We start from the raw sequence: 115,343 nt of genomic DNA, 5'->3' as shown, positions 1-115,343 counted from the left end.
CTAAACGTAAAAAAAGAGAACCAAAAGCAGCCAAGTACCAATATGAAGAAAACGGCGTTGTCAAAACTTGGACAGGTCAAGGAAGAATGCCTAAAGCAATTAAACAAGCAGTAGATGCAGGAAAATCCTTATCTTCTTTTGAAATTTAATCAACAGTCTTATTACCATAAAACCCATAATATATGGGTTTTATTATTTTATTAGAGAAATAAATGATGATTGAAAATAAAATTCTATTAACCGATTGCCCTGATGATAAAGGTTTAATCGCAAAAATAACCAATATTTGTTATAAACATCAATTAAATATTCTACATAATAATGAATTCGTTGATTTTGAGACAAAGCATTTTTTTATGCGTACTGAATTACAAGGGATTTTTAATGAACAAACACTCTTAGAAGATCTCAATCTTGCTTTACCACAAGGTACAAATTGCAGATTAATTAGTAAACAAAAAAAACGTATTGTTATTTTAGTAACCAAAGAAGCGCATTGCCTTGGCGATATATTAATGAAAAACTATTATGGTAGTTTAAATGTTGAAATTGCCGCTGTTATTGGTAATCACGATACATTAAGATCATTAGTAGAAAAATTTAATATTCCTTTTTTCTGCATTAGCCATCAAAACTTAACACGTGTTGAACATGATAAATTATTGGCTGATAAAATTGATGAATATTCACCTGATTATATTGTGCTTGCTAAATATATGCGTGTACTTAATCCTGAATTTGTAAGTCGTTATCCTAATCGTGTCATTAATATTCATCATTCATTCCTACCTGCTTTTATTGGGGCAAAACCTTATCATCAAGCCTATGAAAGAGGGGTAAAAATTATTGGCGCAACAGCACATTTTATTAATAATGAATTAGATCAAGGCCCAATTATCTTGCAAAATGTTATTAATGTTGATCATACCTATAATGCTGAAGCTATGATGAAAGCTGGGCGAGATGTTGAAAAAACGGTGCTAAGTAAAGCTTTAGATCTTGCGTTACAAGATCGTATTTTTGTATTCCAAAATAAAACCATTGTATTTTAATATTATCAACCCAGTAGTCAATCTGCTGGGTTGTTGAAATTTAACACAATTAAATAACTTGTCTCATTTTTTTCTTGCAATCAATATTTAGCATTGTATAATCTCCACCATTGACTGCCTGGGTGGCGAAATTGGTAGACGCAGCGGATTCAAAATCCGCCGTTGAATAAACGTGTCGGTTCGAGTCCGACCCTAGGCACCATATAAATTCATGCTGATCATAGTAGGTAATTTAATAATATAATATAGCCTTTTCCTTTAACATATTTAATTCTGTATTAATAATAAATATTCCTTTCTATTTTTACAATTTGATGATAAATCACTTTTTCTGTCAGGCTATCCATTAACACTAACACACTAAAATCTCGCTTAAAGAAAGTGGTATCCATAATAATATTTAAATAAGTTGATGAGGGTAAATTTAAAGTATTTTTCGGGGATTTATCAATATATCTTTGAATTGTTTTAACAGAACATTGATATTTAATAGCAAGCTCTTTATACGTCTGTTTTCCTTGAGAATAATGAAATCAAATTTCTGTGGGATTTAATTTGTTTTGAAAGGTAAAAATTTTATTACAAAGTAACTTGAAGCCCTATGGTTAAGACAACATAAGGCTTAAATCAATAATCAACTTTTATCAACTATCTATTATTTGATGCTCTATGTTGTTTAGAGCGGAACAGCTTGAAAATTACATAAAGTGCAACAATAGCAATAATAATATAAATCCCCACTTGTCCGCGTTTAATTTGTTGCTCAATCCAATCTAAATTGGCTGCGCCATGGTAACCCAGATAGACCCAAATAGGAACAGAAATAATTGCAGCAAAAAAATCAATTAAAACAAAACGCATGTAGCTGATACGGCGTGTAATCCCTGAAATCATATAAATAGGGGCACGTAATCCTGGTAAAAAACGTGCGATAAAAAGCACTCGGTTGCCATATTTATCAAATTTTTCACGAACTAACCGTAAACGTTGCACATTAATAAAACGGCGAATAATTCTTACTCTTAATATTTTTGCCCCATAAATACGTCCGAGCCAATACATAACACTATCACCAAATAGTACACCAAACATACTGACAACAAGCATAATATGAGGGTTGGCATAACCAAGCCCTGCGATAATTCCCCCTGAAACTAATGTAATATCTTCAGGAATAGGGACACCAAAACCACAAATAATCAATACAAAAAGTACCGCACAGTAGCCATAATTTGAAAAAAAATCAATCAGTAATTCCATGGGGCTAAATCTTCTATTTATTTTAATCTAAGAAGTCTATTTTGCCTTTTTTAACGACAAAATACTACTGTAAATTTTCGATAACCGTCACAAATTTTGAGATTTTTTACTGAGTTTGTGTAATAAAGGAATAGGGGAGTAACAAGAATATCCACAAGTAAGTATATATTTTAATTTCCTATTTCCTAATACTTTCTCCGTTATTTAACATAATATTCATTATGCGAAATTAGTTATAAGGTAATAAAAAAGTGTATCTCAATAAAACCACAGAGTTATGCACAAGTAACAAAATCCAATTAAGCAAGGTAACATCTTATGATATTAAACCCTGTCACAATGATTTTTATTGGAATGTTCTCATTAACATCTTAATGTAAAGTAAATATCTAAACTAACGCGCTACGCTTGTTCAACCCTAAAAAATAAAAGCTCACGTCCTCATTCTTGCGGGCGTGAGCTTTTATTTTTTAGGGTTACCATTAAAATATGTTATCTATTCCAACGGCTTGGATTACCGCTCATTGTTAAAATTGAACCATTAATTTTTATAGAAACTACATCACAAAAACTGCCCTTGTGATGAAAAGTAGGAATTCTTATCCCTTCTTGTTGTTCGCCAGTTTGAATATGAACACCGACAAAGCCGAAATCTCCCAATAAAGGGAGTTGATAACCAAAGTCCTGTTCTTTTATAAGAAATGATAGAATTCTCGATCCATATCACATTTAAGGAGTTATACATGCCAGCTAAGCATATTGATGAAGTAACTATACTGACAAAAGTAAGCCTTAAAGATACGGAAGTTCTAAAAATTTTGATCAGAAAAGGGTTAAAACACATCTCAGATGAAGACTATTTTGAATACATTAATAAAAAAAATAGAAAAAAATAATGCGGAAAACCGCACCAAAGTTCGGGTGTAACAGAACCCCCCGAACTTTTTCGTATATTTTATAAACAGAAAAAGAAAGAACCAAAATGAGAAGTACAGATAATGTAATTCGCCTAATCAAATAAGGTAGTGACTATATAACTATAGAGTTACTATAAAAGATAATGCCAGTACATTACTGGCATTATTATTTCCGATAAAATTTATTTCTAGGTTTATAATGAAAATTCTCTATAAATTCATCCCAATCAATAGGCACAGTAGAATGAACTAACTCATTTAAAAATGCTTGAACGTGTTCCATTTGATCAAAACGTTTTACTGTCTCTTCCATAGTCTCAAAATTACTATATGGCAAACGAATTTCTACAGTATTGAGAGTGATGTAGATACGGTAATCTGTTGTTTTTAAAAGTTTAACAGTTTCGTAAAAATGGCGTGGAGTTATATCTTTTAGCGTTATACTTGCCATACAATATTAGTGCGTCCAATAGTGATTGATTAGGTTCTTTTTAAGCTATTCACTAGTAATTCCAGGTCTCTAAGCGATAACTTTAGCACTAAATTTTCAGCATTATTATGTAATTTTCCCATTACAAAACCCTTTATAACTAAATTCGCATAATCGCAGATTATGTATAAATTCTCGCACGATGGGCAAGCCTATTATATCGTGCTTCGAATTGTAACATAATCTGCACTTACATTATGCGAAATTAGTTATAAGGTAATTTAACTATAAGGTAAAAGTAAATGTAATTAGCCCCACCTTCCCATCGCTTCCTCATCCGTTTGTTTTGCTTCAACCCAGCGTTCGCCTGAGGAAGTTGTTTCTTTTTTCCAAAATGGTGCTTTGGTTTTTAGGTAATCCATAATAAATTCATTGGCTTGATAAGCATCAAGACGATGTGCGGAACTGACACCGACTAAGACAATTTCATCACCTGCCTTTAATTGCCCAACACGATGAATAATTGTAATCGCTTGAATATCCCAACGTTGTTGAGCTTGTTTGGCAATATCTTGCAATGTTTTTTCTGTCATTGCAGGATAATGTTCTAAATACAGTTGTGATACCTGATCACCTAAATTAAGATCTCTTACTTTTCCAACAAAAATCACAACAGCCCCTACAGATTGTGATTGAGCAAGCCATTGATATTCTTTATTTTGGTCAAAAGTTGCTTCACTGACACTAATTTTGATCTTATTATTCACTTAGCCTCCTGTTACTGGCGGAAAAAATGCAATTTCATCACCATTTTGAATGGGGGTATCTAAGCCAGATAATACTTGATTAACGGCCACAAGCACTTTGCCTTGCTGTAAAGCAAATTGCCATTTATCGCCTTTTTGTATCAAAAAATCCAATAATTGTTGAATATGCTCAAATTGAGGTTCAAGCATTAATTCATCGGTATTCACCAACTCTCTAATTTGACCAAAAAATAATACTTTTATCATTGTTTTTTACCTAATTCTTGTACACTAAAATAACCTGATTTTCCACCGCACTTTTCCAGTAAGCGTACTTGTTCAATGACAATATTTTTTTGTACAGCTTTGCACATATCATAAATAGTTAAAGCGGCAACACTTGCGGCAGTTAATGCCTCCATTTCTACCCCTGTTTTGCCCGTTAATTTACAAAGACTTTCTATTCTCACTTGGTGTGTTTCAGGTAATGGCGTAATGCTAATTTCAACTTTGCTTAATAATAAAGGGTGGCATAATGGAATAAGCTCCCATGTTTTTTTTGCAGCCTGTATGCCTGCAATACGGGCGGTCGCAAATACATCGCCTTTATGATGTTGCCCATTTAAAATCATCGTGAAGGTCTTTTGTGACATTGTCACTATCGCTTCCGCTCTGGCTTCTCGTACCGTATCTTGTTTCAAGGAAACATCAACCATATTGGCTTCGCCTTGTGCATTAATATGAGTAAATTCTGTCATTTTATCTTCCTTTATTAATTAACCACCAATTGTCGATAAATTAGCACGCACGCCAGTATCGCCATAATGTAAATAATGATGCTGCCGTTTATGTTGTAATGCCGAAAATAAACGTGCTTGTAATTGAGCTTGTTGCTCATCAGATTGTAACAAATCTCTTAAGGCAATCCCCTCTTCGCCAAATAAACAAAGATGCAATTTGCCACGAGCAGAAACCCTTAAACGATTACAACTGGCACAAAAATTCTTTTCATAAGGCATAATAAGCCCGACTTCGCCCTGATAATTTTGATGATGAAACACTTTAGCTGGCCCATCGGTTCGTCCTTTAGGGCGTAATTGCCAACCTTGTTGTAATAATTTTTTTTCTAATAATTGACCAGATAAATGATATTGTTGGAAAAAGTGATCCATATCTCCTGTTTGCATTAATTCAATAAAACGCATTTGAATGGGTTTATCTTTAATCCAAGCTAAAAATTGATCAAACTCACGATCATTAAGTTGTTTCATCAATACCGCATTCACTTTTATTTTGGCATAACCCACTTCTAAAGCACGCTCAATCCCACGCATCACTTGATAAAATTTATTTTCACCAGTAATCGCATAAAACATATTAGGATTTAAACTATCTAAGCTCACATTAATGGAAGTAATCCCTGCTTTTTTCCACAGCTCTACCTCTTTCGCCATACGATAACCATTGGTTGTGAGGGCAATGGTTTTGATGTCATTGATTTGATGAATTTGTTCCACAATGGATAAAAAATCTTTGCGTAAAGTGGGTTCACCGCCTGTAATTCTAATCTTTTCAGTCCCCATTGCCGCAAAGGCTTTGGCTATACGGATAATTTCTTCTTGCGTTAAGAAATGAGGTTTGTTTTTCTCTGGCTGGTATCCATTAGGCAAACAATAGTTACAACGAAAGTTGCAAACATCAGTAATGGATAAACGAAGATAATAATATTCACGCTGGAAAGCATCAACCAAACGGTCAGCCTCCAACGACTTAACGGGAATATGTTGCATTAAGACACCTTTCTAAATACGAGAGGATAAATCGTTTCCAATCTTATCCTTGGACAAAAATTTGTCGGCTTGCAAACCATGCTATTTCAATAAAAAAGTTTAGGTCAACAAGCTCGGAGTTATGCAAAAATAAATAAACAACATTCTAGAATAGAAAAAAATAAATGTACAATCTGCAAGGGGAAAATAACCTGATCGAGGTAAACATATTTATCACAACGGAGAGATTAGCTGTATAAGTAAATATACAATGAAAAAATTCTCTCACTTATTTATCTCTTTAGTAAAAAATGCTATCTTGCCGAGCAAATTATTCATTTGAGACTTATGATGTTATTAAAGAATCCCTCTACTCCACTAACGGACTTAAAACATATTGTTGCCATTGGTGGTGGGCATGGTTTAGGGCGTATTCTCTCAGCCTTAAATTTTATGCAAGAAAAACTCACAGGCATTGTTACAACCACAGATAATGGCGGTTCTACTGGGCGAATTCGAGAAAATTATGGTGGAATAGCTTGGGGAGATTTGCGTAATTGTTTAAACCAAATTATCACCGAACCGAGTACCGCCTCTACCCTATTTGAATATCGATTTGGCGGTAAAGGTGAGCTTGCGGGGCATAATCTAGGCAATTTAATGCTAACCGCATTAGAAAATATGCAAATTCGTCCTTTAGAAGGGGTAAATTTGGTGCGTGATTTATTAAAGGTAAAATCCTTTATTATTCCTATGTCCGAAACCCCGGTTCATCTCGTGGCACAATTATCTTCAGGGCAACAAATTTTAGGGGAAGTGAATATTGATAACCTTAAGGAATTACCGCAATCATTGGCACTCACTCCTCTGGTCTCCGCAACACCAGAAGCCATTACCGCATTAGAACAAGCGGAATTAATTCTTATTGGCCCGGGCAGTTTTTTTACCAGCATTATGCCGCCGTTATTGCTAAAAGAGGTGCAACAATGTTTACGCCAAAAACAATGCCCAATAATTTTTATTGATAATTTAGGCGTTGAACATAGTCCTGCCGCGAAACTTTCCCTTGCTCAACGGATTAATTGGATTCACCATAATGTTGGAAAAGCCATTATTGATGGCATTATTACTACAACACAGCAACCCTATGAGAAAATTAACGGCGATAAACAACCTTTATGGTTACAAAGACAATTAAATGCCGATGATGTGCAATATCGTCATGATCGGCATTTATTATGTCAGGCAATTACTGATTTATTGAAAATGTTATAGTTGTTTCAATTAAGTGGGGCAATGCGAAATACCTTAACATTATTAAAACCTGCATCTTGTAAATATAAGGCTTGCAATTTGCTCATTACGCCTCTTTCACAATATAAAAGATAGGTTTTATCTTGTGGCAGCGTCGCAAATTGACTTGATAATTTATAGAATGGCAAAGTAATAATTTGATGAGAGCTGCTTAATACCAGTGGCTTTTCTTCCACTTCTTCTGGGCTACGAATATCAATAATAATATCCTGTGGTGCCAATACGGCAACGGTTTCCACTTCTGTTACTGATTGCGCCGTTTGTTCTGCAATTTGACGAATATCTAAAATTTGTGCATTTTCCACCGCACTTTGTAGAATATTCATATCAAAATGCTGTTCTTCTTGTTCAATTTTGCTTTTAACCGCTTTGACCGTTGGATTTTTAGAGATCACCCCACAAAATTCAGGCATCGATTTTGCAATATCTTCAGTTTCAATTTGCTTAGCTAAGGCGATAATCTGTTCTTTATCGTGAGAAACTAACGGACGCAAAACTAAACAATCCGCCGCCTCATCAATTAAGCGTAAATTGGTTAAGGTTTGGCTAGACACCTGTCCTAAAGCCTCGCCGGTCACCAAGGCTTGAATACCAAAACGTTCTGCCACTTGGCTTGCCGCACGCACCATCATACGCTTTAATACCACGCCCATTTGCCCATTATCAATTTTTTCTAAAATCTCCCCAACGACAGATTCAAAATTAATGGCAATAAAACGGACTTTATGGGATTGGCTATAATGTTGCCAAAGATGATAAGCCATTTGTTTTACCCCAATTTCGTGAGTTGCGCCCCCTAAATTGAAAAAGCAATAATGAACACGACAACCACGGCGTATCAGCATATAACTGGATACCCCTGAATCAAAACCGCCCGAAATTAAGGATAATACATCTTCCTGTGTACCAATAGGATAGCCGCCAATCCCCGCATAACGGGATTTAATTAACATCATTTTATCATGTTCAATATCAATGCGTACTGTCATATCTGGACGTGTTAATTTGACTTTGGCTGAGGGAATATGTTGATTTAAGCCACCGCCGATATAACGTTCCGCGTCTAAAGAATTGAAATCATGTTTTCCTTTGCGTCTTACTCGCACGCAAAAGGTTTTATTTTCTAATTGGCTAGCCACTTCGGCCAACGTCTTTTCAAAAATATCATGCAAAGAAGAAAAAGGCTTTTCTTCTACCGCTAAAAAATGATGAATCCCAGGAATACGTTGTAACTGTTCAATTAATCCATCAAAATTCTCATGATTTTTTGACCGCACTTCAATATAATCCCAATGGCGTACCACAGCGACCTGCTCATCAAAACGGGTTAATACATTACGAATATTACTGGTTAAAATCTTGATAAAGCGTTTCCGAACGGAATCACTTTTAATCATAATTTCAGGAAAAAGTTTAATAATAAATTTCATAGGATTGTTTTAGTAAATAATGAATTTAAAATGGGACGGATTATAACAAAATTTCCCCAAGTGCCATAGCAAACTCATGGACTATTTTTTATAACATGTGACATTGTCACGTTAATATTTAGTCACTGGATAATAACTTCATCAGTTTTTGCTCTAATTGCTGGCGTTGCTCAGGGGAAAGGGCTTTGCCCTCATGATTAAGCAAAATAAAAAAGTCTTCCGCCTTTTCTCCTACAGTGGTAATTTTGGCATTTAGCAAATTTAACTGTTGTTCTACAAAAACTTGGCTAATTTTGCTCAATAAGCCAGCATTATCTAAAGCAAACAACTCCATTTCCGTATGATCCAAACGATGAGTATTTAAAAATCGTATTTGGGTTGGAACCTTAAAATGTTGTAACTTGTAGTTTTGCCGTTGATGCGTTAAAACTGTTATTTCTTGACTTAACCCTTGGTATAAGGCTTTTTCTAAAGCCCGTCGCCGTTCACTACGCACTAAACCGCCATCAAGCTCTGACACAATAAAACTGTCCATAACATAACCATCTTGCCGAGTAATAATTTGTGCATCATGAATACTCAAATTTTTAGCACCAATAATGTTCACTACCTTATGAAATAAATTCGCTTGATCTGCACAATAAATAAAAATTTCAGTCCCCCCTTTGGCGAACTTATTACTGACTTTAACGATCAATTTATCTTGGTTTTCATAAAGTAATTGGCTATGCCAAGCAATTTGTTTTGGCGTATTGCGTAGAAAATACTCATCAGGACAAGGTTGCCAAAGTGTTTGTAAGGATTCTGGGGGGATTGTTTTTAATAACATACTTGCCTGTTGGCGATTTTGGGCAATTTGTTGTTGATAATCTAAACGATGGTGCATACCTTGATGAAATTGCTGAGAACAATATTGATATAGGGTAAATAATAAAGTGCGTTTCCAATCATTCCATAACGTACTATTGGTTGCACAAATATCTGCCACCGTTAAACACACTAAATAATCTAAATATTGTTGGTTTTTTACCTTATCCGCAAAGGCTAAGACCACATCAGGATCATGAATATCACGCCGTTGTGCGGTAATGGACATTAATAAATGCTGTTGCACCAACCAGCACATTAATTCAGTTTGTTCAGCATTGAAACCATGTAATATGGCGAAATCACGCATATCTTCTCCGCCAAGTTCCGCGTGATCCCCACCCCGCCCCTTGGCAATATCGTGAAATAATGCGGCTAAATATAATAAACGGCGATCCGCTAATTGCGGTAATAATTGGGTACAAAGTGGATGTGAGGCACGATTTTCTTGTTGCAAAAAACTTTCAAGTTTTAACATCACCCTTAAGGTATGCTCATCAACCGTATAAGTATGAAATAAATCAAATTGCATTAACCCCACAATAGGCTGCCATTGTAGTAAATAGGCGGTTAATACACCATATTGGTGCATAGGAAAAAATGCACGATGAATCGCATTAGGCTGTTCTAAAAGCTGTATAAATTTCTCCCTTGCTTTCGCATTTTGACAAAGTGGTAAGGTAAATTGATCTAAGGCAATCACCAATTCACGCAAGGTTTTTGAATGAATATCCGCATTATGATATTGCGTAAGATAATAAAATAAATCCAAAATGCTTTCAGGTTGCTGGGTAAAACGAGAGGATTTTTTTAAAAGTAGGCTTTGTCCAACTAAACAAAAATTTTCGTCCAAATCCACCGCACTTGCTTGATGGGCTGGCGTTAAAAAATGTTCTTGATAATGTTTTAGTAAAATATGGCTTAATAAGGCAATATGTTGCAAACTCTGAAAAAATACTTTCATCATTTTTTCTACCCCTTGATTACCCTCGCCAAACCCCAACATTTGGCTTATTTTTAGCTGGCGATCAAAGAGTAAACGATTGTCATAACGTTTTAAAATTAAATGCAAGGCGAAACGTGTACGAAATAAAAACTGTTGGCTTTGCTGTAAACGAGCATATTCTTCAGGATAAATAAAGCCTGATTGTAAAATATCTCCCAAGTTTTTCGCTTTGGTATGCCGCAAAGCAATCCAATACAATAAGTGCAAATCTCGCAACCCACCGGGGCTATTTTTAATATCAGGTTCTAAATTATAACTGGTATTATGATAGCGTTGATAACGTTGCTTTTGTTCCTCTAACTTGGCTTGAAAAAAATCCACCGCGGGCCAAAAATCAGACTGATTATGCACCGCACTTTCTAATTGTTGAAACAAATGCAAATTACCACATAAATAACGGCTTTCTAATAAATTTGTCGCAATACTCAGATCTTTTTTCCCCTCCTCAAGGCATTGTTCAAGCAAACGCACACTATGCCCCACATCAAAATGGCAATCCCATAAAAATTGAATAAATTGCGCAATTTTTTGTTCAGTTTCAAAACAAATGGCATTTTGGCTCAAGATTAAAAAATCTAAATCTGAAAGTGGAAAAATCTCCTGACGACCATATCCGCCAACGGCAATAAGTGCTAAATCCTGGCATTGATTTAACCCAAAAGATTGCCAAAGATGACATAAAAGCTCATCATAAAACTGACTACGTTGAGCAATAAGCTCATACACATTCTCTTGATTAAAGGTATCTAACTCTCTTTGCGTTAAATGATTTTTTTGTTGTTTAATCTGTTCTACGCTTGGCGTTTGTTGTGCTATATAAGATAAGAATGCCATTTTTCCACCCAATAAAAAGATAAGAAAAAGGCTTGTATAGAACAAGCCGAAATTTTATTAACCATTTACCATAAAGCGAGTTATTCGTCCTGCTTGCACTTCTTCATCACGAATAGTCATCACTTCACAACCTTGCTTTGTTACCACAATTTGATGCTCATATTGAGCAGAATGGCTACGATCCTTGGTTTTCACTGTCCAACCGTCTTTCATTAAACGTACTTCTTTCTTTCCTGCATTGATCATAGGTTCAATGGTAAACACCATTCCCTCTTGCAAAATCACCCCGCCATCATCCGCATAATAATGCAATACCTGAGGATCACAATGAAATTCTGTGCCTATACCATGCCCACAATATTCACGCACTACACTAAAGCCCTGTGCTTCCGTATATTGTTGAATCGCTCGCCCAATTTCATTTAAGCGAATACCCGGTTTAACGGTACGCAATCCCACATAAAGTGCTTCTTGTGCCGCTTCAACCAATTTTTTACTGCGAATATTGGTTTCTCCCACAATATACATTTTAGAGTTATCGCCAAAATAACCATCTTTAATAACAGTAATATCAATATTTAAAATATCGCCATTTTTCAGTATCTTATCCTCACTTGGAATACCATGACACACCACTTCATTTAAAGAGATACAAGTGGCTTTAGGATAATGATGATAACCTAAACAAGCAGGGATGACCTTTTGTGTATTTAGCATATAATCATGACAAATACGATCCAATTCCCCCGTACTGACACCCGCCTTAACATAAGGCTCAATCATAACAAGCACTTCGGCTGCTAAACGACAAGCCTCGCGTAATTTTTCAATTTCTTCAGGATTTCTTAATGGGATATTCATTTATTACTCTCTATCTTTTTATGAATAAAAATTGGGGGAAGTATAGCAAATTATTAGTTAAATTACCTTAGATTATTTATGATAAGTTTTAGAGAATTTCTAATATATTTTTAACCCAACGGCATTGAACTAAAAATCACCAATAAAATTGGTGCCATAATATTTGTAATAAAACCGAAACTAATCGCGAGAGGAACAACCTCTATGCCCCCCGAACGTTGAATAATCGGTAAAGTACAGTCTAATGCCGTTGCTCCTGCCACGCCAATGGCAGCAGAACGGAAACGTACCATTAACAATGGAATTAAAAATAAACTTAATATTTCTTTTAATAAATCGTTAAGAAAAGCAATGCTACCAAAAACCGCTCCCCAAGCATCATTTAAAATAATACTTGATAAGGTGTACCAGCCTAATCCTGAAGCAATCGCAAGACCTTGTGCCATAGGTAAATTCAAACATAATGCAGAAATGATGCCGCCTAATAAGGAGGTGATGATCATAATCAGTGCAGTATAAATACCTTGTTTATTAAAAAAAGCCTGTATCAATGAAATACCATTATTGCGTAGTTGAATGCCAACGAAAAAGATAAGCACAATAAGAAGATATGTGCTGGTGTCATTAGGTAAAGTGAAATAGGTTTGAGTTAGCATCCCTATAATAAAACCAATAATGACCGTACTACAAAGTTTAAATGAATCAAATAGTAAGTGCCAGCGAGAAATACTGGCTTTATGATGTTGAAGTGGTTTTTGTTGCTGAAATTTGCCGTAAAGGATTAAGCCTAAAAGATTAAAACCATTAATCATAAAAGCAAAGATGAGTGCCGAAGAAGCAATTAATGGCAGTGTTTGTATAATATTCTCTAATTGCCCAAGATTATACCCCATCACAAATAAAATAATATAAAGTAATAACATCACAAGTTGGTTAATAAGGGGTAAAAATTTTCTCACTTTAAAACAATATCCCAAAAACATGGGAACAAGAATAATCAGTAATCCTTCAAACATAATAAATTCGTTTTTTTATTAAAAAATGTTAAGCTAAATCAACGCGAGATTATAGCAAAGTGCGGTTTAATTTCGCATTATTTTTATCTCAATAATAAGGAAAATCACGATGTATTTGCATAAAGTTGATATTGTTAGTTTTCGGGGTATCAATCGTTTATCCATGCAATTACGCCCCGAAATGGTATTAATTGGCGAGAATGCTTGGGGAAAATCCAGTTTATTATCCGCACTCAGTTTAATTTTTAATCCAAATCAGAGCCTTTATCAATTTACTCATGAGGATTTTCATCTTGAATATCAAGGAGGAGAAGACACAAAACAACATCGCCATTTGACCTTATTATTTAGTTTCTGCGAAGACTATCAAGGCGAGACAGCACAAAAAGATACCCTACTCTATCAACAAGTTATGGTAACCCCACAACAAGGGCAAGGCAAACGTATTTATTTTCGGGTAACAGGAGATTGGCTTGAGGATAATCGGATTATCACCGATTATAGTTTTTTAAATGCACAAGGCGATCCTATTCCACACATTCCAACCGAAAAATTGGTTTATTCATTAATTAGTCAACACCCTGTTTATCGTTTTCGCGATGCACGTTTACAACGCGATTTTCATCAACTTTCGCCCTTATTACTTGAATCTCATCATTCATCTGAACAAGAAAAAAACCAAGAGGAAATTAGGGCTGTCGCTTTATTATTACGTTATTATTTTTTACAACAAGATCAATATCGCCAGCTGATTAATCAATTAAAAGATACTTCATTGCTTTGGCATAAAGCACAATCCTTAATCCCAAAATTACAACAGCCTAATAATCAGGCTTTAAAAAAACGATTATTTCAAGCACTTTCTTCATTATTTATTCCGCACCAAAATATTCATTTTAATAAAAAGACACGCCCTATTATTTTATTTGAAGATCTCGGAGCGAATTTACACCCAAGAATGATGGCGATTGCTTGGCATTTAGCACAGAATTTACCCATTCAACGTATTACTACCACAAATTCTGTGGATTTACTGGCTCAAGTAGAATTAACCTCTCTTTGTCGTTTAGTTCGCCAGCCAAATCATACGCTCGCCTACCAGCTTAAGCCAAATCAACTGAGTAAAGAAGACTTACGCCGACTTAATTTTCATATACATTACAATCGCAGCCTTGCGTTATTTGCACGAATGTGGATTTTAGTTAGTGGAAGGAGAAACTGAAGTCTGGATTTTATCTGAATTAGCAAAGTTACTGGATATTCCTTTAGAAATATATGGTATTAGACTGGTTGAGTTTGCTCAATCGGGGTTAAAACCGCTTATTAACTATGCAAAAGCAATGGGGATTCAATGGTATGTTCTCACTGATGGTGATGAAGCAGGCATAAAATACAGTGAAATTGTTAAAAATATGCTATCGGAAGAAGACCGTTTTTCGCAACGGATCACCATATTACCTAAAAAAGATATTGAACATTATTTTTATGCACAGGGGTTTAATGAAGTTTTTATTCGTCTAGCTCGTTGGAAAGTGTATAAAAATCAATACCCAACCAGCAAAATTATTCAACGTGCCATTCAACGCACTTCAAAACCCGATTTAGCCCTTGCACTTTGTGCCGAAATGCGTAAACGTGGCAAAAACGCGATTCCTAGTTTATTTCGCCATTTATTTACTAAAGTGCTGGCATTCAGCAAAGAAAACTAAAAAACTGGTTGTATATACAGTAAAGTGCGGTTAAAATTTACCATATTTTGACCGCACTTTATAAATTTATCATGCCAAATATACCGACATATCGCAAAATTATTCACATTGATATGGATTGCTTCTACGCCGCCATTGAAATGCGAGAAAACCCAACCCTCGTAGGAAAACCCATTGCGGTTGGCAGAAAACCCGAACAACGTGGCGTATTAACCACTTGCAATTATGAAGCACGAAAATTCGGTTTACATAGTGCGATGTCTTCGGCTGAAGCGATAAAACGCTGTCCGCAACTTATTCTTGTACCACCAAACTTCCCACTTTATCGGCAAGTATCACAACAAATACACCAAATTTTTCAACAATATACCCACCTCATTGAGCCACTTTCGCTCGATGAAGCCTATTTAGATGTTACTGAATGCCGACAACACTCAGGATCGGCGACTTGGATCGCCGAAGCAATTCGTGAACAAATTGCTAATGAATTAAAATTAACGGCTTCAGCGGGTATTGCTCCCCTAAAATTTCTTGCCAAAATAGCGTCAGATAAAAATAAACCCAATGGGCAATATCTTATCTCCCCCAATGATATGGCAACCTTTATCAAACATTTACCCCTTTCAGCGCTCCCTGGCGTTGGAAAAGTCACAACCCATAAACTCAAAAAACTAGGATTAATCACCTGTGCGGATATTCAACAAACTCCCCGTTATTTTTTACTTGAATACTTTGGAAAATTCGGACAACAAATTTGGAATTTTAGCCATGGTATTGATGAACGGGCAGTAAAACCACCAAGCCAGCCTAAATCACTAGGTACTGAAATGACCTTACTTGAGAATATCGCTCATATTCAGCAAGCCTTACCCATTATTAAGCAACTTTATCAAAAACTTAAACAACGCCTGGCAAAATACCCAGAAATTAACTTACAGAAAAAATATAAATTAGGAATCAAACTCAAATTTGAAGATTTTCAACTGACTACCTTAGAAAAAAATAACCTGATTTTTAGCCAAGCTCACTTTCAACAATTACTTGAAAAAATTTGGGCAAGAAGAAAAGATCGTAAAATTCGTTTAATTGGCTTGCATATTCAATTAACTGAAACAAAGCAACAACAGCAGATGAGTTTGTGGTAAGTTTAAACGGTAAGATGAATATAAAATTTAGGTGTAAAGGCAAACATCTGGGAAAAATAGATTAGTTATATAAATTCCCCTACACCAAAGCATAGGGGAATTTATCAACTATCTATTATGATATTTCATTACAGCCAGCCGGCACCGATTAAAAATTTCCACCAGAGGATACCCACTGTGCAATGGATAATTAAACTGCCGAAAGCGACGACGGCACCTGTTGCCCACCAAGATTTAATATCATTATAGCCTGCTCCGAAAGTAATTGGGCCTGGCCCGCCGCCATAATGGGTTACACTTCCGCCATAAGAGTTTGTAAATAATAACCCTAAAGCAAGTAATTCTACTGGTGCGCCAGCCACTTTACCTACTGTGGCAAAGACAGGTACCATGGCAGCAACATAAGCACCGCCAGAGGCAAATAGGTAACGTACAGCAACACTAATAAAGAGGATAACCATTAAAGCAATATTGCCATGGCCATCAAAATTGAGATAGGTTTCAAAGGTTGTGGCTAACCATTTAAAGAAACCTGCTTTATCTAAAATTGATGACATACCAATAATACCGCCGTACCAAATGAGGGTATTCCAACCTGCTTTATTTTTTAGAATGTCGTCCCAAGCAACGATATTTAAAATGATACATAGCACCATAACGGTTAATGCAACTGTTGTGGCATTCACATTTAATACATTAGCAAAGATCCAGCAAAATAATGCACCAATAAATAGGACGATCAGGGCTTTTTCGCGGAATTTCATTGGACCTAATTCTTCTAAGCCTTTGCGGGCAATTTCTTTATTATCCACTTCTTTTAATTCGGGTGGGCAAATAATATAACCGACCAATGGAATTAAAAATAAGCATAATAATCCTGGCACAGAAGCGGCGAGGAACCAATGGATCCAATCTAAATTAAAGCCTAAAATCGGTGCCATTAGGGATAAGGCTAAGGCATTAGGCGCCATTGCCGTTAAAAAGATATAACTGGTTGTTTTTACTACCATATAAACGTTCATTAATAAATAACGTCCTGCCTTTTTAGGGCTTTCATTTGGGGTAGAACCTAATGCTACAGCAATACTATTAATAATAGGGAAAATAATTCCCCCTGCTCTTGCGGTGTTAGAAGGTGTCGCTGGAGACAATAATAAATCTAGGAACATGGTGACATAACCTAAACGTAAGGTGGTACTCCCTAGCCAGCCAATCATGTGATAAGCAATGCGTTTACCTAATCCTGTAATAACGAAAGCGGAGCTTAATGTGAAAGCCGTAAAGATTAACCAAGTTGTCCCTGATTGATAACCACTGAGGGCTTGTGAGACTTTCACTAACTCGCCGGCACCTGCGGTATTGCCAATAACCACAGAAGAGGCCGCAACGGCGGCTAATAAAATTACCGGTTCGCCATAAGGCTTAATGACTAGCCCTACGATTGTTGCTAAATAAATACCAAATAATCGCCACGCAATTAAAGGTAAACCATCTGGAGCTGGGAGTAAGCCGATAATAATGGGAATTGCCACTAATATCGCAACTTTTTGCAATTTACTTAATGCCATATTTTCCTCGTAAGATTAATGTTTAAAATAAAAAAATTGATAGATAAACCAAGAAAGTGCGAGTAAATCAGCACTTCCGCCGGGACTAATATTTTTATGAATACATTGTTGATTAAAGCTATTCAATGCTTGCTCTAATACTTCAATCTTTGTGGTAACTTGTTGTTGTTCAAGTAATTGTTTCGCTGTTGAGCGAAACCAATATAATCCCTCCATACCTGCACGATGAATAACATTGGTATCTTGGTTATTGGCACAAAGTTGTAATAATGCCAATAACAACCGATGTTGCTCATCACGTTCCTTAACTTGTAATAATTCAGATAAAGCATATTGTACCAATGGGAAACCCTGTTCAGCTTCTCCCCTTGCACCTTTTATGCCATAACGTTGATAGATATTGATACCTGCTGTAGCTAATTGAGTTGGCTTTTCTAATTCTTGACTAATGCCTTGGCATATTTGTGCAATCAATGCAGATAAGGTTTGCCAATCAAATGAGGATTGTTGGACAAATAAACGCCCCAATGCTGCACAAGTTAATCCAAAGGCAAAAATACTGCCTTTATGCGTATTAATACCTTGGGTAGCGTTGAACATGGCTTGTTCGGCTTGTAATCCTAAGGGACGTAACTCAGCCAATATTTGTGCAACAGGTTGTTGAGCGGTTTTTATTCCTTGATAAACAAAGGCTGCCCAAAAAGGCTTGAGGGCTTGACTGCTCAATAAGAAAGTCGCGAGATTCATATCTTGATGAGCGCCATTGTCCGCTTGATCGACTAAGCCGGGTTTTGGGGTTAATGTTGCCTCGGTTAATAAGGCTTGATTGACTAAATCCGCCACATATTCGGCAAAATAATGTTGGTTCACGATTTGCTGCATAACTTGATAAATATCTGCCAGCCTATGTTGACGGGATCTCGCACAATGTTTCGCTTCAGCTTGGCAAATTAAGCAACAACGTGGGGAATAATCAAAGTCTGAACGGCTAAGTAGCCTCCCTTTTTTATCAAAGACATCAATATCCCATAGGCGGGCAAGGGGCGAACTTTGCTCTAAAACCATCGCCTGTTGTTTTAATCTTGTGGCATCAATATCCAGTACAAAAATAGCTTCATGCCCTGTGTCTAAAGGACGAATAAAAGAGGCGGTAGGTTTAATTGCCAATGTTTGCCATAACTGTTCAAGTTGTGTTAATGCTTGAGTAAATACATAATCAAGTAATTCATTCTTTTTAACTGCACCTGGTGCTAATAAAGTCAAACTCAGTAAGGATTGATGATATTGACTTAAGCATTGTTGTTGTAACAAGGCTCGTTGCTCTTTCGCAACAAGCAATTCCTCTAGCGAGATCGATTTTCCCGCTAGAGAAAAGTTAGGCAAACATTGACTCACATTAAACATCCGCGTTTGCCTGTTTGACTTGATAAACCACATCAATCACTGAACCATCACGATAACGCACCACAGCCACAGGTTTATCGGTAAATTCAATCGGTTTTGGTTTGCCTGTTAATTGATATGCTCGTTCACATAATTGTTCAATGGTAAATAATTGAATCCCTTTTTCGTTTAAGGTTTTGATTAAATCAGGACGTTTAGGATTCACCGCAACCCCATGATCCGTCACTAAAATATCAATATTCTCGCCTGGCGTAACGCAGGTTAAAACATTCTCAACCACCGTTGGAATACGCCCTCTTACCAAAGGAGCAACAATAATGGCTAATTGGGCACTTGCTGCCGTATCACAATGCCCGCCTGATGCCCCACGAATCACGCCATTGGAGCCAGTCAAGACATTAACATTAAATTGGGTATCAATTTCTAAGGCACTTAAAATCACAATATCTAAGCGTTCAACGGAAGCCCCTTTAGAACTGTAATTAGCATATTGATTTGCACTTACCTCAATATGATTAGGATTACGAGCCAAAGATTCTGCTGCTGTCTTATCAAAACTTTGCACATCAAGCAATTTCTTAATTAAACCTGCCTCGTGCAATGCGACCATACTGGCAGTAATCCCACCTAAGGCAAAGTCAGCTTTAATATTTTGCTTACGCATTTTATCTTCAAGAAAACGGGTTACCGCCAAAGATGCTCCGCCACTTCCTGTTTGCATAGAAAAGCCATCTTTAAAATAACCACTGGCAAAAATCACTTCCGCCGTTTTACGCGCGATCAATAACTCTCGCGGATTTTTGGTCATTCTTGTGGCGCCGCCACCAATTTTCTTTGGATCGCCCACTTGATCCACTTTTACAATCAAATCCACTTGATCCTGAGCAATACTGATTGGATGATGAGGATAAGCCACAATCTCTTCGGTTAATAACACCACTTTCTCAGCAAATTCCGCATCAACCCTTGCATAGCCTAATGATCCACAAACATTTTTACCACTATAACCATTGGCATTACCAAAATCATCACAGCTTGGTACACCTAAAAACGCCACATCAATTTTGAGTTCGCCACTTTTAATTAAATGCACACGTCCGCCATGGGAATGAATGGTAGCAGGTTCGTCCATTAAACCTTCAGAAATTCTATCGGCTAATTCGCCACGCAAACCTGAACTATAAATCTTACGAATTACCCCGTTTTTGATATGTTGCACTAAAGGCGCGTGAATATCCGTTAAAGAACTTGAGGCAAGAACTAAATTCTTAAATCCCATTTCAGCCAATTTATCCACCACCAAATTAACCACAAAGTCCCCAGCACGAAAAGCGTGATGAAACGAAATGGTCATACCATCTTGTAAACCACTACGGCGAATGGCTTGCTCCAAAGATTCACATAATTTTCTGTCTTTATGGGTTTTTGCCAAAGACTCCACTTTCGCAATTTGTTGATATTGTTGATAATCTTTATGTTGTTGGCAAATTGCATTGACCCGTTGTTGTCTATTCTCCATCGTTCTCCCCCTATTCATCTCTTATGCCAGAAAGTTCCGCACGTTGTAAAACCAATTTCGCACGTTCAATAATCGGCGAATCCACCATTTTTCCATTTAATGACACCACGCCACTGCCCGCTTTTTCTGCCTCAGCCGCCGCCTCAATAACACGTTGAGCAAAATCAACGTCTTTTTGTGTTGGTGCATATAAATTATGGATTAACTCAATCTGACGAGGATTAATTAAGGATTTGCCATCAAAACCTAATTGCTTAATTAAACTGGCTTCTTGTAAAAAGCCCTCTTCGTTATCGGCATTAGAATACACCGTATCAAATGCCATTAAGCCATTGGCTCTGGCGGCTTGCAAAATACTGCAACGAGCAAATAATAACTCAATGCCCTCTGGTGAACGCTCGGTTCTTAAATTACGCACATAGTCCTCAGCCCCCAAAGCGATCCCCATTAAACGAGGAGAAGATTTGGCGATCTCATTAACTTGCGTAATCCCTAAAGCCGATTCAATAGCCGCTAATAATTTGGTACTCCCCACTTCCCGACCACATTGCTTTTCAATCTCTGTAATCGCCTTATCCATCGCGATCACATCTTGAGCGGTATCGGTTTTGGGTAAACGAACAATATTTGTTCCCGCTCTCACTACCGCATTTAAATCCGCCAAACCAAATTCAGATTCTAAAGGATTAACACGCACGACGGTTTCTATTTCTTGATAAAAAGGGTGTTGCAATGCCTGTGCCACTAACAATCTCGCACTATCTTTCTCTTTTAAAGCCACTGAATCTTCTAAATCAAACATAATAGAATCAGGCTTATAAATAAAACTGTTACTTACCATTGCCGCATTAGATCCCGGCACAAACAGCATACTTCTTCTTAATTTCATAGCACATTCTCCCAATTTACCGCTTCATCAGTGGCACGCAATAACGCCGCTTTAAGTCTTGCTCTTAAAACACAATCCAATGCTCCCTTATCTTCAATAACTAATTGAACCCCTTGAACATCAAATTGTTTTAATACGGCATAAACCGTCTTTAAAATATCATCGCCAAATTGTTCAAATACTGAGCTATTGAGTTCAATATCAATTTCATCACAAGGGGCAACACGAACCAATACATCGCTGGATTCTAATGTCCCTGCCACTGCAATTTTCGTAATTTGCATTTTCTCTCCTTAACCCTAAGGTTTAATACTAAAAATTTTTGTAAAAGTGACCGCACTTTTCTTATTAAAACAATACGGCGTGGCATACCAACGCGTATCATTTTAAAGTGGGACGGCTCTCATCAGTGATTAGGTTTTATCCCATTATTGGCGGCTAATAATGCCAAAGTACTATTAGGTACATAATGAGTTAATGCTGACCAATTTTTCTGTTGAGCCAATAACCTTACCTTTGAGGCTGAAATCGGTTCGCCTTGATAGGTTTTTCGTTGAATTTCCACCACTTTAATCGCTGGGGCTTTCATATCGGCTTGTTGTAACCAATAGACCATATTCTGGTTATATAATGAAGTAACGGCACAATTTGGTTCTGTCCCCACAAAACGGTGGGTAATGCCCAAAGCAGGGGCGATATGGCTACGGAATAATTTCAGATCTATCTCCATAAAACAGTCTTCAAGGATCCCCTTATCTTTCAAAAAATAGCTAGGAAAGGTGGCACGCGAAATAATATAACTAGAGCTTGGATATAGACTGACTTTGTCCGCTAAATCAGCAATCCCCTGTTTTACCAACTCAAATCTTTCTTGATAGCTAAACTTAGAGGCGTCTTCTTCCACCAAAAATAAATGCAAATAATCACATTGTGTTAATGCTTGTTCTATTAAATAACGATGTCCCAAAGTAAAAGGATTGGCATTCATAACAATAGAACCAATTTTCTCCCCAGATCGGCGATATTGGGCTAATTTTGCACAATATTTTTTTAATCGCACCGCACTATTTTCCATAAGTACCATATAAGGATAAGCGGTAGAAATGGTATGAAAACCACAACGGGCAAATAAGGCTTCATTGTCAGGTTTGGTATAAAGAAATAAACGAAAATAACCTAATTCAGTGGCAAAATGAATTAATTCAGTGGCAAGTTGTAAACTAAGACCTTGCCCACGATAATCGGGGGAAACCGCAACACATTTAATAATATTCGGGGCAATACCACCACAAGCGATAATTTGGTGATCCTCAAGGCGATAAAAAACAATAAAATGTTCAATTTGTGAATCCAGCTCTAACTGGTTTTGTTGTAAAAAGGCTTTAATCGGCTCAATTTTACTTGTATCGCTCATTGCGACAGTTTGCCAATAATAATTATGCTCAAACATATCCATCTCAAAATATTCTAGCAACAATCAAACTATCAAAGGCATGATAGGACGTTTTATACCTCTAAACGGTTGCGGCGATAATAGCATAAACAAAATAAGATTAATACTAAATGCAATGAAAAATAATGTTAAAAAACAATGATTTAACAACAAATTTTAGCTTATTTAACATTTCATTTAACAATGGTGATCTATAGTAACTTTTAGGTATTGGGGAACAGAGGACAGAAGTTGGATTATTTAAGGAAATGATTTAAAAATTGACCGCACTTTTTTCAATCCGAACAATTTTGTACTCTTCTTTTTTCATTAATAATAAATTCGTAAAATTTTTCTTGAAGACACAATCGCTATACATTTATAGTCTGTCATCAATAATCTATAAATTTGGGAGATAATTATGCGTACTGTTGCGATTAGCTTAAGAGTTCAGCCCATGCAGCGTGATCTTATTGATCGATCAGCTTCATTACTTGGGAAAACCCGTTCTGATTTTATGTTAGATGTTGTTTGTTATTATGCACAAAACGTGATTTTAGAGAGAACATTATTTCAACTTGATGAGCAAGAATTTCAGCGTTTTATTCAAACACTTGAGCAACCTAATTTACCTAATACAGGAATAGAAAAATTAATGGCGGTAAATTCGCCTTGGAAATCTGATAGTCGTTTCAATTTAAAATATTCCGCTAAGTACCCCTAGCGGAATAAGTATAAATCACGAGAATTTACTCAGTGATATAAATATGGCGTTCCGTATGCCCTGTATAAATCTGTCTTGGACGCACGATTTTCAAGCCATCTTGCTCGTACATTTCTTTCCAATTAGCAATCCAACCTACCGTTCTTGCTAAGGCAAAAACCACCGTAAACATAGCGGTTGGAATACCTATGGCTTGCAAAATTAGCCCTGAATAGAAATCCACATTAGGATAAAGTTTGCGTTCAATAAAATAAGGATCATTTAACGCAATACGTTCTAGCTCCATAGCCACTTCAAGCAAAGGGGTATTCTCCCCTAATTCTTGCAAAACCTCATGGCAAGTTTCTCGCATTACCTTTGCTCTTGGATCATAATTTTTATAAACACGATGTCCAAACCCCATTAAACGGAATGGATCATTTTTATCCTTAGCGCGTTCAATAAAATGTGGGATATTTTCTACTGAGCCAATTTGTTCTAACATTCGGATACAAGCCTCGTTAGCCCCGCCATGTGCAGGCCCCCAAAGGGAAGCGATACCTGCGGAAATACAAGCAAAAGGATTAGGCCCTGAAGAGGCAACACTACGCACAGATGAGGTAGAGGCATTTTGTTCGTGATCCGCGTGTAGGGTAAATATCCGATCCATAGCTCGTTCTAATACAGGATTGACCACATAAGGCTCACAAGGGGTGGCAAACATCATATAGAGAAAATTACCCGCATAAGAGAGATGATTTTGTGGGTACATAAATGGACGACCGATACTGTATTTATAGCACATTGCCGCTAAGGTTGGCATTTTGGCTAACAAGCGAATAGCGGTTTTTTCCCTCGATAACTCACAATCTAATTTTAGTTCATCATTATAAAACGCCGCTAAGGCACTGGTTGCCGCACACATTACCGCCATTGGGTGTGAATCTCGGCGAAAACCTTGAAATAAGCGGGTAAATTGTTCATTTACCATATAATGCGTAGAAATTTCTCGCTTAAATTGTGCAAATTGTTCGGGAGTGGGTAGCTCGCCTTTTAATAATAAATAAGCCACATCAAGATAATTTTTCTGCGAGGCAAGTTCATCAATGGGATAACCACGATGTAATAAAATGCCCTGCTCGCCGTCAATATAGGTAATGCTTGATTGGCATAATGCCGTTGAAGTTAAGCCTTGATCATAGGTAAATAATTTTTCCTTTTGTAAGGCTTCTACTCCGATTGCATCATAGCCTAAATGGCTTTGATAAACAGGTAACGCAAATTTACGTCCATCACTTAAATGTAATTCCGCGGTTAATGTGTCGTGTAATTTTGGCATAATAGATCCCTCCTGTATGTGTTGTGATAAGCCATCATTAGGCTAAAAATTTGCTAAAAAATGACCGCACTTTTTATGTTTATAATCTTGTTTTAAAAATCACTTGCTCAACTTTCTCGGTATAAGAGGAAATTTCATTGAAATTCATATAGCGATAAGTGTCTTCCTGATCCTCGGCTAAGCCTTGTACATATTGCAGATATTCCTGTGTGGTTGGAATACGCCCTAATAAGGCACAAACCGCCGCAAGTTCCGCTGAGGCAAGATAGACAAACGCCCCTTTACCCATACGGTTAGGAAAGTTTCTGGTGGAGGTTGAAATCACCGTTGCCCCATCAGCCACTCTCGCTTGGTTACCCATACATAATGAACACCCCGGAATTTCAACCCTTGCCCCACTTTTACCATAAATACTGTAATAGCCTTCCTCTGTGAGTAAGGCGGCGTCCATTTTGGTAGGAGGAACAACCCATAAGCGAGTGGGTATCATACCTTGATGCTGGTTAAGTAATTTCCCTGCGGCACGAAAATGCCCAATATTGGTCATACAAGAACCAATAAACACTTCGTCAACCTTGTCGCCTGCCACCTCTGACAGTTTTCTCGCATCATCAGGATCATTAGGAGCACAGACAATGGGTTCAGTAATTTCATTAAGATCAATCTCAATAATCGCCGCATATTCTGCATTATCATCGGCGGTGAGTAGCTGTGGATTGGCTAACCAATCTTGCATACTTTTAATCCGCCGTTCTAAGGTACGAGCATCACCATAGCCCTCAGCAATCATCCATTTCAATAGCACAATATTTGAAGTTAAATATTCAATAATCGGCGCTTGATTTAATTTAATGGTACAAGCTGCCGCCGAACGCTCCGCTGAGGCATCAGATAATTCAAAGGCTTGTTCTACTTTTAAATTTTCCAAACCTTCTATTTCTAAAATTCGCCCAGAAAAAATATTTTTCTTGCCCGCTTTTTCAACGGTTAATAATCCCTGTTGAATAGCGTAATAAGGAATGGCGTGGACTAAATCACGCAGGGTTATGCCCGGTTGCATTTCGCCTTTAAAACGCACCAACACAGATTCTGGCATATCTAAGGGCATTACCCCTGTGGCGGCGGCAAAAGCCACTAAACCTGAACCCGCTGGAAAAGAAATCCCAATAGGAAAACGAGTATGAGAGTCGCCACCTGTACCCACAGTATCAGGCAACAACATACGATTTAACCAAGAATGAATAACGCCATCGCCTGGTCGCAAAGATACGCCACCACGATTGATCATAAAATCAGGTAAAGTATGATGGGTTACCACATCAACAGGCTTCGGATAAGCAGCGGTATGACAAAAAGATTGCATCACTAAATCCGCCGAAAAACCTAAACACGCCAGATCTTTCAATTCATCACGGGTCATCGGGCCTGTGGTATCTTGCGAACCTACTGTGGTCATTCTCGGCTCACAATATTGCCCTGCTCTGACCCCCTCTACCCCACAAGCACGCCCAACTATTTTTTGTGCTAAGGTATAACCAGCGGGTTGCTCTGACGCTTTTTTTACCTGTTGAAAAACCTCACTTTCGCCCAAGCCCAATGCTTTTCTCGCTTTGTGTGTTAAACCTCGTCCAATAATGAGCGGTATGCGTCCACCAGCTCGCACTTCATCAAGTAGCACCTCAGTTTTTAAGCAAAATTCCGCTAACACCTCATCGCTATTATGCCGACAAATTTTTTGAGCATAAGGATAGAGATCGATCACATCACCCATATTTAAACGGCTAACATCAACTTCAATGGGTAATGAACCTGCGTCCTCTAATGTATTAAAAAAGATCGGTGCAATTTTTCCCCCCAGCACAACCCCGCCTGCTCGTTTATTTGGGATATAAGGAATATCTTCGCCCATTAACCATAATACTGAATTGGTCGCAGATTTACGGGAAGATCCTGTTCCCACCACGTCTCCCACATACACTAAGGGAAAGCCTTTGGCCTTTAAAGCATTAATTTGTTGCATAGGCCCCACTTCCCCAGCTTGATCAGGAATAATCCCCTCTCGTTCATTTTTTAACATCGCTAGGGCGTGTAAAGGAATATCAGGTCTTGACCAAGCGTCTTGTGCTGGCGAAAGATCATCCGTATTGGTTTCGCCAGTCACTTTAAATACGGTCAAAGTTATTTTTTCTGGTAACGGAGGACGTGACAAAAACCATTCGGCATTTGCCCAAGATTGCAAAACCTGTTGAGCAAAAACATTGCCTTGATTGGCTTTTTCTGCCACATCGTGAAATTGATCAAACATCAATAGAGTAAAAGATAGGGCTTTCACTGCTAAAGGGGCGAGTTCTTGATCCTCTAATGCCTCGATCAGGGGCTGGATATTATAACCACCTTGCATAGTGGCTAAAATATTAATGGCATCTTGTGCCGAAATAAGCGGAGAAATGACCGCTCTTTTTGCCACATCCGCTAAAAAAGAGGCTTTGATATAGGCGGCTTCATCAACGCCAGCAGGGATACGTGTTCGCAATAACTCTAGTAGTAATTCGGCTTGTTGTGCATTTTCTACTGGCGATTTTAATAATTCAACTAATTGAGCGGTTTGTTCCGCATTAAGTGGTAAAGGCACAACCCCCAATTTGGCTCTTTCTGCCACCTGTTTTTGATATTCTTCAATAAATAACATAATAGATACCTCCCTTATCATTATTGATTAGCGGAAAACAAAACCAACCGCTAATTCATCAATCTTAGCCTTTTGACATATTGGCAATGAGCTGTAATGCAAATTCATCGGTAGAACATAATTGAGCCTCTGTCAGATGTTCAGCGAAATCAAGGGTAACTGTTTTATTCGCAATGGTTTTCGCCATGGCTTGTACCACTAAATCCGCCGCCTCTTGCCAACCTAAATGACGTAACATCATTTCCCCACTTAAAATAATTGAACCAGGGTTAGCTTTATTTTGTCCTGCGATATTCGGTGCTGTGCCATGAGTCGCCTCAAAAATCGCCACTTGTTCACCAATATTTGCCCCAGGCGCAATCCCAATTCCCCCCACTTGAGCCGCTAAGGCATCAGAAATATAATCGCCATTTAAGTTTAATGTTGCGATAACATCGTAATCCGCTGGATGTAATAAGGTTTCTTGTAAAAACGCATCGGCAATGCAATCTTTGATAATGATCTCTCGCCCTGTTTTAGGATTGATTAAACAACGCCAATCCCCTTTGCCAAGCGGTTTTGCCCCAAAATTATCCACCACTTGATAACCCCATTGTTTAAACGCTCCCTCAGTAAATTTCATAATATTGCCTTTATGTACTAAGGTTAATGAAGTTCTATCGTTATCAATCACATACTGCAATGCCGATCGCACTAAACGTTGGGTTGCCGCTTTTGAAACAGGCTTCACACCAATACCACATTCCGTAGGAAAACGAATGTTGTTCACTTGCATTTCTGTTTGTAAAAACTGAATGACTTTATCTGCCTCCGCTGACCCCGCCTGCCATTCAATTCCTGCATAAATATCTTCAGAATTTTCGCGAAAAATCACCATATCCACTAATTCAGGTTGTTTTACTGGACTAGGTGTTCCTTGATAATAACGAATTGGGCGAACGCAATTATATAAATCCAATTCTTGCCTTAAGGTCACATTCAATGAACGGATACCACCGCCAACAGGGGTCATTAATGGGCCTTTAATTGCCACGTGATATTGTTTAATCAGATCTAAGGTTTGCTGTGGTAACCAAATGTCTTCACCATATTGACGATTAGCTTTTGCTCCAGCATAAATTTCTAACCATTCAATGCGTTTTTTCCCCGCATAAGCAAGAGTTACTGCTGCGTCAATCACCTTAATCATCGTTGGCGTAACATCAATACCTATGCCATCGCCCTCAATAAAGGGAATGATCGGGCAATCTGGTACATTAAGTGAGCCATCAGAATTTAAACGAATTGCTTGTGCTATGTGTTGCATATTAACCTCCGAAAAAGATATAAAGAGAGGAAAGGCTAAAGACCCTGTCTATCCTTAGCATAAAATTTGTGCGTGATTTGAGTATAGATCGTTTTAACTAAATATTCACATTATTTTTACAAAATTGTGATATATCCCCCATATTTCTTTGCTTAATTAGGACGACGATATTAATCCCATTAAACTTAAGAAATTAAGAGAACGCATTGATATTAAGTGCGGTCAGTTTTAGAAAAATTTTATCGTCGCCCTCTTTACATTGAAACGACTATCGCTTCTCATTAAGCAAGTTTAATGAGAAGCAACGCATTATCTCCACGTCATCCAGAAGAAATAGGAAAGCCCACTAATTACCACAATACAAGCAATATTAAGTAATAGCCCCACTTTTACCATATCCGCTTGTTTTATATAACCAGTGGAAAAAACAATGGCATTAGGTGGAGTGGCAATAGGTAACATAAAGGCACAAGAAGCACCGCAAGCAATAATTGCCGCTAAAGAAATCGGCGGTAAACCAAGTTGTACGGCAACAGAAATATAAATCGGCATTAATAACGCCGCACTGGCGGTATTAGAGGTAAACTCGGTTAAAAAGATAATAAAAGCAGACATCACAATGGTCATCATTAACCAATGTTTTGTACCAATAAAATTAACAATAGTATCTGCTAGAATTTTACTCGCTCCCGTTTCTCTTAATACAATACTTAAGACTAACCCACCACCAAAGAGCATTAACACACCCCATTCCGTTCTTTCTTGGATTTGTTGCCAATTTGCGGTATTACAAATACAAAATGCAAGCACCGCAATCATAGCAATCACCGCATCAAAATTACGAATAGATTGATCTAGGGCTAAAATTTGTCTGATAAAAGGTTCAACATAACTACCAAATACCAGTAATAATGCCGTAATACTAAAGATAACTAATGTGATTATTCTTGAAGTTGTCAAGGGAATATCTTCTACTTGGGCTTCAAATTTCACATTAAAATTAGGGCGTAATACTAACAATAGTGATAACACCATAAAAATAAGTAGCAACACCACCACCGGCATACCATAAGGTAACCATTCGGAAAAAGAGATTTTTAATTGAGAGGCTAAAATGGCATTAGGTGCACTGCCCACTAAGGTGCCAATTCCGCCAATACTTGAACTAAAAGCAATGCCCAATAAAACAAACACATAGAGTTTTTGATTAGTTTTATAATCTATTTTATGTAATATGCCCAAGGTAAGCGGTAACATCATTGCCGCTACGGCGGTATTATTGATAAATAAGGAAAGTAACGCAGTAACGGCAAATAAATAAATGATGGTTAATTTTAGATTACCTTTTGCCAAACGAATAATATGACTTGCAAGCCAAAGATCGATTTTTTGAATATTCAGCACCGCTGCAATCACAAAGCCACCAAAAAACATAAAAATAATGGGTTCAGAAAAAGGCGCAAAAGCCGCTTTGGTGGATAAAACATTTAATCCTATGGCGAATATCGGCACCATTAAGGCGGTTATTGTGATATTAAAGGCTTCTGTAAGCCATAAAATTCCCACAAAAACTAATAAGGCAAGACCTCTATTTTCCTGTTCAGAGAAAGGTAACAAATTTAATAGGGCAAAAAATACCATTAAATCTAACAGAAATATCAGGATCCCTCTCACTGGGTTCTTACTGGTTTTAGACATATTACACTCCTGTAAATGATAAGGTTATGAGATGAGTTCAAGTCAGAACGACGATATTTTTCTAAATTTAGTTAATATGTATTTTTATTTGATTATCCTTGAGAAGGATTAACTAAAATTAGATGATGTTGTGCAGAAATTAGAATATCACTAAATTTTTAATAAAAAAATATAAAATTTCAGTGAAAAAAGAAATTTAAGCGGATTGTTGATAATATTGATGTGTGATATTTAGGCTAACCGCTTGTAAACGATCAACAAAAATCCGAAAAGGTTCGCCAAAAGTCAGTTGTAACCCCGCTAAAGCGAGATCATTCTCTAGCCAAAGACAATTTGCCACGCTTCCCTCAATATTGGTTACCAATACCATTGCCCATTGTTCCGTTTGTTTTATTTTTACTTGTGCTAAGGTTTGAGGGGCAATACTTTCACTCCCACAAGGTTGAAAGAACCAACTCTTTGGCTGGCTAGGTAATAAAAAATGTTGAGTAGCCACCGCACTATAAGCAAGAATCTCCAAAGTTTCTTGCTCAAAACCACAGGCGAATAATAATTGGCTAAAGCGGTTATAATCGTCAAAATCCACTAAAGAACAAGGGCTATTCACAACCCCATCAGAAGCAAGATGTTTTTCTGTTAATGTGGTAAACACCAAATTTTTACTTGGCAATAAAATAGCTAAGCGCCCTCGCACTGGATTATATTGCCATTGACAAAAATGTTGTTGTGCCATTTGATGTAATACCTAAATATCTCTAATAAAAACAATGAAAGAATACGGATTGCTAAAAATCCGTATTTTTACGCCATAATACTATTATTTAATATTTTGTACTAGCTGTTTAATTAAATTCGGACCTTGATAAATTAAACCTGAATATAATTGCAATAATTCTGCGCCTGCATCAATTTTTTCTTGTGCCGCCGTCACAGAATCAATACCGCCACTACCTATAATGGGTATCTTACCCTTGAGTTCTTGTGCTAAACGCTGAATAATTTGCGTACTTTGCTGTTGTAGTGGTTTACCACTTAAACCACCAAGCTGTTCTGCATTCGCTAATCCCGCTACCCTATCACGACTAATTGTTGTATTGGTGGCTATGACGCCGTCTATTTGATGACGACATAAGCTATCCGCAATTTGTACCAATTCTTGCTCGCTTAAATCAGGGGCGATTTTTACTGCAATAGGCACATATTTATTATATTGCTCAGCTAAATGCTGTTGGCGTTGCTTAAGCCCTGCCAACAAGTCATCTAGTGCCTCGCCGTATTGTAACTGGCGTAAGCCCGGGGAATTGGGCGAGGAAATATTAATTGCCACATAGCCTGCATACTTATAAACTTTATTTAAGCAAAAAAGATAATCCGCCTTACCATTTTCCACCGAAGTGCGGGTATTTTTTCCAATATTTATACCTAATACGCCGTCAAACTGTGCTTTTTTCACATTTTCTAGCACATAATCCACCCCATAATTATTAAACCCATTACGGTTAATAATCCCCTCAGCCTCCACTAAGCGAAATTGGCGAGGACGTGGATTGCCCTCTTGTGCCAATGGGGTGACAGTGCCTATTTCAATAAAACCAAAGCCCATCGCCGCAAAGCCATTAATTGCCTCTGCATTTTTATCAGCCCCAGCGGCTAAACCAATCGGGTTTTTAAACTGAATGCCCATTACCGTTTTAGGACTGCCAGCTGGGCAAGCTAATAAACGTTGTAAGCCACAACGCAATGGTGAATTACCAATGACTTTAAGAGTTTTAATAGTAAATTCATGGGCTTTTTCTGGTTCTAAACTAAAAAGCACTTTTCGGATTAATGGATACATACTCGTTTATCTCTCTGGATAGTTATCGTCGTCCCACTTTAAAATAATACTGTGTTGGCATACCTCGCCGTACTGGTTGTACTGTCTTCGGCGTGCCGCCTTGTCTTATTTTAAATTGAAACGACTATATAACTGTTTAAATCACAAACATAGATACTATGCTTGCAAGGCTTTCTCAATTTTTTCAAATAAATCTTTTGATAAATTTTCCACTTCACTTAAACGCTCTAAGGCACGTTTCATTAAGGTTTGTCGCTGTTCATCATAACGATTAAAGCGAATTAACGGCTCAATTAAACGTGCAGCAACTTGCGGATTAGTGTCATTTAATTTTAATAAAATCTCCGTTAAGAAACGATAGCCCGATCCATCAATCGCATGGAAATAACGAGGATTTTGATTAACAAAGCTCCCCACTAACGCACGCAAACGATTTGGGTTATTAAAATTAAAACTTGGGTGTGAAATAAGCTGTTGCACAATCTCTAATACATTTTCATCTGGTCGCGTTGCTTGTAGTGCAAACCATTTATCCATCACCAAACCATCTTGTTGCCATTTTTGCTCAAAATCTGCTAATAAATTATCACGACAAGCTAATCCTGCTTTGCTTGCCGCATTTAATGCTGCCAACGTATCTGTCATATTATTGGCATAAAGATAATGTTGGTTTACAAGGCTATTGCCAAACTCCGTAAAGGCTAAATAATATAAACAAAGATTGCGTAAGCCACGCAAGGCAATATATTCAGGTACCACAGAATATTGCTCAAGGTTAATATGATTATAAATTTTTAACCATTGTTGTTTAAATTGGCTAGCAAGCGTATGCAACATAAAGGCTCTCACCACCGCAATCCCTTCAGGATCAATAATTTTTACATTCTCTGCAAACTCGGTTTCTTTAGGTAAGGTTAAAATTAATGTTGTTAATTCAATATCTTGCTGATAGTTCGCTAATACTTTACCAAAGGCGGCTAAAACAGGTTGAGAAAATTGTAAACTTTGCTCATGTTGGTAACGCATTAAGTTTTCTCGTAATTCTTTTGTCCACAGCATTTGTGCCGCGTCCCAACGCACAAAATCATTTTCAGCAAATTGTAACAGGGTAACAAGTTGTTCTACCTGATAGTTATAATCCAATTTTACTGGGGCAGAAAAATCACATAACAACGCAGGAATTGGACGCTGATATACATTATGGAACTCAAAAACCTGATCTTTTTGGGTCACATTAAGCACATCCTCAACCGTACGCCCCTCATATTGCAAAGGCAATTTATCGCCATTTTCACTATATAAGGCAATTTTCAATGGAATATGTAAGTTAATTTTATCCATTTGATCCGCCGTAGCGGGCGTATGCTGAACAACGGTTAATTGATAACAATGTTTAGCTTCATCATAATGATCGGTAACCGTCAATTCTGGTGTGCCTGATTGACTATACCAACGGCGGAATTGACTTAAATCCATACCAGAGGCTTGTTCCATGGCTGCCACAAAATCTTCGCAAGTGGCGGCTTTACCGTCATTTTGTGCAATATATAATCGCATACCTGCTTGGAATTTTTTCTCGCCTAACAAAGTATGCAGCATACGAATAACCTCTGCCCCTTTTTCATAAACGGTTACCGTATAAAAGTTATTCATTTCAATCACTTTTTCTGGGCGGATTGGGTGTGCCATAGGGCTAGCGTCTTCGGCAAATTGAATGGTTCGTAAAAAACGCACATTATTAATCCGATTAACCGCTCTTGAGCCTGTATCCGAAGAGAACTCTTGATCACGAAAAACTGTTAAGCCCTCTTTTAGGCTAAGTTGAAACCAATCTCGGCAAGTAATACGGTTACCTGTCCAATTATGAAAATATTCGTGAGCAATCACACTTTCAATGCCCATATAATCTTCATCTGTAGCAGTTTGTGGATTGGCTAGCACAAACTTAGAATTAAAAATATTTAATCCTTTATTCTCCATAGCGCCCATATTAAAGAAATCCACCGCCACGATCATATAAATATCTAAATCATATTCTAAACCGAAACGCTCTTCGTCCCATTTCATCGCTTTTTTTAGGCTTTCCATCGCCCAGTCTGCACGATTTAGATTACCTTTATCCACAAATAATTCTAATGCCACTTGGCGACCACTGCGGGTAATAAAGTGATCCTGTAACAAATCAAAATCCCCTGCCACTAAGGCAAATAAATAACTGGGTTTTGGAAAAGGATCTTGCCACTCTACCCAATGTTTACCCTCTTCTAATTCGCCACTAGCAACCTTATTACCATTTGATAATAAATAAGGATAAGTGGCTTTGTCCGCCACAATTCTCGTGGTATAGCGTGCCAAAACATCAGGACGATCAAGCATATAGGTAATTTGTCTAAAGCCCTCAGCTTCACATTGAGTACAAAGTGCCTCGCCAGATTGGTATAACCCTTGTAATGAGGTATTTTCCGCTGGCACTAAAATGGTATTAATGGTTAATTCAAATTCATCAGCCGCTAATTCGCTTAAATCTAATGTCAGCCCTTCGCCATCTTGCTGATACTGAGTAAAAGGTTGCTGATTAATTTTCACTTGTTCAAATTGAAAACTATGCCCATCTAAGCGTAATTGAGTGGCTTGAGGATTAAGGCGTTTCACCAAACTTCTAGCTGTTACCAAGGTTTTATGCGGATCTAATTGAAAATCAAGAAAAATATCGGTAATGGTAAAATCGGGCGTTTTATAATCTTTTCTATATTTTGCTTTAGCAACCATACTCACTTATCCATTATTAAGAAATTAAAAATTAGGTGTAGGATAAATATTTATCCCTTAACTTGCAACTATCCACATAAAATTCTTTGCAAAAACAGACCGCACTTTTGCTAAAATCATGCTATCCTTAGTTATCTTTTTTATGTCAAACTTTTGGAACATCATCTATGTCAAATCATCAACCTCAAATCGCCATTGTTATGGGCTCACAAAGCGATTGGGCAACCATGCAAGAAGCTAGCCAAATTCTCGATCAATTCGCTATTCCCTACCACGTTGAAATTGTTTCAGCACATCGCACCCCCGATAAACTCTTTCACTTTGCTGAAAATGCCGAGCAAAATGGTTATAAAGTCATTATTGCAGGGGCGGGCGGTGCCGCACATTTACCTGGTATGATCGCCGCCAAAACCCTTGTACCAGTGTTGGGTGTGCCTGTAAAAAGCTCAATGTTAAGTGGTGTAGATAGCTTATATTCCATTGTACAAATGCCTAAAGGCATTCCAGTGGGCACCTTGGCGATTGGTCCAGCAGGGGCGGCAAATGCAGGTTTATTAGCGGCGCAAATTCTGGCAGCTTTTGATCCTCAATTAGCCAATCGTTTGCGTGAATTTCGTCAAGCACAAACGGATTTCGTACTCAATAACCCAGATCCACGAGGTAATTAAATGTCGGAACAACCCCTTTACCCTACCGTTTATGTGCTAGGCAATGGACAACTTGGGCGTATGCTAGCTTATGCTGGTGCGCCTTTAGATATCAAAGTACAACCCCTCGCCTTTGATCAAGCGGTATTTGATTTAGCTAAAGATTGTCGCATTACCGCTGAAATTGAACGTTGGGCAGAAACGCCTTTAACCGAAATGCTTGCCCAACACCCTAATTTTGTTAATCAACAAGTGTTTGGTTTATTAGCGGATCGTCTTAGTCAAAAATCCTTACTTGATGAACTCAATCTCCCCACCTCGCCTTGGCAATTAGTTAAAAGTGCGGTGGATTTTAGCAAAATTTTTTCGCAAATTTCGCCCAAAGTGGTGGTAAAACGCCGTACAGGGGGGTATGACGGTCGTGGGCAATGGATTATTGAGCAACATAATCTTGAGCAACTTAGCCAAGATCTCTGGGGTGAAATTATTGCGGAAGCCTTTATTCCCTTTGATTATGAAGTTTCTTTAGTGGGAGCAAGATTTGCCAATGGCGAAAAACGTTTTTACCCTGTAACCCATAACCTACAACAAAATGGGATTTTGCGTTATAGCGTAGTAACCCAATCTACCTCGCCATTACAAGCTCAAGCAGAAATGATGCTAGGCAAAATTATGGATAAACTCAATTACATCGGCGTGATGGCGATGGAATGTTTTGTGGTAGGCGATCAATTATTAATTAATGAACTCGCTCCTCGTGTGCATAATAGCGGACATTGGACGCAATTAGGCGCAAATATCAGCCAATTTGAATTACATTTGCGCGCTTTACTGGATTTACCTACACCGCCGTTAATGCTTACCGCACCAACAGTGATGGTCAATTTAATTGGCACAGAACATAATCCAGCTTGGTTAAGCAATCCTCTCACCCAATTACATTGGTATGGTAAAGCAGTACGAGCAGGGCGAAAAGTGGGACATATTAATTTAGCCCATCAATCCCATAGCGAATTAATTGCTCAATTACAACAACTTGCCACACTGCTACCCGAGAATTATCAAACGGGATTAAACTGGGCAATAAGCCAATTAAAATAAATCTAATAAATAAAGAGGTAATTTGATAAAAATTTAATAGATTTTTATTCTTATTACCTATTTATATGTAATACTTGCCAAATAAAGGGAAGTTAAGTATAAAAAACAACACACAACATTAATGATTGACACTATAAAGTAAGGATTAAATTATGTTTGAACAAATTAAAGCTGCCCCAGCAGATCCTATTCTCGGTTTAGGCGAAGCCTTTAAATCAGAAACCCGTTCACCAAAAATTAACTTAGGCATTGGCGTTTACAAAGATGCCGCAGGCAATACCCCTATTGTTAAAGCGGTAAAACAAGCGGAACAACGCCTATTAGAAGCCGAAACCAGTAAAAATTACCTGACCATTGATGGGCTCGCCAACTTTAACCAACAAACCCAAGTGCTATTATTTGGCGAAGCCAGCGAAATTATCGCACAACAACGTGCCAAAACCGCACAAAGCCTTGGTGGAACAGGGGCATTACGCATTGCCGCTGAATTTATTAAGCGTCAAACCAATGCAAAAAATGTTTGGATCTCTACCCCAACTTGGCCAAATCACAACGCTATTTTTAATGCTGTCGGCATCAATATTCGTGAATATCGTTATTATGATAAAGAAAATAAAAAATTAGATTGGGATAATTTAATCGCTGACTTAAGCCAAGCCGAAGCAGGCGATGTGGTATTGTTACACGGTTGCTGCCACAACCCAACAGGGATCGATCCAACCCCAGCACAATGGCAACAACTCGCCGAGTTATCCGCTCAAAAAGGTTGGTTACCGTTATTTGATTTTGCTTACCAAGGCTTTGCCAACGGTTTAGAACAAGATGCCATCGGTTTACGCACCTTTGCCAACAATCATCGTGAATTATTAATTTCAAGTTCTTATTCCAAAAACTTTGGTTTATACAATGAACGTGTTGGGGCATTTACCCTTGTGGCAGAAAACAAAGACATCGCAGAACGTGCCTTTAGCCAAGTCAAAGCCATTATCCGCACCCTCTACTCTAACCCATCATCTCACGGTGCAAGTGCGGTTGCGTTAGTATTAAGCGATGAAACATTAAAAGCCCAATGGATTGAAGAACTGGCTGAAATGCGTAACCGTATTAAACAAATGCGTCAACGTTTTGTGGATTTACTAAAAGAATACGGTGCTAAACAAGATTTCGGCTTTATTATTGAACAAAATGGTATGTTTTCATTCAGCGGCTTAACACCAGAACAAGTGGATCGCCTAAAAGACGAATTCGCCATTTACGCCGTCCGCTCAGGACGTATTAATGTCGCTGGCATTACCGAAGACAACATCCGTTATCTCTGCGAAAGCATTGTGAAAGTGTTATAAGATATTTGTGATATTAAAAAAAGCGATAACGTTGTTATCGCTTTTTAAAAATTAATTTAGTGAAGTAAGCAAGATGATTTCCTTGATGCTCCAATTATTAAATCTATTAATAAAATAAAAGCCTTTTCCCACTACTCAAAATTAACTTCATCTAATGTAATTTTCTGCAAAATTCTATTTCAACTATTCCTTTTACAAAACAGAGTCCTTAAAATACGCCACCTGAATGAATGTTCATTCACTTTCTTGCAAACATTTGCCTTAAGATTTCATTAAGAAGTCTGGTTTAGACTGTTGTCATAAATAAACTGAATGATAATTGGAACAATGATGAATAAAAAACGTTTTTTAATAATGGTTATTGTGCTTGCCTTGCTTTTGCTTGGCTATTATGTTTTCTATGGCAAAAATAACAATCAAATGACCTATCTAACCGAAACCGTTAGTCGTGGTGATTTACAAAAAACCGTGATTGCTAATGGTACAGTGCGTAGTGCTAATCGTGTTGAAGTGGGTGCTCAGGTTTCAGGGCAAATTAAGAAAATTTATGTGCAATTAGGACAACAAGTTAAACAAGGTGATATGATTGCGGAAATTGATTCCACCACACAGCAAAATAATTTAAATACCGTTCAGGCTGAATTAGATTCTTATAAAGCCCAATTAAAAGCGAAAAAAATGGCTTATGATGTGGCAAAATCTTCATTTGATCGGATACAAACCTTATATCAGCGTAAATCTGCCAGTTTAGATGATTTTAATTCAGCAAAAAATACTTTAGCGGCGGCAGAAGCGGATATCGAAGATATTCAAGCTAGTATCAAAAAAGCAGAAATTGATGTGAATACGGCACAAACGAATTTAGGCTATACCACCATTACTTCTCCCATTAACGGTACAATCATTTCTATCCCTGTTTCCGAAGGGCAAACGGTAAATGCTAATCAAACTACCCCGACCATTGTGCAAGTGGCGGATTTAAGCAAAATGTTAATTAAAGCAGAAATTTCTGAGGGAGATATTACTAAGATTAAGGCGGGGCAAGCGGTGAGTTTTACCACCCTTTCTGAGCCAGATCAGCAATATCATTCTACCATTTATTCCGTTGATCCTGCGATGAGTACCTTGACCGATAATGAATACAGTGAATCAGTGAGTGATACAGATGCGGTATATTATTATGCCAATATTTTGATTGATAATTCCGATAATAAATTATTTATCGGTATGAGTACCACCAATGTCATTACCATTGCTGAAGCGAAAGAGGTTTTGCTTGTTCCAACCTTGACTCTCAGAAAACAAGGCAATAAGACCTTTGTTGAGGTATTAAATAGCAATCATCAAGTGGAACAACGGGAAGTTACCATTGGATTAAATGACGATATGAATACCGAAATTCTCTCAGGCTTACAAGCAGGAGAAAAGGTTGTATCATCTCAACTTGCTAATGGTGAACAAGTGGGAAATAGTGGACGTGGACCTCGTCTATTTTAGTGAGCGGTAATGACGATGAATATTATTGAAATTAAACAGCTCAACAAATATTTTGGTAACGATGATAATCGCACTCGGGTGCTTAAAGATATTGATTTAACCATTAAAAAAGGCGATTTTGTCGCGATTATTGGTACATCAGGTTCGGGCAAATCCACCTTAATGAACATTATTGGCTGTTTAGATACCGCTTCATCGGGGTCATATCAAATTGAACAACAAGAAGTAAGCCATTTAGATGCCGATGCCTTATCAGATCTACGCCAAAAGAAATTTGGTTTTATTTTCCAACGCTATAATTTATTATCCACGCTTTCAGCCTTAGAAAATGTGGCGTTACCTGCTATTTATTCGGGTATGGATCAGAAAAGCCGTCTTGAGCGAGCAAAACAATTATTAACTAAATTAGGGCTTGGCGATAAAATAAACAATAAACCAAGCCAATTATCAGGTGGGCAACAACAGCGAGTCAGTATTGCTCGTGCGTTAATGAATGGTGGCGAGATTATTCTCGCTGACGAGCCTACTGGAGCATTAGATTCCAAAAGTGGCGAAACCGTCATGGAAATTTTGACCCAGCTTCATCAAGAGGGGCATACCATTATTTTGGTTACCCACGATAAACATATCGCTGACTTTGCTAATCGTGTCATTGAAATTAAAGACGGCAATATTATTCGTGATCAACAAAAATCACAAAAAATTATTGAAAAATCCACCGCACTTTCCCCTGTAAAACGGGGTTTTAGCTTTTATCGTGATCAATTTATTGAATCTTTTAAAATGTCCGTATCCGCCATTATTGCTCATAAATTACGTTCATTATTAACGATGTTAGGCATTATTATTGGTATTACCTCTGTGGTATGTGTGGTGGCATTAGGCAATGGTTCACAACAAAAAATTCTGTCTAATATTAATGCCTTAGGTACAAATACGATGGATATTTATAATGGTACAGGTTTTGGCGATCGGCGAGCAGATCGCACTAAAAATCTTACTGTTGCGGATTCCGATATTTTAGCCAAACAAAGTTATATTGAAAGCTCAACGCCCAACAGTTCCGTCAGCGGTAATTTGACCTATGGCAATCAAACCCTGACCGCACAAATTCGTGGCGTTGGTGAACAATATTTTAATGTTAAAGGTATTAAGGCGTTACAAGGGCAATTTTTTAATGCTGAACAGGTAAAACATAGTGAGCAAGTCGCTGTTGTGGATCAAAATACCGTTACGCAATTATTTAAAAATAGCTCACCACTAGGCAAAATCATTCTCGTCAATAAAAAACCTTTACGCATTATCGGGGTCGCCGAATTGCAATCCACGATGGGAATGCAAAGCAATAGCCTCAATGTTTGGATTCCTTATACCACCGCAATGAATAAAATTTCAGGCGATCGCCATATTGATTCTATTACCGTTAAAATCAAAGATGATGTCAATACTCAAGTGGCTGAAAAAGATTTAACCCATTTGCTAACGGTACGACATGGCAAAAAAGATTTCTTTGTGATGAATTCCGATACCATAAAGCAAACAGTGGAAAATACCACCAATACGATGAAACTCTTGATTTCATCTATTGCACTCATTTCCTTAGTGGTGGGCGGCATTGGTGTAATGAATATTATGCTTGTATCGGTAACCGAACGCACCAAAGAAATTGGGGTAAGAATGGCGATTGGTGCAAGACAATCCAATATCTTGCAACAATTTTTGATTGAAGCCATTTTAATTTGTTTAATTGGTGGCGTAACGGGGATTATTTTATCCGTTATTATTGGCACGCTATTTAATTTATTAAGTAGCGAATTTGTGATGGTATTTTCCACTTTATCCATTGTTACTGCGGTTATTTGCTCTACCTTAATTGGCGTGATTTTTGGGTATATGCCAGCGAAAAATGCGGCACGACTCAATCCAATTACTGCGTTAGCAAGGGAATAAATCAAGAGCATAACAATATTGATGCAACAAAAATAAGCAAAAAAAACAAATTTTTGCTAAGATTATCCACAAAAGTGCGGTTAAAACTGACCGCACTTTATAGTTGTTTGTTTTTAAAATAATAGTGCGTTGACACGCCTTGTCCTATTTTAAATTGAAACGACTATAGATTATTAACCTAAAGAGAGAACGTTATGAAATTAAATAAAATCGCCTTTGCACTGACCCTGTCTAGCTTATTAGTTGGTTGTGCAAATTTAGACGACTCCTTCCAAGCGACGGAACAAAATTTCCAACAATATGAAGCTATTAGCAAACAATACCAAGTCAATGAAAACTGGTGGGATCTCTATCAAGATCCGCAACTTGACCGCCTAGTGAAACTTGCTCTAGAAAATAACAAAGATCTTGCCAAAGCCGCGATTAGCGTGAATACCGCATTATATAATGCCAATTTATTGGGAGCTGATTTAGTACCGACGTTTAGTGGCACAATAGGCTCTTCTGTTGAAAAAAATCTTAATATTGGTAGTTCAGAAATTAAACATAAAGGAGCTTTATCAGTTAGCTATACCTTAGATTTATGGCGACGTTTAGCCGATGCTGCCAATGCTGCCGAATGGACACACGCTGCTACCGTAGAAGATTTGGCGGCAACACGTCTTTCATTAATCAACTCAGTTATTACCAGCTATTATCAAATTGCTTACCTAAAAGATGCCATTAAGGTGACCGAGCAAACCATTAAATATTACAACCAAATCAACGATGTTATGCAAAATAAATGGCGACAAGGGGTAGCAGATCGAGCCAGTAGCGATCAAGCTCAACAATCGGTGCTTACCGCTCGTAATACATTAATCAGCTATCAAACTCAATTAAAAACCGCTGAACAAACTTTGCGTAACCTATTGAATTTAAAACCAAATGAACCGCTTAATGTGATTTATCCTAACATTCTCAATGTAAAATTGGCTGGGGTAAATCTCGATGTGCCTGTTTCAGCTATCGCCAATCGCCCTGATGTAAAAGGTTATGAATACCGCTTACGCAGTGCCTTTAAAGATGCAAAAGCCACCCAAAAAAGCTGGTTCCCAAGCATTACCCTTGGCGGCACACTCAGCTCTAGCGGCAACAAAGTGGACAATGCCTTTAATACGCCTATCGCAGGGGGAACAGTATCCATTAGCTTGCCATTCTTAAGCTGGAATACGGTAAAATGGAACGTGAAAATTTCAGAGGCGGCTTATGAAACGGCAAAAGTCAACTTTGAACAATCTATCACCACCGCATTAAATGAAATTGATACGAATTATTATAGTTATAGCCAATCATTACAAAATTTTGCTAACTTACAGAAAAAATATGACTATGATAAACGGATCAGTCAATACTATAAAAACCGCTATGATGCAGGTGTATCTGAATTAAGCGATTGGTTAAGTGCCATTAACACCGAAAAAACTTCTGAATTGTCTATCCTCAACGCTAAATACAGCCTAATTCAAAATGAAAATGCCGTATATAGTGCAATGGGGGGCTATTATTCTCCTTATCAGTTGGTTGTTCAAAAATAATAGCCAATAATCTATAAAAACCTGCTTATCACAGCAGGTTTTTTTATAAAATTATTATAGAATATTAAATCTCATTGATTTTACACTCAGTTCATCCCCTTTTTTAATGAGGTAAAAATGAAAAAGCTCTTATCTTTGTCTTTAATTATCTTATCTTCATTATTATTAACAGGTTGTTTTTCAGCGATGGTTTGGCTGAAAGATGAACCTAAAAAAATACACATATACAACTAAGCATATCGAAACGATTGATGATGAAATTCTTGCTTTTGGTATGACTAAAGAAGCTGATCCGCGATTCGTTTTTCTTGGTAATAAATATTGGTATGTTATCAACAAACAAGATTCACAAAAATTATTAAATTTACTACAAACTAAGTTTAAATATAATTTTATCATTACCAATGACCAAAAAATGCCCTACCTTTCAGAAAGTGGTAAAGCAGTACAAGAAGAACTAATCATAAAGGCCGAATATAATAATTTCACAAGCTCATTTTGTTTACATTATCAAACAGCAGATAAAAAAGAGTTAAAGAAATTGGAAGAATTAAATTTTACATTTAATGAAAAAACTGCCTTTTATCAGTATTGTATTTCTCTAAAAGGAAGTTTATATCAAGCTAAATCATTACCAACAACTCAACAACGTATGAAACAATCAATTCCAATTACAGTAATTGTTACTGGAATGCTATCACACGAACAATCTGAATTTGGTAAAATTGTAAATAAAGTATCCCTGACACCGATGGCATTGGCTTTAGATGTGATGACATTCCCTTTAGTAATTATTGCATTGCCATTTATGTTATTAGATTAAAATACTAATACGACATTTAGAAATAGCAGAAAAATCTTTCTTTCCAGCAGATTATGTTCGTTGGGCGAGAGAAATTAGAGCTAAGGATTATAGCCCCAATTTCCTTTAAGATCATATAGCCATTCTGCGGAAGTAATACTTCCGCCGTACATCTGATTTTCAATTTAAAATGGCGATAAACTAAAAGTGCGGTACATTTTGAAAAAATTTTAATCTCGTTTACGGCTTAATAACCACCAAGTAATGGCTAAAAACAATAGACTTGGGATTAATGCCCCTACAATAGGGGCAACATTATACACTAAACTCAATGGCCCAAAAATTTCGTTGACCACATAAAACAAAAAGCCGAAACAAATGCCTGTTACAATTCTCGCCCCTGCGGTAACGCCACGTAGTGGGCCGAAAATAAAAGAAAGGGCAAGTAACATCATTACCCCTACCGAGATTGGCTGGAATAATTTTCGCCAATAGGTTAATTCAAATTTTTTTGCATCTTGTCCCGTTTGTTTTAAAAAGCTAATGTAATTGGATAGCCCTGTGATGGATAAAGAGGTTGGGCGTAAAGAAACAATTCCTAATTTATCTGGGGTTAAATTAGTTTGCCACACTTGATTTAAACGGCTTGTGGTTTGAATTTCATCAGGCAAAATTTGTGATTGGTTCACTTGGCTTAAAACCCATTCTCCATTTTCATATTTTGCTGAATTGGCGTGGCTTACTGATTTAAGCTGGCGATCTTGATCAAATTGATAAATATACAAATTTTGTAAATAATTATCTTCACTGATCCGTTGCACATAAATAAAATTATTACCATCTTTTGCCCAAACCCCTTGTTTTACTGACAATAATGAACCGCCAGCTAAGGCTTTTGCACGCATATCTCGAGCAAATTGTTCCGTTTGTGGAATACCCCATTCGCCAATAATCATGGTAAAAATCACTAATGGTAAGGCGGTTTTCATCACAGATACGCCAATTTTTAAACGAGAATAGCCTGCCGCTTGCATCACAATTAATTCACTACGACTGGCCAAATTCCCTAAGGCTATTAATGCTCCTAATAATGCCGCCATAGGAAAAAAGGTCTCAATATCTTTGGGAATAGTTAATAGGGTATATAATACCGCTTGCAATGTGTCATAACTGCCTCTTCCGACACTACGAAATTGCTCAACAAATTTAATAATGGCTGATAATCCCACTAGGGTAAATAAGGTGGCAAAAATTGCCCCTAAAATACTTTTACCAATATAACGATCTAATACATTCATCATATTTATTATCCTTTTAATGCCATTTTATTGCGTATGGCATAGCGAATTTTGTGCATTAATGCCGTATCCCAACTGTTTAGCCATATAGCTAACAATAAGAATGCCACATTCACCAATGGCATTAATAATCCAACATCAAGTTTCCCCGCTGTTCCCGCTGATTTTAATGAGCTTTGTAATAAGAAATAAATTAAATAAAGTAATAATGCGGGTAATATTTTGGCAAAACGTCCTTGTCGAGGATTGACTTTGCTCATTGGCACAGCCAACAATGCCATAATAGGTACGGCAACAATTAAACTTATACGCCAATTCAATTCCGCTCTGACAATACTTGAGTTATCATTGAGCAATTTGTGGAAATCAAATAAGTCGGTATCATTATCCTGTGCAGTAACATCTTGATGCCCTAAATAGGCTTGGTATTGATCAAATTCAGTAATTTTAAAATCAGGTAGCACCGCACTTCCCTCAATACGTTGGCTATGATTTAAGGTTAAGATCTGATCGCCATTCGGCAAAGATTGCATTTCCCCTGTTTCTGCAACCACCACTGAGGGCTTGGTTTTACCCCGCTCACGCATTTGGAATAAATAAATATCCTTGATTTTATTATCTTCTAACTTATCAATAAACAGCACAAAATCGCCATTATTTGACGACATAAACTGCCCTGCCGTCAATGCCGCCATACGAGGATTTGCTTTCGCTTCTTCAATGATCTGGGCTTGTTGTTGAATTGCCCAAGGGGAAAGCCATAAGGCATTATAGGCGGCAATGCCCGCAGTAAAGAGGGATAAAATTAAAACGACACGAACCAAAATCCGTTGCCCTACCCCACAAGCTCGCATTACCGTTATTTCACTTTCCGCATACAATCGCCCTAGGGTCAGAAGTACCGCAATAAATAAAGATAAAGGCAACATTAATTGTGCCATAGTGGGCATACCTAATCCCAACAAAGAAACCACTAAATCCGCAGGTACATTCCCACTAGCGGCAGAACCTAGTACACGAACCAACTGCTGACAGAAAAAAATCAATAATAAAATAAATAAAATCGCAATCTGGCTTTTAAAGATTTCTTTAATCAAATATCTTGTTAAAATCACAAACTAACCTTGTATCATCAAAACTTAATATTATTATTCAATTTGCTATAATAATCGGGTTGCCTATTCTACAACAGAAACAGAAGAAAAGAGGAATAAAAATGCAATACAATGTAAAAAATACCGATTTCAATCAATTAGACCAACAATGTTTAATCTTAGCGGTTTACCAAGAGAAAAAACTCTCGCCAACCGCCGCTCAATTTGACCAACAACATCAACATATTCTCAGCAATATCCTTGCTCACGCCCATTTTAGCGGTAAACAAGGCGAACATTTGTTATTACAATATTTGCCTGAAGTAAAACCTCAACATATTTTATTAATAGGCTGCGGAGAAGAAAATAGCCTCTCTCCTCGCCAATATAAAAAACTGATCCAGCATACCTTTGCCCAAATCAAACAAATCGGTTGTAAAGAAATCATCAATGCCTTAACGGATATTGCCATTCCACAACGTGATGATTATTGGAATATCCGTTGGGCAATTGAAACCTTTGCCGAGCAAACCTATTGTTTTGATAGCTTTAAATCAGAAAAAAACTCCCCACTCGCCTTAACCCAATGTACATTCCACCTTGTACAACAAGATACCACAAAGGCTGAACAAGCAATCCAACACGCCAATGCTATTGCTTTAGGGGTAAAAGCAGCCAAAGATATTGCCAATATGCCACCTAATATTTGCAATCCTGCTTACCTTGCGGATCAAGCCTATGCCTTGGCAAAATCCAGTGCCTTAATCCAAACTCAAGTGATTAATCAAGCAGAAATGCAACAATTAGGAATGAATGCTTATTTAGCTGTCGCCAGTGGCTCAAATAACGAAGCCTATTTATCCATTATGGAATATAAAAATCATCCTGATAACAATGCTCAACCCATTGTTTTAGTGGGAAAAGGATTAACCTTTGATGCAGGAGGCATTTCCTTAAAACCTGCTGACGCAATGGACGAAATGAAATACGATATGTGTGGTGCAGCGACAGTGTATGGCGTGATGAAAGCCGTCGCTGAACTAAACCTCCCTTTAAATGTGATCGGTGTATTAGCAGGCTGTGAAAACCTACCTGATGGCAACGCCTATCGCCCGGGCGATATTCTTACCACCATGAAAGGATTAACTGTTGAAGTCTTAAATACCGATGCTGAGGGACGTTTAGTGCTTGCGGATACGCTCACTTATGTAGAACGTTTTGATCCTGCATTAGTGATTGATGTCGCCACCCTCACTGGAGCTTGTGTAGTGGCATTAGGACAACATAACAGCGGTTTAATTAGCACACAGGATGATCTCGCCCAAGCTCTACAACAAGCAGCACAACAAAGCACCGATCAAGCCTGGCGTTTACCGCTTAGTGAAGAATATCAAGAACAACTTAAATCTAACTTTGCCGATCTCGCCAACATCGGCGGACGTTGGGGCGGCGCCATTACCGCAGGGGCATTTTTAGCCAATTTCACTAAAAACTACCCTTGGGCTCATCTTGATATTGCAGGCACAGCTTGGTTACAAGGTGTCAATAAAGGTGCAACAGGACGCCCTGTGCCATTATTAGTACAATTCTTACTTAATCAAGCACAAGCCTAATCATTAATATTGGCGGTCAGTAAATCTTTTCAAAACTGACCGCGCTTTAACAATAACAAAGCGATATTTAATTACACAATATTTCAAAGCAAAATAACAATAAAATCCCAGCAATCCCCTACCCCAAACTCTTAATCAAATTCATAATTCGTTTATCTGAAATAGAGTATTTTGTGCCAAGTTGTTGAGCAAATAGGCTTACTCTTAACTCCTCAATCATATAAGGAATTTCTTGTACTTGCGGACTAAGCGGTTTGGCTTTAGGCAATTTATTTAATAACTGCTGATAAGCCTCATTAACCTGTTCTACTCGCAACATTGCTGCACGATCTCGATTAATATCTTGGGCTAATTTATCCATGCGTTTATCTATCGCGGTTAAATAACGCTGTAAATCTGCTAAACGCTCATAACCTGTTTTTGCCACGAAATCAGGATAAATTAAACCTTGTAGTTGCTGTTTTATATCCGCTAAGGCAAATGCCTGTGTAAAATCCATTTTGCCTTTTAGGCGTTTATTTAATTGAAAGCTGGTCGTTAGAATTTGTTCCACTTGTTGAGCGATGTCAATGGTGGTTTGGTTTAAATTCTCTCGAATAAAATGGCGTAATTGCTCAAATTGTTGTTCATTCCAAACAAAACCACCAAAATCATTTATCAATTTATCCACAGCACAAGCAATACAATCATCAATCAACGCCAATACTGAGCCAAAGGGAGTAAAATACAAGCCCAATTTTGCTTTATTTGGCAATTTTTCGTGTAAATATTTAATCGGCGAGGGGACATTAAGCAACAATAAGCGTCTTAACCCTTGTTGCATAGCAATTTGTTGTTCATATTCGGTTTCAAATAGCTTAATACCCACCGCATTTTTTTCATCAACTAAAGCAGGATAAGCCTTGATAGAAAAACCGCGTTTTTTTTGCTCATAATATTGTGGTAGGTTAGCAAAACTCCAAATATGTAAGCCTGATTGCTCAATATCATCATCAGCTACTGCCGCAATGCTTTGTTGTACTTGTTGTTTTAAGTCGAATTTTAATTGATCTAAATCGGTGCTTTCGGCAATTTTACGTCCTTTATCATCAATAACCCTAAAGTTCATTTTGAGATGATGAGGTAATTGTTGCCAATTCCAATCTTCATTTTCTACGCTTACCCCTGTCATACGGCGAAATTGCTCGCTTAAACTTTGTAATAAGGGTTGTTGTAAATCTGTGACTCTTGCTAAAAACGCCTCCGCATAATTGGGGGCAGGCACGAAATTACGGCGTAAGGATTTAGGTAAAGATTTAATTAATGCCACCACTAATTCTTGGCGTAAACCAGGAATTTGCCAATCAAACCCTATATTTTCTATTTGATTTAGCAAGGGTAAGGGAATATGTACGGTAACCCCATCTGCCTCTATGCCGGGTTCAAATTGATAAGTTAATTTGAGTTTTAGATTACCTTGATACCAAAAATTAGGAAAATCTAATTCGCTCACTGCTGTGCCATTTTCTTTGGTTAAAAAAGACTTTTCAAAATTGAGCAAATCAGGCTTTTCAGTCCCAACTTTTTTCCACCAGCTGTCAAAATGCCGTTGAGAAACTACCTCGCTACCAATACGTTGATCATAAAAATCAAATAAGGTTTTTTCATCAACCAAAATATCTCGCCGCCGAGATTTATGCTCTAAATCCTCGATTTCTCGAATTAATCGCTGATTTTGGATAAAAAACTTATGTTTAGTATGCCAATTCCCTTCAATTAACGCCGATTGAATAAAAATTTCTCGGCTTACCGCTGGATCAATCTTGCCATAATTAACAGAGCGATTAACCACAATAGGAACACCATAAAGGGCCACTTTTTCCTTAGCCATCACCGCACCTTTGGTTTTTGACCAATAAGGCTCAGCATAGGATTTTTTGACCAAATGTTGAGCGAGAGGCTCAATCCATTCAGGTTCAATTTGCGCAAGCATTCTTCCCCATAATTTTGAGGTTTCCACCAATTCCGCTGCCATTAGCCATTTAGGCTGGGGTTTAAATAACACAGAATTTGGAAAGATAGCAAAATGGGCATTTCTTGCCCCTAAATATTGGGATTTTTCTTGTTCTTTCTGTCCAATATGGCTCAATAATCCTGTTAAAAGGGCGGTATGAATTTGCTCATATTTTGCTTCAGTTGAATTAATCGGCAAGCCCATTTCTCGTACAGTTAAACGGATTTGTTGATAAATATCTTGCCATTCTCGTACTCGTAAATAATTAAGATAATCTTTTTGGCATAAACGGCGAAATTGGTTTTTGCTAATGGTCTTTTGTTGTTGCTGTAAATATTTCCATAAATTCACAAACGCCAGAAAATCAGATTTTTTATCGGCAAAACGGCGATGTTTATCCTCGGCGGATTGTTGCTTTTCTTGTGGGCGTTCACGAGGATCTTGAATAGATAAAGCGGACACAATGATCATGATTTCCTGTAAACAACCAAATTGTACCGCACTGACGAGCATTTTTGCCAAACGTGGATCCACAGGAAGCTGTGCAATTTGACGCCCAATAAGGGTTAATTGGCGGCGATGTTTAACCATTTTTATCGCCTCTAATTCCTCTAGTAAACGTAATCCGTCTTGAATATGTCGTTTATCTGGTGCATCAACAAAAGGAAATGCCTCAATATCCTCAAAACCTAAGGCTGTCATTTGCAAAATAACTGAGGCAAGATTGGTACGTAAAATTTCAGGATCGGTAAATTCTGGGCGTGCATTAAAGTCCTGCTCAGAATATAAACGGATACAAATGCCCTCTGATACCCGTCCACAACGCCCTTTACGTTGATTAGCCGAGGCTTGCGAAATAGGCTCAATGGGTAAACGTTGTACCTTAGTACGATAACTATAACGAGAAATTCTCGCCATACCGGGATCAATCACATATTTTATATTAGGAATGGTCAAAGAGGTTTCCGCCACATTGGTGGCTAACACAATACGATTTAAATTAGTAGGTTGAAAAATACGATTTTGCTCTTGAGCAGAAAGACGAGCAAATAGCGGTAAAATTTCAGTTAACGGATAATTTTGCTTTTCCAGTGCCTCCGCCGTATCACGAATTTCTCGCTCGCCACTCATAAAAATAAGAATATCGCCCTTGCCCTCCTGTTGCAATTCCTCAACAGCGGCTAAAATACCTTGCAACTGATCTTGCTCCTCATTGTCAGTTAAGGGACGATAACGCACTTCCACAGGATAAGTCCGCCCCGAAACCTCAATAATGGGGGCATTATCAAAATGCTTAGAAAAGCGTTCTACATCAATGGTGGCTGAAGTAATAATCACTTTTAAATCAGGGCGACGTGGCAATAATTGCTTGAGGTAACCTAAAATAAAATCATTATTTAAGCTACGTTCATGTGCTTCATCAATGATTAAAGTATCATATTGATTAAGATAACGATCTTGCTGAATCTCCGCCAATAAAATCCCATCGGTCATTAATTTTATTTGGGTATTTTCGCCAATGTGATCATTAAAACGCACCTTATAACCTACGGTTGTGCCAAGTTCCCTTTGCAATTCTTCCGCAATGCGAGTTGCCACCGAACGAGCGGCAATACGGCGAGGTTGGGTATGCCCAATCATTCCCTTTTGCCCTAAACCAAGCTCAAGGCACATTTTCGGTAATTGCGTGGTTTTCCCCGAGCCTGTTTCACCTGCAATAATCACCACTTGATGCTGTTGGATCAGCTGTAAAATTTCCTCACGTTTTTCACTAACAGGCAAATCAGGGTAAGTCATTTGAGGGGTTAAAAATTTTCGCATTTCTAACCGCACTTTCGCTTGCTCAATGCCTTGTTCAATCTCTTCAACAAGTTGTTGTTGCTTTTCTACTGGACGAATTTTCTGCAAGCCACGAATGCGAGCCAAAAGACGGCGAAAATCCACATTCATCAGTGGATTTGCATTTAATTTTGTCAATAATTGTTGTTGTAATTGATTAAATCTTTCTCTGCTCATTACGCTTTACCAATAAATAACGATAAAATCCCTGCGGCAATCAAAGGCCCAACAGGAATACCACCAAGTAAGGCAACACCAATAATGGTGCCAACAATTAACCCTGTAACAATGGTTGGGTGATGGGTCATCACAGATACACCTCGTCCTCCAAGCCAAGCCACAAAAATCCCCACCAGAATGGCTAACATCATTTTTAGATTTATAAATTGTGTCAAACTATTAATTTGGATTTTGCCAGACACAATAGGGGCTAATACCCCAACCGTAAGAATAATAATCCCAATTTTTAACCCATATTTTTCCACCACATCAATATATTTCGCTAGCAAGGTTTGTTGCATAATCAATAAAACCGCCGCCGCAATGGTGATGGGCGAATTATGGCTTAATACCCCTAAGACAATTAACACCACCAATAACATCGCCACAGAATTAAATTGTAATGACATCGTTTTTCCTTCATTTCAAAGCCTAAAACTAATTTGCCCAATAATAGTGAGATGGGGGGATAAGTCAATAAATTATGTAGAGTAACCACAATGAATTTATCAAAATGAGAATTATAATGCCTCTAATTTAAAATAATACAGCATTGACACGTATCCGTACTTCTTATACTGTGTTTAGCGAGCCATCTTGTCTTATTTTTAAATTGAAACAATATACTATTGATATGTAATGGTAATACAAGTCCTATAATTCATCACGCCCTTCCCCCCAACGCACAAACAAATCTTGAGGTAATTGAATACCTAATTGATCACAAAGGCGATTAACACTTTGATCGATCAACTCGGATAAACTACGAGGGCGATGATAGAAAGCAGGCATTAATGGCATAATTTTGCCACCAATTTCTGCCACTTGGGTCATTAAGCGTAAATGCCCTAGGTGCAAAGGGGTCTCACGCACACAGAGTAATAAGGGTAAACCCTCTTTAAGGCATACATCAGCGGAACGTGTAATTAAATCATCGGTGTAACTATGAGCAATGCCTGATAAGGTTTTAATGGAACAAGGCACAACCACCATGCCTAAAGTGCGGTAAGATCCTGAAGAAATTCTTGCGCCAATATCACGACTATCATAACAATGATCCGCTAAGGATTTAATCTCTGACAGGCTATAATCCGTTTCTGCTTTAATGGTTTGCTTAGCGGCTTGGCTAATAACTAAATGAGTTTCTATCTGTGCCAATGGTTGTAGCACTTGTAATAAACGAATGGCATAAATCGCACCAGAAGCACCAGTTATGCCAATAATAAGGGGGGTAGGTTTACACTTATCCATTATGAATTTCTAGGTTACTCGCGTCTTTTGCACGTTTTTTCTTGGCAGCATCATTGCGTAATTCTGCAATGCTGTCTAAATATTCTGGGGTAACATCACCTGTTACATAAACCCCTGTAAACACCGAACAATCAAAATCTTTAATTGCTGGGTTTTCTTGTTGTACCGATTCCGTAAGTGCCGATAAATCTTGGAAAATGAGCTTATCCACGCCGATAGATTGTGCAATTTGTTCTACATTACGTCCATAAGCAATAAGCTCGTGTTTAGTAGGCATATCAATACCATACACATTAGGATAACGAATTTCTGGCGCTGCTGAAGCAAAATAAATTTTCTTTGCTCCTGCGGCTCTTGCCATTTCAACAATTTGTTCTGACGTTGTACCTCGAACAATAGAATCATCAACCAATAAGACGTTTTTATCCTTAAACTCGGCGGAAATAGTATTGAGTTTACGTCTTACTGCACTAATACGCTGTGCCTGTCCTGGCATAATAAAGGTACGTCCCACATAACGATTTTTCACAAAACCCTGCCGATAAGGCTTATTTAATACATGGGCAATGCGTAAAGCAATATCATTAGAGGTTTCAGGCACAGGGATAACCACATCAATATCATCGACATCTTGCCATTCTTTGGCAATTTTCTGCCCTAAACGCTCGCCCATATGCACACGAGCTGCATATACCGATACGCCATCAATACAAGAATCAGGACGAGCAAAATACACATATTCAAAAATACAAGGGGTCAAAGTTGGATTTTCTGCACATTGTGCCGAATATAATTGCCCATCAAAGGTAACATAAATCGCCTCGCCCGGCTCAACATCACGCACTAATTCAAAACCTGCAGTATCTAAAGCAACGGTTTCTGAGGCAAACATATATTCTGTTTTTTCGCCATCATCACGTTTACCTAATACTAAAGGGCGAATACCATGGGGATCACGAAATGCCACCATACCATGTTGAATAATCATTGCAATACAAGCATAAGCACCACGAATATCCTGATGGGTTTGCTTAATGGCATTAAAAATATCCTCTGGCGATAACTGATCTTTATCAATTTGATCAAAATGATAAGCTAGAATATTGAGTAAAGCCTCTGAGTCTGAATTGGTATTCACATGACGGCGAGCTCGCTTGAATAATTTATCTTTTAATTCCGCTGAGTTGGTTAAATTGCCATTATGCACCAAGGTTAAACCATAAGGGGAATTCACATAAAAGGGTTGTGCCTCAGATACATTGGAACTGCCCGCAGTAGGATAACGCACATGACCAATGCCTGTGTTACCCTGTAACCTTAACATGTGGATCTGCTGAAAAACGTCCATCACCAGTCCATTAGCTTTACGCAGACGGAAACGATTTTCATCATCGATGGTTACAATTCCCGCTGCATCTTGCCCACGATGCTGTAAGACCGTTAAAGAATCATAAATCGTTTGATTAACAGGTTGATAACTGACGATGCCAACAATACCACACATAAACAGTGCCTTCCTTATTTGTTAATTTAATGTTGTTACATTAAAGGGGTTGATTTTAAAAAACTTGAACTTGTTTGTAATTGCTGAAAAAACCACTCAACGATAAAGCCAAAGTGTGGAATTAATTTAGATTCTTTCCACCATTCACTCTGGCTAAAATTGGTAAAGGTATCTAAAAAGAATAATAGGGCGGCAACAATTAGCACACCTCTTAATAAGCCAAAACAAGCACCTAATACACGATCTGTACCTGATAGCCCCGTTTTATCCACTAACTGTCCAATAATATAATTAATCATTGCTCCAATGATTAAGGTCGCAAAAAATAAAATCGCAATGGCTGTACCATTACGAAGATAATCGGATTCAATTTGCGTGAGAAAATTTGCAAGGTAAGGATAAAAATGGCTTGCTACAAAAAACGCTACTAACCAACTGGCTAAAGACATCACTTCCCGCACAAAACCACGCAATAAACTAACGATAATAGAAAATGCAACAATACCAATAATAATATAATCAATCATGCCAATATCTCTAATAAAACCCTCTTTTGGCAGAGGCTATTCTAATCAATTCCATCAAAAAAGAAAACGTTTGCGTCAAAAATAATGACGATTTCTAAGGAAAGCAAAGCTCGGATTATAGCAGTATTATGGGGAGTGGGGAAGTTGGGGAAAAGCAGAATATTAAACAAACTATATTCCCCTCAATCTTTGCCCAGCACAAAACTTATTTATTACAAATCATTAACATTCTCTATTAAAAGTGTTATTATCTGCCCTTTGACTACCCCATTTTTATTATTTTTATGTTAGATCATCATCAACAACGTTTTCGTGAGGCTATGGCGCATTTAACCAGTGCGGTAAGTATTGTAACTACTGCGGGTCATGCTGGCAAAGTCGGCTTAACTATTTCTTCCGTTTGTTCGGTAACAGATAGCCCACCTACTCTATTAATGTGCATTAATCAACAAAGCGATACCCACGATATTTTGCATATTAACAAACAAGTTTGTATCAATATTCTTAATAGCCAACAGCAAGATCTGGCGTTGCATTTTGCCAATATGGCGGATAGCACTATGGAACAACGTTTGGCTTGGGATTGTTGGCAGGACAATTTACAAGGTATTCCTGTGTTAAAGCAGGCGGTAGCCAATTTGACGGGGAAAATTATTGGGCAAAATATTGTGGGTTCACATTCGGTATTCTTTGTGGAATTAGATCATATTGAGGTCAATAGCCAAGATGCCTTAGGCTATTTTAATCGTCAATTTAAATGTATTCATAAATAACCTGATAATCCTGTCAGTGCGGTGAGTTTTCGTGATTTTTTTATAACTCTTGCCAAAAACTGCGAGGTAAATGTTGTTGCGCTTTGTTAAGTCGCTCCGCTAAATCTTGATAAGTGGGTTGTCCTTGAGGGGAAGTTAAAGCGATATTTTGTTGCGCAAGCTGAGCAGAAATTTTGTCAAACCATACCGCACTTTGTGGGGGTAAGGTTGTGGTGGCACGTTTTCCTAGCCAATATAATCCTTGCAAGGGTAAAGGGTAAACATAAGGCTGCCAATGCGGTTAATAGGCTTGCACTGGTTGTCATCAGACTATAACCATAAAAATACGGCCAGCATAGGGCAAAGACCGCGAACATCGGCATGATGTTTTGAGCAAATTTGGTGGCACGAATAATCCGATTTTCAGGAAAAATCATACCTAACTTGCTTTCCAGCGGCCAAGTTTCTAAATATTTTCGTCCTTTAGACCATACATTAAAGATTGACATCATCAAAAACTCACAGCAAAAAATTTAAGCAAATCATACCACTCCCCTGCTTTTGTGCCCATAATATTTTTTAATCATTCAACTTTTTTGAATAAAATCGGATTTTTTCTGCTGATCAGAATTTATTTTATTAGCTGAAAAGTGTATCCTATACAGGTTATGACTTTAAGCCATTCGTTATATTATAGTCGTTCCAATTTAAAATAAGACAAGGCGGCAAGCCGAAGACAGTACAAGTAGTACGGCGAGGCGTGCCAACGCTGTATTATTTTAAAGTGGGACGACTATATTTAGAGCGAATTATTTTTTAACCCAATATAAAATATAGGTTATTTACATGTCTGAAAAATTAGTTCTTATTTTAAACTGCGGTAGCTCTTCATTAAAATTCTCAATTCTTGAGCCTCAATCAGGCGAAGAGAAATTATCTGGTCTTGCTGAGGCATTTTATTTACCAGAAGCCCGTATTAAATGGAAATTGCACGGCGAAAAAGGTCAAGCAGATCTTGGTGCAGGTGCAGCACATAGCGAAGCCTTAAAATTTATTGTTGATAATATTTTCTCCCTTGATCCTGAATTGAAAAACAATATTGTGGCGATCGGTCATCGTATTGTACATGGTGGTGAGCAATTTACTTCATCAGTGATCATTAATGATGAGGTGATTAAAGGCATTGAAGATGCAGTACAATTTGCGCCATTACACAACCCTGCTCACTTAATCGGTATCCAAGAAGCCTTCAAAATTTTCCCTGAATTAAAAGATAAAAATGTGGCAGTATTTGATACCGCTTTCCATCAAACAATGCCAGAAGAAGCCTTTTTATATGCCTTACCTTATGCTTTATATAAAGAACATGGGGTACGCCGTTATGGGGCACATGGTACAAGCCATTATTTTGTCAGCCGTGAAGCGGCAAAACGCCTTAATGTGGCAGAAAATCAAGTTAATGTCATTACCTGCCATTTAGGTAATGGGGGTTCTGTGGCAGCAATTCGCCATGGCGAATGTATTGATACCTCTATGGGTTTAACCCCATTAGAAGGTTTGGTGATGGGAACACGTTGTGGCGATATTGATCCTGCCATTATTTTCTATATGCACGATACCCTTGGTATGTCTGTGAAAGAAATCAATGAAACCTTAACCAAGAAATCAGGCTTATTAGGTTTAACGGAAGTAACAAGCGATTGCCGTTATGCGGAAGATAATTACGACAGTGAAGAACCTGCCAAACGTGCGTTAGATGTTTACTGCTATCGTTTAGCTAAATACATTGGCTCTTATATGGCGGTCATCGGTGAACGTTTAGATGCTATCGTATTTACTGGCGGTATCGGTGAAAATTCAGCTCATGTGCGTGAATTAACCTTAGCTCACTTAAAACTTTTCGGTTATCAATTAGATAACGAGAAAAACCTTGCTGCACGCTTTGGTAAAGAAGGTGTAATTACTAAAGAAGGTACACCTGTTGCTATGGTTATTCCTACCAACGAAGAATATGTTATTGCACAAGATACAGCACGTCTCTGTATCAAGTAAGTCATCTCAGATAACTGCCGATTTTATCGGCAGTTTTTATTTTATATCTCAATAATTAAGGTAAATATTATGTCTAGAACCATTATTCTTATTCCAATTAGCACTGGCGTAGGATTAACCAGTGTTAGCCTTGGTTTAATTCACGCATTAGAACAAAAAGGGGCAAAAGTTGGTTTTATGAAACCGATCTCTCAGCCTGTTTCTGGTGAAGATAAAATTGATCGTACGACCTCTATTGTGCGAAGCAGTACCAATATTGAAACCGCAGAACCTTTAATGCTGAGCTATGCTGAGGGATTAATCGGACAAAACCAATCTGATGTTTTATTAGAAAAAATTGTTGCCCATCATCAAGCGATTAGTAAAAACAATGAAATTGTGATTGTTGAAGGCTTAATTCCAACCCGTAATAATGCTTATGCTAGCAACCTCAATTATGAAATTGCTCAAGCATTAGATGCGGAAATTATCTTAATTGCCGCCCCTTTAACCGATACCCCTGCCGAAATGCAAAAACGTATTCAAGCGGCAACCTCACAATTTGGTGGTGCAAATAATAAAAATTTATTGGGTGTTATCATTAATAAATTTAATGCCCCTGTGGATCAATCTGGACGCACTCGCCCAGATCTTACAGAAATCTTTGATTCCTTTAATCACAATCATAACCAAGTTTCTGAAATTTATAAATTATTTGAAAATAGCCCAATTAAGGTATTAGCTTGTATTCCTTGGAAAGCGGAATTAATTGCAACGCGTGCCATTGATTTGGTTAAACACCTTGGCGCTGCAATTATTAATGAGGGCGAAATTAACTCTCGCCGTATCCAAAGCATTACCTTCTGTGCAAGAAGTTTACCGAATATGGTAGAACATTTTCGTGCCAACAGTTTATTAGTTACTTCCGCTGATCGTCCTGATGTGCTTGTTGCTGCTTCCCTAGCGGCAATTAGTGGAGTAAAAATTGGTGCAATTCTATTAACAGGTGGCTATAAACTGGATTCTCAAATTAAAAAACTCTGTGAATATGCCATTGAAAGCACAGGATTACCGATTTTCCGTGTCGAGGGGAATACTTGGCAAACCGCATTGAGCTTACAAAGTTTTAGCTTAGAAGTGCCAGTTGATGATAAACAACGTATTGATCATATTAAAGAATATGTGAGCAATGAAATTAATAATGAACTGATTAATTCATTAATTGCTGGTTCATCACGCTCACGCCGTCTATCTCCTCCTGCTTTCCGTTTCCAATTAACGGAATTGGCTCGCCAAGCGAAAAAACGCATTGTGTTGCCAGAGGGAGATGAACCTCGTACCGTTAAAGCGGCTGCACTTTGTGCGGAACGTGGTATTGCGGAATGTGTGTTATTGGCAAATCCTGATGATGTTCAGCGTGTAGCGGAAGCTCAAGGCGTTCAATTAGGCAAAGGTATTAGCATCATCGATCCTGCCCAAGTGCGTGATAACTATGTGGATCGCTTGGTAGAATTGCGTAAAGCAAAAGGTATGACCGAAATTATTGCCAAAGAACAACTACAAGATAATGTGGTACTTGGCACAATGATGTTAGAAGCTAACGAAGTGGACGGCTTAGTATCTGGCGCCGTACATACCACTGCCAATACCATTCGTCCACCAATGCAAATCATTAAAACCGCTCCCGGCAGTTCTATTGTTTCTTCTATTTTCTTTATGCTATTGCCTGATCAAGTTTTAGTTTATGGCGACTGTGCGGTTAATCCTGATCCAAGTGCAGAGCAATTAGCTGAAATTGCGATTCAATCTGCGGATTCGGCTAAAGCCTTTGGTATTGAGCCACGTGTGGCAATGATCTCTTATTCTACTGGCACATCAGGCTCAGGGGCAGATGTAGAAAAAGTGAAAGAAGCAACACGTTTAGCCCAAGAAAAACGTCCAGATCTGATTATTGATGGTCCATTACAATATGATGCGGCAATTATGGAAGATGTGGCACGTTCCAAAGCACCAAACTCGCCTGTGGCAGGAAAAGCAACGGTATTTGTATTCCCTGATTTAAATACAGGTAATACCACCTACAAAGCGGTACAACGTTCTGCGGATCTGGTTTCTATTGGTCCAATGTTACAAGGTATGCGTAAACCTGTTAATGACCTTTCTCGTGGTGCCTTGGTTGATGATATTGTTTACACCATTGCATTAACCGCTATTCAAGCCACGCAATAATCAATAAATGAATAATTTGCCCTCATTTTTGAGGGCTTTTTTCTCTCTGTTATAGTCGTCTCCCCCTAAAGTGATACCGCGTTGATACACCTCGCCTCATTTTAAATTGCAACGATGATATTTCCACCAAGTGCGGTCGTTTTTTAAAAAATTTTCTATAAAAAGGATTGTGATCCACGATAGCCGTTCTAATTTAATCTAAGACGTATCATATTTTTAGATTTGTTATAAAAATGATAAACTCTGTTATAATGACGCCATATTTTGATGAAAACAACATCTATTCTCAATAAACGAGGTATTTATGTCTGCACAACAACTTATTTCACAACTTACCGATATTGTTGGTCAACGCTATATTATTACCGATCAAACCAAAACCGAAGCCTATTGCAGCGGCTACCGTTTCGGTTCAGGCAAAGCCTTAGCGGTGGTTCGTCCAGCTACCCTTTTAGAATATTGGCAAGTCTTACAAGCCTGTGTCAAACACGACGTTATCGTGATTAGCCAAGCGGCGAATACAGGCTTAACTGGAGGATCCACCCCTAATGGCAATGATTATGATCGTGATATTGTTCTAATCAATGCCATGCGTATTGATGGCATTCAATTAATTAATAATGCCGAACAAGTGGTATGCCTACCCGGCTCAACCTTAAACGAACTAGAACAACAATTAAAACCTCATAACCGAGAACCCCATTCAGTGATTGGTTCATCTTGTATTGGCGCTTCTGTTATTGGTGGTGTTTGCAATAATTCAGGCGGGGCTTTAGTGCAACGTGGTCCAGCCTATACGGAAATGGCATTATTTGCTCAATTAAATGAACAAGGCGAATTAGAACTTAAAAACCATTTAGGCATTGATCTTGGCGAAACCCCAGAAGAAATCCTCTTCAATTTACAACAACACCGCTACCAAAATAAAGATATTCAACAACATTGTGGTAAAGGGCATGATCACAGCTATTGCAATCATGTTCGCCAAGTGGACGAAAACTCTCCAGCACGCTTTAATGCTGACCCTGCTCGCCATTATGAAGCCTCAGGCAGTGCAGGGAAATTAGCGATTTTTGCTGTCCGCCTAGATACCTTTCCATTAGAAAAAAATACCGCCGTCTTTTATATTGGCACCAATCAAACTCAGGTATTAAATGATCTCCGCCGTTATATGTTAGTGAATTTTAAACAATTACCTATTTCTGGCGAATATATTCATCGAGATGCCTTTGATATTGCCGCTGTATATGGCAAAGATACCTACTGGATCATCAAAAAATTAGGCACTCAGCACCTCCCTAAACTCTTTGCCTTAAAAGCCAAAGTAGATAGATTGGCAAAAAAATTCGCTTTCTTACCTAAAAATTTAAGCGATAAAGCCTTACAGCTCTTCTCTAAATTATTACCACAACATTTACCTGAAGGTTTACGCCAATATCGTGATCAATATGAACATCATCTCATTGTGAAAATGGGCGGAGAGGGCGTACAAGAAGCAAGAGATTACCTCAAAGATTACTTTAAGGATAGCAGCAAAGGGAATTATTTTGAATGTGACCCAGAACAAAGCCAAGCCGCTATGCTCCACCGTTTTGCCGTCGCTTCCGCCGCAGTACGCTATCGTGCTATTCATGATAAAGAGGTTGAGGATATTGTTGCCCTTGATATTGCATTACGCCGTAACGATAACCAATGGTTTGAAACCTTACCTGCGGAAATTGATAATAAAATTAGCCATAAATTGTACTACGGACATTTTATGTGCCATGTTTTCCATCAAGATTATATTGTCAAAAAAGGCAATGATTGTATGCAACTAGAACACGAAATGTGGAAATTATTAGATCAACGTGGTGCACAATATCCCGCAGAACATAATGTAGGGCATTTATACCAGGCTAAACCCGAATTAAAAAACTTCTATCAACAACTCGACCCAACCAACAGTTTTAACCCTGGCATAGGGCAAACTTCAAAAAATAAATATTGGAAATGAGATTGATAAAGCTAAAAAAGTAAATAAATTTAGGGTTATATAAGAACTAATATTTATATTAGAATATAACCCTTACTTATTCTTTACATACTTAGTTAATTAAAATATAACTATAATTAATCAAAATGTCTAAACAATCAACCAACCCAAACCAACAAAATAAAAATAATAAATACCATGCAAACAAAAGATCATGGAAAATGTTACTGATCAAATGTTGCTTTACCTTAGTTTGTTTGATTCTATTTTATTCCCTTTACCTTGATAGTAAAATCCGCAATAAAATGGACGGGCAAATTTGGCATTTACCTGCTGAAGTTTATAGCCGTATTGAAAGTATTCGTGTTGAATCACAAAGTTCAATGGCAGAAATCAAGCAGTTATTATTAGACAATGGTTATCGTCAAACCACGATGCTTGCTGCTCCTGGAGATTTTAAAATTGAAGAAAATACCTTAGTCCTCATTCGCCGAGCTTTTCCCTTTCCTGATCAAGCTGAAGCACAACGTGTTTTTCGTTTACGTTTTAACCAAGATAAATTACAAGTGATTGAGGATCTGATCAACCAACGCACAATTGATTCTTTTCGCTTAGCTCCTAAATTGATTGCGATGTTACAATCCGAAAATGAAGAACGCTTAGCCATTTCCTTACAGCATTATCCTCGTTTATTAATTGATACCTTATTACTTACCGAAGATCGCCGTTTTTATGAACATTATGGTATTAGCCTAATGGGGATTACAAGAGCAATGCTGACGAATTTAAAAGCCGGGCATACGGTACAAGGTGGTAGTACCCTCACGCAACAATTAGTAAAAAATTTATTTTTAAGCAATGATCGTAATCTTATCCGTAAAGCAAATGAAGCGTTAATGGCGATTATTTTAGATTGGCGTTATGATAAAAATCGTATATTAGAAACCTATCTTAATGAAATTTATTTAGGGCAAAATGGTGATATTCAAATCCATGGCTTTGAATTAGCCAGCCAATTTTATTTTGGTCGCCCTATTCGTGAAATCAGTTTAGATCAAATCGCCTTATTAGTGGGGATGGTAAAAGGCCCTTCATTATATAATCCTTGGCGTAACCCGAATAATGCCCTTGAACGCCGCAATGTTGTATTAAAATTATTATTAGAGCATAAAGTCATTGGCAAAGAATTATATGATATTTTAATCAAACGCCCTCTTGGTGTACAAGCAAGAGGACAAATTACACGCAACTACCCTGCCTTTATTCAAACCTTACAAAAAGAATTAAGAGAAAACCTCGCCGAATATAAAACAGGGACTTTACTTGGTGCAAGAATTTTTACCACTTTGGATATAAACCAACAACGTTATGCTGAACAAGCGGTGGTTAATGGTGTAAAAGAATTACAGCTAAAAACCAAAAACCCTTATTTACAATCTGCATTTGTGATTGCCAACTATCACACAGGCGAAATAAAAGCGCTTGTTGGTGGAATACAAACTCAATATGCTGGCTTTAATCGTGCTGTTAATGCTCAACGCCAAATCGGTTCATTAGTCAAGCCAGCCATTTATCTCGCGGCATTAGCTAAGCCTGATCAATTTAGGCTCAATACCCCTATTCAAAATCAACCTATTACGATTAGAACTAAAGGAAGTCCTCCTTGGCAACCGAGAAACTATGATCGCAAGTATAGCGGTTCGGTAATGTTAATGGACGCTCTAGTACGTTCTCTCAATATCCCTACAGTTAATATAGGTATGCAGGTAGGTTTATCTGACTTGATCGCAACTCAAAAAAAGATGGGATGGGATAAAATTGCGATACCTAATGTGCCTGCAATGTTACTAGGCTCTTATGCGATTTCACCTTATGATGTGACAAAACTTTATCAAGTCATTGCCAATGATGGCTATAAAATTAATCTCACTACGGTTGATGTGGTTGTTAATCGCCAAGGTAAAACAATCTACCAACCTAACCAAAGCGGTGAACAAGTTGTTCCTGCACAAGCGGCTTTTCAAACCCTATATGCTATGCAACAAGTCGTTGAGAGAGGAACGGGACGTAGCCTACAAAATGGCTTTGCCCATTTACGCTTAGCGGGGAAAACGGGGACAACCAATGACGCACGTGATACTTGGTTTGTAGGCATTGATGGTAATGATGTTGCGACTGTCTGGTTAGGTAGAGATGATAATGGTGAAACAAAGCTCACTGGTGCAAGTGGTGCGTTACAAATTTACAAAAATTACCTACAACAAGCCAGAGTTAAACCCCTTAAACTCAATCCCCCTAGTCAAATAAAATGGATTGGGATTAATGCTTACGGTAGCTGGGATTGTGGCAGTTCTCGTACGATTCCTGTCTGGGCAAATCGTCATCAAAGTTTTTGTCAAACACAACCAAGCAATCAAAATACAAGCGAGCAAAACTCATCATCCAGTTTATGGGACGTGTTAAAAGATAAAACAACACCTAATCTTGCTCCAGTGGAAGAGGCAGTGCCTGTTAATGAATAAATACTAAGGAAATATTAAAATGTCAAAAATTACTATGAATCTTTCTGAGGCACCTATTTCTTTAGCTGTATTAATTGACGATAGTAATATCTCTATTAAATATATAGATATCATACTAAATGAAATTTATAAATATGGTAACCCAATTATAAAGCGCGTCTATGGAAATTTTGTAGGGAAAAATGCACAGTGGAAAGAAATAATGAATGAGTATGCACTTAAACCAATGCAACAATTTGAATATAGCACTGGAAAAAACTCAACTGATTGTTTTATGATCATTGATGCTATGGATCTGCTTTATAATTGTCATGATATTCAAGGATTTTGTATAGTTTCTAGTGATAGTGACTTTACTTCTCTTGCTATTAGATTAAAAGAACAAGGAATGAAAGTTTATGGTTTAGGAATGTCAAAAACCCCAAAAGCATTTCGTAATGCTTGTACCAAATTTATTAACTTAGAGGAATTAGATAACGCTTTACTTATTAAGGAAACAATAAAGCAAAAGCAAGATCAAATAAAAAACAAAGAAGAATCCTTACCTAAAATAGAAAAACTAAAACCACTATTAAGAAATATATTTTCTAATAATAATTGGGTTCAATTAGGTTTTTTAGGGCAAAAATTGCGTGAATATGATCCTACATTTACTCCTAAAAGTTATGGTTTTAAAAATCTCAGCACCTTAGTAAAAGAATACTCTCAAATTTTTGAGCATAAAATTAAAAATAAGAATCAAATATATATAAAATTAAAAAATAATATTTAAAGTAATGACTTATTAACTTCTGATATAATGGATAAAATAGTTGATAAAAAATGACTTGAAGTCTTATTTTACCAAGTTTTATTTGTTTAATAGAGAAATGATTGCTTATAATATTTTTCTTAGTGAAAATATTGAGCAAATTAACGTATAATGGGGCAAGCTTTCGCCAAACTCGGCTGGAGCTTGCCAATAACAGAATAGGGTATTAATCTTGAATATCAATAAGTTAACATCTCATTATTCAGTCCTCTGTCCCCCTGACATCTAACCTAACAACTTCACCCCATACTCATAAACTTGCTGTAATAACGCTAATTTAGTGGGGTTATCCTGATATTCCTCGGCTAATTGTTGTAAACTTTGCTCAAAATTGACCGCACTTTTTTCTAGTTTATTACGGCGATATTTTTCCCAGCGGACTTGTTCTGCTCGCGTTAGGCTGGCGTAAAAATGTCTGGCTCGGTAATGAAAAAGCAAATCAGCAATACGTTTATCTTCAAAGGTGAGATGATGCTGTGCCAGTTTATCCGCTGATAAGGTACGCAAAATTGCAAGATTATTTTTATCGGCATAACTAAAAAAACCGGAATATAATTCAGTTTCAACGTTATCACTAGGTTCAAATTGATGCTCTTGATTAAAGATATCAATCACTTTTTCTCGAATATCTAAGCTCGCTCGCAGTTTTTTTAAGTTCATCAAACAATGTTCTCGATCAATGCCTAAACGTTGAGCCGTTTCGGGTAATAATGTTTTGGCGGGGGCAATAATTGGGCATTTATTAATATGCACTAATTTTAATGGCACATGATGAATACCTTGTGCTTCTAATTGTGCTTTAGGGGTATATAAATTGGTGCGTAATTGTTCCGCACTTTCGTTTAATAAATCCTCAATATTGGCATCTAAATCACAGACAATTACCGCATTTTGATTGATTGGGTGCCAAGCTAAGGGCGCAATCCAAGTGGTATTACCGCGATAATTACCTAGCATACCCGAAACATGCACCAGCGGGATAATTTCTGCGGTGTCAATCATTGCTTCAATCGCTTTTTTTCCGCGATTTTCAAAGAAAAATTGAAAGAGTTTTGGTTGTTTTTGTTTAATTAATTTTGCCATTGCGATAGTGGCATAAACATCCGCCATAGCATCATGGGCTTGGCTATGTTCTATACCATTGGCTTTCGTTAATTTCTCTAATTTAAAGGAGGGCATACCTTGTTCATCATAGACCCAATTAATCCCCTCAGGGCGTAAAGCATAACAGGCTCGCACCAGATCTAATAAATCCCAACGAGAGTTACCATTTTTCCAACTATATTCATAGGGATCAATAAAATTTCGGTAGAAAGTATAGCGAGTCATTTCGTCGTCATAACGAATATTGTTATAACCGATAATGCAGGTTTGTGGCTGGCTAAATTGTTGTAAAATCTGTTCAGCAAAATCAGGCTCAGCTAAGCCTAGCTGATTACAATGCTGAGGGGTAATCCCTGTGACTAACACCGCCTCGGGGGAGGGTAAATAATCATTGGTTTGCTTGCAATATAGCATAACAGGCTCGCCAATAATGTTAAATTCCATATCGGTACGAATACCCGCAAACTGAGCGGGGCGATCTAATGCGGGATTTACCCCAAAACTTTCGTAATCATAGAAAAAAAAGGAAGGTTGTTGCATAACTCACCTTATATGAAAAGATCCAAATAAAAGAGACAAAGAATAGAAATAATGCCTAATCCGATACCAAGCCCATTCAATTTACTCATTTTTTCTTTAAAATAATATGCACCGATCAACGTCCCCAAACAAATTACACCAATATCCATTCCCGCAAAAACTAAGGTGGGATTTTGATGAAAATGTTGATGGGCTTTGATATAAAAAAGAATATTGCAAAAATTTAAACTGCCTAATAAAAGACCGAGCCAAAGGCTTTGCCTTTGCCATTGTATTTTATTGATAAATAAGTAACTCAACATCATTATTCCTGCGAAAAGGAAAGCAAAAAATAATGCGGTGGGAAAATTTTGTCCCATTTTGGCAATCAGTTTAAAGAGAATACCTATCGTCGCATAGCCAAACCAAACTAATATGAGATATAAACTTGCTGTTTTAATCTGTTGTAATTGCGGTTGATGAGGTTTATTTAATAGGCAAAAAAAGGCAACGAAAGCAAGAACAATACCGATAAATTTTCCTGTGGTGATTTGTTCATTAAAGAAAAAAAGTGCGGCTAAAATTTGTAAAAATAAGGATAAACGTTGAGCGGCATCAGCACGCACTATACCCGCATATTGTACCGCTTTTGCCATAAAAACAAATATAGCTGGCAATAAGATCCCTAAACCCAATAATAAGAGAAAGTAGGTATAACTTGCACTCGCAAAATGAGATAAATTAGGCTTTAACAAGAAATAGCACCAAGCTAACGCCACAATATAATTGATCGCGATAGCTTGTTGAATTAATGCCTTAGATTTCACGATTTTAAGCAAAATCGCCACAGACACGCTAAAAAAGACTGCCAGGATTAAAAATGCCATAAACCCATTTACCTAATTAAGTTACAACGTCATTCAAAAAAGTGCGGTCAAAAATAATTTTATTTTTTAACCGCACTTTTTACCTTATTCGCTTGCTCCAAATCCACGCAAACCTACTACATGTACATGTTCTTGGTTGCCGGCAATTTTACGCACGAGCTTATAAGTTGTGCCTTTTTCTGGGCTGATATTTTCAGGGGCGGCAATTAATAACTGCATATCCAAACGTTCACAAAGCTCAAATAAGGTGGATATGGATTTACCGTCTAAGCGAGCCGCTTCGTCAAGGAATAATAAGCGACATGGAATAATATCCTTGCCACGAATACGGCGGCTTTCTTCTTCCCAGCTTTGTACCACCATAAGCAAAATGGACATACCTGTACCAATGGCTTCCCCAGTAGATAATGCCCCACTTTCCGCTCGTAACCAACCGTCAGCACCTCGGAAGACTTCTACTTCCAACTCTAAATAATTACGATAATCTAACAACTCTTCGCCAATGGTTTGTGCTGTGCGTTGTCCCATATCAATATGCGGATTTAGGCGTTGGTAAAGTTTTGCCATTGCCTCGGAAAAAGTCATACGATTATCGCTGAATAAATCTTGATATTGCTCTTGTCCTGATAAGGCATCAAGTAACATTGCGTGCGTATCACGAATATTGACCACTAAACGCACAGATTTCACCTGACCAAAGGCAATATTTTGTAACCCTTGGTTTAGCAAGCGAATACGATTTTGCTCCCGTTGAATGGTTTTTCGCATAATATTCGCCACACTTTCAGAGCTGATCGCCAATTTATGTTCACGATTCGTCAATTCATCGGTTAATCGTGCTAACTCAATTTCCATTTGCTCAATGGCATCAATAGGATCATCGGTTTTGATAATATCTTGGCGGATACGTTCTCTAAGATGTTGATAAACCGCAATAAAGAATTTTACTTTATTTTCAGGTTTGGCACTGTTTTCTGACAGACGTAAACTATCACGCAAATATTCATTATCCGCCACCGCATTACGTAATGCCCCTAAGGCTTTATCCGACATTGAACGTAATTCATCGGCGGATAAATAGGCAAACTCTCGGCGGTGCAAGCGTTTTTCCACATCACTATTGCGTGATAAACGCAATACCACACACCAACTCACTTTCGCTCCAACCACTAATTGACGCTGATTTTTGTAGTCTTTTTCCGCTTTACGAATACGGCGAATTAAATTCTCACTTTCACTTTCAATTAAGGTGAGTTGTTTTTCCACATAATGATGACGTTGACGGCTTGTAGCAAGCTGTTGTTGCAAGTCATCTCGGCGAGATCTGGCACGTTGTTCTGCCCCTTGATCCGCTTTCACCCCCAAACTATTCACTTCTTGGATCAGTTCTTGTAGCATTTGATTTTTCGCTTCAAAACTACTGCGTAAACCAATAAAAATTTGATTAGATTGGCTAAAATGTTGTTGGGCTTGACGTAGGTTTTCACGTTGTTGCTCACGTTGTTGTTGAGCTTGCTCTAAACGTTGACGTAATTGATCATTTAGTGAATGGCTTTCCGTTTGTTCCGCAGGCTGATAATTAAAGTGATTTTTACGTTGTATAACGTCCGCTAGGGCAAATACACGCTGTTGAATTTGTTTTTGTAATTCAACCACTTGCTGATACTCTATCGTGAGTTTGTCATAGTTTTCAGGATCATTTTGTAGTACATTGGCAATAGGCTCTAATTGTGACAATGTCACGCCGTACTGATTTAAATAAATTTCATCTTGTTCGGCAATATCAAGCTGTTCTTGACATTCTTCTAAACGGTCAAGCAAACTTTCATCAGCAAGCACATTTAATAATGGCAATAATTTGTTCAAAGCCTGTAATTGCTCTTTGCTATTATCCAATTTAATACGCAGTTGCTGTTCTGTGGTGCTGAGTGCATTTAACTCTCGTTCAATTTCACTACGCTCTGTTTGCAACTGTCGCATAATCTGTTCAGGGTTAGGCTGAAAAGCCAAGGCTAAATGCAAGCCCACAAATTGGCTAAATTGTTGATGTAAACGTTGGCATTTTTGTACATCAAAGGCAAGTTGTGCATATTGTTCTGCCACTTGCTCTAATTGATTTTCAAGCTCAGTTAAATGTTTTTCTCGCGCGGCCCGACCAAATAAAGGAATTTCAGGGAAACGAGAATAACGCAACTGGCGATCTGACACCTGTACCACTACCCCACAATCTTGTTCTTGGGCAGAAAAAACATTGTCATCAAATGCGGCAGGATCGCCCTCAATAAGATATAAATCATCAGGACAATCTTCTAAATGAGCTAATTGTTCACGCACTGCATTTAAATCTCTTACCACAATAGCGTGGCGAGCTGGGCCATACAACGCCGAGAAATAAGGAGCATCTTCAATCGGCACATCATCATAAAGTTCTGACAATAACACGCCGCCAAAACGCTCCGCTAAGGCATTTAGGCGAGCATCTTCTGAACCATCAGGTTGACTTAAGCGAGAAATTTGTTGCTCTAATTGCAAACGCTGTTGTTCTAATTGATCACGTTGAATGGTAAGTTCACGCTCTTTAAGCAACTGAGCTTGCATAAATTGCGTAACATCTTGGCTATCGGCAAAATCTTGCCCTGTTTGCTCTTGTAAGCGTTCCAAAGCGGATTGTGCGGTTAGCCAAGCGGGGGCTTTATGCTCATTTTGCTGATAAAGGCTAACAATATTTTCACGTTTTTGTCGTAAAATTGAGCGTTGCTCAACCTGTTCAGCAAGTTCCGCATTGAAATTTTCAAGCAATGCTTCTTGCTCGGCATAATATTCCTCAATTTGCTCCGCACTTTCTAACTCTAATCCAGCACGTTGATTAAAATGTTTTAATAAACTGACCGCACTTTGTTGCTGTTCATAACGTTGTGTTAATTCGTGAAGTTTGGTGCGTAATTGTGGGGCTTGTTGCGCCTGCAAACGTTGTTCTGGATATTGACGTAACAAGTCTTTTGCATTATCAAAGGCGGTTGAACGTGGAATATCTCCTGCAATTTTACATACTAATTGATAGGCTTTATCAAATTGAGATTTTGCCGCTTCTGAAATCGACATTTTTTGCTCAAGCCCAAGCACTCGTTCGGTAATATCTTCCGCTTGTAAAGCAAATTCATTATGGTATTCATCAATATTTTTTATGGATAAATCGGTTAAACCACATAGGTTTTTTGCTTTTTCCAAGGCTTGAATGGCTTGTTGATATTGCAAGGCTTGGGTTTGTTGTGCATCTAATGCCTGTTGATAATCCGCTAACTGGCTACGTAATTGATCAATATCTTGTTCACTTTGCTCAAATTGAGCTTGTTTTTCCTCTAATTCTTCTTGAGCGGTTTCTAATACGATTTTTTGCTCTTCTAAACGTGCTAATAATTCATTTACGTCTTGTTGATATGTCGTGATTTTTTCTTGATGACGTAAGGCGTTAAGCACTAAATTAAGATGATCTAATGCACTTTGATGATCAATCTCAAGGCTTTTTTCCAATTCTGCTAACTCTTGAGCCTCTCGGCTTAACTCTACAAGGCGATGTTGGGAAAGGGATTGTTCATCTTTTGCCCGATACCATTCTCGGCGAAAGGCGAGGGCTTGTTCAATATTACCTCGGCGTTCATTGGCATTACGCATATAATCCGCTGCCACATAATTAGTGGACTCGGTAATTAAATGCTTAAATAAATCACGATCCGCTTGGGTCAATTTAATGGCTTCCAAGGTCATACGATTTTCACGCAATGCTGACTCCATATCCTGGAACGCTTTACGCACGCCTAGGTTTTCAGGTAACAAATAATCTCGTAACGAACGAGTAATGGCACTGGAAATTCCTCCATATAAAGAGGCTTCAATTAATTTATAAAATTTACTGCGATCGGAAGAAGAACGTAGGCGTTTTGGAATAATGCCAAGATCAAACATCATACCGTGATAATCGGTAATGGATTGATATTGTTTAAATTGGACTTCCATACGGTCAAGTTTGTCTTTTAACTCAGTAAGATTGAGTACACGAGCTTGGCGTTCGCTTAATTTTTCCGTAAATAAATCCGTAGGATTAACCGATAACGCAAGATTTTGAATAGAAAAAGACTTAATATCCACTTTTTTATCTCGTCCTGCTACCTGTTGCAAACGGACACCTGTTAAGACACGTTGATGACGAGAATTAATACTATCCAATACGGCATAACACACCCCAGGACGTAATTTACCATGTAACCCTTTATCTCTTGAACCTGTGGTTGCGCCTGCTTCTGTGGTATTACGGAAATGCAATAAGGTCAGATCGGGGATCAGCGCAGTCACAAAACCTGCCATTGTAGTGGACTTCCCTGCACCGTTACCACCAGATAATGTCGTCACTAATTCATCAAGATCAAAGGTGCGTGCAAAAAAACCATTCCAGTTAATCAAGGTTAAAGAACGAAACTTGCCACGCGGGACAGATTGCACGGAACTTGGTGCGGTTAAATCCTCTGAGGTATGGTTTAGGCTATCCATTTCTTGGGCTAAAGTAATTTCTGACATTATTGTTGCTCCTCAGCGAGTTGTAGCATTTCATCATCTTGTTCAAGTTGTTCGTTATCTTGAGAGAAATCTTGTTGAGCCGATTGCATTGCGGCTAAAGATTCTGGGGTCGCCGCCTCTCCCTCACGAATTAAGCGTAATTGTGCTTGTGTTGGATCTTCGCCCGTTCTGACCTCTGCCCCAAAGCGGAAAACCGCTTCTGAAATGGTAAATTTACCACTATGTTGATCGCCCACAGAATGAATCATACCTAAACGGCGTAAACGATTTAATGAGGAACGTACTTTTTCCGCTAATTTTTGTTTATCCAAATCTGATCCCGATGAACGTTGATTTACCGCTTTAAGTAGCTTACTTTCTTCCGCAAGATTTAGTAGTTCATCATAGACTTCTTGGCTGGTGAAAATGCCTTGCTGGGCTAAACGTTCTGGACTGAGGTATAAATAACATAACACTTTCCCCACTAACATCTCTAATTCCGTTAATACCGAACGGGCAATCAAGGTAGTCGCTTTAGGACGTAAATAGAAAAAGCCTTCAGGGGCTCGGATTAACTCCACATTATAACGGCGATAAAAAAGGTCTAATTCTGTTTGAAAATCCGCTAAAAAACTATAATGATCAAGATGTTCTTGAGCAATATGTTTACCTGAACGTAATTGACTATCCACTGTTGGAAATAATGGATTAGCAATGGCATTAGCTAATTGAGGGGAAATTACTGCTTCTTGTGTTTGTTCTACCATATTCTTCTCTTATAAAAAATTTTTGAAAAAGACACCGCTCTTTTCTCTTTTGGGATTACATTAATATTCATCAATAATATTCGCTTGTACTTCTGCACCTTGCGGATTAACACTTTGCCATTGCGGATAATGTCCCTCAAAATCCGCACTTGCCATACCTAAACGTACCGCCTGATCCACAATAATACGCGCCACATCAAAATGACGGCTCGCTGGAAAATGTTCAAGTTGTTGTCTTAAGACTTCGCTGAGATCGATAGCTTGATGATTTTCACGATATTGAATCAATAACATTTGCATATGCTCAATTAATTGTGCTTGTAAATCAGATAAAGATTCATATTGCAATTCTTCAGGTAACTCGCCTAGTGCATCTTCATCACGCAAGACAGGATCTTCATCGCGTAAATCCATTAAACGTTCCGCTTGTGCTGTCCATAAATACCAAGGATTATCCCAATAATCCGCAATAGAACGACGTAAACGCTGGGAAAAGACACGATTTTTATCCATATCAATGGCGGTGCGGATAAATTTATGTACATGGCGATCATAACCAATCCAAAGATCGATAGCTTGTTGCCCCCAGCTAATAATCCGATCCAATTTTGCCTGTAAATTAACAATGAGTTGATCAATAAAATAAAGTTCATCACGCCCAATAACACAATCTTGAATACGCAAAAGCTGTTCTTGCAATTTATCGCCTGCGGCATTTAGGGTATCTTGTAATTCTCTTAGATTGCCTGAGGTTTCATTTAATAATTGTTCACAACTGGCAATGGCTGCTTGCCAATCTTTGGTTAATAATTCCGCAATTTGCTCTTTAATACTTTGTTGATTTTCGTCCATAATGCGTTGTGACAAATCAATGCTGTCAAAGATTTCTGCCACTGAATATTTTAATGGCGCAAACACATTACGCCGCCAAAAATATTCATCGCCATCTTCTTCTGCCGCTTCTGTGGCTCGATGAATCTCATCAGCCACAATGGATAGCTGTACCGATAAACGCAAAGCGGAAAATTCACGCTGACGGATATAATAATCCGATACCCCAATACCCAACGGAGTCAAACGGTAAATGGCTAATCCCTCAGTAAATTCGCTACTAAAACGATTTAAAAAACGCTGTTTGACTAAATCATTAATGGCATTATTAGCACGATATTGCACATTTTCTTCCGTTAAAGCAAAAGCGTTAGAAACATAACGGAAAATATCCACTAAATCGCTTTCTAACATTTCGCCATCTAAGCGATCATTATTATAAATTGCAATACCTAATAAAAATGCTAAGCGTTCATTGGGTAAGTTTAACGAAAATTCTCGTTCTTTTGCCCAAGACACCAATTCAGGAATTGTTTGTGAAACCTCATTCATGAAAAATAATCCAAATTTTGACCGCACTTATTTGTCGATCCATAAAATATATCATTACAAAAACTTCCTTATTATACAGACTTTTAACCACATCGCCTAATAGTCAAATGGATTTATTTTGTATTAAAGGAGAGAAATCGCTCCCTCCCCTCTTTAATTTAAAATAAGGCAAGACAATATTCTTTTAAAGTAAGACGACTATACCAATAAAAATTTGAAAATTCCCATTATTCATCATACTATACGCAACATTTTTAGTGCAGAAACCTTTGCATACTGATCAAAAATAAATGGACATACTATGAATGAAAAAACGCCTTTTACCAGCATACAACAAGAAAAAAAACAACATTATAATTTGAACAAATTACAAAAAAGGTTACGCCGTAACGTTGGCAATGCCATTGCCGATTTTAATATGATTGAAAATGGCGATAAAGTAATGGTTTGCCTATCTGGGGGAAAGGACAGCTACACGTTACTTGATATTTTGCTTAATTTACGTCTAAATGCCCCTATTCATTTTGATATTGTGGCAGTCAATCTCGATCAAAAACAACCCGGCTTTCCTGAACATATTTTGCCTGAATATTTATCTACTCTAGGCATAGAATACAAAATTGTAGAAGAAAATACTTATGGCATTGTGAAAGAAAAAATTCCTGAGGGCAAAACTACCTGTTCCCTCTGCTCTCGTTTACGCCGTGGTATTTTATACCGCACCGCAACGGAATTAGGCGCAACTAAAATTGCCTTAGGCCATCATCGTGATGATATGTTAGAAACCTTATTTCTTAATATGTTTTATGGGGGTAAATTAAAATCTATGCCACCAAAACTCATTAGTGATGATGGAAAACATATCGTTATTCGTCCTTTGGCTTATTGTCGTGAAAAAGATATTGAAAAATATGCTGTTGCTAAACAATTTCCGATTATTCCTTGTAACCTTTGTGGCTCGCAGCCGAATTTACAACGGCAAGTGGTCAAGGAAATGCTACAAAAATGGGATCGACAATATCCCGGCCGCATTGAAACGATGTTTAGCGCAATACAAAATATTGTTCCTTCTCATCTTTGTGATAAAGATTTATTTGACTTCAAACATCTCCAACGAGGTCAAGCCTTAACAGGTATTGAGGGCGATATTGCTTTTGATAAAGAAGACATTACCAATCCAATAAACAGCCAAGATAATGATTTTGCTCAAGAAGAAATGATTTTATTTAAACAAATCAAGTAGTTTTAAGAGGAGCTAAATCTATACATAAAAAAAGTGCCTCGATTGAGGCACTACTCGGAAAGCAAAATATGTTGGCTATTTAAGGATAGCACTTATCTTTTATGTGAAAAGCATAATTTATCCCATAAGAATGTGCAAATAAAACCTTGCAAAACCTAAGACGAATTTTTAAATTTGTGATCTGGTGCAAAGTTTTGAAGCCAATATTCTTCGATTCTCCCTAAACCATCAAATAGGAAAAAGAAAAAATGATAAAACAGTTGATTATCTTTACAACAATATGCCACTTCCTCGCTCCGTTTGCTTATAGTTCATCAGCAAACTTATCTCATGGGGAAAATATCTTCCGCCAATGCCGTATGTGTCATGGTAAAAATGGCGATAAATCCCCAATGAGGCAAAGTCGTGCTATTAATAGTTTAAATCAGAATGAAATTTACCAAGCCTTATTAGCCCGAAAAAATGGAGAAATAGAAGGCGCTGGGAATACAGTAAAAGCCCGCCTTAGTGAAACGGATATGCAAGATGTGGCGGCTTTTATTCAAACGTTATCAGAATAAAAAATATTGTCGTTTCAATTTAAAGTGGGACGAGAATAATTTGTTAAAACATACCGCACTTTGTTGTATCAGTAAAATTGATAACTTGTTTTTCTTCTTAAATGAGAATGATTAATATTAAAATTTCCTTTAAAATTAATAACTTATAGATAATTTTTTACTTTTTACTATTTCATTCTCATTAACTTTAGGCTAGAATACCCGCCATTGTTTGTTATGAGGCTCTCTTTAATCCTTGAGCGACACATAACAAATTATAAAAAAGGAAAGGAGTTAACAATGTTAAACAAAGCAATTACTGAAAAATTAAATGATCAAATTAATTTAGAATTTTATTCTTCTAACGTCTACTTACAAATGAGTGCTTGGTGTTATAACCATGGTTACGAAGGAGCTGCTGCATTTTTATTACGCCATGCTGATGAAGAAATGGAACATATGCAAAAATTATTTACCTATGTGAATGAAACTAGCGGTATGCCATTACTCGGTAAAATTGATGCACCAAAAAGTGATTACCAATCATTACGCGAAATCTTTGAAATTACATTAGAACACGAAAAACACGTTACCGCTAAGATTAATGAATTAGTGGAAGTAACTTGGGCAAATAAAGACTACTCTACCTTTAATTTCTTACAATGGTATGTGGCAGAGCAACACGAAGAAGAAAAATTGTTTAGTAGTATTATTGATAAATTTAACCTTATGGGCGAAGACGGTCGTTCTTTATATTTCATTGATCGTGATTTAGCAACCTTAGAATAAGAGGAGAATAAAAATGTTATCTAAAAATGTTATTGATTTATTAAATGCACAAATGAACCTTGAGTTTTATTCTTCAAACTTATATTTACAAATGAGTGCATGGTGTGAACAAAATGGTTTTGAAGGCACCGCAAAATTTTTAGCCGACCACGCTGCGGAAGAAATGCAACATATGCGTAAACTCTTCACTTATTTGAATGAAACAGGTGCAATGGCAGTTATTACCGCTATTGACGAACCACCACACGAGTTTTCTTCATTAAAAGAAGTGTTAGAAAAAACCTACGAACATGAAAAATATATTACGCAAAAAATTAATGAATTAGTCGGCACAACCTTTGAAGAAAAAGATTATTCTGCTTTTAATTTCTTACAATGGTATGTTGAAGAACAGCACGAAGAAGAAAAATTATTTAGTAGCGTACTAGATAAATTAAATCTATTAGGCACTGACGGTAAAGGTTTATACTTAGTGGATAAAGATTTAGGAAATCTAACTGGTAAAAGATAAATTTTCTGATAAAAAGCCGATCTCGAGATCGGCTTTTTTATGATTAAAATGTTTTCTCAAATAATAATTGAAATTGTGATTTATCATAAGAATAAAATTCTGGAATATTAGAATTTATTCGTTGATAACGATATTGCAGTTTTGGAGTAAAATTAAACCAATGCCAATCTCTTTTCCATAAAGTAAGATTAAAACGCATTTCTTTATCCTGTCGAATAATTTGTTTAAAACTATCCTTATCTTTAAATTTTCTTAAACCAAGTTGGATATGCAAATTGCTAGAAAGCCCATATTTCCATTCTTGTTGCCAACCTAACCTCAACATATATTTATTGGATTGTTCTAAATTCGCATTGGAACGCTCTATAAATACATCTGTACCACCATAGAATAAACGTTTTGCATTGGCAATATACAATAAACTTGCCGAATATAATTGAGAATATTTTATTCTCTCTGAACGCTTATAATTTGTTTTACTTAATTCCAATGCGGTAACTAATTGCCATTGATTTGATAACCATTTATCCGCTTCTAAGCGAACACCATAACCTTGGCTGTATTGTTTGTTGGCATACCAATGCTTATGATAAAGCGGTAACATTGCTAAACGATAATTGGCATTTTGATACTGATAACCTAAATAGCTTCTGTTTTCCGCTTCAGAATAATCTTTATTATTCCAATAATATTTTCCATATAGATGATTTTCCAAATAAAGATAATGATGATCAATCAGGTTAAATAACTTACTTACATTCAGATTATAGGAAATGCCTTGCCCTTTTTGTGGTAAATAACGTGGATCTTTCGCAAATTGATATTGATTAATGTAAATATATTTAACCGATGAGGCATTATTAATATTACTGTCATTTAAATAACTTAAACCCAAGCGAACTTTAAATTCATTTTGTTTTTCTATGGCTTGCAAATATTGCCCAATTCTAAAATGAATGTCTTTAGGTAAGTATTCAGCATTTAATTTATAAAATTGATCTTTAGCCGCAGTAAATTGCTTATCTTCAAATAAAAACTGTGCCAATTTGAACCGCACTTTAATTAAATCAGGATAGTCTGCTAATAACTGGCGATAATCCGTAATGGCTTGTTGATAATTTCCCTGTGAATATGCGTAAATGCCTTGTGCATATTGAATTAAAATAGGATCAGCCTGGGGGTAAACTTGATACATGGCTAAAAGCTCAGGTAATAATTCTGCTCTATGTTGATCAATGGCTTGATTAATAAAACGTTCAATGAGAACAGGATTTGTTGCTAACTCTTGCTGGCTAATATGATAAACCTTTTGCGGTTGTTGTGATACGAGTTGAAATGAATCGAGTTGTTCAAGCTGAGGCATAGCAACAGCGATATCTTGGTCTAACTGGGGTTCAATATTTTCAATAGGTTGAGCTTGTACCGAAACAGCGATAATACTTATTGGCAATAAAAAAGATAATGGAAATTTCATAATATCCTTATTCATTAGAATATGCCCTTATTAGACTAATAAGGGCATTGTTTTAATTTAAAAACGAATTTCACCACCAATTAAGTAGCTACGTCCTCTGGCGTAATTGGTATAAGTGTATCCATCTCCTCCATTGCCATCACTCACATATTGTGAAGGGGTTGAGTTTTGACTATTTAATGGATCAATATAAAGTACATTAAAGACATTTTGAATTGATGCCTTAAGCATAAAATGTTTGTTAAATTGATAAGTTAAATAAGCATCAACAATCATGGGTTGACTTGGCAACGTTTGTTTTTCTATTTCACCTGTGTCTGTATTAACTCCTCTTGGGGATAATCTTTTGGCTTTACCTGTATATTTAAGTAATGTACCAACCATTAATTTTTGTTGTAAAAATCTTGCCCCAAGATCTAAAGTGGCATAATGTTTTGGTAGCTCATAAATATCGCCATAACCAAAGCCATTCACTGTACTTTGTACACTTAATGGGTGAGAGGTTTTTTCATAGCTATAGCTTAACCGAGCAAAAGCTCGCCCCATATCATAACTTGCCTCCAATTCAATCCCATTAGTACGCAAAGAATTAGGAGAATTAAAGGACATTTGTGCATGGAAATTCGGGTTATAGGCTAAATCAGGATCTGTGGTAAAAAAACCATTGCGATCTAAATAGACAGAACTTGAGCTGATATAATTTTTGGTATAACTACGATAATAGAGTAATTTTAAGCCTAACTGATCTTGGTCAAATAACCAATTCTTTTTAAATGTATTAAAACCAAGTTGATAAATGTTAGCCACTTCTGGGCGTAACCCTACATTCATTGACGCCCCCTCTTCATTATTAAAGAAGATTTCTTGAATATTCGGCATACGAGTACTACGCGAATAACTCACAAAAGGGCTAAACCAATCGCTTAGCTTAAGGCTAAACATAATGGAGGGATCTAAAGAATAATGGGTAACGTCCATATTATAAGCCCCCATTGGAATACAAGGAATAAGCTGTCCACCTGTAATACCACAAGCTGGCTTAAAGCCCGTAAAATTAGAACGTGAATAAACAAGCCCTAAATCTATATCATAAATATCTTTGTTCCAATTTAGGTTACTATAAGCACTATAAATACGCTGTTTACCTGAGGGGGAAAAAGGGGTATAGGCTAAATTATCATCATTAATACCTTTCGCTTGACGAGCGTAATCGTTATTAAAATAACTTAGCCCTACTGTCCATTGCCAATCAGAATTTAACCATTTTAGATAACTGGTATTATGCAAGTCTAAATAATCTGATTTATTTGAAGTACTTGCATCAGTTAATTGCCATAATGAAGAATCATCATTATAACCTTGCTTATTTACCGTATGTGAAGCTAATAATTCAATATCTATCCAGTTAGACTCTGGTTTATAATCGTAATTTAAACTATAACTTTTACTATCTAACTCTCGCCCACCAATATTTGTTACATAGCTACGCCCTGAAAATAAAATCCGATGTTGCTGATTAGGTTTAATTTCTAATTTGCTTAACCAAGATTTAGGTTTTTGATCCATTTTTTTAACATAGCCATTCTCTATGGCATATCGCCCATCACCACGTTTATAATTTGCCCCAATATCACGTTGGCTATAAGCAAAAAATGCCCCTATACTTCCGCTATCTGTAAAGGCGGTAGTTTTACCACCTACCGCTAACATCCCATTATAACCTAACTTATTCGTACCATAACCAAAACGAGAACGTACACCTACTTGATTACCTGGAAAGACAATATCATCAACCTCAAAGGTTCGATAAGAAACGGAACCAGCAAGGGCATTAACCGCATTTGCCCCAGTAACAAAGCCTTTATCCACCCGAATTTCGGTAAAGAAATTAGGATCGATCATGACGCCATATTGACTACTTGGTGCGAGTCCACCCTCTTCATCATGAAAACGGCGATTACCATTAGAGGAAGTACCGAAAAAAGTTTGAGGAACACCATCTACAGTGGTATTAACTCGCCCTAAACCACTCATACCACGAATATTAACATTCACTGTTCCTTGAGCAGGATCGATATTACTATAAACCCCGGGTAAAGAACGTACGACACTGTCTAAAGATTGCATACGTTCATCAGCCTCACGAATAACTACACCGCCAGCTTGGCTAAAGGCTTGATCCGCTTTATTATGGGTTATCTGTCCTGAAATATTAATATCATCCAGAACTAAAATATCCTCAGCCAATGTATAAGGACTTATAAAGCTAGCTATCACTGTGGTGGCAATAATGGATTTGCGAATCATTATTTGGCCTCCACTGCACCGAAACTGGCAAAGTTGCTACCACTGGTAATTTCACCCACCACTTCTTGGGCTTTATCTCCCGCAAATACGCCACCATAACTACCACTTGATACAAGAACTTTATTTCCTGTATCTGGCGCAACAAAACTTATCCCCTCATAACTTTTACCAAAGGAAATACGATTATCATTAACAACAATATCTCCCTCTTCTAACTTAACGGGTAAGGTTCTATAAGTCTCTATACGTTGATTCATTCCCTCTTGAGTAATTAATTCTACGTAACCTGGATCAACTTCATCGGGATCAAGGGTATATTCTTTACCCATAGCACCTTCTGAATATTTAACCATATTAGAGAGAAGTTCATCATTACGGTTGGTAACCGTACCTGATATTTTCATACGATTAAAATCGGCGTTTAAAGTAAGATTAGCTAAATGGAAATTACTGGTTTCTTTATTTGAATTAGTGATAACATGCCCTCGATAAGTGGCTTGCCCTTTTTGAGTAAGGATTTCATTATTGGCTGGCGTAAGGTTAGCAATATAAGAGGTACTTACATCATAAACTGGCTCGCCATATTCAGTAGGAATTTTTTCTGATTTCCAGGTCATATAACTGGCATTTTGTTGATTAACAAAACCAACCTTCATTACAGACTGCCCACCTTTCTCAATATTATGAGTTTGTAATGTATCTGGATTTACTTCTGCTCGTTTTAAAAAGTCTGCATTATAATTTTCATGTCTAAGAGAACGAGTAGCACCTGTACTATCAACATAATAGAAACTGCCACTTAAGTAGGTTGCTATTTTAGGATCAGAATCGGAAACAATAGGATTAGAAGAATAAAGTGCGGTATTAATTCTATCTATTTTTAATTCTTTCCAAGCAACCGTTTCTGTTGTTTGATTATTATTCGGTAAATTACTGCTTGAGCTAGTGGAATTTGTTACATTAGAAGAATTTTGGGTTGTTGAATTGTCTGTTGTTGAGTCAGATTGAGAAGATTGATTACTTGTATTTACCGTCTGAGAAGTGGTATTATTCCCCCCCTACAGATACGGGCGTTGAGTCATCGCTACTACCAGAACAAGCTGTTATTCCCATCGCACTAATTATGGCTAATGTCAATAATTTGATATTTTGATTCATAACGTTTTCCTTATTAATTAAATCAATGATAAAAGAATATTGCGAATTTATTTTGCTGACATTAGCGAACGACTTTGCTGTTATAAGCAATAATAAATAGGCAACAAGGTTTTCATCACTATATAAATCACAACCTATCATTACATAGTGAGCTTTGTGCTATATACCTCGTCAGTTAGCCTGAAATTACATCACAAATTTTAAAAATACATTTCTAAGAATATTTATCGAAATCAAAGTTAATGGGGACAATAAATTGTAATGTTTGCCCAGAAATTAAATGTGCGGGTGGTTTAGGCAAAGGTGAAGCTCTTTTTACATTTGCAATTGCCTCATGATCAAATTCGGCTCGTCCACTAGATTGATGTAAAGAAACCGCCAAAACTTTACCTGATGGATCAATAGTAATACGTACCATTGTCCGCCCCCGCCATTTCTTATTTAACGCTTGTTGAGGATAACGCAAATAACGTTCCAAATGAGAACGCACTAAGGCATTCCAAGTCACTTGTTTAGAGTTTCCTTGACTACTACTGGTAAACTCTGCGGCAATTTTCTGACTATTTCCATCAACAGGCGCTGTGGTTAAATGATTACTATAAGGAGACTCCACTTTATCAATAACCGCTTGCTTTACTTTATTTTCTCGTTGCTTTTTAATTAATTGTTCTTTGTTATGAGATACATTTTTCTTCGGTTTTACTTTCTTAACAATTTCTTGATTTTCTTGTTTTTTAACCACAATTTCTGGTTTTACCTCTGGGGGAGAATGGTCTTCTACACTCGGTAAATTATCCTGTAAACTTTGATTTTCTTGATGTTCTGGCAACTGCGTTTTCTTTACCATTTGTTGAACTGGGCCTATTGGTACTTGTTCAATAATAGAAATTGACTGTGGCGGATCGGAAAACTCTAACATAACCGCTGACATTAACAGCGGAGAGTGATTTTCTAATGGCGTACGAACGACATAATAGATAATGCCACAATGGATTAACAAAGAAATGGCTAAAGTAATCCCCCATTGCTTACAGCTGTTAAACGAATAATTGAACTCTTGTTGCATCATTGCGACACCGCATTATCATTTAAACCTACTAAACCAATTTTTAAATAGCCTCCTTTGCGTAAACTATTCATAAGCTGCATTAACAATTCGTATTTCACTTCTTTATCAATGCGAAAGAAAATCACAGTCTCTTTATTCCCTTTTGTCGCATTCTCAACATCTTGCATAAGGTTTTCCATCGTAATTAAATCATTACCAAGAAAGAGTTCATTCTGATTGTTTAAACTTAAAATAACAGGTTGAGTATTATCTTGCGTAGATTCAGTGGTTACCGCAGGTAAATCTAAGGGAATATGTACTGTTGCAAGTGGAATCGTTGCCATAAAAATAATGAGCAACACCAACATAACATCAATGAAAGGCGTCACATTAATTTCGCTCATCTCTTCTTGCTGATCATCATTTTGTATTTTTAACGCCATACTTATTTTCCTTATCTCTATGACAACTTGATTACTTCATACCATTTTCACGACGTATCGCTAATAAAATTAATGCAGTAATACGTTGTAATTGTTCCCCGTAGTTTTGAGTTTGGCGTACAAAAAAGTTATAAATCACAACGGCAGGAATCGCCGCAATCAAACCCAATGCAGTAGCGAATAAGGCTTCCGCAATGCCTGGGGCAACAGCAAAAAGATCGGCTGATTGAGTTTGTGCAATACCGATAAAACTATTCATAATTCCCCATACCGTTCCAAATAAACCCACAAAAGGTGTCACTGCTCCAATAGAAGCAAGAATTCCAATACCGTAACGGAGATGTTGTTGCATAATTTTACTTTGCTGAGCTAAACGATACTCAATTCGCTCAATCAGATCCTTATCTTGAGGAGAGGATAATTGTTTTTCTTGCGCAACAATATGCAAAAAACCTTGAGCGATTAAACTATAATTGGTCTCTTTTTCCATTTCTGAAAAAAGGGAAGAACGAGATAAAGTCTGTAAATCTTGTTTTACTTTGAAACGAGAAACAATAAATTGGTAAGATTTGAAGAATAGCATTGCCCAAGTTATCACCGAACAAAATACTAATAACCAAATAACTATCTGCACAACAATATGCGCTTGTAAGTATAAAGATTTTGGTGAAAAATCTAATGGTGCTTGATTTAAATTAACAACCTCAGAAACACCTATGCTACTTTCAGCATAAACACATGATGGAAAAAATAATAATAAAGTTAATAATCCCTTGATACGCATAGCCTTATATCCTTACATTTTATGGAATTAACCAAAGAAAATCTGCTTGCTCAGCATCAATTCCCTGTTGTTCATTACTCATCATAATTACCGTTGCTTTTACTTGATTACCCGATAATTCCTGCAAATGAACGGGTACACCAAATAAACGATTCACATGATGATTACCAGCAATTAATACATTAGTGGATTGCCTTGATAGCCATAATTTTTCAGCCATACGACGATCTCTAAATTGCTGCACCTCCACCATTTTTTGTATCAGCTCCGGAGAACAACAATTCGCTGAATGATTAGCGAAAATAAGATCAGCTATCTGCTGTTTAATCTCCTTACTCGTTGAAGTCTTACCTCTTAAAGGCTCAGCACCTAACATAATCGTATTAACTTCTTGTTTAGTCAGATTTGTCGCGATTAAATGATAATTTGCTAATAATGCCTGCTGGAGCAATTCGCCATACCAATCCCAACGCCAGCGATGATCCCAATGAATAAAATCAGCAAGTTTATTTAAAGGCATATCCTTTTTAGTTAGGTTATTCAAGGAAGCCTGTTGATCCACAGATAACATTTCTAGCAATAAACTCCCCTGTGGTTGTTTTTCTATTAACTGAGTTAAAAACCAATATTGTGCCTTATGATGGGAATACTGATCATGAATCTCACCTAATAAAATAGCTGGCTCTTTGGCAACACGTTCAACCAAAGATTGAGGGGAAAGCTGCTGTCCTGTACGTAAATCAATAACGATACCAAGCTCTTCTTGCTGCACTGTTTTAAGAGAATGAGAACAAGCGATTAACAAGAATGACAAAAAGAAAATAATAATTTTCAAAAAAACACCATATAATGATAATAAAAATAATTATCAATAATAATTTAAACAAAATTTCAACACAAGTTATTTTTAATATTTGGTAGTCTCTTAAAAAGTATGCTGGTATACAAATAAGGGAGATAACTGAGGCAAAGAAGTCAATTTGAGGTTATAAATAAACAAATCACTATCAAATGCTCAAATTGTCTAAATTTGAATATAAAAGAAAAATGGCATAAAAATCTAAGAAAAACACTAAAGACTGTCATTAGCAGTTTATCCACTATAATTTAATCAACGCTATATGAATGACAAAATACGCTTAATTTTGGTTCTATATTACAGGGTTTCTGACATTAGTATCATTGAAAAATAAGCAAATAGAAAGTAAAGTATAGCTGATTCATTATAGCCCAGATACGAACAAACTCATTGCTTTTAGGGCAGGTAAGCCCATTTAAACTCCTCAAAACAGCTTAGGGAAAAATTTAATGCACTCACTAGAAATTTCAATTCGATTTGCTGCGATAACTAGTATAGTTTTTTAATCTCTTTTGACTTTAATTCTAAAGCGACTGGTAAGCGTTATGTGTTTGATATTAAAGGTAATAATAATCCAATGTAGACATTTAGTGGTGTTTTCCTTTACGAGTATGGGAATGGAAAAGCGAAATGAAAGCCACTTTTAAAGTCTTGTATCAGTTCACACACTAAATGCTTTCGGATAGGATAATATATTACTTCTATGCCATGGTAGTAGCAATATAATAAATATAAGGCTACTCTAATATAGCTTAACAATTTATGTTATTGGTTATGTTATTGGAGCTGGGGTCATCTGAATTAATAACCTTTAAGCCTTGATAATACTGAATTCTTTTTAATTCAATTCTTGTTCATAGTCCATACCATAGTCCATAAATACAAATTCATCATTTTTTAACCAATTATAAGTCAAAAACACAAAAAACTTTTTTTATAAAAAATTCTTAACTTCTTAACTTCTTAACTCTTTTTATCGTAACTGTTTGAATTAATAGCGGAAAATGGCATAACGAGCAAATAAATTTCTTAACCTGTTCTTAACTCTTTAACCTTATTTCTTAACTATTTGATTGTTTTTTTGTTCTTTTTTAGATTATCTGAATAAAGCTAATGATTAATATAAACAATAAAATTATCCCTTGTTCTATAATAGCCTTTTTTACTATGCCACTTTGTGGGGGTTCTGTCGTCTATTTTGGCTATATGTAGTTTTATGTAGTTCTTTGGCTCTTAAATTATCTTGAGAAATAAAAAGCACCGCTTAGGGTGCTTGTTATGAAAATAAGGCAATGATTTATCTTTTTGGGATTAAAGTCAAAGATAACTGAAAACCTAGTGCGGTTGATATTTTTTGCAATGTGCTTAATTTAGGCTCTGTATTACCGGATAAAACCCTGTAAAGGTTTTCTCTGGCTATGCCGCTATCTTTTGCCAGTTGGTTCATTCCTTTGGCTCTCGCTACATTTTTTAACGCTCTTGTAATATCTTTTTGGTCGCCACTCATTACACTTTGGGCTAAATATTCTGTAATAGTTTCATCATCGGTTAATACTTCGGCTGTATCCCATTCATCTAACTCTAAATCTTCCTTATCAAGCTCTACGCCGTCAATGATTATTTTCTCGCTCATTATTACTCCCCTTTTATTTATAGCTGTAATGCTTTTTTAATTACTTTTGCTTTGATGATATCTGCTTGCTGTGTAGATTTATCGCCACCACATAAAAGCCAGTAAGTAATGCCGTTTTGTTGGGTGTAGTAAATGCGGTAGCCTTTACTGATAAATATACGCATTTCAAATATGCCATCGCCTACGCTTTTTACATCGCCTAAATTTCCGCTATTTTCTGCTCGCTCAATGCGGTTAATAATGGCTACCTTTGCTTTTAAGTCTTTCAAGCCTTTTAGCCATTTGATAAATCCCGCAGTACGCCGAAAATAAAGTTTAGGTTTATTCACTATTTTAATCCTGTATCGCTTTTGATTGCATTGTATCATTGTTGATACAGAAAGCAACAAAGCACCCCGAAAGGTGCTTATTTCATAGATTAGCAGTTAGTCATTTTGTAGTTTTTGCTTGGTGGCGTTTTTGTCCTTTAGGGTGGCGTTGGTATGGCGTTTTCCTTGTGCGAGTGTGCGAATGGAAAAGCGAATATCAAAGCCGCTTGATTTAAAGGCTTGTATTAGCTCTCGTTCTAAATGCTTTGGCTTAAGTTGATATTTGGCTTCTATGCCGTGATGGTGGCAATATAATAAATATATCCAATATAATCGATTAAAGACTAAATCCGTGCTTAAATCTGGCACGTGAAGTAAACTACCCATTATTAGCCCTTCTCGGCTTGGCATTGGCAATAAATCAAATTCTTGGACAAAATCCAATAAGTGATCGTTATCTCGCTTTAATGCTAACACTTCCGCACTATTTTTCTGAATAAATAAGGCTTTTAGGGCAATATCAGGGGTAGGGAATGCACTGATAATTTTTTGAATAATGCCGCTTAATTCGCCTTTTAATTTACTCACTAACTGATAATCTCTATCTTGTTCGGGGACGGCTTTATCAAAGGGGAATATCACTCGCCGCCTATCCATTCCACCACCATCATTTTTATAAATCGGCAAGCTATTTGAGCAAATCGCAAAGATTGCATTAACGGATTGGCTAAATGGATCTTTATATTTAGGGTTAAAGTCCAAAGGCTCGCCACTGGATAGCTTTTTAAAGGTGGAACTATCGCCAATATATCGCCCCTCGTCTGAAGAATATAAAAAGGTTTTGTCTAATACCTTTGAGCGTGATACGGGGTTATCAAGCTCTTTTAAGGTAATTCCCTCGTGATTGCCGTTACCGCTTAGCAATTTAGCCACTTCAATAAAGACGGATTTACCGCCGCCTGCTTCGCCGATTAGCTCTAATGTTAATTGCCATTCAGTACGATTAAACAAAATCATATATAACGCCGCTAAAAAGGCTTGTCGGCGTTCATCCTTGCCATAGCTAATAAACGTTAGCCATTTATCAAAGTTGGGTGTAGGCAAGCAGTCTTGACAATAATCGCAAGGATTAAAGCCAATTAGCCAATAATCAGGATCAAAGGGCATTAACTCAAGGCTATTTTTATCAAGTATGCCATTGTTGAAGGCTAATAAGTTAGGTTTGGCAATACCCATTAAGGGCAAATCTAGGGTTAAACAATCCCTTACCCCTTTCACTTTCTCTAGGGAATATTTAGCGTCATAATGCCTAAAAAAAGCAGTAATCAGCCTTAATATTTCCGTATCATTCATACTTTCCCACGCTTTACCATTGTAACGGTATATACGGTTATTTAGGGCGTTATAGGCTAATTGATAACGTGGCTCGGCGGTATGCTCGCACCAATCAATAAAATATTTTGCCCTATCATTCGGACTTGCCCCCTTGATGATGTCCGCCATATCTAACGAGCTTTGCGCTTGGCTATTTTCTGCCACCACCTCCGCCACGCTGTCGCCTTGTCTAATTCTTGCCAAATAATCCGTTAAATCTTCTAACCGTTCACCGATATTATTCACGATAGCCAGCCGTTGAATATCGCTATTTTGGGCTAAATTGACGCATAACGTGGCGATTTGGCTTTGGGTTAAGGGGTTAGGCTCGGTGTAAACTAGCGTGGCGATTTGATAGCCTTTAGGGGCGATTTTCACGCCCTCTAATTGATTGATTTGATGCTGCCCTAATACAATCGGCAAGCTGTCATAGCGGTCTGGGTTTTGTCCGTCTACGCTATCTAAAAAGGTTTGCCAGTCTAAGCCTTGCCCGTTGGTGGCTTTGTCTTTGGCATTTTTGCGGTAAAACGCCCAAGCATTCGCTCCCACCAAAATATAAAGCTCGGTTAAGGGTTCATTGCGTTTCGCCACTTCGCTTAAATTAGGGGCATTGGTTAATTTATTCGCCATATTCCACCACCTTTTTAGCCAAATTAATCAAGCCTTTTACTTCGCCACTATGCCATAAAGCTACCGTAATTTGGTGCTTTAATATGTCATCTTGAATAGTTTCAGGTTTGCCCGCAATGGCGATAATTTGATTGCGTAAGCATTGCTGTTCAAAGGCAATGCGGTCTAGTAGGGCAAGTAGTCTATCTTGGTTCATTATTGCCCCCTTAAATATTCATATCGCTTAAATGGCATAGATTATCAAGCATTAATTTGCTTACGCCCTCAAGGGCTACGGCGTAATCCATTGGCTCATCATAATTAGATTGGCTCATTATGTTAATAATGGCATAGGCTTGCCATAGGGCTTGGCGTGCGTCTTTTAAGGTTTTGACTTCTTCAGCGGTTAATGTGGTGGTTTGTGTGTTTTGGTTTAAATTACGCATAAATCCCCCCTTTTACGGCTTGAATTAAGGCAATAGGGGTTAGAAGTGCGGTCGGTTTTGTGAAAGTTTTCATTGCTAATAGTCCTTGTGTGAATTGTTCAAAGGCTATCGCTAAACTTCTCACGGTTTGGCGATAGCGTGTAGCAGGGTGAGAAACTGGAACACAAGGAAAGCCAGCCAATCGCAAGGATTGCCCACTACACGCCATCATAGAATGATATGCTACCCATCCAAAATTGGATCGGTTATTTTCTTTAGGTGTGCGAAAATCACGAACAAAAAAAGCACGGTGTTTATTTGGCGTGCTGTTCGCCTTGTGTATATTCAGCTTCTCACGGCTGGCACTTTCTTTTTCAAAGTGCGGGGCTATTTTGCCATTATTTTGTTGGGTTTGGCAAGGGGATATGATTAAAGTGCGGTCATTTTTGGCAGAATTTGGCAAGCGTCCTAATAGGATAAGCACATAATTACGAGCTAAATAGGCTCTGGCTTGATTTTCGCTTTCCGCTAATATGCGGATTTGTTCGGCTTGGGTTGGGTCATAGTGCTGGCGTGATACGCCTAAAAATTGATAAATCATTGCGTTTACTCCACAAGTAAATAATTTAAGTGAAGTTACCGCTTGAAGTTTCCAGACTTGTGGGCGGTAACGTATAACGGGCTGGAAAACTGCGACTTGTGGAACACAGCAAAGGGCAAAACCTTTCCCGCTATACGCTACCATTGAGAGAAATACCGATGTGCAATATTGCATATCGCTTTCTTTAAATGAGCGAAAATTACGAATAAAAAAACACGCTTTCGGCGTGCTATTCGCCACAAGTTTATCGTTCGAGTTTCCAGGCTCGGCAATCGTTTTTTTCGATTGCGTAAATAATATAGCCTTAAAGCCGTTTTGTTGTAAAGCCTTTTTTGTGTAAATTGTGGTATTATTGCTAGGTTTCATAATTTTATTCCTATGTTTTAGATAAGCGAGTATCCCGTTTGGGGTACTCTTTTTTTTTGGCTTGCCGTCTGTTCAAATTGAGCAGATGGACGGTTATTTTTAGCAGTCGTTAAAGGTTCACTAGTGAAAAAAGTTCATAGGTGGAGAAAATCCAGTAGTGAAATTTTTGCACCCCCTTTTTTAAGGACTGCAAAATCTGCAAAATCTCGATATCTTGTAAGGGGCGATATTGCCCTTTACTTGGTCGAATTGTTGCAAGGTGGTTTTATTGTTCATTTCTATCCTTATTGTGGTTATGGTTTAATATTTCGGCGCATTTCCTCTCGCGCGCACGCGCGTACTGCTCCGAAAACTCTTTAAATTGCGGTTATCTTGTCAATAAATATCAACATTTAGATGACAAGTTTTGACAAGTTCAATGCCCTTTGTTTATTGGCTTAATGGTGGATTGCTCGTTATTTGCGCTCACCCGTTTTGGCGAGCTCAAATTTTCAACATTTGCCATCTTCCATCTTAGGGTTATTTAATGGCTAACTGATGAAATTTAATCAGTCGCTTTAATTGCTTTTCAGCTTGTAATATCGCCATTTGATAACTTTCATTATTAGGATATTGCTCACAATCACGCTTAAAGCTCTCTAGTCGCTCGCTAAGCAATAAAACCACTTCACCTAAGGGGTAGGGTTCGTTATCGTCATAAAGGCTCATAAAGTGAAATAGCGTGCGTTTATTGAGATAATGCTCAATCGCTTGGCTAAGTAGTCGCTGTTTAGCGATACGGCATTTCATTTCTTTTTGTCTCCGTTCTTCAGGTTTTTTCAGGTTTTAAGTTAGCTATTAAGTTAGCTATTAAGGTTTTACTACCTTTTGCCCTGGTCTCCTCAATTTTGAGGAAAGCCCTGTAACGCCGTTTTCTGTAACAATGTTTTACGCAAGGAATAATTTAGCCCGAGCTTTATCATAACGGCGTTTTCGGATAACAATTCATCTACTCGTTTTAGTTCTGGTTCGGTTAAAAATTGGCGTATATCCGCGTCTTTTGGATAGCCCCTTGCGGTTAGCCATTTCTTTTTACCTACGCCCAAAGCAACGCAATAAATAAGGTTATTTTCACGGCTATAGGCGTGCGGGTCGTCTTTGCCTTGTCGTTCTAAACTTGCCTTAATGGCATCATTTAGCCGTTGTTGGTCTTGTTTTAAATTCGCCCTTGAGCTAATCCACTTTCTCATATGATTAAACTCGTTAATGTAGGCTTCTTTAAACTGCATCGCTTTCTTGCCAGTAAAACCCATCACAAGCAAAGTAAAACCATCTTGGGTCATTAAATACATTGGGCGCTTTTTGCCTTGTTCATCAATGTATTTAGCCGCCTTAAAATTGAGTTGGCTAAATTCTTTTGAACAACCTAAATTATTTAAAATCCGTAATAAATTGCCGTGTCGCTTGCCAAAGTAACTCGCCACTTTTAAGCTGTCGGTTAGTGCGGTCATTTCTTTGTTAAATAATTTAGGGAAAACCGCCCCATTAAAGTTTTCTTTCATCATCGTTCTTTCCTCTTGTTTTATTTGACGGCTCAAATTTGAGCCACCAAAATCACGCCTTAAAATTCGCTAAATAGGCTTGTTGCTCTTGCTCGGTCATCAAGCCTAAATCCCGTTTTACTCGCTCCCTGTTTAATAGGGTTATCGCCTTAATAGCTTCTTCTCGGCTGGCTAGGCGGTAAATCGTGTATTGCCCTAGCTCGCTTTGAGTGGTGGACTGGGTTTTAATCAGGGCGATGTTATGCTTGCTTTCCAATTCCGCTACTTCATTACGTCCGCTATTAATAAAATAGTTCATATCAATCTCACGCCCGCTAATTCCATTAGGGTGGCTAAGCAGGGCAGTAATAACTTTTCCTTTACGGGTAAGGGGTTTTGTTTGGGTTGTCATTGGGGTGCTCCTTTCTCTTGTTCACTTAAAAAGGCTTGTACATCTTTTTCACTAAATCGAGTAGCAAAGCCTAATTTGGTCTTTTTCAACTTGCCATCTCTCACATAGCGATCGATGGTGGCTGTGCTTACCGCTAAAAGCTGGGCTAATTCTCTCTTGCTGTAATATTGATTAATGTTGCCCATTGTCGCCCCCTTGATTATCAAATTTAGCTAGCCACGCTTTAACATCGCTTTCTTTCCAACGTGAGCTGCGCCCCCATTTTTCAGGCTGTGCGAGTCGCCCCGCTTTTATTTCACGATAGATAAATGTATGCGATACATTGCCTAACTCTCGTAATTCTTTAATGGTTAAGCGTCTTTCTACTTGCTCTGTCATTATTTTCCCCTTGTTGGTTGGTTTGTTTTGGTTTACGTCTGATTACGTCTTGACGTGTTGGGGATTATGTAGAAGTAAATAAATGAAATCATCGCACGCGAAAATAAATTTTCGGCTGCGAAATTATCTTACTGATTTATAAATAGATTTGTTGAATTTAGGATATAAAAAAACGCCTTATTCGGCGTTTATTTGTTGAGATTTTATTGTTTTGTTGGCTAGTGAAAAATACTCTTCTATTTTCCTTTGTTCTAACCCTTTTACGGGTAAATTCATTCTGTTAGTTAGTATTTTGTCTATAATTGATGACTGCGTCCATTTTTTAGGGTCGGATTTTGTAACAACTGATAGCATTTCGCCTAACAAATACAAAATATTATTAATACTTATTTCGCTCGTATTTTCTAGTTTATTCTCTAACTGTTTGATTGTATTTCTTTGTTTTGCGTAACAATCTCTAGCAAAAGTTAATCTTTCTTCTGCGTCATTTTGAGCTGTTTTTGCTTGTTGCAATTGAATAGCTAAAGATTGTATCGCCAATTCTTGATCTCTAATAACGCTATCTTTGTTTGCTAAATTTGTTTCTAACGTATTTATTTTTGTTTGAATATTAGTATTTTCAGCTAGAATTTTTTGATATTCATTGCTCATTCTTTTATATTCTGGAAGATCTATAATCGCTTTTAACTCATCATCATTAAATATAGTTTTAGGGCGATCATTAGGATAATTATCAGCGATAAATTGCTTTAAATCACTAATCCAAAAATGTCGTCTTAAATATGCAACGTGATCCCCATCTTCGCCACCTCTTCCATGTTCTCTAACCGCTCTTAGCCTGCCACTATTGACGGCTTGATTTAATACTCTCGTTTTCTTTTCAAGGCAAGGTATATAAGGGTGCCTGTATATACTTTCAGAAAGGTGTTGCAATATTTTTACATCATATGCTAAATCTTCAAATTTAATACCGCACCATAATAAAGCCGCTTCTGGCAATGGTATTATTTCATAATCAATAATCGAACATTCAGGCAATGAATTATAATAAGCTCTTGATCTAACCATAAAAACGCCCCTACGCCTACCCCTATTAGTGAGCGTGCAACAGGATAAAATAGGGGTTTTATCTTTTCGGCAAGGGTAATTAGTCCTTACCTAGTTGCACTAATTCGGATTATTCTATTTTGCTTTAGTGTGATTTATTCTACATTAATTTGATTAAAGGTAAAGCGATTTTTACTGGTTAAATAAACAGTGTTTTAGGGATCAACCGTTTCGGTATCAAAACAGTTCGCTTTTAAGGCTTAATATTGAAAAGTGGTTATTTCCAAAATGGAAATAGTTGATTTAGTTGTGGTCATATAACCACGATTGAATTTATTTCCCTAAATAGGGATTGTCCACTTGGGGAAAGTTGCTATATTGGATCAACGCCTTAACCATTGATATATCAGGCTTTAGGCTTAAAAATAGCTTTATTGGATCAGGGTTAAACTACCTATATTTTTCTAACTTCCACCACTGGCGGAAGTTGAATAGATATTGATACAAATTATAAGCTAGCTCATCAATACGGACCCTAATCTGCCCCTTTTTTAGCTCTTTATCTATCTTTATTAGCTTTCTCTCAATATAAATACTCAGTTTTTTTAATGCCTTATTCTGTAGCAGTTACCATAAAAAATCCTATAAAAAACTGGAATAGCGATAAAATAGTGTTCCGTGGGCGGTATTCTGGGCGTTTTGACCGAACTTTTTACCCGCCCCTCCCCTTAAAAATTTTTATATTATACGATCCAAAAAGCTGTTTGCTTTTTATACTTTCATCGCTATTTTTAGCATTGCAATGTACTTACATTACATAATAAGACTATTTTGCCACTGCTTATAATTTAAATCTGATAACCATCAACATCTACCATCATCTTTTTCCGCCACCTCAACCAAGCAAAAGCTAATAAAATAAGTATATTCAGCGAAAAATACGCTTGAGCAAGCCAATGATGATGATGGCCAGAAAAGCAAAAAACTGCCAAAAACCGCGAGCCCCAACCCCGTGGAATAAGGGTATCCCCTTGGGAGTACCTTTTTACATTTTATTTTAAACTAGCCCCATATCATTAATTATATATTCAATATAGTTATATATTAACTTGATTATTTTCCGTACTAAAACAAATAAAATAGATTAATCATTAATCAAAAGGTTAAGATTTTCGGTTAAGAAGTTAAGAATGGGTTAAGAAACAATTTTAACACTACTCAATTTTTTATTATTAAATTCATATGGTTACACCCAAAAAAGTTAAGAAGTTAAGAAGTTAAGTTTTTTCCACAAAAAAAGTTTTGCTCGATGAAAAATAAGTAACAATAGTAATTTAATTTCTTTTTGTTATAAAAAAAGAAGTTAGCCATTAACCAGCTTTAAATGAAATTTAGGCAGGGTTTGATTGCTCGCCTGCTCTACAAAATCTCCCCACCATTGCAACATTTTAGCCCTTTGTTCTAAATATAAAGCGTGATTATACGCTGCTCTAACCTTGTCTTTATCCATATGCGACAAAGCCACTTCAATATAATCCTTGTTAAATCCTTGTTCATTTAATGCGGTGCTAGCAATACTTCGCAAGCCGTGAGCCACTAACTTACCTTGATAGCCCATACGCTTAATAGCGGCGTTAGCGGTTTGAGTATTGCAATGCTTGCTAGGATCTTTAATACTTGGAAATAAATACGTTCGCCCCTTGTTTATTTTCTTAATTTCTCGCAATACTGCTATCGCTTGCCTGCTTAATGGTATTAGATGAACTCTACCGCTGTTATCCTCTTTAATCCCCTTTTTAACCATTACCCGCCATATCTTTTTACTCTCGTCTATATCTTCAAATTTAGCGGAAGCAGCTTCCGCTGGCCTTGTCAATGTGAGTAATTGCCATTGAATAAGTAGCCTTGTTTGGATATGAATCTGAGCATTGGCCAGCGTCATTAGAAATTCCCCAAGGTCTTCAGGTCTGATCGTTTTCATATGTTGTACTGTTGGACTATCAAAGGCTTTAGATAATTCAGCCATACGATTATCTATAATCAAATCGTGATGTTTAGCATAGGTCATAATTTCATTAAGTTTTTGAATAGTCCGCTTTAAGGTTTCTAGTGTCCCCCTTGCTTGTATTGGTTTAAATGCCTTAATCGCCATACTTGCGGTTATTTCAGATATAGGCATATCGCCAAAGGCTGGCAACAAATAACGCTCGACAAGTCGCCATACATCTTTGGCATAATCAGCTGAAAAATTAGCCCTTGTTTGCCTGTCCTTAAACCAATCTTCCGCAACACGTCTAAACGTTGAACGCAATGCCCTTGTTTTGGCTAATTTCTCTTGTTGTCGCTGAATATTCGGATCGATACCTTGAATTAATAATGCTCTATATTGGCTCTTTATCTCTCTGGCTTGCTTTAGTGTGATTTCTGGATATGTGCCAATGGTGATCCAAGTGCGAGATTGTGAAAAGGGTTTGATATACCTAAACCGCCATATTTTTGTCATCTTTGGACTATGGTTTTTCTTCTCAACATATAAATATAGTCCATCACCGTCATTTAATGGACTATCAGCAGGCTTAGCCCTCTCTACTTGTGTATTGTTTAATGCGTTGGATTTTCTAGGCATAACGCCCCCTTTTTATGGTTTATGGACTATGAAATTTTGACTAGTTTAGTTCATAGTCCATACCATAGTCCATAAATACTGCATTAGTATGCGTTTGTTTGATTTAATTTGAGTTAATAAAAAAGCCTTGAAGGCTTACGCTACAAGGCTTTATGCGTCAATTTGCATTTGTTTGATTTATGTTTCTGGTGGAGCTGGGGGGAGTTGAACCCCCGTCCGAAATTCCTCTACCTTCAGTACTACATGTTTAGTCTCGTCTTTAATTTCACTTACTCACTGCAGACAGACACGCGATAAATAAGCTAGCTTGATTTTATTTAACGTTTCGATCCTCAAGCGGCGGCGTCCACGCGATCTCGTTTGGGTTTGACTCCTCTTGATCCCCGTCTTACGAGAGAAAGCTAGGGAGAGAAGGCTATGAGCAGGTTATTAAGCTGCTAAAGCGTATTGTTCGTCGTTTGCGACTATTTTTTTGCGGTTTATTTACGAGGCCTACCGCACCTCGACATGCACCTTGGGCTTCGCTAATCCCGTCGAATCCAAAATCAGCCCCAATTAATGCTAAATTGTAACAAATTTTAATGGTAAATAAAAGTATGAAATATATTAGTTATTATTATAAACGTAAAATAGTTGTTTTATGTTGTAACATAATATGGAGATAACATTTAAATCTAATTATAACCTTTTCTATTATTGATAACTAATAAAAACTTGAATGCTTTAGTTGGTTATTAGATAATAGCCGAATATTTTTAATTTAACTGGGGAAGATAAATGAGTGATGTTGTGGTGCCATTAACCTTTACTGATGCAGCGGCAAATAAAGTGAAATCCTTAATCAGCGAAGAAGAAAATGATGCGTTAAAATTGCGTGTTTATATCACAGGTGGAGGTTGTAGCGGTTTTCAATATGGTTTTACCTTTGATGAAAAAGTCAATGAGGGAGATCTGACTATTGAAAAATCGGGTGTGCAATTAGTGATAGATCCAATGAGCTTACAATATTTGATTGGCGGTACAGTAGATTATACCGAGGGCTTAGAAGGTTCAAGATTTGTGGTAACCAACCCAAATGCAACAACAACCTGTGGGTGTGGCTCATCATTCAGTATCTAATCATTTAAATTTTTTATATGGATTTTCAATTTAGCCAATATCTTGGACAAACCTCAGTAAAATGTTCTATGGAACATGAGGCTTTTGCCCATTGGCTAAATATAGAAATGAATACAGCACTTGCTCAACAAATTCTTGCACAACTTGTTCCCACTTATAAAATAAAAACACAGAAAATTATCGGCAAAGAATATAGTTTGTATATTGATCACCAGCAGGTCATTTGCCAAGCGAATTGTTTAGCCACTGAACAGCAGGATCTTGAACAATTAGAGCAAGATTTTCATTATTATGATTCAGAATCAGTCGCCATTTGTGGTTTAGAAGACTTTATAAAATTATTGGAAGCCTATATTACGTTTTAATCTATAGTCGTCCCACTTTAAAAATGATACAGCGTTGGTACGCCTCGCCGTACTACTTATACTGTCTTCGGCGTACCGCCTTGTCTCATTTTAAATTGGAAACGACTATATGCTTGGCTTCTTTAAAGTGATAAAGCTATATAGTAAAAACTTATATTAACTTAAGAAATATATCCAAAATATTCTTAAAATAGCCTATCTTTATATTGAGCCTTAATCCTGCTTAAGTGTATATTAGCGCCTTTCTAACTTCTTAAAGGAAAATTTATGTCAACAACAAATCAATATGCCAATCCTGGTCCATTAGGTCTTTGTGGCTTTGCATTAACCACTTGGTTATTATGTTTAGTGAATGCGGGTATTTTTGATAGCAAGAGCTTAGGTTTAGTCATTGCGATGGCGTTTGCTTTTGGCGGTACCGCTCAAATGATTGCAGGTATGTTTGAGTTTAAAAAAGGTAATACTTTTGGTTTTACTGCTTTTAATAGCTATGGGGCTTTTTGGTGGTCTTGGGCATTATTTATTGTCTTTTTCAAAGGTGAAACACCAGCAACCTTTATCGCTTGGTATTTAACCGCTTGGGGAACCTTTACCCTTATGATGTTCTTAGCAACACTGAAAAAAGCGAAAGCATTACAAGCGATTTTCTTCTGTTTAACCTTGACCTTTTATGCCTTAGCCATTGGTGATGCCACAGGTAACCATAGTATTGTCAATATTGGTGGCTATTTGGGATTATTAACCGCATTATGTGCTTTCTATTTAGCCACTGCGGAAATCTTAAATGAGGCTTATGGTAAAACCATATTACCTATTGGTGAACCAAAATAAATTATTTAGAGATTGAAAAAATACCGAGTATTCTGATACTCGGTATTTTTATTTGCAAACTTACCTTGTGCCTAGTTTTTTTAATGGAAACGATTATTCTTTTTTTAAGAAAGGATTGCTACGCTTTTCTGCCCCTAAGGTGGTATAAGCACCATGCCCTGGAATAATGATCATTTCATCATTTAAAGGGAGCAGTTTGTTATGAATACTATGTATTAGCGTATCATAATCTCCACCGGGTAAATCAGTACGACCTATACTATTTTTAAATAATACATCACCAGTGAAAGCGATGTTTTTTTGGTGTTCAATAAAACCAATATGCCCTGGGCTATGTCCTGGTAAATGTAAAACCTCAAATTGAAATTCGCCTAGGGATAAGGTTTCCCCTTCACCAGCTAACCATTGATCTGGCTGAAAAGCCTCAATTTCCTCAACGCCAAAACGTTGTGATTGTTGTGGTAAAGTGGCGAATAATAATTTATCTTGATAATTTGAACCAATAATTTGTACCCCAAAATGCTGTTTTAATTGCACAGCTGCGCCTACATGATCGAGATGCCCATGGGTTAATAATATTTTCGTCAAATTTAAGCCTAGCTCTTCAATACGATGAATTAATTTCTCTGCTTCACCGCCTGGATCAATGATGGCGGCATTCTTATCTTGATCCCAAATTAATGAACAATTTTGCTGAAAAGCTGTAACAGGAATGATTTCTAAATTCATAATACCTCCTTGAGATATAAAATAGCCGTTTATTTTCAGTAAACGGCTAAACAAATAAGTGCGGTCTAAATTTTAATTTTTTTAACTTCCTCGCCAAGTACGCACTGGCCCCGTATCAATATGAATAAAATTACTTTTTGGATAATAACCTACGCCACCATTTTTTAGGCTTTCAGCAACTTGCTTTACTTTGGCTAGGCTTACACCTTGCAAACGAAAATCAATGGCTTGTCCTCTGGTGTGATAACTATTGCTGGCAACCCCACGGCTACGTTGGTGCATTTTCGCATTCGTTGCTGGCGCTCTATAACCGCAAATAATGAGAATTTCTGCATTAGGTACACCAATTTGGCGATGAATTCGATGCAATTTACTAAACAAATTCACATCCATTTTATGCACTTGGTTAGTGCGACGATCACGCATTAAATAATCTAGTTTTTTTAAATTCGCACTAGAAAACCCTTTGCCTGCAACAAAATCTAAACTTAATCGATCTCCTGTATTCACGTTCCTAAATTTTAGGATACGAGGTTTTGCTGTAGAAACAGAAGCAAATAAGGTATTAGGTAATAATGTTGCCCCTAAAACAATACCGCCAAGGGAGAGCCATTTACGGCGATGATGATTAATTTCATTCATAAATAATATCTATTAAAAAGTAAAAAAACGAACCGCACTTTTAAATGAAAAAGTTATAATAACAGGTTTTTTATTCTACTTAAATTTGCCTAGTTTTCCAACAAAAACTTACTAATTACCGACCAATTTATATTATTTAGGTTTGGTGTTGTATCATAATGATAAATATCAGGTAGTTGATGCACCTGATGTTTATCAACCCAAGCGGTAACATAATATAAATAGACAGGATGTTTTCCTTTAATCGGTACAGAAGTCGTTTGTTTGCTTGCTAAGGCATTTTGTTTTCTTGTTTCATTCCAACCTGCTTCATTCAATAACATTGTCGCCAATTCATCAGATTTTTCAACACGCACACAACCTGAACTTAATGCACGATTTTTACGGGAAAATAAATCCTTGCGAGGCGTATCATGCAAATAAATGGCATCAGAACTTGGCATATTAAATTTATAACGTCCTAAAGCACTGTCATCGCCAGGTCTTTGACGTAAACGATAAGGGAAGTTTTTTGACGTCATATTTTCCCAATCAATGGTATAAGGATCAATGCTACGCCCTTTGCTATCAATAATGGTATAGCCATTACGGTAAATATAACTTGGATCTTGACGCACTTTAGGAATAATATCTTCATTAATTAATCTTACAGGTGCATTCCAAGGCGGATTAACCACAAGATTACTTAATTCACTATACATTACAGGGGTTTTGCGAGCATTCGTGCCTACAATAACCCTTGAGGTTAAGGCTAACTCGCCGTCACGATAATATTGTAATTGATAACTTGGCACATTCACAAATAAACCATTTTGAAAATCAGGAAGCACTTTCAAACGCTGAGCATTAATAGCAAGTTTATATAATAAGGCTTTACCCGTTGGATTATTTAATACCATACGAGTGGCGTTGCCCACAATCCCATCAGGGGTTAGTCCATTTTTTTCCTGCAAATTTTTTACCGCCGCAACAATCTCTGGACTATAATCATTTTGCTCGGGGGTTTGGGCAGGTAATAAATGTTTTCCTTTAAGCATTTTTATTAAAACTGCGACTTCAGGCGAATTTGTGCCTGGACGTAAAGTACTGCTAATTTCCAAATGTTTTTCCGTTTGCTCAAAAGATTGTTGAGCAAGCTGTTCGGCTAAATAATCTAAGGTTTGTTGATATAAATGATTATTTGAAGAAAGTGATTGGACAAAGGTAAAATTATCGCCATTTTTGACCGCACTTAACCAAGCCTCAACCTGTTGTTCTTGTGGCGCTTTTGCTCGATAAGCATTTGGACTATATAACCATTGTTGGGCGGATTTTAATAAATGATGAGAATAATACATATAATCTAAAAACGCATCTGTCACTAGCAGATCATAAGCAAGGCTATTAGGCTCTGCACTGGCAATAGCCTCCAAACTCGCTGCTGATTTTTTTGATACGCCACTGAGTACCAACGCACTATATTCCCGTAAAAATTGTTTAAGGGCTTTTTGATCTTGCCATAAAGGGGTAAACCCATTTTCAGAATAAATTTTAGTTAATAAGGGTTCAAACTGTAATGAATATTGTCCCACCAATTCAGCGATTTTTTGCTGAGTTTGCTGCTGTATCAATTCAACATCTGTTTGTTCAGCAATCTGTTGGGCTAAATCAACTTGTTCAATAATAGGCTGTTTAGCATTCTCCGATTGTGATGAAACTGTTTGATTGGCTTGTACATAAAGGCTGGATAATCCATAGCCTAATAACGCCAACTTGGTAAAATGTACCGATTTTTTTATTAACATAATAAGTTCCTCTAAACGACAAAAGGGCAAAATTTGCCCTTAATATTATTGTTGTGATAATTTGCTAAGATCTGCTGCAATCTTCTCTGCTTCGGTTAAGAAGAAATCAGGTGCTTCATAATCTTTTGGCAAAGCATCAAGATTTTTAATTTTTTTCTTTCCTTCTCGAGCAAAACGTTCATTCAGATTTTTCAAACGTCTTGCATCATCTTTGTCATTTTCCGCTTTACGCTCTTTTAAATTTAGCGAAAGATACTTACGCTCTCTCCTTTCATTACGCACCGCTAAATCCCCTGCTAAAGCGATAAACTCAGGATCTTTGGCAATACGTGCTTGATGATTTTGCTCAAGTTGATTTAACCATTGTCTTGCCTTACCAGCTTCTGAATAATTGGCGGAAGGTAATTTATCCCAAGGTAAAGCGTTATCTTCCTTATCCTCGCCATATTCTTGCATATCAATAAGTTCAGGGAATTTAATATCTGGAGCAACCCCTTTTAATTGGGTACTTCCACCATTAATTCGGTAAAATTTCTGGATAGTATATTGTAAAAACCCCAAAGGATTTTGATTTAAATCATACACAAAATTTAATGAACGACTTTGCTGTACCGTACCTTTACCAAAGGTATTTTGACCAATAATAATTCCCCGATTATAATCTTGAATTGCCGCTGCAAAGATTTCTGAAGCAGAGGCACTAAAGCGATTAATCATTACCACTAAAGGTCCTGTATAAACTTGTTTAGCATCAGGATCTTCATGCACACGGATACGCCCAAAGGCATCTCTCACTTGTACCACAGGTCCATCACTAATAAATAATCCTGTTAATTCAACCGCCTCGTTTAATGCACCACCACCATTTTCACGTAAATCAATGACTAAGGCTTTGACCTCTTTGCCTTGCATTTCCGTTAATAATTTACGCACATCATCAGTTAATCCTAAATAAAAACCAGGAATTTTGATGCTAGCAATGGCTTGCCCATCAATATGAGAAATCGTCAATTTAGCTGCACGATCTTCAATACGAATTTTATCTCTTACTAAGGTAACGACTCTCGGTCTTCCCCCTTTAGCTGGCTCAATTTCTAAACGTACTTTCGTTCCTTTTTTACCTTTAATTTTATCCACGACATCATCTAAACGCCAACCAACCACATCTTCAATTTCGCCCTTTTCTTGTCCTACACCAATAATTTTATCGCCAGAAGATAATTTTTTGCTCCGTTCAGCGGGCGATCCTGGTACAAGGGACTTAATGGTAATTTCATCATCTTCAGCCTGTAAGGTTGCTCCAATACCTTCTAAGGATAAATTCATATCTTCATTAAAATTTTTCGCGGTTCTTGGAGCAAGGTAGCTCGTATGTGGATCAATTTCTCGAGCAAAGGCATTTAAAAATAATTGCGTAATATCATCTGCTTTAGTTTGCGTTAAGCGACGAATCGCAAGGTTATAACGCTTCGTTAAGGTTTTCTTAATTTCAGGCCATTTTTTATCTTTTAAAGATAAGGTAATCACATCATTTTTTACACGTTGTAACCAAAGTTCATCGGCTTCCTGTTGCGTTTTTGGCCAAGGTGCTTTTTCACGATCAATCTCAATAACATCATTTCCTGTTAAATCAGGTCGCTTATCTAATAGAGATAAAGCATAACGATAGCGTTCATAACGGCGTTCTACCATACGTTGATACATATCAAAGACAATACTTAAATTTCCCTCATTAAGGGCATCATCAAGTTTATCCGCATATTCCGCTCGCATTTGATCCACATCAGATTGCAAAAAAGTATTATGATTAAAATCCAACATATTTAAATAACGATCAAAAACTTTTTGCGAAAATTCATCATTTAAAGCAAATTTTCGGTAATGTGATTGGACTAATCTGGTGGTCGCACGTTTCGTTGCTAAACTATTCTCATTACTTAGTTGCGGTAATTGAATATCGGATAATTTAATCGTAGGCTCAACGGCATGAATAGAAACACTTGCCAACAGTAAAAAGCCCATTATCAACGAGATAAACGACACTTTTTTGTATATACTGAATTGCATTTAACAGAATCCTTTTAAGTTAAGATGAAAAAAACATCGCATAAGTCATTTCACTTATGTGATGTTTTCTGTTAATTTTTCAACATAATATTATGTAAAATCTATGTAAACAAGCGATCAGCGGTAACATTAATCACTAAACCATTATCCAACTCAACTCTCGCTGAATCTTTCATCACATCAAGCACCTTAGCATTTTGCCAACGCTGCCCCGCTTTTACTTTAACCTGACTGTCTTTTTGTAGCTCAAGCATATTAACAGGGGTTAAATTAAATTGTGGTTTTTGCGTTCTTCTTGGTTGGGTAAACTTGTTGTCTTTTGATTTTGTACGACGTAAATTTTTTCTCTCTTTAGGCTCATCAGCTTTACGCTGTTCCGCTCTACGTTGAGCTAATTTTTCTTTCGCTTGCTGTAATTGCTGAGCGGCGTGCTCTACGTGTTGTTGTTCTAATTCACCACAATCATTACCCGCTAAATCTACACGTTGCGCCCCTTGACGACAACCATGTAAATAACGCCAGTTAGAGGTATATTGACGTAATGCTTGACGTAATTGAGTTTTACTGACTTTCTCATCATCTTTCAATGCTTCCGCTAAATCTTGAAAGATACCTACTTTTAGCGGTCTTGCCTCTCCTTCTACACAAAAGCAAAGCGGAAATTTTTCCGCTAAATAGGCAATAATTTCTTTGTTATTTGTCAGTTTTTGAACTTCTGCCATGATTTTTCCTAAAATAAATATGTTGATTACAATGAATGTTGTTAAAGACAATAATTGTCGGCTAGTTTAGCTTAATTTCGCCTGATTTGACAATGATAATCCATATAAATCCTCAAATTTTATTAAGAAAATATCATTTAAACAGACAAGATAGAACGGCGTCACATCATTTTTAAAGTAGAAGCATTATAGATTGCACAAAAAAGTGCGAATATTTATAATTAACCTCTTTTAATTTATAAGAGTATAAAATGATGAACGAACCACTTAATCCAGATGTCGCCATTGACTTAGCTTATGATATCTTTCTTGAAATGGCTCCAGAACACCTTGATCCTGCTGATATTTTGCTATTTAACTTACAATTTGAACAACGAGGAGCGGTGGAAGTGGTGGAAACTGCGGATAATTGGGATATGGAAGTGGGAATCTTGATCGATCCCGAACAATATATTGAAGTCTGGATCGGCTTAGTTAATGAACAAGATATTATGGACGATGTTTTTGCAAAATTCTTAATTTCTCATCAAGCCGAAAATCGAGAGTTTCACGTTATTTGGAAACAATAAATAGAAAATACGGCGAGATGTATCAACGCCGTATTATTTTAAATGGGAATAACTATAAGGTAGAACGACGATGAGTTTCCAACAAATTTTCTTCGGGTTGACTTAACTGTAAATAATACCCTTGTTGCTCAATCTGTTGTTGAACTTGCTGATTATCTGCTTGTGCCAAAGATTTCTTTCCCGCTAAATTAAAGATCATCACCAATTCTGGCTGACCAAAATGACTTAATAAACCTTCAGGTACTCCATCAAATTTTGCTTTTGCGGGTAAATATAAATAACTGCCGACTTTTTTACGGCTTTTATAAATAGCACAAAGCATCTCTCTTTCCTTCTCTCAATTTCAACAAAATTTTATTGATGATTTTACCCGAATTCTCTAATATAAAAAACAGGCTAACCAAAGAATGGAAAGATTATGGCAAAAGATGTAATTGAACTCAAAACAGGGCATTTCTCCTCAATTTTTATTACCCTAAACAGCAATAATTTAACCGTCATTAAGCGAGCATTAACTAAAAAAGTAAAAAAATCACCGCACTTTTTCCAAAATGTCCCTGTTATCTTAAAATTTACCCCCAGCCTACACAAGGTCGATCTCAATGCCCTCAAAACCCTATTGCAACAATTTAATATCCATCTTATTGGGGTCAGTGATTGGCAAAATAGCCTAGAAAAAGAACTTATACTTACCGCTAATCTACCCACTTTAGGCAAAAGCCAACAATTTGATGACATTTTACCTGAATATGGCTACCTCCCACCTAAAATTATCTACGGTAATCTCCAGGCGGGCGAGGTTGTTTATGCAAAAAATAGCGATTTAATTATTAATGGCGATGTTAGCCAAGGTGCTGAAGTCGCCGCAGAAGGCAATATCCATATTTATGGTAAATTACAAGGACGAGCTATGGCGGGGGTGAATCATCATCAAGGATTATTATATGTACAATCCCTTGAAGCTGAATTTATCTCTGTATGTCAACGTTCCCTTTATCAACAGCATATCCCCCTTGAATATTGGCAAAAAGCCGTTATGATTGCCCCTGATAAAGAGAAGTTAGTATTAAAAACATTCTAAATATCTATGAATTTCCTCCTAAGTTAAACTTAGATATTCTCAGGAGGAAAAATCACACTAAATAGCCCCTTATTGACTAACATTACAATTTAAGCAATATAAATATTGTCCTTTAGGATCATTAAATTGGCTTAGTCCTAATGGCGACTTTATCGGTTGAATATAGGAAGGTTTGATACCTACAAACTCAAAAATAGCCTGTCCAATATGGGTTTTTATATGACGATCAACATCTTTGAATAATTTATCGAATAATCCTTGTTCTTCCACTAACCATTCTAAGCTCAAGGCTTCTTGTTCTTCATTGGGGTGTTTTTCTCTCACTAACTCTACCGCTTTTAATATTGCTTGATAAAATGTACCTAATTCATCAACCAATTTATAACGATAAGCATCTGTGCCAAGCCAAACTTGCCCCTGTGCCAGCTTATCCACTTCTTCTTTGCTTAAGCCCCGCCCTTGGCTGACAAGGGATAAAAATTTATCATAGCCATTTTCAATATTTAATTGGATAACGTCTTTGACTTCATCAGAAAGTGGCGTAATTAAACTACCTTGGCTAAGCGGCGAAACGGCAACTTCATCGCCATAAACTCCTATTTTTTTAATACTATTTTCAAAGGTAGGGAACATTGCAAAAATCCCAATCGAGCCTGTTAGCGTATTTGGATCAGCGATAATATAATCTGAGGTACTGGCGATCCAATATCCTCCCGATGCTGCCATTGCCCCCATAGATACCACCACTGGCTTTCCTGCATTTTGTAAATCATCAACGCCTTGGCGAATAATTTCTGAGGCGAAAGCACTTCCGCCCGGGCTATTTACTCGCAAAATGACCGCTTTAATATCGCTATCCTCACGAGCTTGACGCAATAATCTCGCAATCGTATCGCCCCCGACTGAACTCTCATCACTTTCGCCATCAATAATGGCTCCCTCTACATTAACCACTGCGATTTTTTGCTCACTATTAGCAACAAAGGGATCAGGTAAGCTCTGTAAATAACGATCATAATCAATGTGCTGATAACTTTCATTCGCCCCATAACCAAATAACTTAACCATTTCTTGCTGAAACTCAAATGGGGTAACTAATTGAGAAATTAATTGACGTTTTACACTATAGGCGGTTAAGTCGCCTTTTAATGCCGTTAATTCCGCAATAAAACGTTTTGGTTCAGGTAAAACTTCTTTTATGTCAATATGGCGATTTTCGGCGACCTTATGTTGATAACTTTGCCACATTTGTGTTAGCCATTGGGTCGTATTTTTTCTGGCTTCTTCAGACATATTATCCCGTAAAAAAGGCTCTACCGCAGATTTATAAGTACCTACCCGAAAAACATGAGGCGTAACCTCCAATTTATCCAATAAGGACTTGAAATAGAGATTTTGCATAGCAAAGCCATGAATATCCACTTGCCCAGCCTTATTCATATAAATTTTATCCGCATAGCTGGCGAGCAAATATTGCGACTGCCCATAATAATCCGCTACGGCAATGACTGGCTTATTTTGTTGTTTGAACGCCTTAATTGTTTCGCCAAGATAGTTAATAGCAGGCAAATCTCCGCCCTCAAAATAACTTAAATCTAGCACTAACCCTTTAATTCTTTCATCTTGAGACGCCTGTTGAATGGCATAAGACAAATCAAAAATAGAATATTGACGTGGAACAGCTTGATTATTGGCGGCTTTAAGTAAATTTTGCCAACTATCTTGCTCTCGGTTATCCGCTAAATAACCTTCAATATTTAAGACCAATGCCCCTTGTTCACCAATTAAAGGCTCAGGATCTTTGTTAAATTGGCTAAGAATGCCAATAACGCTAAAAAAGACCACCACAAAAAGTAGAAAAATTAAATTCATCACACAATCGCGAATAAGATTTAAGGTTTTCCAACAGAATTTGATGATCGAAAGGATAAATTTCATAGAATGTCCTTTTGTCAAATGAGTATGCTAATGTAAAGGTTTGCCACTTTATCATAAAACCTAAATATTGCGGAAGAAATCTTATGGGAAACCTATGAAAAAATAAATGAAAAATAGACCGCACTTTTCTAACATAAAAGATAATACAAGATATTCAGCGTTGAATATTATATAATCTCTTTCACAATGAACATCATTTATGAGGATATTTATGGATTTATTAACATTATTAACCACACGACGTTCTGAAAAAAAATTAATAGCACCTGCACCCAATGCCGAACAGCTGGAAAATATGTTTCAAGCTGCTTTACACGTTCCTGATCATGGCAAATTACGTCCTTATCGTTTTGTTGTTATTGAAAAAGAGGGCTTAGCTAAATTGGTTAACTTGTTAAAACAGGCGGTTGTGGAATTAGAGCTTGGCGAAGAACGCATAAAAAAAGCCGAATCTTTTGCGGATAAAGCCCCAATGATTATTGCTGTCGTGGCAAAAATTGATCATACCGTTAAGAAAGTACCGGGTTGGGAGCAAATGTTGACGGCGGGTTGCGCCACTTATGCTTTACAACTTGCAGCAAATGCACAAGGCTTTGCGAATGTTTGGGTAACAGGGCCTTGGATTGATGCGGAGGCATTACGTCAGGCCTTTGGTTGTCAAGAACAAGATAAAATAGTGGCATTAATGTTAGTGGGAACGGAGCAAGAGAAAAGCGAACGAGAAATAAAAGCCCTTGATGTTAAAGAATTTATTAGCTATTTATAATAGTTCCACTTTATAAAGAGTACGGCGTTGGCTTGCCTCGCCGTACTCTCGCACTGTCTTCGGAATTGAAACGACGATAAATTTCTCCCTGAATCACTTACTCTCAATTCTTAACGATTAATTGCCGTTAAAAATTCTTTTCTTGTTTCTCGGTCATTTAAAAATACCCCACCAAATGCAGATGTTACGGTGTAACTATTGCTGTCTTTAATACCACGGCATTTCACACAAAAATGAGTGGCTTTTACATAAACGGCAACGTCTTCTGTTTCTAAAATGGTTTGAAACGCCAATAAAACCTGTTCAGTAAAACGTTCTTGCACTTGTGGACGTTGAGCAAAGAAACTAATAATGCGATTAATTTTGGATAAACCAATAACCCAATTTTTAGGATAATATGCCACAGAAACTAGCCCATCAATAGTAACAAAATGATGTTCACAGGTGCTTGTCAAGGTGACATCATTAACCAACACCATTTCGCTCACTTGCATACGATTTTGGATATTGGTAATTTTAGGAAAGTTGGTATAATCTAAACCGCTAAAAATTTCATCAATAAACATTTTAGCGATACGCTTAGGAGTTTCTTCTAAGCTGTCATCCGTTAAATCTAAGCCTATGAGATGCATCACTTCACGCATGTGATGTTCAATTTCACCACGACGCTGATCCTTGTCTTTGGTTAAGTCAATCATTGGGGTTTCTATCCCCTTATCAAGTAAAGCCTGTCTAACTTTTAATGCTTCTGGTGAAATCTGTGCCATATTTTGCTCCTAAAAAATCTAAGTCACTTATTCTAGCAAAGTAAAGCGAAATAATAAAATGAGAATGTTAATAAATTAAGATGAAAATGTTTAATAATCTAATAGATTATCGCCCAAAATAACAAAAAATAGCTAAATCAAAAGCAAACTATACTATGCTATAATTTCCCCAATTTAAATCAATTATGTGGATTATTGCTATTATGAATACATTACTGTCATTATCACAAGCGCTACACTTCATTGAACAACAACTGCCTAATGTAGATACCCTTGCCACAGAGTGTATCAATATTACTCAAGCACAAAATCGCATTTGTGCTGAAGATATTCTTTCGCCTATAAATGTCCCTGCCTTTGATAATTCAGCAATGGATGGTTATGCGGTACGTTTAGCGGATTTAAGTGATACCGATTGTTTACCTCTTGCTGGAAAATCCTTTGCGGGTAATCCTTTTCAAGGAGAATGGCAAGCACATAGTACCATTCGTATTATGACCGGCGCAATGCTTCCTCCATGCACCGATGCGGTTGTGATGCAAGAGGATACCGAGCAAAATCCTGATGGCAGCATTCGTTTTAAACAAATTCCTCGCTTAAATGAAAATCTCCGTCGTTGTGGTGAAGATTTACAACAAGGGCAAATTGCTTTAAAAAAAGGCGAAAAACTGACCGCCCTTTCATTACCTTTACTCGCCTCCTTAGGCATTAGCCATGTTAAGGTGTATCGCCGTTTAAAAGTCGCGATTTTATCTACGGGCGATGAATTAGTGCCTGTTGGACAGCCCCTGCAAACAGGACAAATTTATGATACTAACCGTTTTTGTATCAAATTAATGTTAAATAAAATGGGATGTGAAATCATCGATTGTGGTATTTTGCCCGATGACCCTACCCTATTTGAACAAGCCTTTATACAGGCACAACAACAAGCGGATTTAGTTATTACAAGCGGCGGCGTCTCCGTTGGCGAAGCGGATTTTACCAAAGAGGTTTTAGAGAAGATCGGAAAAATCAACTTCTGGAAACTCGCTATAAAACCAGGAAAACCTTTTGCTTTTGGGCAATTACCACAGGCTTGGTTTTGCGGATTACCCGGAAATCCTGTTTCCGCTTTAGTAACCTTTTATCAATTAGTTCAACCCATTATTGCCAAATTAACGGGGCATACCCAATGGCAAGCACGCCCTAAACTTATTGCCAATGCGGCTACCCCTTTGAAAAAAAGTGCAGGACGATTAGATTTTCAGCGAGGTTTTTATTGGCTTGATGAACAAGGTCATTTACAAGTAAAACCTGTTGGCTTTCAAGGTTCGCATATTTTTAGTGCCTTTATTGCCAGTAACTGCTTTATTGTGTTAGAGCAAGAACGAGGCAATGTGAATGCGGGAGAACAAGTGACGATTGAACCTTTTGATGAATTATTAGGTTAGCATAATGAGCATTTTATCTGAGCAAGAAGAATTACGCTATAATCGGCAAATTATTTTGCCCGCCATTGATTTTGCTGGGCAAGAACAGCTAAAAACAAGTCAAATGTTAATTGTTGGATTAGGGGGATTAGGTTGTGCCGCTAGCCAATATTTAGCTACCGCTGGGGTGGGTACACTTATCTTACTTGATTTTGATAAAGTGTCTTTGTCTAATTTACAGCGTCAAGTGTTACATAATGATAGCCGAATCAATATGGCAAAAGTTGATTCCGCAAAACAAAGCCTTATGGCATTAAATCCCCATTTAAATGTACATACCATTAACCGCCATCTCAATGAGCAAGAGTTACTCGCATTAATTTGCCAAGTTGATGTGGTATTAGATTGTACCGACAACCTTGATAGTCGCCGATTATTGGATCGCTGTTGCCAACAGCACAAAACCCCATTAATCTCTGGTGCCGCTATTCGCATGGAAGGACAAGTGTCCGTTTTCACTTATCAACCTCATACACCCACTTACCAAGATCTTAGCCGTTTATTTGGCGAAAGCCCATTAAGTTGCGTAGAGAATGGCGTACTCGCGCCTATAGTAGGTATTGTCGGCACAATTCAAGCGCTTGAAGCCATTAAAGTACGGTTAAATATTGGCAAAAATTTAGTTGGACGTTTATTATTAATTGATGGTATGAGAATGCAATTTAAAGAAATTGTTATTCCTGTTCAGAGATAATTATAGTCATTTCAATTTAAAATAAGACAAGGCGGTACGCCGAAGACAGTACAAATAGTACGGCAAGGCGTACCAACGCCGTATTAGTTTAAAGTGGAATGACTATACTTTAATTTTGCTTAATTTTTCGCTACTATATGCACTCAATCCATTTATATATCGCAAGTTTGTGTATAGCAATGAGATGAGTATTATCCCACCCAATCTGCTTACCCTAAGGTATTTTCGCCTTTCTTGCGAGTTTTAATCATTATTTAACCTTGTTTAGAGGAAATTTTATGCAAGAAATTTGGCTTAATTTTAAACAAAATTATCTGATTAAGTTTTGGAATCCCATTATTGCAGTTGTCGCCGCAGGTTTACTTTCTACCTATTATTTTGGTTTAACAGGTACTTATTGGGCAGTAACAGGCGAATTTACCCGTTGGGGTGGGCATATTTTACAAACCTTTGGCGTAAATGTAACCGATTGGGGATATTACAAAATCATTGGTTTAGACGGTAATATTTTTACCCGTATTGACGGCGTTATGATTTTGGGAATGTTTGCGGGCTGTTTAGCGGCGGCTTTATGGGCAAATAATGTACGCTGGCGTGGAAAAAACCACCCTATTCGCATTATGCAAGCCTTAATTGGTGGTGCATTAGCAGGCTTTGGAGCAAGATTAGCGATGGGCTGTAATCTCGCCTCTTTTTTTACAGGTATTCCTCAATTTTCTGTACACGCTTGGTATTTTACCCTTGCCACTGCCATAGGCACTTATTTTGGAGCTAAATTTAGTTTACTTCCCTTATTTCGTTTACCGATACAATTAAAGAAAGGGGCGGCCAAAATAGAAAAAGCCGATCCAAAACGTAGTCAGCGCCGTTTTTGGCTAGGTATGTTCATTTTTATTCTTTACCTCATAGCCTCTCTTTATGTCCTTCAATTTTCTAGCAAATTAGGTTTTGCCATGTTATTTGGATTAGCCTTTGGCTTAATTATTGAACGTGCACAAATTTGCTTTACTTCTGCTTTTCGTGATCTTTGGATCACAGGACGTGCCTATCTTACTAAAGCCATTATTTACGGTATGCTAATCAGTTGTATTGGTATTTTTAGCTATATTCAAATAGGTATGCAACCTAAAATTATGTGGGCTGGACCTAATGCGATTCTAGGTGGTTTATTATTTGGTTTTGGCATTGTTTTAGCAGGCGGTTGTGAAACAGGTTGGATTTACCGTTCTATTGAAGGGCAAACTCATTTTTGGTGGGTAGGCATTGGTAATATTTTTGGTTCAACCTTATTAGCTTATCTTTGGGACGATCTTGCACCTGTACTTGCACTTGATTATGAAAAAATCAATTTATTGAAATCCTTTGGTAATATTGGCGGCTTGCTTATTAATTATGCTTTATTAATCATCGCCTTAATCCTTGTAATTTGGTGGGAAAAACGTTTCCTTGCTAACAAAATGAAATCATCATAAATAAAAGGAGAAAATGATGACTGACAAAGACAACACATTGATTGAACCTGATTACAGTTTAGATATGCTTGGAGAGCCTTGCCCATATCCAGCAATAGCGACTTTGGAAATCATGCCACAATTAAAAAAAGGAGAAATCTTAGAGGTGTTAAGTGATTGTGCCCAATCGATTAACAACATTCCTATTGATGCCAAAAATTATGGTTATACTCTTTTAAGTATTGAGCAAAATGGTCCTGTTATCCGATACTTAATCCAAAAATAATCATAACCTTTACTCTTCTTTATTTTGTTCCAATACCGCAGATGGCTGCGGTATTGTTTTTTGAAAATATTGATAAGTTTGATAAGACACTAAACCAATGAGAATGGCTAATGTGATTAATAATTGAATAAAACGGGTTCTTGTTAATTTTTGTGCTGCCACAGTGCTATTATCCTTATTTAAATTAATTAACATTTATGTAACAATTTCAATGAGTTAGTTAGACGAGTTATTATTGAAAATTGCGTCGCTTTACTATATCATTTATTGAGTTAGATCAATTTTACACGATTTTTTTGCCTAAGGACGAG

Annotated in this window: 98 protein-coding genes, 1 tRNA gene, 1 other RNA gene, 2 pseudogenes and 1 riboswitch (1 of these 103 only partly in view); of the genes and pseudogenes, 36 read left to right on the top strand and 66 right to left on the bottom strand. The window is 37.2% G+C overall.

Annotation, left to right across the window (positions count from 1 at the left end; genetic code table 11):
• The 3 genes from EV694_RS01830 to EV694_RS01820 form a co-directional block, all read left to right on the top strand.
• Positions 1–149, top strand: the final stretch of a protein-coding gene (locus EV694_RS01830) for an H-NS family histone-like protein (protein ID WP_132688404.1). 250 nt of this gene lie to the left of the window's left edge; only the last 149 of its 399 coding nucleotides appear in the window; its start codon lies beyond the left edge, outside the window; the stop codon is at positions 147–149.
• Positions 150–215: 66 nt separating this feature from the next.
• Complete coding sequence (gene purU / locus EV694_RS01825; RefSeq protein ID WP_132688401.1) at positions 216–1,052, top strand: formyltetrahydrofolate deformylase; 837 nt, start codon at positions 216–218, stop codon at positions 1,050–1,052.
• A 116-nt stretch (positions 1,053–1,168) separates the two neighbouring features.
• A tRNA-Leu gene (locus EV694_RS01820) sits at positions 1,169–1,254 on the top strand.
• A gap of 446 nt (positions 1,255–1,700) precedes the next feature.
• Here EV694_RS01820 and EV694_RS01815 read toward each other — a convergent pair.
• Positions 1,701–2,312, bottom strand: a complete 612-nt coding sequence (locus tag EV694_RS01815) for a DedA family protein (protein ID WP_132688398.1) — start codon at positions 2,310–2,312, stop codon at positions 1,701–1,703.
• Positions 2,313–3,055: 743 nt separating this feature from the next.
• Between EV694_RS01815 and EV694_RS10835 the strand changes: the two genes are divergently transcribed.
• Positions 3,056–3,208, top strand: coding sequence for a hypothetical protein (locus EV694_RS10835; RefSeq protein ID WP_165865482.1), 153 nt, complete (start codon positions 3,056–3,058; stop codon positions 3,206–3,208).
• A gap of 187 nt (positions 3,209–3,395) precedes the next feature.
• Here EV694_RS10835 and EV694_RS01810 read toward each other — a convergent pair whose 3' ends face one another.
• From EV694_RS01810 to moaA, 5 genes are all read right to left on the bottom strand, one after another.
• Positions 3,396–3,680: a hypothetical protein gene (locus EV694_RS01810; protein ID WP_132688396.1), complete on the bottom strand. Its 285-nt coding sequence runs from the start codon at positions 3,678–3,680 to the stop codon at positions 3,396–3,398.
• A 287-nt stretch (positions 3,681–3,967) separates the two neighbouring features.
• On the bottom strand, positions 3,968–4,426 hold the full coding sequence (moaE, locus tag EV694_RS01805) for a molybdopterin synthase catalytic subunit MoaE (RefSeq protein ID WP_132688393.1): 459 nt from the start codon (positions 4,424–4,426) through the stop codon (positions 3,968–3,970).
• Positions 4,427–4,672 carry a molybdopterin synthase sulfur carrier subunit gene (gene moaD / locus EV694_RS01800; protein ID WP_132688390.1) on the bottom strand — a complete coding sequence of 82 codons (246 nt, stop codon included), beginning with the start codon at positions 4,670–4,672 and terminating at the stop codon, positions 4,427–4,429.
• Positions 4,669–5,163 (bottom strand): cyclic pyranopterin monophosphate synthase MoaC, encoded by a 495-nt coding sequence (moaC, locus tag EV694_RS01795; RefSeq protein ID WP_132688387.1) that lies wholly within the window; start codon positions 5,161–5,163, stop codon positions 4,669–4,671. The genes moaD and moaC overlap by 4 nt, the downstream gene beginning before the upstream one ends.
• An 18-nt stretch (positions 5,164–5,181) precedes the next feature.
• Positions 5,182–6,195 (bottom strand): GTP 3',8-cyclase MoaA, encoded by a 1,014-nt coding sequence (moaA, locus tag EV694_RS01790; RefSeq protein ID WP_132688384.1) that lies wholly within the window; start codon positions 6,193–6,195, stop codon positions 5,182–5,184.
• Positions 6,184–6,326: riboswitch (molybdenum cofactor riboswitch) on the bottom strand. (Overlaps the previous gene by 12 nt.)
• 199 nt (positions 6,327–6,525) lie before the next feature.
• Here moaA and EV694_RS01785 point away from each other — a divergent pair.
• Positions 6,526–7,449: a gluconeogenesis factor YvcK family protein gene (locus EV694_RS01785; RefSeq protein WP_424580038.1), complete on the top strand. Its 924-nt coding sequence runs from the start codon at positions 6,526–6,528 to the stop codon at positions 7,447–7,449.
• 5 nt (positions 7,450–7,454) lie between these two features.
• Here EV694_RS01785 and thiI read toward each other — a convergent pair whose 3' ends face one another.
• The 4 genes from thiI to EV694_RS01765 all read right to left on the bottom strand — a co-directional run bounded on the left by thiI (position 7,455) and on the right by EV694_RS01765 (position 13,502).
• Positions 7,455–8,918, bottom strand: coding sequence for a tRNA uracil 4-sulfurtransferase ThiI (gene thiI / locus EV694_RS01780; RefSeq protein ID WP_132688378.1), 1,464 nt, complete (start codon positions 8,916–8,918; stop codon positions 7,455–7,457).
• Between the two features lie 118 nt (positions 8,919–9,036).
• The gene (glnD, locus tag EV694_RS01775) at positions 9,037–11,625 is read right to left on the bottom strand and encodes a bifunctional uridylyltransferase/uridylyl-removing protein GlnD (protein ID WP_132688375.1); all 2,589 of its coding nucleotides are present in this window, start codon (positions 11,623–11,625) and stop codon (positions 9,037–9,039) included.
• 57 nt (positions 11,626–11,682) lie between these two features.
• Complete coding sequence (map, locus tag EV694_RS01770) at positions 11,683–12,486, bottom strand: type I methionyl aminopeptidase (protein ID WP_132688373.1); 804 nt, start codon at positions 12,484–12,486, stop codon at positions 11,683–11,685.
• 110 nt (positions 12,487–12,596) lie between these two features.
• On the bottom strand, positions 12,597–13,502 hold the full coding sequence (locus EV694_RS01765; RefSeq protein ID WP_132688370.1) for a LysO family transporter: 906 nt from the start codon (positions 13,500–13,502) through the stop codon (positions 12,597–12,599).
• Positions 13,503–13,611: 109 nt separating this feature from the next.
• Between EV694_RS01765 and EV694_RS01760 the strand changes: the two are divergent.
• Together EV694_RS01760 and dinB are read left to right on the top strand one after the other, a co-directional pair.
• Positions 13,612–15,211 (top strand): annotated as a pseudogene (locus EV694_RS01760) (DUF2813 domain-containing protein).
• A 71-nt stretch (positions 15,212–15,282) separates the two neighbouring features.
• Positions 15,283–16,356 (top strand): DNA polymerase IV, encoded by a 1,074-nt coding sequence (gene dinB / locus EV694_RS01755; RefSeq protein WP_132688368.1) that lies wholly within the window; start codon positions 15,283–15,285, stop codon positions 16,354–16,356.
• 128 nt (positions 16,357–16,484) lie between these two features.
• Here the strand turns inward: dinB and EV694_RS01750 are convergent, their stop codons facing one another.
• The 6 genes from EV694_RS01750 to citC all read right to left on the bottom strand — a co-directional run bounded on the left by EV694_RS01750 (position 16,485) and on the right by citC (position 23,186).
• Positions 16,485–17,924 (bottom strand): anion permease, encoded by a 1,440-nt coding sequence (locus EV694_RS01750; protein WP_132688365.1) that lies wholly within the window; start codon positions 17,922–17,924, stop codon positions 16,485–16,487.
• Between the two features lie 15 nt (positions 17,925–17,939).
• Positions 17,940–19,328, bottom strand: coding sequence for a triphosphoribosyl-dephospho-CoA synthase CitG (gene citG, locus EV694_RS01745; protein ID WP_132688362.1), 1,389 nt, complete (start codon positions 19,326–19,328; stop codon positions 17,940–17,942).
• Complete coding sequence (gene citF / locus EV694_RS01740; RefSeq protein ID WP_132688360.1) at positions 19,321–20,847, bottom strand: citrate lyase subunit alpha; 1,527 nt, start codon at positions 20,845–20,847, stop codon at positions 19,321–19,323. Before citF ends, citG begins: the two co-directional genes overlap by 8 nt.
• A 10-nt stretch (positions 20,848–20,857) precedes the next feature.
• Positions 20,858–21,736, bottom strand: coding sequence for a citrate (pro-3S)-lyase subunit beta (citE, locus tag EV694_RS01735; RefSeq protein WP_132688357.1), 879 nt, complete (start codon positions 21,734–21,736; stop codon positions 20,858–20,860).
• On the bottom strand, positions 21,733–22,020 hold the full coding sequence (citD, locus tag EV694_RS01730; RefSeq protein WP_132688355.1) for a citrate lyase acyl carrier protein: 288 nt from the start codon (positions 22,018–22,020) through the stop codon (positions 21,733–21,735). The genes citE and citD overlap by 4 nt, the downstream gene beginning before the upstream one ends.
• 122 nt (positions 22,021–22,142) lie before the next feature.
• Positions 22,143–23,186 (bottom strand): [citrate (pro-3S)-lyase] ligase, encoded by a 1,044-nt coding sequence (gene citC / locus EV694_RS01725; protein ID WP_132688352.1) that lies wholly within the window; start codon positions 23,184–23,186, stop codon positions 22,143–22,145.
• A 403-nt stretch (positions 23,187–23,589) separates the two neighbouring features.
• Here citC and EV694_RS01720 point away from each other — a divergent pair, with 403 nt between their 5' ends.
• Positions 23,590–23,892 carry a type II toxin-antitoxin system TacA family antitoxin gene (locus tag EV694_RS01720; RefSeq protein ID WP_132688350.1) on the top strand — a complete coding sequence of 101 codons (303 nt, stop codon included), beginning with the start codon at positions 23,590–23,592 and terminating at the stop codon, positions 23,890–23,892.
• A gap of 25 nt (positions 23,893–23,917) precedes the next feature.
• On the opposite strand, the gene EV694_RS01715 is transcribed toward EV694_RS01720, so the two are convergent.
• From EV694_RS01715 to pepN, 7 genes are all read right to left on the bottom strand, one after another.
• Positions 23,918–25,210: a citrate synthase gene (locus EV694_RS01715; RefSeq protein ID WP_132688348.1), complete on the bottom strand. Its 1,293-nt coding sequence runs from the start codon at positions 25,208–25,210 to the stop codon at positions 23,918–23,920.
• A 79-nt stretch (positions 25,211–25,289) separates the two neighbouring features.
• On the bottom strand, positions 25,290–27,899 hold the full coding sequence (gene acnB, locus EV694_RS01710) for a bifunctional aconitate hydratase 2/2-methylisocitrate dehydratase (protein ID WP_424580034.1): 2,610 nt from the start codon (positions 27,897–27,899) through the stop codon (positions 25,290–25,292).
• 64 nt (positions 27,900–27,963) lie between these two features.
• Positions 27,964–29,205, bottom strand: coding sequence for an NADP-dependent isocitrate dehydrogenase (gene icd / locus EV694_RS01705; protein WP_132688345.1), 1,242 nt, complete (start codon positions 29,203–29,205; stop codon positions 27,964–27,966).
• 309 nt (positions 29,206–29,514) lie between these two features.
• Positions 29,515–30,903, bottom strand: coding sequence for an SLC13 family permease (locus EV694_RS01700; protein ID WP_132688343.1), 1,389 nt, complete (start codon positions 30,901–30,903; stop codon positions 29,515–29,517).
• A gap of 196 nt (positions 30,904–31,099) precedes the next feature.
• The gene (locus tag EV694_RS01695) at positions 31,100–31,636 is read right to left on the bottom strand and encodes a cell division protein ZapC domain-containing protein (RefSeq protein ID WP_132688341.1); all 537 of its coding nucleotides are present in this window, start codon (positions 31,634–31,636) and stop codon (positions 31,100–31,102) included.
• Between the two features lie 84 nt (positions 31,637–31,720).
• On the bottom strand, positions 31,721–32,740 hold the full coding sequence (gene pyrD, locus EV694_RS01690) for a quinone-dependent dihydroorotate dehydrogenase (RefSeq protein ID WP_132688338.1): 1,020 nt from the start codon (positions 32,738–32,740) through the stop codon (positions 31,721–31,723).
• 156 nt (positions 32,741–32,896) lie between these two features.
• A complete protein-coding gene (gene pepN / locus EV694_RS01685) occupies positions 32,897–35,509 on the bottom strand; it encodes an aminopeptidase N (RefSeq protein WP_132688336.1) in 2,613 nt (870 codons plus the stop codon).
• Positions 35,510–35,676: 167 nt separating this feature from the next.
• On the opposite strand from pepN, the gene purE reads away from it, so the two are divergent.
• The 7 genes from purE to EV694_RS01650 all read left to right on the top strand — a co-directional run bounded on the left by purE (position 35,677) and on the right by EV694_RS01650 (position 44,447).
• The gene (gene purE / locus EV694_RS01680; RefSeq protein ID WP_132688333.1) at positions 35,677–36,177 is read left to right on the top strand and encodes a 5-(carboxyamino)imidazole ribonucleotide mutase; all 501 of its coding nucleotides are present in this window, start codon (positions 35,677–35,679) and stop codon (positions 36,175–36,177) included.
• Complete coding sequence (gene purK, locus EV694_RS01675; RefSeq protein WP_132688331.1) at positions 36,178–37,257, top strand: 5-(carboxyamino)imidazole ribonucleotide synthase; 1,080 nt, start codon at positions 36,178–36,180, stop codon at positions 37,255–37,257. It begins immediately after the preceding gene.
• A gap of 152 nt (positions 37,258–37,409) precedes the next feature.
• Positions 37,410–38,600, top strand: a complete 1,191-nt coding sequence (locus EV694_RS01670) for an amino acid aminotransferase (protein ID WP_132688329.1) — start codon at positions 37,410–37,412, stop codon at positions 38,598–38,600.
• Between the two features lie 330 nt (positions 38,601–38,930).
• The gene (locus tag EV694_RS01665; protein ID WP_132688327.1) at positions 38,931–40,097 is read left to right on the top strand and encodes an efflux RND transporter periplasmic adaptor subunit; all 1,167 of its coding nucleotides are present in this window, start codon (positions 38,931–38,933) and stop codon (positions 40,095–40,097) included.
• A gap of 15 nt (positions 40,098–40,112) precedes the next feature.
• Positions 40,113–42,047 carry a MacB family efflux pump subunit gene (locus EV694_RS01660; protein WP_132688324.1) on the top strand — a complete coding sequence of 645 codons (1,935 nt, stop codon included), beginning with the start codon at positions 40,113–40,115 and terminating at the stop codon, positions 42,045–42,047.
• Positions 42,048–42,241: 194 nt separating this feature from the next.
• The gene (tdeA, locus tag EV694_RS01655) at positions 42,242–43,624 is read left to right on the top strand and encodes a toxin/drug exporter TdeA (RefSeq protein WP_132688322.1); all 1,383 of its coding nucleotides are present in this window, start codon (positions 42,242–42,244) and stop codon (positions 43,622–43,624) included.
• Between the two features lie 202 nt (positions 43,625–43,826).
• Positions 43,827–44,447 (top strand): hypothetical protein, encoded by a 621-nt coding sequence (locus EV694_RS01650; protein ID WP_132688320.1) that lies wholly within the window; start codon positions 43,827–43,829, stop codon positions 44,445–44,447.
• Between the two features lie 209 nt (positions 44,448–44,656).
• On the opposite strand, the gene lptG is transcribed toward EV694_RS01650, so the two are convergent.
• On the bottom strand, positions 44,657–45,727 hold the full coding sequence (gene lptG / locus EV694_RS01645; protein WP_132688318.1) for an LPS export ABC transporter permease LptG: 1,071 nt from the start codon (positions 45,725–45,727) through the stop codon (positions 44,657–44,659).
• A 5-nt stretch (positions 45,728–45,732) separates the two neighbouring features.
• A complete protein-coding gene (gene lptF / locus EV694_RS01640) occupies positions 45,733–46,839 on the bottom strand; it encodes an LPS export ABC transporter permease LptF (RefSeq protein ID WP_132688315.1) in 1,107 nt (368 codons plus the stop codon).
• 101 nt (positions 46,840–46,940) lie between these two features.
• Here lptF and EV694_RS01635 point away from each other — a divergent pair, with 101 nt between their 5' ends.
• Positions 46,941–48,431: a leucyl aminopeptidase gene (locus tag EV694_RS01635; protein ID WP_132688313.1), complete on the top strand. Its 1,491-nt coding sequence runs from the start codon at positions 46,941–46,943 to the stop codon at positions 48,429–48,431.
• Between the two features lie 118 nt (positions 48,432–48,549).
• Here EV694_RS01635 and hrpA read toward each other — a convergent pair whose 3' ends face one another.
• The 5 genes from hrpA to EV694_RS01610 form a co-directional block, all read right to left on the bottom strand.
• Positions 48,550–52,374 carry an ATP-dependent RNA helicase HrpA gene (hrpA, locus tag EV694_RS01630; RefSeq protein WP_424580037.1) on the bottom strand — a complete coding sequence of 1,275 codons (3,825 nt, stop codon included), beginning with the start codon at positions 52,372–52,374 and terminating at the stop codon, positions 48,550–48,552.
• Positions 52,375–52,439: 65 nt separating this feature from the next.
• Positions 52,440–52,892, bottom strand: a complete 453-nt coding sequence (locus EV694_RS01625; protein ID WP_132688309.1) for a DUF441 domain-containing protein — start codon at positions 52,890–52,892, stop codon at positions 52,440–52,442.
• A gap of 244 nt (positions 52,893–53,136) precedes the next feature.
• Positions 53,137–53,733, bottom strand: coding sequence for a UbiX family flavin prenyltransferase (locus tag EV694_RS01620; RefSeq protein WP_132688306.1), 597 nt, complete (start codon positions 53,731–53,733; stop codon positions 53,137–53,139).
• Positions 53,726–55,237, bottom strand: coding sequence for an amidophosphoribosyltransferase (purF, locus tag EV694_RS01615; RefSeq protein ID WP_132688304.1), 1,512 nt, complete (start codon positions 55,235–55,237; stop codon positions 53,726–53,728). Before purF ends, EV694_RS01620 begins: the two co-directional genes overlap by 8 nt.
• A 35-nt stretch (positions 55,238–55,272) precedes the next feature.
• Positions 55,273–55,764, bottom strand: a complete 492-nt coding sequence (locus EV694_RS01610; RefSeq protein ID WP_132688302.1) for a CvpA family protein — start codon at positions 55,762–55,764, stop codon at positions 55,273–55,275.
• A 284-nt stretch (positions 55,765–56,048) separates the two neighbouring features.
• Between EV694_RS01610 and hpaC the strand changes: the two genes are divergently transcribed.
• Positions 56,049–56,537 carry a 4-hydroxyphenylacetate 3-monooxygenase, reductase component gene (gene hpaC / locus EV694_RS01605; protein ID WP_132688300.1) on the top strand — a complete coding sequence of 163 codons (489 nt, stop codon included), beginning with the start codon at positions 56,049–56,051 and terminating at the stop codon, positions 56,535–56,537.
• A gap of 40 nt (positions 56,538–56,577) precedes the next feature.
• Here the strand turns inward: hpaC and yfbV are convergent.
• Positions 56,578–57,025 (bottom strand): annotated as a pseudogene (gene yfbV, locus EV694_RS01600) (terminus macrodomain insulation protein YfbV).
• A 337-nt stretch (positions 57,026–57,362) separates the two neighbouring features.
• Here yfbV and EV694_RS01595 point away from each other — a divergent pair.
• The 5 genes from EV694_RS01595 (at position 57,363) to EV694_RS01575 (ending at position 66,045) form a co-directional block, all read left to right on the top strand.
• On the top strand, positions 57,363–58,568 hold the full coding sequence (locus EV694_RS01595) for an acetate kinase (RefSeq protein WP_132688297.1): 1,206 nt from the start codon (positions 57,363–57,365) through the stop codon (positions 58,566–58,568).
• Positions 58,569–58,637: 69 nt separating this feature from the next.
• The gene (gene pta, locus EV694_RS01590) at positions 58,638–60,776 is read left to right on the top strand and encodes a phosphate acetyltransferase (RefSeq protein WP_132688294.1); all 2,139 of its coding nucleotides are present in this window, start codon (positions 58,638–58,640) and stop codon (positions 60,774–60,776) included.
• Positions 60,777–61,080: 304 nt separating this feature from the next.
• Positions 61,081–62,772, top strand: a complete 1,692-nt coding sequence (dld, locus tag EV694_RS01585) for a D-lactate dehydrogenase (protein WP_132688291.1) — start codon at positions 61,081–61,083, stop codon at positions 62,770–62,772.
• A 125-nt stretch (positions 62,773–62,897) separates the two neighbouring features.
• Positions 62,898–65,273 (top strand): penicillin-binding protein 1B, encoded by a 2,376-nt coding sequence (mrcB, locus tag EV694_RS01580; RefSeq protein ID WP_132688289.1) that lies wholly within the window; start codon positions 62,898–62,900, stop codon positions 65,271–65,273.
• 19 nt (positions 65,274–65,292) lie between these two features.
• Positions 65,293–66,045 (top strand): NYN domain-containing protein, encoded by a 753-nt coding sequence (locus EV694_RS01575; protein ID WP_207859768.1) that lies wholly within the window; start codon positions 65,293–65,295, stop codon positions 66,043–66,045.
• 264 nt (positions 66,046–66,309) lie between these two features.
• Here EV694_RS01575 and sbcB read toward each other — a convergent pair whose 3' ends face one another.
• The 5 genes from sbcB to mukF all read right to left on the bottom strand — a co-directional run bounded on the left by sbcB (position 66,310) and on the right by mukF (position 75,295).
• Positions 66,310–67,728 (bottom strand): exodeoxyribonuclease I, encoded by a 1,419-nt coding sequence (gene sbcB, locus EV694_RS01570; protein WP_132688284.1) that lies wholly within the window; start codon positions 67,726–67,728, stop codon positions 66,310–66,312.
• An 8-nt stretch (positions 67,729–67,736) separates the two neighbouring features.
• Positions 67,737–68,594: an EamA family transporter gene (locus EV694_RS01565; protein ID WP_132688281.1), complete on the bottom strand. Its 858-nt coding sequence runs from the start codon at positions 68,592–68,594 to the stop codon at positions 67,737–67,739.
• Between the two features lie 84 nt (positions 68,595–68,678).
• A complete protein-coding gene (mukB, locus tag EV694_RS01560) occupies positions 68,679–73,139 on the bottom strand; it encodes a chromosome partition protein MukB (RefSeq protein ID WP_424580036.1) in 4,461 nt (1,486 codons plus the stop codon).
• Positions 73,140–73,165: 26 nt separating this feature from the next.
• On the bottom strand, positions 73,166–73,912 hold the full coding sequence (mukE, locus tag EV694_RS01555; protein WP_132688276.1) for a chromosome partition protein MukE: 747 nt from the start codon (positions 73,910–73,912) through the stop codon (positions 73,166–73,168).
• Between the two features lie 60 nt (positions 73,913–73,972).
• Positions 73,973–75,295, bottom strand: a complete 1,323-nt coding sequence (gene mukF / locus EV694_RS01550) for a chromosome partition protein MukF (protein ID WP_132688274.1) — start codon at positions 75,293–75,295, stop codon at positions 73,973–73,975.
• 301 nt (positions 75,296–75,596) lie between these two features.
• On the opposite strand from mukF, the gene ttcA reads away from it, so the two are divergent.
• The 4 genes from ttcA to ftnA (EV694_RS01530) all read left to right on the top strand — a co-directional run bounded on the left by ttcA (position 75,597) and on the right by ftnA (EV694_RS01530) (position 78,377).
• Entirely contained in the window at positions 75,597–76,538 is a 942-nt protein-coding gene (gene ttcA / locus EV694_RS01545) for a tRNA 2-thiocytidine(32) synthetase TtcA (protein ID WP_132688271.1), read from the top strand.
• 248 nt (positions 76,539–76,786) lie between these two features.
• Complete coding sequence (locus EV694_RS01540; protein ID WP_132688269.1) at positions 76,787–77,098, top strand: c-type cytochrome; 312 nt, start codon at positions 76,787–76,789, stop codon at positions 77,096–77,098.
• Positions 77,099–77,377: 279 nt separating this feature from the next.
• A complete protein-coding gene (gene ftnA / locus EV694_RS01535; protein ID WP_132688267.1) occupies positions 77,378–77,866 on the top strand; it encodes a non-heme ferritin in 489 nt (162 codons plus the stop codon).
• 13 nt (positions 77,867–77,879) lie between these two features.
• Positions 77,880–78,377 carry a non-heme ferritin gene (ftnA, locus tag EV694_RS01530; protein WP_132688264.1) on the top strand — a complete coding sequence of 166 codons (498 nt, stop codon included), beginning with the start codon at positions 77,880–77,882 and terminating at the stop codon, positions 78,375–78,377.
• A 43-nt stretch (positions 78,378–78,420) separates the two neighbouring features.
• Here the strand turns inward: ftnA (EV694_RS01530) and EV694_RS01525 are convergent, their stop codons facing one another.
• The 21 genes from EV694_RS01525 to ssrA all read right to left on the bottom strand — a co-directional run bounded on the left by EV694_RS01525 (position 78,421) and on the right by ssrA (position 98,302).
• Positions 78,421–79,851: a surface lipoprotein assembly modifier gene (locus EV694_RS01525; protein WP_165865481.1), complete on the bottom strand. Its 1,431-nt coding sequence runs from the start codon at positions 79,849–79,851 to the stop codon at positions 78,421–78,423.
• A 57-nt stretch (positions 79,852–79,908) separates the two neighbouring features.
• Positions 79,909–82,158, bottom strand: coding sequence for a TonB-dependent receptor domain-containing protein (locus tag EV694_RS01520; protein ID WP_243645947.1), 2,250 nt, complete (start codon positions 82,156–82,158; stop codon positions 79,909–79,911).
• Complete coding sequence (locus tag EV694_RS01515) at positions 82,158–82,814, bottom strand: HupA family protein (protein WP_132688258.1); 657 nt, start codon at positions 82,812–82,814, stop codon at positions 82,158–82,160. Before EV694_RS01515 ends, EV694_RS01520 begins: the two co-directional genes overlap by 1 nt.
• Positions 82,815–83,530: 716 nt before the next feature.
• Entirely contained in the window at positions 83,531–84,385 is an 855-nt protein-coding gene (locus EV694_RS01510; protein ID WP_132688255.1) for an energy transducer TonB family protein, read from the bottom strand.
• Positions 84,382–84,807, bottom strand: coding sequence for a biopolymer transporter ExbD (locus EV694_RS01505; RefSeq protein WP_132688252.1), 426 nt, complete (start codon positions 84,805–84,807; stop codon positions 84,382–84,384). Before EV694_RS01505 ends, EV694_RS01510 begins: the two co-directional genes overlap by 4 nt.
• Positions 84,808–84,838: 31 nt before the next feature.
• A complete protein-coding gene (gene exbB / locus EV694_RS01500) occupies positions 84,839–85,591 on the bottom strand; it encodes a tonB-system energizer ExbB (protein ID WP_132688249.1) in 753 nt (250 codons plus the stop codon).
• A gap of 19 nt (positions 85,592–85,610) precedes the next feature.
• Positions 85,611–86,426: a ChaN family lipoprotein gene (locus tag EV694_RS01495; RefSeq protein WP_132688246.1), complete on the bottom strand. Its 816-nt coding sequence runs from the start codon at positions 86,424–86,426 to the stop codon at positions 85,611–85,613.
• Positions 86,427–87,747: 1,321 nt separating this feature from the next.
• Complete coding sequence (locus EV694_RS01490; protein WP_132688243.1) at positions 87,748–88,083, bottom strand: addiction module antidote protein; 336 nt, start codon at positions 88,081–88,083, stop codon at positions 87,748–87,750.
• A gap of 17 nt (positions 88,084–88,100) precedes the next feature.
• Positions 88,101–88,412 carry a type II toxin-antitoxin system RelE/ParE family toxin gene (locus EV694_RS01485; RefSeq protein WP_243645946.1) on the bottom strand — a complete coding sequence of 104 codons (312 nt, stop codon included), beginning with the start codon at positions 88,410–88,412 and terminating at the stop codon, positions 88,101–88,103.
• Positions 88,413–88,508: 96 nt separating this feature from the next.
• Complete coding sequence (locus EV694_RS01480; RefSeq protein ID WP_132688237.1) at positions 88,509–90,395, bottom strand: DNA primase family protein; 1,887 nt, start codon at positions 90,393–90,395, stop codon at positions 88,509–88,511.
• Positions 90,385–90,591, bottom strand: a complete 207-nt coding sequence (locus tag EV694_RS01475) for a hypothetical protein (RefSeq protein ID WP_132688235.1) — start codon at positions 90,589–90,591, stop codon at positions 90,385–90,387. Before EV694_RS01475 ends, EV694_RS01480 begins: the two co-directional genes overlap by 11 nt.
• Before the next feature lie 10 nt (positions 90,592–90,601).
• The gene (locus EV694_RS01470; RefSeq protein WP_132688232.1) at positions 90,602–90,820 is read right to left on the bottom strand and encodes a hypothetical protein; all 219 of its coding nucleotides are present in this window, start codon (positions 90,818–90,820) and stop codon (positions 90,602–90,604) included.
• A complete protein-coding gene (locus EV694_RS10830) occupies positions 90,813–91,766 on the bottom strand; it encodes a host cell division inhibitor Icd-like protein (protein ID WP_165865480.1) in 954 nt (317 codons plus the stop codon). The genes EV694_RS01470 and EV694_RS10830 overlap by 8 nt, the downstream gene beginning before the upstream one ends.
• Positions 91,767–92,285: 519 nt before the next feature.
• Complete coding sequence (locus EV694_RS01460) at positions 92,286–92,555, bottom strand: hypothetical protein (RefSeq protein ID WP_132688229.1); 270 nt, start codon at positions 92,553–92,555, stop codon at positions 92,286–92,288.
• A gap of 92 nt (positions 92,556–92,647) precedes the next feature.
• On the bottom strand, positions 92,648–93,310 hold the full coding sequence (locus EV694_RS01455; RefSeq protein ID WP_132688226.1) for a Rha family transcriptional regulator: 663 nt from the start codon (positions 93,308–93,310) through the stop codon (positions 92,648–92,650).
• A 49-nt stretch (positions 93,311–93,359) separates the two neighbouring features.
• The gene (locus EV694_RS01450; RefSeq protein WP_132688224.1) at positions 93,360–93,698 is read right to left on the bottom strand and encodes a hypothetical protein; all 339 of its coding nucleotides are present in this window, start codon (positions 93,696–93,698) and stop codon (positions 93,360–93,362) included.
• Entirely contained in the window at positions 93,695–93,883 is a 189-nt protein-coding gene (locus EV694_RS01445; protein ID WP_132688221.1) for a helix-turn-helix domain-containing protein, read from the bottom strand. Before EV694_RS01445 ends, EV694_RS01450 begins: the two co-directional genes overlap by 4 nt.
• Positions 93,870–94,076 (bottom strand): helix-turn-helix transcriptional regulator, encoded by a 207-nt coding sequence (locus EV694_RS01440; RefSeq protein ID WP_132688218.1) that lies wholly within the window; start codon positions 94,074–94,076, stop codon positions 93,870–93,872. The genes EV694_RS01445 and EV694_RS01440 overlap by 14 nt, the downstream gene beginning before the upstream one ends.
• Positions 94,077–94,253: 177 nt before the next feature.
• A complete protein-coding gene (locus EV694_RS01435; protein ID WP_132688215.1) occupies positions 94,254–95,144 on the bottom strand; it encodes a hypothetical protein in 891 nt (296 codons plus the stop codon).
• 1,342 nt (positions 95,145–96,486) lie between these two features.
• Positions 96,487–97,749 carry a tyrosine-type recombinase/integrase gene (locus EV694_RS01430; RefSeq protein ID WP_132688212.1) on the bottom strand — a complete coding sequence of 421 codons (1,263 nt, stop codon included), beginning with the start codon at positions 97,747–97,749 and terminating at the stop codon, positions 96,487–96,489.
• Positions 97,750–97,935: 186 nt separating this feature from the next.
• Positions 97,936–98,302: a transfer-messenger RNA gene (gene ssrA, locus EV694_RS01425) on the bottom strand.
• Between the two features lie 224 nt (positions 98,303–98,526).
• On the opposite strand from ssrA, the gene erpA reads away from it, so the two are divergent.
• From erpA to EV694_RS01410, 3 genes are all read left to right on the top strand, one after another.
• The gene (gene erpA / locus EV694_RS01420; RefSeq protein WP_132688209.1) at positions 98,527–98,868 is read left to right on the top strand and encodes an iron-sulfur cluster insertion protein ErpA; all 342 of its coding nucleotides are present in this window, start codon (positions 98,527–98,529) and stop codon (positions 98,866–98,868) included.
• Positions 98,869–98,885: 17 nt separating this feature from the next.
• Positions 98,886–99,233, top strand: a complete 348-nt coding sequence (locus EV694_RS01415; protein ID WP_132688206.1) for a YacL family protein — start codon at positions 98,886–98,888, stop codon at positions 99,231–99,233.
• Between the two features lie 267 nt (positions 99,234–99,500).
• Complete coding sequence (locus tag EV694_RS01410) at positions 99,501–100,064, top strand: acetate uptake transporter (protein ID WP_132688204.1); 564 nt, start codon at positions 99,501–99,503, stop codon at positions 100,062–100,064.
• Between the two features lie 93 nt (positions 100,065–100,157).
• Here the strand turns inward: EV694_RS01410 and EV694_RS01405 are convergent, their stop codons facing one another.
• The 5 genes from EV694_RS01405 to proQ form a co-directional block, all read right to left on the bottom strand.
• On the bottom strand, positions 100,158–100,793 hold the full coding sequence (locus tag EV694_RS01405) for an MBL fold metallo-hydrolase (protein WP_132688201.1): 636 nt from the start codon (positions 100,791–100,793) through the stop codon (positions 100,158–100,160).
• 81 nt (positions 100,794–100,874) lie between these two features.
• Positions 100,875–101,435: a peptidoglycan L,D-endopeptidase MepK gene (gene mepK / locus EV694_RS01400; protein ID WP_132688198.1), complete on the bottom strand. Its 561-nt coding sequence runs from the start codon at positions 101,433–101,435 to the stop codon at positions 100,875–100,877.
• Positions 101,436–101,524: 89 nt separating this feature from the next.
• Complete coding sequence (locus EV694_RS01395; RefSeq protein WP_132688195.1) at positions 101,525–103,219, bottom strand: L,D-transpeptidase family protein; 1,695 nt, start codon at positions 103,217–103,219, stop codon at positions 101,525–101,527.
• Between the two features lie 45 nt (positions 103,220–103,264).
• Positions 103,265–105,286: a carboxy terminal-processing peptidase gene (prc, locus tag EV694_RS01390; RefSeq protein ID WP_132688192.1), complete on the bottom strand. Its 2,022-nt coding sequence runs from the start codon at positions 105,284–105,286 to the stop codon at positions 103,265–103,267.
• Positions 105,287–105,387: 101 nt separating this feature from the next.
• Entirely contained in the window at positions 105,388–106,008 is a 621-nt protein-coding gene (gene proQ, locus EV694_RS01385; RefSeq protein ID WP_132688189.1) for an RNA chaperone ProQ, read from the bottom strand.
• 251 nt (positions 106,009–106,259) lie between these two features.
• Between proQ and EV694_RS01380 the strand changes: the two genes are divergently transcribed.
• The gene (locus EV694_RS01380) at positions 106,260–106,577 is read left to right on the top strand and encodes an HI1450 family dsDNA-mimic protein (protein WP_132688186.1); all 318 of its coding nucleotides are present in this window, start codon (positions 106,260–106,262) and stop codon (positions 106,575–106,577) included.
• Between the two features lie 52 nt (positions 106,578–106,629).
• On the opposite strand, the gene EV694_RS01375 is transcribed toward EV694_RS01380, so the two are convergent.
• Positions 106,630–106,899, bottom strand: coding sequence for a YcgL domain-containing protein (locus EV694_RS01375; protein WP_132688184.1), 270 nt, complete (start codon positions 106,897–106,899; stop codon positions 106,630–106,632).
• A gap of 96 nt (positions 106,900–106,995) precedes the next feature.
• On the opposite strand from EV694_RS01375, the gene minC reads away from it, so the two are divergent.
• Complete coding sequence (gene minC / locus EV694_RS01370; RefSeq protein ID WP_132688181.1) at positions 106,996–107,658, top strand: septum site-determining protein MinC; 663 nt, start codon at positions 106,996–106,998, stop codon at positions 107,656–107,658.
• A gap of 69 nt (positions 107,659–107,727) precedes the next feature.
• Here minC and sppA read toward each other — a convergent pair whose 3' ends face one another.
• Positions 107,728–109,596 carry a signal peptide peptidase SppA gene (gene sppA / locus EV694_RS01365; RefSeq protein ID WP_132688178.1) on the bottom strand — a complete coding sequence of 623 codons (1,869 nt, stop codon included), beginning with the start codon at positions 109,594–109,596 and terminating at the stop codon, positions 107,728–107,730.
• Positions 109,597–109,807: 211 nt separating this feature from the next.
• Here sppA and EV694_RS01360 point away from each other — a divergent pair, with 211 nt between their 5' ends.
• Positions 109,808–110,362 (top strand): NAD(P)H nitroreductase, encoded by a 555-nt coding sequence (locus tag EV694_RS01360; protein ID WP_132688175.1) that lies wholly within the window; start codon positions 109,808–109,810, stop codon positions 110,360–110,362.
• A 110-nt stretch (positions 110,363–110,472) separates the two neighbouring features.
• Here EV694_RS01360 and folE read toward each other — a convergent pair whose 3' ends face one another.
• Positions 110,473–111,129 (bottom strand): GTP cyclohydrolase I FolE, encoded by a 657-nt coding sequence (gene folE / locus EV694_RS01355; protein ID WP_132688172.1) that lies wholly within the window; start codon positions 111,127–111,129, stop codon positions 110,473–110,475.
• Between the two features lie 203 nt (positions 111,130–111,332).
• Between folE and moeA the strand changes: the two genes are divergently transcribed.
• The 4 genes from moeA (at position 111,333) to yedF (ending at position 115,032) form a co-directional block, all read left to right on the top strand.
• Positions 111,333–112,562, top strand: a complete 1,230-nt coding sequence (gene moeA, locus EV694_RS01350) for a molybdopterin molybdotransferase MoeA (protein ID WP_132688169.1) — start codon at positions 111,333–111,335, stop codon at positions 112,560–112,562.
• A 4-nt stretch (positions 112,563–112,566) separates the two neighbouring features.
• The gene (moeB, locus tag EV694_RS01345) at positions 112,567–113,295 is read left to right on the top strand and encodes a molybdopterin-synthase adenylyltransferase MoeB (protein WP_132688166.1); all 729 of its coding nucleotides are present in this window, start codon (positions 112,567–112,569) and stop codon (positions 113,293–113,295) included.
• 278 nt (positions 113,296–113,573) lie between these two features.
• Entirely contained in the window at positions 113,574–114,767 is a 1,194-nt protein-coding gene (yedE, locus tag EV694_RS01340) for a selenium metabolism membrane protein YedE/FdhT (protein ID WP_132688163.1), read from the top strand.
• A gap of 16 nt (positions 114,768–114,783) precedes the next feature.
• The gene (yedF, locus tag EV694_RS01335; protein WP_132688160.1) at positions 114,784–115,032 is read left to right on the top strand and encodes a sulfurtransferase-like selenium metabolism protein YedF; all 249 of its coding nucleotides are present in this window, start codon (positions 114,784–114,786) and stop codon (positions 115,030–115,032) included.
• A gap of 9 nt (positions 115,033–115,041) precedes the next feature.
• On the opposite strand, the gene EV694_RS10825 is transcribed toward yedF, so the two are convergent.
• Entirely contained in the window at positions 115,042–115,194 is a 153-nt protein-coding gene (locus EV694_RS10825) for a hypothetical protein (protein WP_165865479.1), read from the bottom strand.
• Positions 115,195–115,343 lie beyond the last annotated feature (149 nt).

The sequence above is a fragment of the Volucribacter psittacicida genome (assembly GCF_004339025.1).
GTDB lineage: Bacteria > Pseudomonadota > Gammaproteobacteria > Enterobacterales > Pasteurellaceae > Volucribacter > Volucribacter psittacicida.
This window is presented reverse-complemented; position numbering and strand designations above follow the sequence as displayed.

What these genes read in the sequence shown, in the direction of transcription:
- purU (WP_132688401.1), top strand. Translation starts at nt 216, where the DNA reads ATGATTGAAAATAAAATTCTATTAACCGATTGCCCTGATGATAAAGGT.
- EV694_RS01815 (WP_132688398.1), bottom strand. Translation starts at nt 2,312, where the DNA reads ATGGAATTACTGATTGATTTTTTTTCAAATTATGGCTACTGTGCGGTA.
- EV694_RS10835 (WP_165865482.1), top strand. Translation starts at nt 3,056, where the DNA reads ATGCCAGCTAAGCATATTGATGAAGTAACTATACTGACAAAAGTAAGC.
- EV694_RS01810 (WP_132688396.1), bottom strand. Translation starts at nt 3,680, where the DNA reads ATGGCAAGTATAACGCTAAAAGATATAACTCCACGCCATTTTTACGAA.
- moaD (WP_132688390.1), bottom strand. Translation starts at nt 4,672, where the DNA reads ATGATAAAAGTATTATTTTTTGGTCAAATTAGAGAGTTGGTGAATACC.
- moaC (WP_132688387.1), bottom strand. Translation starts at nt 5,163, where the DNA reads ATGACAGAATTTACTCATATTAATGCACAAGGCGAAGCCAATATGGTT.
- moaA (WP_132688384.1), bottom strand. Translation starts at nt 6,195, where the DNA reads ATGCAACATATTCCCGTTAAGTCGTTGGAGGCTGACCGTTTGGTTGAT.
- EV694_RS01785 (WP_424580038.1), top strand. Translation starts at nt 6,526, where the DNA reads ATGTTATTAAAGAATCCCTCTACTCCACTAACGGACTTAAAACATATT.
- thiI (WP_132688378.1), bottom strand. Translation starts at nt 8,918, where the DNA reads ATGAAATTTATTATTAAACTTTTTCCTGAAATTATGATTAAAAGTGAT.
- glnD (WP_132688375.1), bottom strand. Translation starts at nt 11,625, where the DNA reads ATGGCATTCTTATCTTATATAGCACAACAAACGCCAAGCGTAGAACAG.
- map (WP_132688373.1), bottom strand. Translation starts at nt 12,486, where the DNA reads ATGAATATCCCATTAAGAAATCCTGAAGAAATTGAAAAATTACGCGAG.
- EV694_RS01765 (WP_132688370.1), bottom strand. Translation starts at nt 13,502, where the DNA reads ATGTTTGAAGGATTACTGATTATTCTTGTTCCCATGTTTTTGGGATAT.
- dinB (WP_132688368.1), top strand. Translation starts at nt 15,283, where the DNA reads ATGCCAAATATACCGACATATCGCAAAATTATTCACATTGATATGGAT.
- EV694_RS01750 (WP_132688365.1), bottom strand. Translation starts at nt 17,924, where the DNA reads ATGGCATTAAGTAAATTGCAAAAAGTTGCGATATTAGTGGCAATTCCC.
- citG (WP_132688362.1), bottom strand. Translation starts at nt 19,328, where the DNA reads ATGTTTAATGTGAGTCAATGTTTGCCTAACTTTTCTCTAGCGGGAAAA.
- citF (WP_132688360.1), bottom strand. Translation starts at nt 20,847, where the DNA reads ATGGAGAATAGACAACAACGGGTCAATGCAATTTGCCAACAACATAAA.
- citE (WP_132688357.1), bottom strand. Translation starts at nt 21,736, where the DNA reads ATGAAATTAAGAAGAAGTATGCTGTTTGTGCCGGGATCTAATGCGGCA.
- citD (WP_132688355.1), bottom strand. Translation starts at nt 22,020, where the DNA reads ATGCAAATTACGAAAATTGCAGTGGCAGGGACATTAGAATCCAGCGAT.
- citC (WP_132688352.1), bottom strand. Translation starts at nt 23,186, where the DNA reads ATGTTTGAGCATAATTATTATTGGCAAACTGTCGCAATGAGCGATACA.
- EV694_RS01720 (WP_132688350.1), top strand. Translation starts at nt 23,590, where the DNA reads ATGCGTACTGTTGCGATTAGCTTAAGAGTTCAGCCCATGCAGCGTGAT.
- EV694_RS01715 (WP_132688348.1), bottom strand. Translation starts at nt 25,210, where the DNA reads ATGCCAAAATTACACGACACATTAACCGCGGAATTACATTTAAGTGAT.
- acnB (WP_424580034.1), bottom strand. Translation starts at nt 27,899, where the DNA reads ATGTTATTTATTGAAGAATATCAAAAACAGGTGGCAGAAAGAGCCAAA.
- icd (WP_132688345.1), bottom strand. Translation starts at nt 29,205, where the DNA reads ATGCAACACATAGCACAAGCAATTCGTTTAAATTCTGATGGCTCACTT.
- EV694_RS01700 (WP_132688343.1), bottom strand. Translation starts at nt 30,903, where the DNA reads ATGTCTAAAACCAGTAAGAACCCAGTGAGAGGGATCCTGATATTTCTG.
- EV694_RS01695 (WP_132688341.1), bottom strand. Translation starts at nt 31,636, where the DNA reads ATGGCACAACAACATTTTTGTCAATGGCAATATAATCCAGTGCGAGGG.
- pyrD (WP_132688338.1), bottom strand. Translation starts at nt 32,740, where the DNA reads ATGTATCCATTAATCCGAAAAGTGCTTTTTAGTTTAGAACCAGAAAAA.
- pepN (WP_132688336.1), bottom strand. Translation starts at nt 35,509, where the DNA reads ATGGTTGCTAAAGCAAAATATAGAAAAGATTATAAAACGCCCGATTTT.
- purE (WP_132688333.1), top strand. Translation starts at nt 35,677, where the DNA reads ATGTCAAATCATCAACCTCAAATCGCCATTGTTATGGGCTCACAAAGC.
- purK (WP_132688331.1), top strand. Translation starts at nt 36,178, where the DNA reads ATGTCGGAACAACCCCTTTACCCTACCGTTTATGTGCTAGGCAATGGA.
- EV694_RS01670 (WP_132688329.1), top strand. Translation starts at nt 37,410, where the DNA reads ATGTTTGAACAAATTAAAGCTGCCCCAGCAGATCCTATTCTCGGTTTA.
- EV694_RS01665 (WP_132688327.1), top strand. Translation starts at nt 38,931, where the DNA reads ATGAATAAAAAACGTTTTTTAATAATGGTTATTGTGCTTGCCTTGCTT.
- EV694_RS01660 (WP_132688324.1), top strand. Translation starts at nt 40,113, where the DNA reads ATGAATATTATTGAAATTAAACAGCTCAACAAATATTTTGGTAACGAT.
- tdeA (WP_132688322.1), top strand. Translation starts at nt 42,242, where the DNA reads ATGAAATTAAATAAAATCGCCTTTGCACTGACCCTGTCTAGCTTATTA.
- EV694_RS01650 (WP_132688320.1), top strand. Translation starts at nt 43,827, where the DNA reads ATGAACCTAAAAAAATACACATATACAACTAAGCATATCGAAACGATT.
- lptG (WP_132688318.1), bottom strand. Translation starts at nt 45,727, where the DNA reads ATGATGAATGTATTAGATCGTTATATTGGTAAAAGTATTTTAGGGGCA.
- EV694_RS01635 (WP_132688313.1), top strand. Translation starts at nt 46,941, where the DNA reads ATGCAATACAATGTAAAAAATACCGATTTCAATCAATTAGACCAACAA.
- hrpA (WP_424580037.1), bottom strand. Translation starts at nt 52,374, where the DNA reads ATGAATGTGGATTTTCGCCGTCTTTTGGCTCGCATTCGTGGCTTGCAG.
- EV694_RS01625 (WP_132688309.1), bottom strand. Translation starts at nt 52,892, where the DNA reads ATGTCATTACAATTTAATTCTGTGGCGATGTTATTGGTGGTGTTAATT.
- EV694_RS01620 (WP_132688306.1), bottom strand. Translation starts at nt 53,733, where the DNA reads ATGGATAAGTGTAAACCTACCCCCCTTATTATTGGCATAACTGGTGCT.
- purF (WP_132688304.1), bottom strand. Translation starts at nt 55,237, where the DNA reads ATGTGTGGTATTGTTGGCATCGTCAGTTATCAACCTGTTAATCAAACG.
- EV694_RS01610 (WP_132688302.1), bottom strand. Translation starts at nt 55,764, where the DNA reads ATGATTGATTATATTATTATTGGTATTGTTGCATTTTCTATTATCGTT.
- hpaC (WP_132688300.1), top strand. Translation starts at nt 56,049, where the DNA reads ATGTTAGATCATCATCAACAACGTTTTCGTGAGGCTATGGCGCATTTA.
- EV694_RS01595 (WP_132688297.1), top strand. Translation starts at nt 57,363, where the DNA reads ATGTCTGAAAAATTAGTTCTTATTTTAAACTGCGGTAGCTCTTCATTA.
- pta (WP_132688294.1), top strand. Translation starts at nt 58,638, where the DNA reads ATGTCTAGAACCATTATTCTTATTCCAATTAGCACTGGCGTAGGATTA.
- dld (WP_132688291.1), top strand. Translation starts at nt 61,081, where the DNA reads ATGTCTGCACAACAACTTATTTCACAACTTACCGATATTGTTGGTCAA.
- mrcB (WP_132688289.1), top strand. Translation starts at nt 62,898, where the DNA reads ATGTCTAAACAATCAACCAACCCAAACCAACAAAATAAAAATAATAAA.
- EV694_RS01575 (WP_207859768.1), top strand. Translation starts at nt 65,293, where the DNA reads ATGTCAAAAATTACTATGAATCTTTCTGAGGCACCTATTTCTTTAGCT.
- sbcB (WP_132688284.1), bottom strand. Translation starts at nt 67,728, where the DNA reads ATGCAACAACCTTCCTTTTTTTTCTATGATTACGAAAGTTTTGGGGTA.
- EV694_RS01565 (WP_132688281.1), bottom strand. Translation starts at nt 68,594, where the DNA reads ATGGCATTTTTAATCCTGGCAGTCTTTTTTAGCGTGTCTGTGGCGATT.
- mukB (WP_424580036.1), bottom strand. Translation starts at nt 73,139, where the DNA reads ATGGATAGCCTAAACCATACCTCAGAGGATTTAACCGCACCAAGTTCC.
- mukE (WP_132688276.1), bottom strand. Translation starts at nt 73,912, where the DNA reads ATGGTAGAACAAACACAAGAAGCAGTAATTTCCCCTCAATTAGCTAAT.
- mukF (WP_132688274.1), bottom strand. Translation starts at nt 75,295, where the DNA reads ATGAATGAGGTTTCACAAACAATTCCTGAATTGGTGTCTTGGGCAAAA.
- ttcA (WP_132688271.1), top strand. Translation starts at nt 75,597, where the DNA reads ATGAATGAAAAAACGCCTTTTACCAGCATACAACAAGAAAAAAAACAA.
- EV694_RS01540 (WP_132688269.1), top strand. Translation starts at nt 76,787, where the DNA reads ATGATAAAACAGTTGATTATCTTTACAACAATATGCCACTTCCTCGCT.
- ftnA (WP_132688267.1), top strand. Translation starts at nt 77,378, where the DNA reads ATGTTAAACAAAGCAATTACTGAAAAATTAAATGATCAAATTAATTTA.
- ftnA (WP_132688264.1), top strand. Translation starts at nt 77,880, where the DNA reads ATGTTATCTAAAAATGTTATTGATTTATTAAATGCACAAATGAACCTT.
- EV694_RS01525 (WP_165865481.1), bottom strand. Translation starts at nt 79,851, where the DNA reads ATGAAATTTCCATTATCTTTTTTATTGCCAATAAGTATTATCGCTGTT.
- EV694_RS01520 (WP_243645947.1), bottom strand. Translation starts at nt 82,158, where the DNA reads ATGATTCGCAAATCCATTATTGCCACCACAGTGATAGCTAGCTTTATA.
- EV694_RS01515 (WP_132688258.1), bottom strand. Translation starts at nt 82,814, where the DNA reads ATGAAGGTTGGTTTTGTTAATCAACAAAATGCCAGTTATATGACCTGG.
- EV694_RS01510 (WP_132688255.1), bottom strand. Translation starts at nt 84,385, where the DNA reads ATGATGCAACAAGAGTTCAATTATTCGTTTAACAGCTGTAAGCAATGG.
- EV694_RS01505 (WP_132688252.1), bottom strand. Translation starts at nt 84,807, where the DNA reads ATGGCGTTAAAAATACAAAATGATGATCAGCAAGAAGAGATGAGCGAA.
- exbB (WP_132688249.1), bottom strand. Translation starts at nt 85,591, where the DNA reads ATGCGTATCAAGGGATTATTAACTTTATTATTATTTTTTCCATCATGT.
- EV694_RS01490 (WP_132688243.1), bottom strand. Translation starts at nt 88,083, where the DNA reads ATGAGCGAGAAAATAATCATTGACGGCGTAGAGCTTGATAAGGAAGAT.
- EV694_RS01480 (WP_132688237.1), bottom strand. Translation starts at nt 90,395, where the DNA reads ATGGCGAATAAATTAACCAATGCCCCTAATTTAAGCGAAGTGGCGAAA.
- EV694_RS01475 (WP_132688235.1), bottom strand. Translation starts at nt 90,591, where the DNA reads ATGAACCAAGATAGACTACTTGCCCTACTAGACCGCATTGCCTTTGAA.
- EV694_RS01470 (WP_132688232.1), bottom strand. Translation starts at nt 90,820, where the DNA reads ATGCGTAATTTAAACCAAAACACACAAACCACCACATTAACCGCTGAA.
- EV694_RS10830 (WP_165865480.1), bottom strand. Translation starts at nt 91,766, where the DNA reads ATGAAACCTAGCAATAATACCACAATTTACACAAAAAAGGCTTTACAA.
- EV694_RS01460 (WP_132688229.1), bottom strand. Translation starts at nt 92,555, where the DNA reads ATGAAATGCCGTATCGCTAAACAGCGACTACTTAGCCAAGCGATTGAG.
- EV694_RS01455 (WP_132688226.1), bottom strand. Translation starts at nt 93,310, where the DNA reads ATGATGAAAGAAAACTTTAATGGGGCGGTTTTCCCTAAATTATTTAAC.
- EV694_RS01450 (WP_132688224.1), bottom strand. Translation starts at nt 93,698, where the DNA reads ATGACAACCCAAACAAAACCCCTTACCCGTAAAGGAAAAGTTATTACT.
- EV694_RS01445 (WP_132688221.1), bottom strand. Translation starts at nt 93,883, where the DNA reads ATGGGCAACATTAATCAATATTACAGCAAGAGAGAATTAGCCCAGCTT.
- EV694_RS01440 (WP_132688218.1), bottom strand. Translation starts at nt 94,076, where the DNA reads ATGACAGAGCAAGTAGAAAGACGCTTAACCATTAAAGAATTACGAGAG.
- EV694_RS01435 (WP_132688215.1), bottom strand. Translation starts at nt 95,144, where the DNA reads ATGGTTAGATCAAGAGCTTATTATAATTCATTGCCTGAATGTTCGATT.
- EV694_RS01430 (WP_132688212.1), bottom strand. Translation starts at nt 97,749, where the DNA reads ATGCCTAGAAAATCCAACGCATTAAACAATACACAAGTAGAGAGGGCT.
- erpA (WP_132688209.1), top strand. Translation starts at nt 98,527, where the DNA reads ATGAGTGATGTTGTGGTGCCATTAACCTTTACTGATGCAGCGGCAAAT.
- EV694_RS01415 (WP_132688206.1), top strand. Translation starts at nt 98,886, where the DNA reads ATGGATTTTCAATTTAGCCAATATCTTGGACAAACCTCAGTAAAATGT.
- EV694_RS01410 (WP_132688204.1), top strand. Translation starts at nt 99,501, where the DNA reads ATGTCAACAACAAATCAATATGCCAATCCTGGTCCATTAGGTCTTTGT.
- EV694_RS01405 (WP_132688201.1), bottom strand. Translation starts at nt 100,793, where the DNA reads ATGAATTTAGAAATCATTCCTGTTACAGCTTTTCAGCAAAATTGTTCA.
- mepK (WP_132688198.1), bottom strand. Translation starts at nt 101,435, where the DNA reads ATGAATGAAATTAATCATCATCGCCGTAAATGGCTCTCCCTTGGCGGT.
- EV694_RS01395 (WP_132688195.1), bottom strand. Translation starts at nt 103,219, where the DNA reads ATGTTAATAAAAAAATCGGTACATTTTACCAAGTTGGCGTTATTAGGC.
- prc (WP_132688192.1), bottom strand. Translation starts at nt 105,286, where the DNA reads ATGCAATTCAGTATATACAAAAAAGTGTCGTTTATCTCGTTGATAATG.
- proQ (WP_132688189.1), bottom strand. Translation starts at nt 106,008, where the DNA reads ATGGCAGAAGTTCAAAAACTGACAAATAACAAAGAAATTATTGCCTAT.
- EV694_RS01380 (WP_132688186.1), top strand. Translation starts at nt 106,260, where the DNA reads ATGATGAACGAACCACTTAATCCAGATGTCGCCATTGACTTAGCTTAT.
- EV694_RS01375 (WP_132688184.1), bottom strand. Translation starts at nt 106,899, where the DNA reads ATGCTTTGTGCTATTTATAAAAGCCGTAAAAAAGTCGGCAGTTATTTA.
- minC (WP_132688181.1), top strand. Translation starts at nt 106,996, where the DNA reads ATGGCAAAAGATGTAATTGAACTCAAAACAGGGCATTTCTCCTCAATT.
- sppA (WP_132688178.1), bottom strand. Translation starts at nt 109,596, where the DNA reads ATGAAATTTATCCTTTCGATCATCAAATTCTGTTGGAAAACCTTAAAT.
- EV694_RS01360 (WP_132688175.1), top strand. Translation starts at nt 109,808, where the DNA reads ATGGATTTATTAACATTATTAACCACACGACGTTCTGAAAAAAAATTA.
- folE (WP_132688172.1), bottom strand. Translation starts at nt 111,129, where the DNA reads ATGGCACAGATTTCACCAGAAGCATTAAAAGTTAGACAGGCTTTACTT.
- moeA (WP_132688169.1), top strand. Translation starts at nt 111,333, where the DNA reads ATGAATACATTACTGTCATTATCACAAGCGCTACACTTCATTGAACAA.
- moeB (WP_132688166.1), top strand. Translation starts at nt 112,567, where the DNA reads ATGAGCATTTTATCTGAGCAAGAAGAATTACGCTATAATCGGCAAATT.
- yedE (WP_132688163.1), top strand. Translation starts at nt 113,574, where the DNA reads ATGCAAGAAATTTGGCTTAATTTTAAACAAAATTATCTGATTAAGTTT.
- yedF (WP_132688160.1), top strand. Translation starts at nt 114,784, where the DNA reads ATGACTGACAAAGACAACACATTGATTGAACCTGATTACAGTTTAGAT.